We start from the raw sequence: 113779 nt of genomic DNA on the forward strand, positions 1-113779 counted from the left end.
AGGCATTCTTCGTGAAGCGCGCCGCGTGCTCGTCCGTGTCGACCTCGTCGCCGAGCGCGTAGGCGATGCCGATGCCGCGGCCGAGCGGGTCGGCGGGGTTCAACCGCTTCACGTAGACGACGCTCACAGCGGGCAGTGAGAACAGGCGCCCACCGGCCGTCACCGTGAAGGTCCGTTCCGCCTTCGGCTTGCTCAGGTCCGGCAGTGCGAGCACGCAATCGGGCGGCACCGGCCACAGGCCCACGGGGACGCCAGCCACCTCCTCGAGGACGGCGAAGAACTCGCCCGTCAGGTCGTAGTGCAGGCAGAACAGCTTCGCGAAGTCGCGGCCCGTCATGAAGTCGTTCGGGTCCGCGAGCAGTCGCAACAGCGGATGGTCCGGCAGCTCCGCCGCGCCACCCAGGTCGACGAGCGACTTCAACCGCTCCCGCCGCACGTCACCGCAGGCCCGCCGTAGCGACACGTCTACAAGCGCCTTCCGCGTCCCCGGGTCCTGCCGGATGAATGCTCGCCACATCACGTCCGCGAACGCGTCGCCCACCGTGTCGACGATGGTCCCCAGCCACGGCATTTCGGCGTAGGCCGCAAGCAGCGCGGGCACCTCCCGGCGCGGCGGGGCGGACGTCCACCGGCTCAGCTCCAGCCCCGTCCCCTTGCGCTTGCTGCCACCGCCGAGGGCGGCGCGCATCCTGTCGAGCATCCCCATACCCATCACCTCAGACGGCGAAGAACTGTTCGGAGAACACGAGGTCGTGGACGCCCCAGCAGAAGGCGTCAGCCCTGTCATCTCGACGGCCCGCGATGCCCGCGAACTTGCTGAGCTGAGCCTCCAGCTTGGGGAACGTGCCCACGAACTCGACGCGACCCGCTTCGGCCAGCGCGGACACGGGCTCAGCGCGCTTGCTCTTCGCGCTCGTCGCCCGGACGGGCTTCACGTTGACGCTCACGCCCATCTCGCCCGCCACCGTGGAGATCAGCGTCTCCACCATCTCCCCACCCGTGTTCACCTCCACCACGAGCGCATCGCATCCCCACTCCAGATAGGCGCGGATGGCCTTCGTCGCCCACTCACGGGGACTCGCCCGGCACGACAGGTCGGCGAGCACGGACACCCGCTTCAACGGCACGTTGTCGGGGCCAAAGAGCGCGCTCGACTTGCACCCTTCGACGATGATTCCCGTTTCGTCCGAGCCCGTTTCGCTGGTGGGGCTCGGGTCCACGCTGACGATTCTGCGGTCGAGCTGCTGGGCGTACTCGTGCGGGTCCGTGTCGACGCGCCGCCACTTCGCAGAACCGAAGATGGCGCCGGGCACGTCGAAGAGCAGGCGTCCGAGCACCTCTTGCTGACCCCATCGGGTGTTCGCCAGCGCCCGCATGTTGGCAATCGCCGTGGGCGCCAGGTTCGCGACGTTGCTGAGCGACGAGCCCGAGCGCAGCACCACTCCCGGCTTGAGAATCTGCTTCTCCGAGTCGGCGAAGAGCAGCTCTTCAATCTTCTTCAGCGGGCGCGGCGTCCCCGTCAGGAGGAGCTGCGGCGGGTCCTCGCGCGAGCCGATGCGAAGCACGAGGGGAAGCTGGTCGACCGCGGCCATGTCGTGTTTCCACGAAGCCGGCTCGTCGCCCCAGCCCCATCCGGCATTCGGGCCGCGCAGTCGGTCGGGCTTATCCGCCGAGTAGCAGATGGCATAGACGCCGTTCGGCCACGTCACGCGCCGCTTGCTGGGCTCGTACTTCGGCGTGAACCACGGGGGCGACAGGGCGAGGATGCCGGACGCGCCGCGAATCATCGTGTCGCGCACGTCCGCCGCCGTCGGTCCAACCAGGGCCCCGACGCTCTTCGCCTGCCACGCTTTCTTGATGACCCACCGCGCGCCGCACCACGTCTTGCCGAAGCCCCGCCCGGCCATGACGAAGCACGTTGAGAACTTGTCCGGCGGCACCTGCTCACGCCGCGCCCAGAAGTCGAGGTCGTAGACGAGCAGCTCGATTTCCTTGTCGTCGAGGCCGCCGAAGAGCTTCGCGAGCTGCGCGCGGGAGCCCGCCGTCTGGACCATGCGCGACGCGGGCGACTCGTGGGGCCCGAGGTTCTCTGCGAACTTCCCCCAGGCCCCCGTCAGAAGGCTACGCATCGGTGGCCCCCTTGTCGTCGAGCTGCTCGGGCGTGGCGGCTTCGGCAGGTGCCGGCAGTTCGTCGGGCAGGAACTTCCCGAGGCGGTCGATCAGCAGCTCGCGCAGGGCGGCAGTGTCGGCGGCTTGGTCCTCGGGGCTCTTCGCCTCGACGTTGTCGCGCCGGCCGTACAGCTCCGGGAAGCGGCGGGACAGCAGCCATTGGACGTGCTTGGGGTTCGTCGTGGACGCGGCCTGGAGCGTCTCTGTCGCGCCCTGCATGAACTCGGCTTCCGCCTTGTTCACCGCGACGAAGAACTCGCGGTAGAGCCCGCGCGTCTCGCTCGCGCCACGGTGATACCACCTGGAAACGGAGTGCTCTTCGACGCCGCAGAGTCCCGCCGCAGCTCGACGAAAGAGCCCATTTCTCAGGTGCTCGCAGAATGTCTTAATCAGCTCGTGCGTGAGCTTTGTATGGGCAGGCACTCCCTCTAAATGGGTGTGACTTCCGCGAGCGGTTCACGAACCCTTCAGATTTATCGGGGCCCCACTGAACACATCAGCGAGTTTGGCCGGAATTTCTCAAAAGTGGTGCGCGCCGAGCAAGCCAGAATTCGGCCCACAGAAAGGAATTCCTTCCCGGGGGCCTCGCAGGAGCCCCCACACCTGAACACACCTACACACCTCAACAAGATCACGATTCAGCGGCTTGCAACTCTCGGACTACAAAATGGATCAAGGTCATGCCCAGGCATATTAGGCTCTCGAACGAACTTCGGTGTCCTGACACGACATTAGGCGATGCCCAAAAATCCAATCACACGCCCCAGCACTCGGCCCCTCTTCATTAGCCACGCCGCCGCAGACAAAGACCTCGTAAACTTCTTCATTGACACGATACTAATCAGAGGGATTGGGGTTTCCCAAGAAGCCATCTTCAACACATCCGCAACATCAGGCCCGATTGCCCCGGGCTCGAACTTCACCGAAGACATCAGGCACGCGCTACGCGAAGCCGAATTCATAATCGCGGTCATTACGCCACTGTATTTCCAGCGCGCATTTACAATGGCCGAACTGGGCGCGGCATGGGCATTCGAACGACTCATTCCAATCCTCGTGCCTCCTCTTGATTTTGCTGATGCAGAAGGCATCCTCAAGGGAACCCAATGCCTAAAAATCGACAACAAGTCGAACCTATCATCAATATACGATCAACTCGCAAAGGCAGCACATCGGAGGAAAAGCTGGATATCACCATCAGGCCACGGAACCTTCGAAGAACAACGTGACACATTTTTGAATGGCCTCCAGGCGCGAATCAATACCACGACAAATCCACCTCCCCCTACCTCCACACCTCAGATCGCCACAAAGACAGCATCAAAACCTCAAACACCGGAAGAAGCCAGACAGGAATTCAAAGCTCGAATACTAGATCTCAAAGCAGCCCTAGCACTACTGCCACCGATTGTTCGTCAGGCATTCTTCTGCAAAACCACTGCGACAGGCGGACTCAAGCTCCCGTCAGGCGACGTCGAATTGGCGGACGCATTGCATCGCGGGCTCGTGACCACAAGTCAATACAGCAACGGATTCATCATCACCAAGGAGGTCTTGGTCTATCCTTCCGAGAACAGTCAGCTCAACAAAGATGTCGACGACCTCCTCATTAAGCTCACCGTCTTCATTGGACGCGCCCCACCCGCATTTCGCCGTGACTACGAAAACAGCCACGGCCACCCGGCGGACCTTCGGGTTGCTCGGTTCTGGAATACACACAATCTTCGCGGCCTTGCGCCCCAAACCCCTTAGGCTTCAAGTCGAGACCACCCCTCCCAAAGAGCAGCCCTATGTCTGCTCTCTCTCCAGAAGCAAGAGACGCAACTCATCCAATACACGCACAAGCATCCTATCGACGCGGCTCTTCGGCGCGCCCCATGCTTCTGCGACGGAGCGCACCGACTGCGCGGGGCAGCCGAGCCCGAACACGCGGGAGACGAGGTCGAGCTGCTCGGGGGACAGTCGTCGCACGGCATCGAGCACGAGGGCTCGACGCTCAGCCGCCAGCAGCATCGCCTCGGGCGTCTCGTCGTCGACCTCGCGCCCCGAACGCTCCCGCAGTGAGGTTTCCAGGGCCTCGATGAAAGGCTCATTGCCCAGGACACCGTCCGAAAAATGAGACGGTATGTCTATGCATTGGACGCGTGTGGCGTCGCTGCCGGTGTCCTGAGCTGAACGCAGAGTCCGGCCCTTGTGAGCCCCATCGCTCAGGTGAACGTCGCTGGCGTGCATGCGCGCGTACTGTTCGCAGGCCGTGCGCGCGCGGAAGTAGGCCACGTCGGCGAACGACTGGCGGCCCCTCGTGGGGTCGAACTTGTCGACGGTGCGAAGCACGGCCATCGAGGCGACCTGCGCGAGGTCTTCAGGGGACACCGTGCCCGCGAAGGACAGGCAGCACCCGACGGCGCGGCGGATGACGGGGCTCACGGACACGAGCAGCTCGGCGGACAGCACGCGCTCAAGCTCGGCGTCCCTGTCCTCTCGGGCCTGAACGATTCGCGCCACGAGGACAGTCTGCTGCGCTGCCTCGGTGGCGTACCTGTAGCGTGCAATGGCCCTCCCTGCGGCGGCCCTGAAACATTTGGGCTCGTGATACATCGCCCCGCGCGAAGCACGCCGCGTGCCGACCCCATCCCATTCACACACAGTCTCAGCCACGGTGTATCGCCACCCTCACCCGGACTCGGCCGCATGAAGCCGGCCCAGCGGCAGGAGTGCCGCTTCACCGTGTAAATGGGTGTGACTTCCGCGAGTGGCTCAGCGCGAGAGTCCCCGGCAGTGCGTCAGCCTCAACAAGGGTCCAAAGGGGTACGCGTAATATCCATAGAGCACGCTCACCTCATCTATGTACGTATCCCCCTTGTTCTTACTCCTACATCTTCTTTGGCTTAGGGAGTTATACAGAGTGGTTCTGCCAGCTTGATGATTGCCACCGCGAAGAAAAATCGCCGTGTGAGCCACCGCCAGAATCCACACCCATTTACGCAGGGTGACCACACCATCTTCAGTTGCCCCTGCCGCCCCTCCTGTCCACCCCGGCGCCCCTGTGCGAGTCGCGCTCTACGCGTCCGCTCAGGACAACGTGCCGCAAGTCGTCGACCTGTCATGGCCCGAGCTGTCAGCAAAGCTCGTCGCCCACCGTCGCAGTCAGTGCCCTACGTTGCCGTGTCCGCGCGGGTGCCCTGCGAAGAACGGCCCCGCTTGGAGCCCCGTCGACATCGTCGAGCGACGACGCACCGAGAACGTGCGCGCCGTCACCGTGGCCGTCTTCGACCTGGACCACCTCAACGCGCCGCAGCTCTCGTTCCTCGATGCCGTCGAGCGCCACGGACTGGCCTACGCCCTCCACTCGACGCACAGCAACCGCCCGCCCGACGACTACTGCCTGCGGCTCGCCATGCCGTTGTCTCGGCCCGTCCTGCCCCGGGAGTGGCCCGCCGTGCGTGAGGCCGCAATTCGGATGCTCGGGCTTCCCGCCGACCCCGCCACGAAGGACTTGGCGCGCATCTACTACCTGCCCGACGTGGCCACAGGTGCCGAACCCTTCGCGGCGAGTGGCGAGGGGGCGCCCCTGGACGTCGACGCGCTGCTCGCCATGGCACCTTCGGGCCTCCCCACGGCGGCCCCGGTGCCTACGGCTACCCCCGAGGCGCCCGCCGACCTGTACGAGCTGCGGGCCCTCTTGCGCCGTATCCGCAAGCCCGAGCACGTCGTCATCGTGCGACGGGTCCTCGCGGGCGAGCCCCTGGCCCCCATTGGCGGGCAAGACACGGCCCTGAACGCCCTCATGTCGTGCGCGGCCTTCGTCCTGCCGCTCAGCACGCCCGAATCGGCCATCGTCGAGCTGTTCCGCGCGTCGTTCGCGGCAACGGACTGGCGGGAGGGCACCGAGCACCTGTGCGAGCAGGCCCTCTTGAAGCTGCGACGCCACCGGGAGAGGCGCCGGGCTAGGGATGCCGGGCGGCTCGCGGAGAACGACGCCATTTGGAAGGCACTGGGCGGCTCGGCCCCGGAGGCCCCCTCACAGGACGCGTCAGGCGGAGAGGAAGACACCCCATCCCCCGACAACTGGATGAGCAAGCTCACGCTCGACCCGGGCAAGGACGGCACGAACAAGATTCGCAACAGTGAGGCGAACGTCTTCGCGGTGCTGCTCAACTCCCCCGAGTGGCGCGGCGTGCTCCGCTTCAACGAGAGCACCAAGCAGCTTGAGGTTGATGGCGGGCCGCTCGGGATGAATCCGGACCTGGAGACGCTGGACGTCCTCGTGGCCAACTGGATTCAGCAAAGCACCTATGGCCAGCTCGGCCTGCGCCCCAAGGCGCTGACCGTCTCGCAGCAGATTCTCGGAGTCGCGAAGCGGAACAGCTACGACCCCGTCGCCGAGTACCTGGGGGGACTGGTCTGGGACGGCACGCCGCGGCTCGACGAGCTGCTCGTGACGTACTTCGGCGCCCGAGGGGATGCCCGATACCTGCGGGCCGTCGGCGCGAAGTTCGCCATCTCCGCTGTCGCGCGCGCCCTGCGCCCCGGGTGCAAGGTCGACACGGTCATGATTCTGGAGGGGCCCCAGGGCCTCCGGAAGTCGACCGCGTTCCGCATCCTCGGCGGGCGCTACTTCACCGACGCGTACATCGACGTGACGAACAAGGACAGTGCGATGCTGGCCTCTCAGTATTGGCTCATCGAACTGGCCGAGCTGACCACGTTCCGGAAGTCAGAAGACCAGGCCCTCAAGGCGTTCCTCACCAGGACGGAAGACACCTACCGGCCGCCCTACGGACGCACCAACGTGAAGTCCCCGCGCCGTTGCGTGTTCGTCGGAACCACCAACGAGGACGACTACCTGCGGGACCCCACGGGCCATCGGCGCTTCTGGCCGGTGAAGTGCAGCCACATCGACACCGACGCCCTCGCGCGCGACCGTGACCAAATCTGGGCCGAAGCCGTCGCGCGCTTCAACCAGGGGGAGTCGTGGTGGCTCACGTCCGAGGAAGCGGCGGGCGCCGAGCAGCAAGCCGCCCTGCGCGCCGAGAACTACGGGGACAGCCGCAAGGAAGTCATCCTGAAGTGGCTGCTGGAGATGCCGGCCGACAAGCGCCCCAACGACGTGACGATTCTCCACGTCGGCGTCGAAGCCTTCTCACTCCACCCTGCCCAGGTCGACCCGCGCATCTCCCGCGAAATCGGCGCGGCCCTGAAGGCGCTGAACTTCACCCGTGGCCAGCGTCGAATGGGCGATGGGACACGGCCGCTCGTCTACTACATCCCGGACGAACTCCGGAACGCGCCCATGGAGAAGCGTGACCATGCTGGGGCGAATATGCGGGGTTGATTTCACCGCCCGGCATTCGAGCGTCTGCGCGAGCGAACCACTCAGACACACCCAAGCGCAACAAGGTGGCACGAGCTGACGCTTGGTGTTCACTGATGGCTAATCCAGAAGGCGTGACTTGCCAACCATTCAGTCCTCCATCTATCAAACGGCAAGCCAATCAAGGAGGCTGTTCATGCAAGGCAAAATGATGGACTTTCGCCCATTCGTCCTGGTCGTCGCAGTCGCGTGCTTCGCTGGGACATGGGGAGGCAGCGTCGCATTCGCCGCGCCGATCAACAACACCAGCTCAAGAGGCGAGCTAGTCATTCACGTCGACGACAACGAGTTCCACTCAGGCCAGACAGTCGTGTTCACTCACACATTCACTCATCAGAGGGCGCAAGACGTATCCTCGATGTCCGTAGAATACTCTCTAGCAGGACTCCTGGCGCTAGACCGGTGCGAACCCGCAGCCGCTTGTAGTTCCGCGTCAAACAGCTTCACAGCGGTAGTCGCCCCGCCAGACCTCCCAGCCAATCAAACTCGTGTGGTCACGGCATACTTCACCGTGTTGCCGCTTTCGAGCCCGGTGAGTGCCGCTACGCGACCGCTCTTCATCATTCAGGAAAGAGGAGGGACAGCATCAAGCGAGCGCATGCCATTCATGAGCTATACCGTCTACCCTGGCGAAGCTGACTTGGCCGTTGGGCTGACTGCCCAGGCGCCACTCTTGGGGGCGAACGTGCTCTACACCTTGACGGTGACAAACAATGGTCCCCACGCTGCGTCATCCGCAACAGTGACGACAACTCTACCTGCTTCAGCGACATCCATCACTTCGACGGATTGCACCTTTGATGCGACTGCTGGTGAGGTCACGTGTCCGGTGGGCGCACTGGCGAACGGATCGTCCTCAATCAAGACCTTCCGCGCGAACTACGGGCTGCTGGCGCTGGGGCAGTTGAATGCAACGGCAACGCGAGTCGCGAGCAGCCCGGCCGACCCTAACGCGCAGAACGACAGCGCCACAGCGTCTTGCACCGCCCTTACGTCGTTGCTCATTACCTGCCCGTAGGTGAATCACATGAGCCACTCTTAGAAACCGCACCCATTTAGGAAGGGTGACGCCCTCCTGCAAAGCTCCCACGAACAGCCCCTCCGTCGTTGCAGGGGTCATCCAGCGGTTGAGCGTCTCGCAGCTCAAGCGCCACAAGCAGTGCCCCCGCGCGTGGTACTTCGCCAAGGTGCTACGCGTCCCCGAGCCCACCACGGGGGCGCAGCAGGTCGGCACCGAAGGCCACGCGCAGCTTGAGCACTTCCTGTCGACGGGCGAGGACGTGCTGGGCGCGTTCGCGAAGTCGGGCGCCCACCTCCTGCCGACGCCCGGCGCGGACCTGCTCGTCGAACAACCCCTCGACGGTGAACCGCCACTGACGGCGGGCGGCATCCCCTTCACCGGGTTCATCGACCTTGTCGACGCGCGACAGCTCGCCTCCGACGGCGTGCTGCGCATCACCGACCACAAGTTCACCAGCAACATCGCAAGGAACGCCGCGACGCGCGAGCAGCTCGCCGACGCTGACACCGAGCCGGGCTTGCAGATGCTCGGCTATGCCGCGTGGGCGCTCCGCCAGGTCGAGCGCTTCCCGGGCCTGCGCGAACTGGAACTCGAACACCTCTACTACCAGACCCGAGGCCAGCGCCTTGCCGCGTCCGTCCTCGCCTCCGTGCCCGTTGAGCACGTCGAGCGCGAGTGGAGGACGAGGGTCGAGCCCCAGGTCGAACAGATGAAGGCGCACGCGCAAGCCGCCCGAGCTTCCGACGTGCCCGCGAACTACGGCCCCGCCTGCACCAAGTACGGCGGGTGTCCGTTCATGGCGAAGTGCCTCACAGGAGGAAGCAAGACGATGTCTCTACGCGACAAGCTGCTCAACAAGTCCGACCTGCCCGCCGTCCTGCCGCCCGATGCGCCCCAGCCCACGCCCGTCCAGGTGGCGCCCGAAGTCACCGAGCAGCCCGCCCCCGAGGCCGAGCAGCCCGCGCCGAAGCGTCGTGGACGGCCGAAGACCACGAAGCCCGAGCAGCCCAAGAGCGACCTCCGCGTCCTGTTCATCGACTGCATCCCGACGAAGCACGACGGGCCGCGCGCCGAGTCCCTCGGGCCGCGCGCCGAGTCCCTCACGGCGTACGTGGACGAGCTGCATCGCAAGGTCGCCGAAGCGGGCGGTGTCGACGACGTGCGCTTCGCGGGCCCGGACTCGCCGCTGGGCTTCGGGAAGTGGCGCGGGGCGCTGGCCATGGCGGCGCGTGCCGAGCTGCCCCCTCCCGGGAACTACGTCGCGCTGGGGGCCGCCCAGTCCGAGCTGATGCAGGTCATCGTCGAAGCGCTGGAGCCTTCCTTCGACGTGGTCGTTCGCGGGGTCCGCTAGACAAGGCCCTTACGCGCCTACGGCACCGAGTGATTGGCATCCCATCTCGTCCAAAGAACCCTCTCAAGAACAGAAATGCCTCAACCCCAGAAAACATCGCCACCTCACGGCATTGATTCAGCAAGATATCTAACGAACTCCCTCAAATCCTCCCGACGAATAACCGGGTCTCCGATGCTAATTGGCCGGCGAGCAGGATTTCCCATTACATCCTTCTCAGAAACAGCTAACGGCCTTCGAACCAACACTGTCTTTGTTCTTTCTTTGCCACCCAAAACGGCCATCAGATTGGAAGACTCGTATGTTGTCTCTTCCTCTTGCGGCGAAGAGGCTACAATGTAGCCACCGGCATGTGTCGTAACCATTACACTGGCTTTCCTGACAACAAGAGGCACATTTCCGATTTCTTCAATTTTCGGACCAACCGCAAGCACCGCCAAGATTTCTCCCTCACGGATCTTGTCGATTTCAGACCCAACGAGAATCAAGTTCCTGTCATCCAAAATCCTAACGACGTTAAGGATCGGAATCTGAGACGACATTCCTATCTACTCCTTTCAAAGATCTGCGCTTGGTCTTCACAGGCGATTGAGGAGGCTGCGCCATCTGCTCCTGCACGACAGCAACAAGCTTGGCAGCCTCCGCCTGGAAGATTGATTTGGTCTCAATGGCGATGCGCTCATTTACTGCCTGGTCGCGTTCAGTCCGAGTGTCTCGGAGGAGGTCTTCGTAATTCTTCTCCGTCTTCAATACGCTCTCCAGCGCTCGTCGACACTCACTCAGGCGCTTGAGTTCAAAAAAGAAGAATCCGCCAAACCAAGCGGAGATCAACGCCAAGAGCATCGCAATCAGTATTGAGGCAGTTAACTGATGAAGAGCAATCAGCCCAGTCAATACAATAGCCAGAAATGGCAAGGCACTAGCAGAAACCTTAAATGCGCTACCTACTGAATCAACAATGCGCCCCTTTAGTGCCGCCTCGGCATCGTCGCGCGCTTTGGTTCCTGCTGATGAGGTGGATCCTGGGTCCATAGGCTCGCCAAGGCTGAACTTCTCGACCATCCCGACTTACAGCCTCATAGCGCGGCAGCCCTCTCACATCAAGCATGAGACTCCTTCACCGCATCCACCCGGGCGCGGCGCCGCATGCCGAGCACCCCATCACCGTTGCGCCCGTTGTCGTCGCGAAGCTCACAGGCGACCGCGCCACCTTCACGAAGGGGCAGCCCGTCGGATGGTCCCCGGACCTCGCTCGGGTGCTCGACCTCCCACGCCGGGACCTCGCGGGGAGCTACAGCCGTGCGGACTTCGCCACGCTGGAAGCCTCGCTGCGGGCCCCTCCTGGAACGCCCTGCACCTGCGCGACGCTCGGGAAGCGGTGCCCGTCGTCGTTGCTCCCCATCCAGCGCCTTGCCTTGCTGGAAGCCGCGCGCACGGGTGGCGGGCTCTTCCCCATCGGAGTGGGCCACGGGAAGACGCTGGTCGACCTCCTGCTTCCCCTGGTCATGCCCGGCTGCAAGGTCGCCGTGCTCCTCTTGCCGTCCAACCTGCGCGCGCAGCTCGTCGACGTGGACTGGCACTTCTACGGTGGGCACTGGCGCCTGCCCAATCTCGCGGGCGGCAGGTGGTTTCGACCTGGCTTGCCGGTCCTCCACGTCATCACCTACGAGAAGTTCAGCACCCAGGAAGGCACCGACCTCCTGACGCGCATCCGCCCCGACCTCATCGTCTGCGACGAAGCCCACAAGCTGAAGGACCGCAAGAGCGCTCGGACGGGCCGGTTCCTGCGCTACCTGGAACAGCACCTCGAGACGCGCCTTGTGGCCCAGTCGGGCACCCTGGCGACGCGAACGGTGAAGGACTACGCCCACCTCGCGGAGTACGCGCTACGCGACGGGAGCCCGCTCCCACTCAATCGCCATGTCGTCGAGGAGTGGGCCGCGGCATTGGACCCAGGCCATGCCGTTGCGCCTCCGGGCGAGCTGCTCAGGCTCGTTGACCCGTCACACCCACTCGACCCGCTCGAAGGGGAGAACGAGACCGAGCGCGAGCGTCGACGAGTACGAGACGCCTATCGACGGCGGCGCAACGCGACCCCGGGTGTCGTGGCCACGGACGAGAGTGCCGTCGGCATGCCCCTGGTCATCCGCACCCGCGACCCAGGCAAGGTCCCCGACGAGCTGCTCGCGCACATTCAAACGGCGCTCGGCGGACAACGCCCCGACGGCGAGGAGTTCGTCGACGAGCTGCAACGCGTGGCGTGTGCCCGGCAGCTCGCGAGCGGCTTCTTCCACCGCTGGCGCTACCCGGCCATCCAGGGAGTGCCGCAGGACGTCGAGCTGATTGCCCGGTGGTTCTCACGCCGGCAGGAGTTCAACCGGGAGCTGCGCGAGCGCCTCAAGCGGCCCGCCGAGCACCTGGACTCCCCGGGGCTACTCGTGCGCGCCGCGATTCGCGCTCACCAATCCCCACCCTACGACGGGGAGCTTCCAACGTGGCGCGCGGCGTCCTGGCCCGCCTGGGGCGAGATTCACAAGCGCGTCGTCCACGTCACGGAGGCCGTGTGGCTGTCAGACTTCATCGTGAAGGACGCGGCGAAGTGGGCGCTGCGCAAGGGACAGCCGGGAATCGTCTGGGTTGAGTTCCCCGAGCTAGGCGAGCGCATCGCGAAGGAGGCGGGCGTGCCGTTCTACGGCGGCGGGCCGGAAGCATCGGCGACCATCATCCGGGAGAGTGGGAGGCGCTCCATCGTCGCGTCACTGCGCGCCCACGGGACGGGCAAGAACCTGACGATGTTCTCGCGGATGCTGTTCGTGAACCCGCCCGCCGACGGCGCCGCATGGGAGCAGGCCATCGGCCGATGCCACCGACAGGGGCAGCTTGCGGACGAAGTCGAGGTGGAGCTGTACCAGCACACCGCCGAGCTGACGGGCGCATTCGAGAAGGCCCGCGACTTCGCTCGGTTCATCGAACAGACGGAGGGCACGACGCAGAAGCTGAACCTCGCGAGCTACAACGCGGCGTCATGGCCCTAACTACACACCTCTCAGTTCAACATCCACGATGCGATAACGACGGCGCTCGCTCAACTCTGCGGACCATCGGACCTCACTTTCCGCCCTCTCCATGAGCAGGGAGACCTCTTCGTTCACGCTCGCGGGCGACGACAGCCATTTCGTCCCGAAGGGCTGGTAGGACTGAATCTCTTGCGTTCCGTCGCGCTGCTCAAGAAGGACAGGATCGCCTGACTTCGTCAGGGCCCAAACAAGCAAGGTCCCTCGCTCCAAGTCGAGGTCCACCATCGTAACGAACTCGTGAGTCCCCACCTTGAATGTTCTCTTGGCGACCGCACCCATTGAGTCCCTCGCTTTCCAAGTCAGCTTGCCAGTCGATTCTACGCCAAACTGAGCAGTCCTTCTTCGAGGTCACGATAGCCCCAGCCCAAATGAATTTCAGGCACTGAACCATTCCCAGAATCCGCACCCATTTACGTGGGGTCAGCGCACTTCGCTGCTGACGCAACCCAAGGACCCACGTAGCTATGAACAACGCACTGACGAAGATTGCCACCGCCCAGGCCGCCACCGGAGGCCGCTACCCCCGCTTCGGGGACTACCTGTTCGAAGTCGCGGTCATCCGCATGAAGGAGGGGTTCAAGGGCGACTCGGCCATTGCTGAGCTGAAGGTCCGCGAGTCCTCCCCCTTGCCGGGTGGCGAGTCCCCCAACCGCGTGGGCGAGACGGTCGACTACGTCGAGAACCTGTCCGACCAGAAGAAGGGCGGCGGCGGACGTTTCAAGTCCTTCCTGATGACGCTGGTGGGCGCCGAAGAGCACGAGTTCGCCAACCCGGCCGTCCTGAAGAAGTTCTTCGACGAGCGGCAAGCCGGCACGCACCTCCTGATTCGGTGCGAGGTCTTCCCCAAGCAGCTCCCCGTGAAGGACGGCCACGCCGGCAAGGTCATCACCGGCTTCCGCTGGTCCCACGTCGAGCTGAACGACGAGCAGCTCGCCCAGGCCGAGCAGTCGCGCAAGGCGAGCAAGCTGCCCGCGCTCTCCGACGCCCTCGCCTGATGCCGGACGGCGACTGACGGCGCGCTTTTCCGTCGGCGGCTGGCCCACGACACGGGCCGCTCTCCCTCCCACACAAGGCATCCCATGAACCTCTGGTCCTTCGACACGGAGACGTGGCTGATTCAGCCCGGATTGCTTGCGCCCCCTCTTGTCTGCGGGAGCATCGCGACTCGGGCCCCAGGCAGCGAACGGCTGCTCGACAAGGCCCAGGCTCGGGAGTTCTTCCGCGAGGCCATCGCCGCGCCGGACACGCACCTTGTCGGGGCCAATCTCGTCTACGACCTGGGCGTCATGGCGGCGGATGACCCGCGACTCGTGGCGCCCATCTTCGCGGCGCTCCAAGCGGGCCGCCTGCATTGCGTCCAGGTCCGCGAGGCGCTCATCGACATCGCGCGGGGCGTCTACGGCGTTCATCCGTTGACGGGTCGAAGGCTCGACGACGACGAAGGCGCCCGCTACCCGCTCGCGCTCCTCGTTCAGCGTCACCTGGGGCTCGACATCAGCGCGGACAAGCATGCCCCGGACGCGTGGCGCCTTCGCTACGCGGAACTCGACGGCGTCCCTGTCGAGCGCTGGCCCGCCGCGGCTGTCGAGTACCCGAAGCGCGATGCTCGCTACACGCTCGACGTCTACTTCTGCCAGGAGACCCTCGCCCGCGAGGTGTCCAACGGCGGCAACCTGCATTCCGAAGCCGACCAGATGCGCGCCGCCTTCGCGCTCCACCTCGCATCCATCTGGGGATTGCGCACGAATGGTGTTGCCGTGGCGCAGCTCCGGGAGCGCGTCGAGCGGGAGTGGAACGAGAACCGCGCGAAGTTCCAGGCGGCGGGCATCTTCCGGGCGGACGGCACGAAGGACTCGAAGCGCCTCGCCGCGCTCGTGACTGCCGCGTATGACAGTCAGCCGCCCATCACTTCCCCCAGCGACCGATTCCCCGACGGTCAGGTCGCGACCGACCGTGACACGTTGCTGGGCTCAGGCGACCCCATTCTGGAGGAATTGGGGCGAAGTGGACGCGTCGACAAGTACAAGTCCACCTACCTGGATGTCGTCGAGGCCGGCACCACGCACCCCATCAACCCGCGCTTCAACGTGCTGGTGTCCACGACGCGCGTCAGCTCCGACTACCAGCAGCTCCCTCAGAAGGGCGGCATTCGCGAGGTCCACGAAGCGCGGCCTGGGTTCGTCTTCTGCTCGGTCGATTATGGCGGCCTGGAGCTGCGCACCATGGCTCAGCGGGCCATCTGGGAACTGGGCTACTCGAAGATGGCCGACGCCCTCAACAGCGGGCTCGACGTCCACACCCTTGCCGCGGCCGAGTTCCTCGGGACGAGCTACGCCGAGCTGCTGCCGTTGGTGAAGGCGAAGGACCCCGTTGCCGTCTCCTACCGGCAGCTCGCGAAGATTCTCAACTTCGGCAAGGGCGGCGGGATGCGAGCGGGAACCCTCGTCTACAACGCGCGCGCCAAGGACCGCGTCTCGTTCTGCCTTCTCGCCAAGCGAGCCGAAGAGTGCGGTGTCACGCGCGAGGAAGTCACCGTCCAACGCAAGCCGAAGCGAGTTTGCCGGGGCTGCCTCCTGGTCGCGAAGGAACTGGACGAGCTGTGGATGCGGGCATGGCCCGAGCAGCGCGAGCTACAGGAGAAGGCACAGGCACTCTCCTACGGCGGTGGCTTCGCGGACGTCATGATTCCGGGCGTCAACATCCTGCGCGGCATGTGCGGCTACACCCAGATTCTGAACACGCCGTTTCAGGGCTTGGGCGCCGTCGGGTGCAAGCTGGCCATGTGGCGCGTCAGTCGCGAGATGTACGTCGACCGCCGCTCACCCCTCTACGGCTCGCGAATCGTCCTCAACATGCACGACGAGCTGCTGAGCGAACTACTCGCCGACGACGCGCAGCGGTTGCACGACGCGGCCGAGCGCAAGGCGTACCTCATGCGTGAAGCGATGAAGGAGACGACTCCCGACCTGGCGCCGGCAATCGAAGCCGAGCCCGCGCTGTCTCGGATTCTCTCGAAGGATGCCGCCACCGTGCGCGACAGCTCGGGGCGTCTGCTGGTCTGGGAGCCCTCCGCGAAGCGCGCGGCCTGAACCACTCGCGGAATCCGCACCCATTTAGGGAGCACACGCCCTGAGAGGTGCAACGCATGGCCACGCGAACCAACGCGTCCGAGCTGCTTCCGCTCCCGTCCCCCTACCTCGAAGACGACATCGACGACGCGGTCGCCTTCGATGTCGCCGACTTCGATGAACTGCGGCTGCTGTCCGCGCTCGACGGCGAGCCTGTCGCGCTCCACTTCCAGGTGGCCGAGCTGTGAGGCTCCTCGTAGCGCTCGACCCTGGGCTTCGCGAGTGCGGCGTCGCGCTCTTCGACCTCGACACGGGCGAGCTGCTCGTCGCGGGCATGCCGACCAATCCCGAGTCCAAGGCCCGTGGGCTGGCGGCATGGGCGGGCATGGCCACAGCCGCAGCCGCGTTCGTTTCGTCGTTCCTGGAGCCGCTCAGGGCCGCTGGTGAGGCCGTCGCTGTCGTCGTCGTGAGCGAGTGCCCCCAGGTCTACACGGCCGGGAAGAGCAAGGGCGACCCGAACGACCTCATCGAACTTGCCGGTGTCGTCGGTCGCGTCGCGGGTGCGTTGGGGGCCACGTCGGAACGGAGCGTCTTGCCCCGCGAATGGAAGGGGACGCTGGATGCCGACGTGATGGTCGAGCGCATCAAGACGCGACTGGACAAGCGGCCCTGCGAACACCTCCGCGTCCAGCTCCCTCGCGCCCAGGACAAGCAGCACAACGTTTGGGACGCGGTCGGCATCGGGCTCTACGCCCTCGGTCGCCTCGCACCCCGGAAGGTCTTCCCCAGGTGAGCGCCATGCATCCTCCTGAGTTCCTCACCGTCGACGAAGCCGCGGCGATCCTCCGGGTGAACCGAAAGACGCTCTACGAGTCGATTCGCCTGGGGCAGATGCCGGGGGTTGTTCGCATCGGGAAAGCACTGCGCATCCGTCGCGCGGCACTGGTAGAGTCCACCCCCGGGAAGGGCCGCGATTCTGCGCTTAGAGGTCGAGAATGAGCGTCAGATTGCGGACGTGGACAACGAAGAGCGGGAAGTCAGAGGAGACGTGGCAAGTGGACTTCGTGTTCCAGCATGCGGACGGACGGAAACAGCGAGTCGTGAAGTTCTCGCCTGTTCAGACCCGTCGGGGTGCTGAGCAATACGAACGCGAACTGCGCAACGCCCTTCTCAACGGGACTTTCGGAAAGGAGAAGTGCGGCGAGGAGAGCGCCATCACGCTCGCGGAGTTCACCCCGCGTTTCCTCGTCTACAGCGAGAACAACAACAAACACTCAAGCGTCGACAGTAAGAAGATGATTCTTGCGCTTCACATCCTTCCCTTCTTTGGGAAGTCGCCACTCGCGAGCATCGGCCCTGCCGAGGTCGAGGACTTCAAGGCGCACATGCGCAAGAAGAAGTCGGCAGCGCGCGCCCACAAACAAGCTTCTCTAAAAGCCAGCACGAGGGAGCGGCAGAACGTCGAGCCCAAGAACCTGAGCTTGAAGACCATCAACAACGTCCTGACGGTGCTTCACAAGCTGCTGGCCATCGCGGAGGAGCAGCGAGTCATCCAGCAGGCTCCGCGTGTGAAGCTCTTCGGGAAGCTGCCGAAGCCGCCCTACGACTTCCTGACCTTCGAGGAAGCCGAGAGGCTTGTCGCCGTCGCTGAGCCCGAGTGGCGTCCTATTTTGCTCGTCGCCCTCAAGACTGGGCTACGGCAGGGGGAGCTAATCGGTCTCCAGTGGAGTGACCTGGACTTGCCGCGCCGCACGCTGCACGTCCGCCGGTCTATCTGGCGTGGTCTAGAGGGCTTGCCGAAGGGCGGGCGTGAACGGGCTGTCGAACTGCCCGCATCGGTGGTTGATGCCCTCAAGGCCCATCGGCACCTTCGGGGCCGGTTCGTCTTCTGCCAAGAGGACGGGCAGCTCCTTACGAGAGGAAAGATGGAATCTCCTCTTCGTCGCGTCCTCCACGCGGCAGGCATCACCCGTGAGCAGGGGAAGATTGGCTGGCACGACCTGCGGCACACCTACGGCAGCCACCTCGCCATGAGGGGTGTTCCGCTGAAGGTGATTCAGGAGCTGATGGGGCACGCCACCATCGAGATGACGATGCGCTACGCCCACCTGAGCCCCGACACTCGAAGAGATGCGGTCAGCGTCTTGGACCGCGCTGTTGCTCCGGCATGCGACATACGTGCAACACGAGAGGAGGAGGCCGCTAACCACCCGTAACTACTGCACCCTAAAGCGCTCCGACAGGGAATCGAACCCTGTTCACACGGTAGACGGCCGTGCTGCGATCCAATCGCATCCCGGAGCATGAAACGACGACACATCTGGATGACAGGATTTGAACCTGCGACCTCACGGATCCGAACCGTGCGCTCTGGCCAGACTGAGCTACATCCAGGAGACATCCACTGCTTCACCACGAGTCGGGACGACTGGATTCGAACCAGCGACCTCGCGCACCCCAAGCGCGCGCTCTCTTCCAAGCTGAGCTACGTCCCGTACTGGACCACCATGCCGCGAGCGGGATTCGAACCCGCAACCTCTGCATTCTGAGTGCAGCGCCTCTACCCGTTGGGCCACCGCGGCGTTCAAGACAGACATCGAGACAACGACTGCGTTTGCTGAAGTGGAGCCGCCGGGGATTGAACCCGGGACCTCTCGGATGCGAGCCGAGCGCTCTCCCGCTGAGCTACGACCCCATGAATCACGTCGGGAACGACAGGAAGCAGCCAGCGGGAGTCGAACCCGCGTCGTCCTGAGTGGCGCTCAGGTGCCTTGCCTCTCGGCCACGGCTGCGTGTGGTGCTGCCCGGTGGAAAAGCGAAGGGCCGGGACCCCTTTCGGGAGCCCGGCCCCTGGCATGCCGCGCCACGTTCGAGAACGGGCGCGTCAGGTCAGGCTCCGGGCGGAGGACCGCCACCGGCGATATCTCCCAGCAGGGCCGGGGCAAGCGCGGGGGCAGGGGCGGCGGCCAGCGCGACGGGCGCGAGCGCATCGATGCCGCTGACAAGATCGTTCAGGTTCTCAGGATTCATCGGGCTCAGCAGGTTCGTCGTGTTCATGGTCACCGCCTCCTTTCAGCGGAAAATGACGCGCCCTCAATCACAGCCCTGACACGCTCGAATATCCGCGTCTGTTTTTCGGGCGCATGTCACATGTCGGGCCGGGGGGACGGCCGGCCAGGCATCCATGAGCCGACACCCGCTGCCATCGGGGGCTGACCGGGCCCCCCGGTTGGGAGTAAGAGGCGGGTGAAGGCCCGTACCGCCGAGCGCCCTTGCCGGAGGGGCTCGGAGGTCAGGGATGACCGCCGATGAAGACCGCTCGCCCCCTCCTCATCCTGGCCCCCCTGGCCGCGCTCCTCGCCTGTGCCTCCGACGAGCTGCCGCCGTTGTGTGGCGTGGACACAGGGCTGACACCTCGGCTCGACATCCCCGTGTTCCCCGTCCATAGCGAGGTCTCGGTCCGGGTGGATGTCGCCTCGAGCCTGCTGACCTGCGACAGCGGGCGCACGGTGCAGTCGCCCGACACCGCCCGGGTGGAGGTGTACGACCCGGACAACCACCTGGTGGACGCCGACGTCACCATGGACGTGGCCAGTCAGGTCGCCACCGTCCGGTTCAAGCCGGCCCTGGTGGGACGGCACCATGTCCTCCTCGCATTCTCCCCGGTGGGCGGCATCCAGCAGTTCGGCCTCTACGCGTCGGAGCCCTGGAGTGGCACGGAGACGCCCGTCACCCTGTCGCTGCCCCGGTGCACCCAATTGGACCGCACCGCGCGCGGGCTGTGGCTGTGTGACGGTGTCGCCCTGCGCGAGCCCACGGGCCGGGCCCAGAAGCTGGGGTCCTCCAGCGTCCCGCCGGACGTGGCGGTGGCAGGGGACATCGTCTGGGTGGTGGGGGACGGGCGCGTGCGGCGCTTCAAGGACACGGGCACCGGCACCGACCTCGAGTTGACGGGGTCCGTGCTGCAGAGTCCCCAGGCCCCGCTCGACAACATCCAGGCCCGGCTCGCCACCGAGACCGAGCTGGTCGTCCTGACCACCGACATGCTCGTCCGCTTCGTGTTCACCGCCGACGGCGTGCTCACCATGTCCCCTCCGACGCCGTGGCAGCAGCCCACGGGGGCGGCGGGCACCTTCGGCGCCGACAACGCCCGGGGCCTGCTGGTGCGCGCGTCCGAGCGACGGGTGTTGACGGTCAGCCTCTCCTCGGGGGACCGCAGCGATATCTGTCCCTTCGAGCTCGACGCACAGGGGGCGTACGCCTTCGCACAGGAGACCTGCCAGTCCCTCAGGGGCCGGCCGGCCGGCCTCGAGGAGGGCATCCTCTGGACCCAGGTGGGCACCCGACTGGGCTCGTCCCTGGAGGGGCGGATGCTCCACCGCTGGGGCCTCGAGGATGGCTGGCTCGTGGAGTACGGCTCGCTCATCCTCGACCCCTCGCTCGAGGTGCCCGACGCCCCCCTGCGCGCGGGCTTCGTCGTGCCCACCGTGCTGACGTTCCCCCGCAACCTCGCCACGGCCTCGCTGCCGCGCCAGTTGCCCGGACGCCTCGCGCTGGGGCTGGAGCTGTTGCCCCCCACCCTTCCTCCGTCCGAGGGCGCCCGCGTCACCTCCACCCGCTTCTACTGGGGCGGCGACGCCCGACAGAACGGCGGGTCCACGGTCGTGTATACGCAGACACCCCACTGACGACCTCGGGCGCCGGGCCTGGGACACTCTCTTGGAGCCCACACGGCCAGTGCGCGAGCCCGAGCGCGGTGACCGCTTCGGAAAAAGCGCGGGGCGGTGGTTGCCTGCCTCTCGCCGTGTCCATCGCGCGGGTGTAGAGAGGCCCGCGCCCCAAGACGCGTCGACCCCAGCCCGCCCGAGGTGAGCCGATGATGGACAGCCCTCCCAGCGCCTCGCTTTCCATGGAAGAACTCCATGAAGCGTGGCCGGTGCTCTCCATCGACGAGCGCCTGGAGGGCTTCCGGCTCCTGCCATCCGCGGTGGCGGACGACTTCTTCCTCGGCCTGTCCGCGCGCGAGCAGGCCGAGCTCATCCTCCACCTGCCTCCCGCCGAGCGCCGGACGTGGGTGCGGCTGTTGCCGCCGGACGACCTGGCGGACCTGGTGCAGGCGGTGGAGCCCGAGCAGGCCGAGCCCATCCTGGCCCAGTTGGACGATGCCAGCCGGCGCGAGGTCAACGTGCTGCTGGCCTACGCGGAGGACGACGCGGGCGGCCTGATGAACCCGCGCTTCGCGCGCGTGCGGCCGGACATGACCATCGACGAGGCCATCGGCTATCTGCGCAAGCAGGCGCGCGAGCGGGTGGAGACCGTCTACTACGCGTACGCGCTGGACGCGGAGCAGCGCCTGCAGGGCGTGCTCTCCCTGCGCCAGTTGTTCCAGGCCGCCAGCGACAAGCGGGTGGCGGACGTCATGCAACACGACGTCATCACCGTGGCGGAGAACACGGACCAGGAGATCGTCAGCCAGCTCTTCACCGAGCATGGCTTCATGGCCCTGCCCGTGCTCGACGAGGCGGGGCGGATGAAGGGCATCGTCACGGTGGACGACATCGTCGACGTCGTCCAGGAGGAGGCCACCGAGGACATCCAGAAGGTCGGCGGCATGGAGGCCCTGGAGGCGCCCTACTTCGAGGTGGGCTTCTTCGGCATGCTCAAGAAGCGCATCGGCTGGCTGCTGGTGCTCTTCCTCGGGCAGATGCTCACCGCCACCGCCATGGGCAGCTTCGAGGGCGCCATCGAGCGCGCGGTGGTGCTCAGCCTCTTCGTGCCGCTCATCATCTCTTCGGGTGGCAACTCCGGGAGCCAGGCCTCCACGCTCATCATCCGCGCGCTGGCCCTGGGCGAGATGCGGCTGAAGGACTGGTGGCGCGTGGCCCGGCGCGAGGTGGCGTCCGGGCTGGTGCTGGGCATCGTGCTGGGCGTGGTGGGCCTGGGGCGCATCCTGGTGTGGCAGTCCGTCTCCGGCGCCTACGGGGAGCACGCCTTCCTGCTGGGCGTCGCGGTGGCGCTGTCCGTGGTGGGCGTGGTGACGTTCGGCACCCTGGCCGGCTCCATGCTGCCCCTGGTGCTGCGGCGCTTCGGCTTCGACCCCGCGAGCGCGTCCGCGCCCTTCGTGGCCACGCTGGTGGATGTCAGCGGCGTGGTCATCTACTTCACCGTCGCCAGCTTGTTGTTGCAGGGGACGCTGCTCTGAGGCGGAAGGCCCCGCGCCCGCCGCGTCCCACTCGGGAGGTCCGGCCATGATTCGCACCACCCTTCGGCGCACCCTCACCCTGGAGGCTCCGGAAGCCCCCGGACGTCCCGCGCACGTCTCCGCCGCCAGCGGGCTGGTGCGCGCCGGGGACTGGCTCTACGTCGTCGCGGACGACTCGCTGCACCTGGCGGTGTTCCCCGCGCGCGGCGACGCCCCGGGACGGCAGGTGCGGCTGTTCCCGGGCGAGCTGCCGGAGGAGGCCTCGGCTCGCAAGGCGGCCAAGCCGGATCTGGAGGTGCTGTGTCTCCTGGGCCCACTGGGCGGAGCCCCCCATGGCGCGTTGCTCGCGCTGCCCTCCGGCTCCACGCCGACGCGGATGCGGGGCGCGCTGCTCCCGCTGGACGCGTCCGGGACACTCTCCGGTCCCGCCCGCACGGTGGATTGCTCGGCGCTGTACCTCCAGCTCGCGCGCGAGTTCGGCTCGCTGAACATCGAGGGCGCGGCGGTGGTGGGCGGCCGGCTGCGGCTGCTCCAGCGCGGCAACGGTGACGCGGGCGTGGACGCGCTCGTGGACCTGGACCGCGAGCGGGTGCTGCGCGCGGTGGAGGTGGGCGCGCTGGGGCCGGAGGTGCTGCGCACCACGCGACGCTGGGAGCTGGGACGGGCCGGCGGAATACGCCTGTCCTTCACGGATGCCTCGCCCCTGCCGGATGGCCGGCTCGTGTTCACCGCGGCGGCCGAGGACACGCGCGACGCGTACGCGGACGGCGCGGTGGCGGGCTCGGCCATCGGCGTGCTGGCGCCGGATGGCACGCCCATGTTCCTCGACGGAGTGGACGCGAAGGTGAAGCTGGAAGGCGTGGACGCCTGGGTGGAGCAGGGCCGCGTCCACGTGCTGCTGGTGGCGGACGCGGATGACCCGACGGTGGCCGCGCCGCTGATGGAGGCGGCGCTGGACGTGGCCGGTTAGGCCGGGCGACGACGGTCAGTCGTGCTCGTGCGCGGCTTCCTCGGGACGGCCACCCACGGCCTCCAGCGAGGAGCGCGCGGGGCGGGCACGGTCGAACGCCACCTCGCGCTGGCCCACACCCTCCGCCGTGGTGTTGGCGATGCGCTTGCGCGCGCGGGCGATGTAGTCCTGGACCAGCGACGGGTCCGGGTGTGTCTTCAGCGTCTCGACCCAGGTCTCGATGGCCTTCTCGTGCTCACCGGCGTCGGAGCGCAGCTTGCCCATCTCGAAGAGGGCGTAGGGCGCCAGCTCGGAGTCCGGGAAGCGGGCGCGCAGGTCGGCGTAGGTGCGCGAGGCCTCCTGGCGGCGGCCTTCGATCATCGAGATGGCCTGGGCCTGGAGGAACAGGCTGTCGTCCACGTAGGAGCTGGTGGCGAAGCGCTCGATGAGGCGGCGCGTCTCCAGCTCGCACTGCTGATAGTCGCCCAGCTCGAAGTACAGCTTGGCCACCTGGTAGTGCAGCTCCGCGCCCTGGGGCGGGTTGCGCTGGAGGGCGGCGGTGAGCTGGTCGATGGAGCCGCGCAGGTCGCGGTAGTACACGCGCAACAGCTCCGCGAGGATGATGCGGGCCTCGAGCGCCTCGGGGGACTCGGGGCACTGCTGGATGAGCTCGCGGTAGACGCCCACGGCCTCCTTCACCTTGCGCTGCTCCAGCCAGTACACGTCGGCGGCGCCCTTGAGCGCGCGGGCCCGGAGCACGAGCGCCTCCGGCGTGCTGTCGTGCCGGAGCATGTCGAAGGCCTTGCGGTACTCGACGAGCGCCTCGTCGGGCCGCTTCTCGAAGGTGGCGTCACGGGCGCGCTGGAGGTGGTCCACCGGCTTGTCGCGGCAACCCGCGCCAGCCAGGGCCAGCGCGACGAGCGCGAACCGGAGGGCCCTCACTAGCACTGCTCCGGAATGACGGTGATGCAGCGAGAGTCCTCGCAGCTCACGCACTCGGCGATGGGCGAGACGTCCGTCACGCACACGTTGACCCGCGCGGTGCGCGGACAGTCCTCGGCGGTGACACACCGGTACACGCTCCCATCGCCCTGGGTGATGTCCTTGGACGTGGAGCCGCAGACCTCCAGGTCGTTGCAGCCCAGAAGACCCGCCCCGACGGCGGCGAGCATGGCGTGCGCGGTGCGTCTCACGACGGCGGTTCTACCTGGATTCATCCAGGACGTCACGGAACGGTGAGCATGCCCGCCTGCCCAGTCCCACCCTCGGGACGCGCCACGAGCACCACCAAAGCAGGAAAGCAAGCGTGTCATGAAGTACCCGCCGCACCCCACGTGAGGGGACCGCGCCGGGGGACACAGCGCGTCAGCGAGCCCCCTCGGCCGCGTCACCCAGCGACCTCTCCCTTCGCGAGCCGCCGATGCCACCCGACGTCATCACGTTCTACAGCGTCACCGACGACCACGGCTGGTGCTCGAACTTCGCGCCCTACCCCATCCGGTTGGAGGGGCGGACGTGGCCCACGAGCGAGCACTACTTCCAGGCGAAGAAGTTCGAGGACCGACGCGACCAGGAGGAGGTGCGCCGGGCGCGAACGCCCATGCTCGCGGCGCGCCTGGGACGGGACCGGCGGCGCAAGCTCCGACGCGATTGGGACTCCATCAAGGTCTCCGTCATGCGCGAGGCGGTCCACGCGAAGTTCGCGCAGCACCTGGACCTCGCGCGCCTCCTGCTCGCGACGGGCGAGGCACGGCTCGTCGAGCACACCGCGAATGACGACTTCTGGGGTGACGGTGGCGACGGCCGGGGCGCGAACAGGCTCGGCCGCATCCTCATGGAGGTCCGACAGGCGCTGCGCCACCAGGAGGCGACCTGACTCGCCGGCGCGCCGCTCATCCCGTCCACGGACCGCTCATGGAGTATCCGGGGTGCGCTCGCGCGGGCCCCGTACCTTGTCCCTCGCTCGTCCAGGCCTCGCCATCCCGGTGAGGCCTCTTTCCGAGGGAGTCCTCCATGCGTCGCGTTCCCCTGCTCGCCGCGCTCGTCGCCCTGGCGCTCGTCACCGGCTGCGCCACCACCTCCGCCGGCGCGAATGCCTCCACCCCCACGCGCCCGTTCCAGGTGAAGCGCTCCGGCCAGGGGCGCCCGGTGCTGTTCATCCCCGGCCTCGCCTCGTCCGGCGAGGTGTGGGACGAGACGCTCGCCCACCTCCAGGGCCACTACGACTGCCATGTCTTCACGCTCGCGGGCTTCGCCGGGCAGCCCGCCATCCCCGCCCCCTTCCTGCCCACCGTGCGCCGCGCGCTCGCGGACTACATCCGCGAGCAGGGCCTGGAGAAGCCCATCATCGTCGGGCACAGCCTGGGCGGCGTGGTGGCGCTCGGGCTCGCGGCCGACGCACCGGAGCTGGTGGGCGGCCTGTTCATCGTGGACAGCCTGCCCTTCCTGCCCGCGTCCATGGACCCCAGCGCCACCGCCGAGAGCGCGCGCCCCCAGGCCGAGCAGTTCCGCACGATGCTGCGCATGCAGACCGTGGAGCAGCGCGCCCTCCAGTCCCGCAACTACCTGCGCGGCGCCATCACCGACTCCGACAAGGTGGACATCGCCGCGCGCTGGGGCGCGGACTCGGACCCGGAGACCCTGGCCCAGGCCTACTACGAGCTGAGCACCACCGACCTGCGTCCGGAGCTGTCGCGCATCACCGCGCCCACCTTCGTGGTCGGCTCGTGGTCCGGCCTCAAGGGTCGCGTTCCCCGTGAAGCGGTGGAGGCCGTCTACCGCGGCCAGTACCAGCGGCTGTCCACCGCGCGCGTCGAGCTCCACGACACGGCCCGGCACTTCATCATGTGGGACGCGCCCCAGGACTTCTTCCGGATGCTCGACACCTTCCTCGCCAGCCCCCCCGTGGAGCCGCAGCGCTGACTGTGCTGGACTCGCGTGGCGCATCGAGCGCCGGAGCCCCGATGACGTCACGACACACCTGGGTCTACGCGGCCTGTCAGTGGGGAGGGTGGTCGTTCTATGCCCTGACGAACCTCCTCCTCTTCCTGGTGAACCCCGGCATGAGCGGAGGGGCGCCACTCCTGGCGGTCGCCGTCTGGGCCTGCTTCGCCTCTCTGTGCGGGCTGCTCGTCACCCACGGCGCCCGCGCGTGGCTGAAGCCTCGCGAGTGGGTGCGCCTGCCTCCGCGCGCCCTCGGCGCACACATCCTCGGCGCGTCGCTGGGGCTGGGCGCCCTGCAGACCCTCCTGGCCTTCCTGCCCCCCTACCTGCTCGCGCCCACGCGTCCGCCCATCCGGCTCCTGGGGTTCGTCTATCCCTTCATCATCTGGGCGCTGGTGATGCTCATCTGGCTGCTCATCTACTGCACCGTGCACTCCCTCCGGCACACGCGGACCGTGGAGCTGGAGCGCTGGAAGCTGGAGGCCGCCGCACAGTCCGCGGAGCTGCGCTTCCTCAAGGCCCAGCTCCAGCCCCACTTCCTCTTCAACTGCCTCAACAGCACCCGCGCCCTCATCACCGAGGACCCCCTGCGCGCGCAGGAGGTCGTGACCCGCCTGTCCTCGCTCCTGCGCTACGCGCTCGCCTCCCGCGGTCCGGAGACGGTGCCGCTCGAGCACGAGCTGCAGGTGGTGCGCGACTACCTCAGCCTCGAGGGCGTGCGCCTCGATGAACGCCTGCGGGTGCGCGAGGACGTGGCCCCCGACACGCTCGGCGTCCCCGTGCCCGCGATGCTGGTGCAGACGCTGGTGGAGAACGCCATCAAGCACGGCATCGCGCGCATGCCCGAGGGCGGCGAGGTGTCGCTCTCCGCCCAGGTGCGCGAGGGCATCCTCTGCCTGGAGGTCGCCAACACGGCCGCGCCCACCTCCACGCCTCCCGCCCCCCACTCCGGCGGCGTGGGGCTCCACAACGCGAGCGAGCGGCTGCGCCTGCTGTGCGGCGCGAACGCCTCCCTCCAGCTCGACCAGACCCAGGCCGCGACGACCACCGCGCGCGTCCGCATCCCCCTGCCCCCATGAGAGTCCTCATCGTCGACGACGAGCGGCTGGCCCGCGCCGAGCTCCGCCGCCTGCTCGCGGCCCACCCGGACGTGGACATCGTCGGAGAGGCCACCCACGTGGACGACGCCTGTCGCCAGGTGGAGGCGCTCGGCCCGGACCTGCTGCTGCTCGACATCCAGATGCCCGGAGGCAGCGGCTTCGACGTGCTCACGCGGCTCGACGAGCCCCCCGACGTCATCTTCACCACGGCCTACGACGCGCATGCCGTGCGCGCCTTCGCGGTGAACGCGCTCGACTACCTGCTCAAGCCCATCGAGCCGCCCCGCCTGGCCGAGGCCCTGGAGCGCGTCCGCCAGCGCAACCCCGCCACGCGAGCGCCCACGGCCACGACGGGCGCGCCCCTGGAGCGCGTCTTCGTGCGCGACGGCGAGCGCTGCTGGTTGGTGAACCTGTCCCAGGTGCCGCTCATCAGCTCCGAGGGCAACTACGCGCGGCTGCACCTGGAGGGACACCAGCCGCTGCTGCTGCGCTCGCTGAGCCAACTGGAGGAGAAGCTGGACCCGACGCGCTTCTTCCGCGCCAGCCGTCAGCACCTCCTCAACCTCGACTTCGTCGAGTCCCTGGAGCCCGGCCCCGGCGGCACGCTGGTGGCGCGCCTGCGCGGAGGCCAGGAGGTGGAGATGTCGCGCCGTCAGTCCCAGCGCTTCCGGGAGCGCATGAGCGTGTGACGCCGCGTCAGTTCGCGCCCTGCGGGTGCTTGGGCGACTTGCCGGAGGTGAGCACCGTGGAGTCCACCGCGGCCACGCTGCTGCGGCGGCGAAGCTGGCGCCCGCGCTCCTCCATCTTCTCGTAGTGCTTCATGCGCGCGAGCATGTGCGCGTCCGACGACTGGCAATGCAGCTCCGTCACCTGCTGGTGACGACGCCCCAGCTCCTGCCACGTCTGGAGCATGGCCTGGCTGCCGAGGAGCCGCTCCTCGACGGAGTCCAGCGCGGCGTCCATCTGCTGGGCCTCCGCCTCCAACGCCGCGAGCCGCTCCTGGTACTCGTCCGAGGGCGTCGAGCACCCCGTGCCCAACGAGAGGCCCACCACCACCACCGACAGCCCGAGCCACCTCTGCATCCCCACGTCGCCTCCCGCGTGTCTCGCGCCGTCCGACGGACCGCTGCGCGAACCCCAAGCTAGGGAGGCCCCCACCACGCGACAACCCGTGCGGGGAACCCCCCAGGTCGACTTTTCAGGAGGCAACGCTTCGCGGCGTCCACGGCCGCGCCTCCCCCGAGAAATCCGAGTCGCGCCATGTGGTTGCGCCGCGTCCCGCCACGGCGCTCCGGATGCGCCCTCCCACGCGTGCCCCCCTCCTGCCACCGCCCCCACCACCCTCCAGGGTCACCTGGACCTCCGTGGAGGTCACCCACCAGGTCACCCCACCCACGCCGGACAGGCACCACCCCTGTCCGGCGCGAGCAGGTCACGCCAGAGCGACTCAGTAGACGTAGACGCTCCGCGGCGCGAACGGGAGCGGGCTCACCGAACCTCCGGCGCCGATGAGCAGCGGCTCCCCCGAGCAACTGTCGCCCGGGTACAGCGCCGCGACCTGCGCGCCCCGGTTGATGGCGGAGACGGCACGGTCCGCCCAGCCATGCTCCGGAAGCCCCACGCACGTCGAAGTGCCCGGCGGCCACGCCATGACGTTCCAGACCGCACCGGTGTAGTCCGGCCCGTCGAACAGGCACAGCACTCCGGTGAAGGGACAGGGGTTCGCCTCCTGGGCCTCGGCCTGGGCGGGCAGCAACAGCGCCACCGCGAACCCCAGACACACGACGACACTCAGACCGAGAACAGCGGAGCGGGTGAAGCGGTATCCAAACGCGAGCCAGTGCATGCAGGTGTCTCCTCGCCCGTCATGGGCATGTACCGCACGCCTTCGCTGCCTCCACGCGGGCGCGTCCGCTCGGCCGTTTTCCCCGATTTCGGCGCCCCATCGCGTGGTGAACAGTGAGGGTCCCGGGCACTCGGAATTTTCCACGACGCCGGCCCCGGCTCGAGGACTCGCGCCGCGGCATGCCGCGCGACAACACACGCCCCCACGCGTTCTCCGGGTGACGCAGCACCGCAGTACTCGGCCACGGCCCGGGTCCCCTCCGCTCCTCCCCCAGGAACGTCCCCTCTCCGTGTCCCGCGGCACCCGCCATCTCAAGTCATGAGCAACTGAGTTTCAATTTTCGTCGAATTCCCCCGCCCCCCTCACGGCGCACCCCCGCCGAGCCATCCCCCGGTCCGCCCCGAAGGGCGCTCCGGTGAGGAGCCCTCACGACATGGCCCCCCTTGGTCTGCTTCCGCTCCTGGCGCTGCTCACCGCCAGCACTCCCGCGCCCACGCCCGCTCCAGCGAACCCACTGCCCTTCACGCCGCGGGAGGTCATCGAGAAGGTCCAGTACTCGTTCCGTCCCGAGGGCGACGGGTTCTCGGGCGGGCACCGGACCTACCGGGTGCACCATGACGACGGGCGGCTCACCGTCACCCCGTTGGCCTATCGCGTCGCGCCCGCGGACGCGCACCGGGGCTCGCTGACGCTCGGCGCGCCGATCCTCCAGCGAGGCCCGCGCGCGATGCGCCTCGCCGCGCCCCAGAGCGCCGTGTCCCCTGACGGCACCCTCCGCGTCCAGCGCGGCGTGGTGGAGGAGCACTTCCAGAACAGCGCCGCGGGCGTGGAGCAGTCCTGGCATTTCTCCGCGCCGCCCCCCGGCAGCGGGCCGCTCACCGTGCGGATCCCCGTGCGGGGTCTGGCATACCAGGCGGCGACGAGCACCGGCCTCCACTTCACCGACGAGCGGCTGGGCGCGAGCCTGCGCTACGGCCTGGGCACGTGGATCGACGCGACGGGGAAGCGGACCCGGGTGGTCCCGAGGTTCCAGGACGGCGCCATCGTGCTCACCGTGTCGGAGGACACGTTGAACGAGAGCGCCTTCCCGGCCGTGCTCGACCCCGTGCTCTCCCCGGAGTTCGGCATCGACCAGCCCGTGGTGTCGGTGGAGCCGGCGGACCAGCACTCGCCCATCGTCGCCACCGACGGGACGAACTTCCTCGTGGTGTGGTTCGACACGCGCAGCGGCTTCACGGAGAACATCGCGACGCGGGTGTCCGCCCAGGGCACGGTGCTGGATGTCGGCGGCTTCAAGATTCCGACGAGCCGATGCAGCGCCCACGTGGCGAGCTTCGGCGGGGGCAACTACGTCCTCGCGTGCCCGGACGGCATGGTGCGGGTCTCTCCGGAAGGCGTCGTCCTGGACACCACGCCCATCGCGTTCCCCAGCGCGCCCCGGGGCGGGCAGCGCGTTCCCGACCTCGCCTTCAACGGGACGAACTTCCTGCTGACGTGGACGGCGCCCGGCGTCGGCCCCGACTCCGCTGGCGCGCTCTTCGGGCTGGTGTTCTCGCCCACGGGCACCGTGGTGATGGCCCCGAAGCTGCTGTCGGAGAACTCCGTCTCCGTCCTGGAGGCCGCCGTCACCGCCGTGGGCGGCTCGTTCCGCGTGGTCTACACCCAGGCGGCGGACGACATGCGGTCCATGCTGCTGGACGCGAACGGTGAGCTGGTGGGCACGCGCACCCGACTGGTCTCCGGCAACATGGACAACCAGCCACGCTATCCGGCGGTCGCGACCCACGGCGACCAGTACGCGCTCGTGTACCAGTACGGCACGAACTACGGAAAGGACAGCGAGCGCATCAGCGGCCTCATCCAGCACGCGGACGGCGGCACCACCTATTACACCGTGACCAGCAGCAAGGCGCAGGAGCACCCCGACATCACCTGGGTGCCCAGCCAGGGTGCCTATGGCGTCGTCTGGTCGAACACGCGCAACCACAGCACGGTCTACACGGACGTGGTGGGCGCGTGGGTGCAGCCCGCCGACGGAGGCGTCAGCGCCATCAAGACGCTCTCCTCGTCGCAGACCGGCCAGTTCCACGACACGCCCCGCATCGCCGCCAACGAGACCGGGAGCATGGTGGTGTGGACCCGCAAGCTGACCCAGGGCGGGCGCGACGCGCTCGGCCGCCCCCTGGAGAGCAACACGGTGGCGAGGGAGCTGGGCCTCAGCGCCAACTCGCAACTGGAGCCCTCCGTGGCGGCCAACGCCGACGGCTATTTCCTCACGTGGCGCGACACCCGCAAGCACGTGAGCAACCTCACCGACCTGTACGGCGCGCGGCTCAGCAAGACGGGCGAGGTGCTGGACCCGACGGGCATCGTCATCGCCTCGGCCGTGTCCGACGAGCACTACCCCACCGTGTCCTGGAACGGCACGGACTGGATGGTCGCGTGGGTGGAGTACACCACCAGCAACGGCGCCGTGGTGCGGGCACGCCGCGTCTCCTCGTCCGGACAGTGGGTGGACTCCGTCCCGCTCACCCTCGGGAACACGGGGAACAAGCTGGCGTCGTCCGGCTCCCTCGTCGCCTGGGCCACGGGCTCGTACGTCGGCGTCCAGGCGCGGCTGGTCCAGGGTGACGGCGGCGTGGTGACGCTCGGCTCGCTGCCGTCGGACGCCGGCACCCACGTCACCGTCACGAACACCCCGTCCCAGTACCTGGTGGCGTGGGAGGAGGATGGCGGCGTGCGCGCGCAGCGCTTCGACACGCAGGGGGCCGCGCAGGGCAGCCGCATCGACGTGGCGGGCTCGGGGAACCACCCGAAGGTGGCCAGCAACGGCGTGGACTTCCTCGCCCTCTATTCGCAGGGGACGTCGGTGCCGTTGGACATCCGCGCGGTCGCCATCTCGTCCACGGGTCAGGTCGCGAGCACGACGCCGCTCCTCGGGAAGGCCTCGAGCGAGCCGCGCACCGCCCTCGCGTGGGACGGCACCGTCTACACGGCCGCCTGGAAATCCTTCAAGTCGTCGACGGAGTTGCCGGACGTCGTGGTGAGCCGCGTCACCCGCGCGGGTGGCGTGTTCGATGCGTCGCCCTTCAGGCTCTTCGCCTCGCGACCCGCCCAGGAGTACCACCGCGACGACTTCAGCGCGGTGGGGCTGGCGTCGACCGGAGACGGGTCCTTCCTCGGCGTGACGTCCTATCTGGACGCGAGCCCGGGCATCAGCGCGCAACGCCTGCGGGCCCGGAAGGTGGTGACGGCGGAGCCGCCCCGCGCGAACGACGCCACGGTTCCGACGCCCGAGGACACGCCCATCTCCTTCCAGCTCACCGCGACGGACTTCAGCGGCACGACGCCCACGTTCTCGCTCGTCACCCTGCCGCCCGCGTCCAGCGGGACGGTGCAGTCGTCCGGCAGCACCGCCGTCTTCACGCCAGTCGCGGACTGGAACGGGACGACCACGTTCACCTTCCTCGCGCTGACACAGGTGGGCACGTCCCTGCCCGCCACCATCACCCTGCGCGTGGAGCCGGTGAACGACCCGCCGACGATGACCACGCCCGAGCAACTGACGTTCGACGAGGACGACTCGGTGCAGACCTCCTCCATCACGGGCGTGGCGGCGGGGCCGGCGAACGAGTCGACCCAGACGCTGACCCTGACCGGCACCTCCAACAACACGGACGTGGTGGAGAGCGTCTCCCACGGCGGCATCGCGAACGGACGGGCGGTGGTCCGCTTCAACCTCAAGCGCAACGCCCACGGGACGGCGGAGGTCATCCTCACGCTGAAGGACGACGGGACGCCGTCCCTGTCGGTGTCGCGGAGCATCTTCGTGACGGTGCGTCCGGTGAATGACGCGCCCGTCGCCCTGGGCCAGAGCGTGACGCTCGGCCTGGGCGGTGGTGCCATCACCCTCCAGGGGACGGACGCGGACGGGGACGACCTCGAGTACCGCATCGTCCAGGCACCCGCGAACGGCACCCTCGTCGGCACTCCGCCTCACCTCGTCTTCGTCCCGACGGCGGGCTTCACCGGTGAGACGTCCTTCACCTTCGACGTCCGTGACGGACAGGTCGCATCCAAGACGGCCACGGTGCGAATCACCGTGTCGAGCGCGGTGCCGTCCGTGCGCTGGACGGGCACGCTGGAGGGTGACGAGGGCGCGCCGGTGAAGTTCGAGACCACCGTGACGGGCGAGGGCGCGGGGACCGTCGCCTACCAGTGGGACTTCGGAGATGGGACCACGTCCACCGAGGCGCAGCCGTCCCACGTCTTCGCGGACAGCGGTGAGTACACCGTGACGTTGACCGCCACCCACGCCACCGGACTGAACACGAAGCAGCAGAAGCGCTATCACATCCGCAACCTGCCGCCCGTCATCGCCCCGGTGCCCCGTCAGCAGGTGTCCGCCGGCAAGGTGCTGGAGCTGAAGCTCACCGCCACCGACCCGGCGGGAGCGCGCGACCCGCTGACGTGGAGCCTGCGCTCCGGGCCGGGCGTCGTCTCCGCCGCGGGTGTGTACTCGCTCGACCCCAAGGACCTGGGCACGGGCAATCACGAAGTGAAGGTCCAGGTGGCGGACGACGACGGCGGCAAGGCGGAGACCCCGTTCACCGTGTCCCTCGAGGGACTTCGCGGCGACGACGGCAACGAGGGGAGCCAGGGCAACGGCGGCTGCGGTGTGGCGGGTGGACTCGGCGCGCCGGGGCTCGTGCTCGCGGTGCTGGGCCTCGCCCGTCGTCGACGCGCCCGCGCCCTCTGAGACGCCCCTGTGTGTCGAACGCCAGGTCCTGGCTCGAGACAGATGGACCTGGCGCTCCTGCGAGGAGGTCACCGACGCGCGAGCAGCCCCTGTCTCCGGGAGGAGGGCCCTCGCGCGTCCGCGTCGGACAGCGCGCCTGAGGTCATCCGCGCGCTACCGCCGGTGACGCAGGATGAACTCACACACCTCGCGCGCGGCGCCGAAACCCGCGGCCTTCTGCGCGACGTAGTGGACCTGGGCACGCACCTCGTCGGGTGCTTCCGGCGGCGCGGCCGAGAAGCCCACGGCCTTCAGCAAGGGCAGGTCCACGACCTCGTCCCCCATGTAGCCGCAATTCTCCGCGGACACGTTCAGCAGCGTCAGCAGGCGCTCGAAGTGCGCCACCTTGTCCTGGCTGCCGAAGTGCACGTGCTTGATGCCCAGCGACTGCATCCGCATCTGCGCGGACAGGCTGTCACCCCCGGAGATGGCGGCCACCTCGAGGCCCGCCTCCTGGAGGCGCTTGATGCCCATGCCGTCGCGCACGCTGTACATCTGCGTCCAGCCGGAGCCAGGCACCCAGAAGATGCGCCCGTCCGTGAGCGTCCCGTCGATGTCGAAAATCATCACCGACAGCCGCGCCACCCGCGCCTCGAGTGACTTCAGGTCGTGATTCATGCCGCGCCTACTTCGGCACGGCCTTGAGCGAGGCCTTGCCGTCCTTGATGACGACCTTGAACTCCACCGCCTTCGCGTTGTGCTGCTTGAGCAGCTCCGGCACCTGCTTGCGCAGCGTGGCGGCCACCGACTCGTAGGACATCTTCGACGTGTCCTCCTGGCAGCGCCGCTTCGCGGTGACGTAGGCGTCGTACACGGCCCGCAGCTTGTCGTCGGACATGCCGCTGTTCCCGGTGGCGGGAGGCTTGGGCGCCGACGCGGCCACTGGCGGCACGGAGGCGGGGCGCGCGGGAGGCACCGTCGACGCGGCCGGCTTCGCCACGCTCACCGGAGGCACCGCGGGGCGCGAGGGCGCGGCCCCCGCCAGGGGCGGAGTCACCGTGGGCAAGCCCTTCGAGGGCGTCCCCGGCACCGGCGCCACCGCGGGCCCCCCCGCGCGCGGCGCCACTCCCGGCGGAACCACGGGCGCGATGCCCGGGACACCCGTGGACGCGGGCTTCACGGCGGGCGCCACGGCCGCCGGCACGGGCGTGACGGCGGGCGTGCTCCGGGGGGCCTGCGGCGACTGCGTCGAGGACGGAGCGCCCGCGGCCAGCGGCGGCTCGTTGACCGGACGGGGGCGGACCATCTCCTCCACCTCCTCGAAGTCCATGTCGGAGATGTCCTCCGGCAGCTCCACCACGCCCTTCTTGCCGTCCTTGCTCGAGGGGCCGCGCACCTCCGCGCGACGACGGGCCTTGAACAGGTCGCGCTTGTAGGTGCCCGCTTCGATCTCCTGCAGCGTGCGCGCCCACAGCCGCTCGTACGTGAGGTACTTGCTGTGGATGCTGCCGACGCGGAACTTCGCGGCGGTGCTGCGGATGAACGAGCTCTTGAGCCGGTTCACCCGCTTCTTGAAGTCGTCATGGGCCTTGGAGGGCGGGTGCCGCTCGTTGCCCAGGAAGTACTGCTCGAAGAGGTTGCGGAGGACGGCGAGGTCCGCCTCCAGCGACTCGCATTCCTGGAGGACGGCCTCGCTGGAGCTGGCATCCCCTTGCGGCTTTCCTGCGGAGGACCTTGCGGCGGACTGTCGGGCGTCGGGGGGCGGCATGACACCTCAGAGTGTCCCCAACCCGCGCGCGGGGATCAACCTCACGCCGCCGTCGGTGTGGGCCCCAGGCCGCCCGCCACCTCGCCCGCCCCCCTGCGACCCTTCTGGTAGAGCAGCACCGCTCCAATGGTGAACATGCACAGGGAGATGAACTGGCTGGTGGACACGTTGAACCAGGCCTCCATCGGCACCGACTCCGCTAGCCGGGAGCCCCCCAGCGTCTCGAGCAGGCCGTGCAGGGTGCCCCGCTCGTTGTCGCCACGGAACAATTCCACCGTGCTGCGCAGCACCGCGTAGGCCATCAGCCACAGGGCGAGGATGTGGCCGTGGAAGCGGCGGTAGCGGCGCGCGTACAGGAGCCCCAGGAAGAGGGCCATCTGACCCAGGGACTCGAAGAGCTGGGTGGGGTAGACCCCCAGGGTGTGCCCGTGCTGCAGCACCCAGTCCGACATGCGCACCGCGCCCGGGACGGCCTGGCTGAACACCTCGCCGGTGGCCTCCACCACGTAGCGCGCCGGGTTCAGGAGGTCCGCCTGCGAGGCGTACGCGGCGCTCGGGCCCGCCCCCGCCCGGCCCAGCAGGTCCTGCGACAGGCCGGGGCCCGGGAAGTGGACGGCCAGCCCCGAGTCCGCCGGGGCCACGTCCCCCCAGCAGCAGCCCGCACTGAAGCACCCCAGCCGGCCCAGGCATTGCCCCAGGGACACGGTGGGGATGCACACATCCGCCAGGCGCCAGAAGTCGATGTGCTGGCTGCGCGCGAACAGCCACGCCGCCACCGCGGCGCCGACGAGGCCTCCGTAGAAGACGAGCCCGCCGGCCAGCGAGAACACCTGCGTCCAGTCCTTCGCGTAGTCCTTCCAGTTGACGACCACGAACAGGAACCTGCTGCCGAGGATGCCGCCCACGAGCGCCCAGAAGGCCAGGTCCATCACCTGCTCGCGCTTGCGGGGCCCCTCCGTGTCCACCCACTGGCCCTCCACCCACGCAAGCTTGCGCCACTCGTCCTGCGCCAGCCGGGACGCCACCGTCACCGCGGAGATGAAGCCCCCCGCGAGCAGCACGCCGTAGGTGTGCAGGGGGAAGCCCTCGCCCTTGCCACCGGGGAACACGTCCGGAGGGAGCGCGTACCACATGCCGAAGGCCGCGAGCGCCAGGCCGCTGGCGCCGTAGTAGGCCGCGCGCCACAGCCGGTCCTGCCGGGACACCGCCCGCCGCACGCCCGTCTTCGGGTCCTTCTCCCCCACGGCCGTGCGCCAGCCGTTGAAGGTGATGTAGCCCACCAGCCCTCCCATGAGGACGAACAGCAGGAGCTGCGTCCAGAGGGTGGTGAAGGTGAAGCGGAAGAGGATGGGGAGCATGGGGACCTGCCGGACGGAGACGGGAGGGGCTGCGCCACGCGAAGGCTACCCGCGCCGCGCGGCGGGACAAGCCGCGGAGGCCTCCACGCGGACCCTGGCATCCGCCCGGCGGGCCTCCAGGAGGACGAGCGTCAGCCCTTGGTGGCGTCCTGCGCCGCGGGCTTCTCCACCGGCTTCTCCTTGCGGACGAAGGCGTCGATGACGAGCAGGCCCACGCCGACACAGATGGCCGAGTCCGCGATGTTGAAGGACGGCCACGTCGCCTTGTCGAACCAGTGCGCCTCGATGAAGTCGATGACGAAGCCGCGCGCCAGCCGGTCGATGTAGTTGCCCAGCGCGCCACCGAGCACCAGCGGCAGGCCCCACAGCGCCCACTTCTCCGCCGGGTCGGAGCCGGACAGCTTGCGGAAGTAGAAGACGATGAGGAGCACCGCGCCCAGGCTCACGACGTGGAACAGGGGCCCCCGCGTCTCGGGGGAGAGGCTCCGGAACAGGCCCCAGGCGGCGCCCGGGTTCTCCGCGTAGCGCAGGCGGAGGAAGGAGTCGGCGACCTCGATGTGGCGGCGCGGGCGGTAGTGCAGCCCGTCGAAGCCCTGGGCGGGAGGCTCCCCCACCATGGCGCCGATGCGGCCGCCCAGCGTCTCCTGGCCATCCATCTGCGTGGTCAGCTCGCGGACGACGAGGTACTTCGTCCACTGGTCCAGGGCGATGACGGCCAGGGCGACGGCGACGAGGATGACGTATTTGCGAGGCACGGCTCGGGGCTTACACCACGAGCCCCCCACCCGTCACGGATTGGGGCTCTCCTTGAGGGGCGCCGGAACGGGGTCCGGGCGGCGCACCTTGAGGGAGTCCAGCAGCATGAAGGCCACGCCCACGCAGATGGCCGCGTCGGCCACGTTGAAGGTGGGCCAGCGCATGCCCGGCTGGTTGCGCCAGTGCCAGTCGATGAAGTCGATGACGTAGCCGCGGATGAGCCGATCCGTGAAGTTGCCCAGCGCCCCGCCGGTGATGAGCGCGAGCGCCACGCGCACCAGCTTCTGGCCGGGCTCCGTGCGGCGGTACATGAAGAAGATGAAGCCCAGCGCCGCCAGGCTGACGACGTGGAAGAAGGCGCGGCGCACGCTCTCCGGCAGGTCCGCGAAGAGGCCCCAGGCGGCGCCCGGGTTCTCCACGTAGCGGAAGTGCCAGTAGTCCTCGATGAAGCGATGCGGCCGGGTCACGCGACGCGTGTTGCCCTCCGTCATCGGGTCATTGTCCAGATTCTGTTCGGAGAAGTAGCCCGTCACCCGCGACAGGCCCTCCCTGCCGTCCAGGGCATCCGTCAACCGGGACACAGCCAGATATTTGGTCACCTGGTCGGCGAGGAGCACCGTGGTGGCCACGAGGACGAGGAGGCGAATGGAGGCTTTCATGACGCGTCCGTGTCCTCTAACCCGCCCCCCCGAGGCCTGACAACCCGGAGAGCCCACCCGGCGGTGAACCGCATGGCCGCTCTGTCTCCCGGCCAGCGCTCGTTTGGGGCATGGTGCGGACATGCCGCCTGTTGAGCCGGACGTGAATCCTTCTGTCTCCGACACGCCCCCACCCGCCCCGACCTCCACCGCGAAGGCCGAGAAGCCGTCGTTGATGGCGCGCTTCAAGAACCTGCTGCTGGAGTACGGCCCGCTGGCGTTCGTGGTGCACTACGCCATCTTCGGGCTGGTGCTGGGTGGCTTCTACGTGGCCATCAAGCTCGGCTTCCGGCCGGAGAGCACGGGTGCCCAGGCAGGGACGTGGGCCGCGGCCTACGCGCTGACCCAGGTGGTCAAGCCCCTGCGGCTGGCCGCGGTGTTCCTGCTCACGCCACTGGTGGCCCGGATTCCTCCGATCCACCGCTTCATCGAGCGCAACAAGCACAAGTGGAGCATGTGAGCACCGCGGCGGCCCGACCCATCCGGGCCGCCACGGGGTGAAGCACGACGCCCGACCTCAGAAGGCCGGGACGCGGAAGTCCTTCACGATGCCCATGTGCTGCATCTGGGAGGCGCCGCTGTCGTTCGTCTGGGCCGGGGAGATCTCCGAGATGGGCGTGTACACGCGGCTGTCGAGCACCAGGCCGCCCGGGAACGTGCTGTTCCCGATGACGGTGGACTGCCGGTACTGGTTCAGGTCCTCGTCCACCAGCACATGGTCGTAGGGCTTGTTGCGGCCGGCGTTGGTGTTGACGTTGCCGTTCTTGTCCGCCGGGTACGGCGCGGTGGTGACGACCACGTTCTTGAAGGTGTTGAAGCAGCTCTCCGTGCGGCTGTCCGTGTTGAAGTCGCCGCCGATGACCAGGTAGTCGCCCTCGGGGACCTGCGCGCGGATGTAGTTGAGGATGGCGTTCGCCTCGGTGTTGCGCGTGGACGCGTTGCGGGTGAGCAGGTGCACGCTCACGGCCCAGAGGTCACGCGGCCCGGGGATGTCGATGCGCGCCCAGGCGAAGTCGCGGTTGTCGACCTCCGGGTCCTTCCACTCACCGGACTGGATGATGGGCCAGCGGCTGATGATGCCGTTGGGGATCTGCGCGCCCGACTCGCGGTAGTACGAGAAGCCCTGGCCAACCTGGTTGACCATCGAGCCGATGTCCGACGCGGAGTTGTTCAGGTAGTTGAACTCCTGGACGAGCACCACGTCGGGCTTCACGCCCTGCATCAGGCGGATGCCGTGGCCCAGGTCGTAGTCCTGGCCATTCCCGCTGGAGAGGTTGGCCGCCATGATGCGGATGTTCGTGTAGCTGCCCGTGCCGGTGCCACCGTCCGTGCCGGCATCCGTGCCCGCGTCGGTCCCGGCGTCGGTCTGCGAGCCACCGTCCGTCGTGCCGCCGTCCGTCGTGCCACCGTCCGTCGTGCTCCCACCATCGGTCGTCGTGCCACCGTCGGTCGTCGTGCCACCATCGGTCGTCGTGCCACCATCGGTCGTCGAACCACCGTCCGTGACGACGCCACCATCCGTCGTCGTGCCGCCGTCCGTCGTCGTGCCACCGTCCGTGACGACGCCACCGTCTGTCGTCGTGCCACCGTCCGTCGTCGTGCCGCCGTCCGTCGTCGTGCCACCGTCCGTGACGACGCCACCGTCCGTCGTCGTGCCGCCGTCCGTCGTCGTGCCGCCGTCCGTCGTGCTCCCACCATCGGTCGTCGAACCACCGTCCGTCGTGGAGCCGCCGTCCGTCGTGGAGCCGCCGTCCGTCGTGGAGCCGCCGTCCGTCGTGCTCCCACCATCGGTCGTCGAACCGCCGTCGGTCGTCGTGCCACCGTCCGTGACGACGCCACCATCCGTCGTCGAACCGCCGTCCGTGACGACACCACCGTCGTCGGTCGTCGAGCCACCGTCATCCGTCGTCGAGCCACCGTCGTCGGTCGTCGAGCCACCGTCAGTCGTGGAGCCACCGTCGGTGACCTCGCCGCCGTCGGACTCGCCGCCATCCGCGCCGCCGTCCGCGCGGGCGCAGGTGCCCACCGGGATGCAGTAGTTGGCCACCCCGCCGTCCGAGTCACCGAACGGGCAGCACTCCGCCTCGGGGTGCCCGCACTCGCCCTTCGCGTCGCACGCCCACACGCAGACGGAGTGCTCGTAGGCCTCGATGTGGACGCACGTCTCCGCGGCCCCGCACCCACCCGCGTCGCTCGCCGGATCACACTCCGCCCAGAGGACACCACCGTCATCCTGCGGTGACGGAATGGGCGGCGGCGAGTCCGAGTCGCCACACGCGAGGACGAGGATCATGAGAGCCGACAACGCCCCCACGAGGTAGGAAAGGGTCTTCTTCATACGCGCAGGCCTGAGTCCTTGCTTCCGTAGGAGTCGATTCAGAGGGAGATGTCCGCCAGCGCCGGTACGCCGAAGACCGCGCGAGTATAGGCTGCAAGATTGAAACAGTCCTGTGACTTGCCGCTGAATCGTATGTTTACAGCTGTGAAGGATTGGTGACGCAGTGCCACAACCGCGTAACGCGCATCGTCACGCGGACCAGGGATGCGGAGGAACGTGGTGAGCCGGGAGCGGGGGCACGACGCGGTGGTGACGGTCCAGTTGCATGGCGCACTGAACGACTTCCTCCCGCCCCGCGAGCGCGGCGCTCCGTTGGTGGTTCCGCTCCAGGGGACACCTTCCGTGAAGGACCTCCTCGAGTCGGTGGGTCCCCCACATCCGGAGCTCGACGTGGTCCAGGTGGACGGCCACGCGGTGGGCTTCGCCCATCGGGTCCACCCGGGTTCCCGAGTGGACGCGTATCCGGCCCGTCATCCGTTCGAGGAAGACCCAACGGTACGAGTCGGTCCGCCCTTGCCCGACATGCCGCGTTTCGTCCTCGACGTGGGGTTGGGGCGACTCGCTGGCTTCCTCCGGATGCTCGGCTTCGACACCTTGTGGCGCAACGACTTCGCGGACGCGGAGCTGGCCCGGCTGTCCTCCACGGAGGAGCGCGTGGTGCTCTCGCGGGACCTGGGCGTGCTCAAGCGGGGCGAGGTCGTCCACGGCTACTTCCCTCGGGAGACGGACCCCGCGGAGCAGTTGGTCGAGCTGGTGCGCCGCTACGCGCTGACGTCTCGCATGCGCCCCTTCTCCCGCTGCATCGCCTGCAACGCCCCGCTGACCACCGCCACCCCGCAGGAGGTGGTGGACCGCGTGCCCGCGGGCGTCACGGAGCGCCACTCCCGCTTCCAGCAGTGCCCGGATTGCCGACGTGTCTTCTGGGCCGGCTCGCATCACCAGCGCATGCAGGCCCTGGTGGACCGCCTGCGGGAACACGAACACGCACGGTGAGGGTGTCCCGACGCGCTCGAGGCGCGACGACACCTCGCATCATCCCACCCGCGCGTGGTCATTCCTGAACCCCGCAAGAAACTGCACCCCGCACTGTTTGCGAGGTAGAACCCACCCCACCCCTGGAACTTCGCGAGCCCGCACCGCTGGGATTCTCGGGGTTTACCTGCCTGTCGCTGCGGGCACAGGCATTGCTGATTGCACGACAGTTCCATCCCTCCCCGGGGTGGGGGTGCTCACAGGAGTTCGAGATGCGTCGACCCACAACCCGGAAGAGGGCGGACCAAGGCTTCACCCTCCTCGTCGCACTGGGAGTCGTAGCCGTCGTGACGATGGCGGTCCTCCTGAGCTACCGCGTGGTGAGCCGCGAGGCGGACACGCAATCCGATGTGCGCCGGCAGAAGGAGGCGTTCTTCGCGGCGGAGGCGGGACTGGCGGAGGGGCGCGAGGCATTGCGGCTGCGACGCGGGTTGGGTGACTCCACGTACACCGCGACGCTCGCCGCCCTCTCCGGCGCGGCCGCCGCGGACGTGGGCCTGGCGGGCGCCAACCCGCCCTGGCTGGAGGTCCTCCCCGGCACGGGCGCGGGCGGCTGGAACTACCTGAGCCTGACGCCGGGCGCGATGCCCGCGTCGGAGAAGGCCGCCGCGGACAACGACCCCTACGTCGAGTACCCGCTGCAGAACAACGTCCGCTACCGCGTCTTCGTGCGCGACGACAACGACGACGCGCTCGGCAACGCGCAGGACAGCAACAACCAGGTCTGGGTCATCGCCATCGGCGAGGTGGTGAACCCGAAGGGCCGCCCCACGCGCGCCGTCATCCAGGCGCTCGTCACCAACCAGAGCGCCGCGACGGCCAACGGCCCCGGCTGCGCCAGCCGCGGCTGCGGCCCGGACAACACCTTCAACAACACCCAGGACACCGAATCTCCCGACACGACCGTCGTGCGGACCATCCCCTAGCCCCGCCGTCACGCGAGCCTCCCATGAGACAACTCTCCCTCCTCGCGCTCCTGCTCCTGCCCGGCCTCGCTGGCGCGGAAGACCTGGGCGAGCGCGCCTTCGTCCGGCAGTGCGCTGGCTGCCACACCCTCAACCCGCCGCCCGCGCAGCTCGCCCAGTTCAACAAGATGGGCGCGCGCCGCGCCACGCGGATCACCTCCGACGCCGAGCGCCGCGTGGAGCTCGGAGAGGTCATCCACCAGCGCACCGTCGAGCAACTCGAGGCCTGGCTGAAGAATCCCAGCCTGGTCAAGAAGAAGGCGCGCTGTGACACCCAGGGCCTGCTCGAGGCGGAGCGGCACCCGCTGATGGCCTACCTGGCGCTCAGCGTGAAGCCGCCGCCGAAGACGCGCGAGCAGCTCCTCCAGGAGCAGCTCGAGAAGGACATCGCCGAGCAGCGCAGCGCGAAGAAGTCTCCCAAGCCCACCGCCCCGTCTTCGTCTCCGACCCGCCCAGCCCAGGGGAAGAAGTGATGCGTACCCTCGCCCAAAGCCTCGCAGTGCTCCTCCTGCTGGCGACGACCACCGCGCGCGCCCAGCTCGGCAACCTCTGTGAATCCCACCTGGACCAGGACAAGCAGGCCGGCTTCAAGTCCGCCAATGGTCCCTCCGGCAGCGCCGACCCGGACGCGCTGGAGACCGGTGGCGCGCCGGAGGACACCATCCAAGTCCGCAACCCGGGCCCCAACGGCTACCTCCAGCTCAGCACGAACCTGAAGCCGCTGGACGTGGAGAACATCTCCTTCCCGTTCGACCAGCGCGTCACCATCAGCTACGTGTTCGAGTCCGCCGGCGCGTCCCACGCGCTGGGCTTCCTGTACCTGAAGGACGCCATCGCCGCGGGCTACGTGAACGCCAACGGCGACCTGCTGGACACAAACAACAACGGCATCCTCGACCTGCACGAGGCCCTCTACAACCTGTCGCCGCCCGAGCAGCCGGAGCGCTGGGTCGGCCGGTACTCCGCAGGTGGCGCGCCCATCCGGCGCTGCAACGTCGCCTTCACGGACAGCAAGGGCGTGAAGTATTCCGAGCCCGAGATCGCGATGAAGTCGAGCTGCAACGCGACCTATCAGTACCTGACGGGAGCCAACCGCATCGGCGACGCGCGCCCGGGCCACACCACCGAGCTGATGGTGACCGACGCGGTGGGCACGCTGCACAAGGACGGCGACAACGTCCACGCGGCGGCGGACTCATTCAACGACCGCGGCCTGTTCGCGCGCATCCCCAACCTGCTGGAGCCCCGGGACGAGGCCAACGGCAACAAGGGCATCGGGCAGATGGTGTTCCTGCTCGCGGACGACGACGGCCAGAAGGAGACCTTCGGCAACCTGGCGCCCGTCCGCGACATCGACGAGTGGGGTGACGACGGCATCCCCGACTACGACGTGTCCAACTACGACTACCGGGGCATCGTGCGCGCCAACAACCCGGACCCCGGATTGTCCATCCAGGACCGCACGGTGGACCTGGGTGAGATCAAGGGTGGCGAGCAGATCGTCTTCTTCCTCATCGTCTACTACGACTCGAACCACGACCCGGACGACCGGGGCACCGGCAACGTCTTCCCCTGCCTCAAGCAGGAGTCCGCCCCAGGCCCCGACCAGGGCAAGTGCCTGCTGCACATCCGCTCGCCCATCTCCGTCTTCTTCTCCAAGGCGGCGTGGAACCTGGACCAGAACTCGGACTCCAACCCGGTGGTCGCCAAGCGCAACATCGGCTGCGCGTACAACGCGGGCTGCAACAAGAACAGCCCCGCGGCCAACTCGTGCACGGTGGCGGCCACCGGCGAGAAGCTGTGCGGCTGGCTGGACGGCCCGAAGACGCTGGCGGGCACGGCCCTCCACCGCCTGAAGAACGAGGCCTCCTACAACTACCTGGACATGCCCATGGAGGCGGTGCAGGTGAACCGCCCGGCCGGCTTCCGCAACCCCATGCCGCACGTCATCGTGGGCGCGCCGACCACGGACCAGTACCGGTGGATCCTCGGCTTCGAAGACATCCCCGGCGGCGGTGACCGCGACTTCAACGACGTGGTGTTCGTCATCAACAAGCAGAACGGTGGCACGGTCCGCTCCGGGCACATGTCCGGCGACATCTCTCCCGACGTCGCGGAGGACTTCGTCATCACCCGCGTACGCTTCACCCGGGAAGACGACATGGTGCCTCCCTCCAGCAGGAGTTGCGGTACTCCTCCCTGCTGGACGGAGCAGCGGGCCAACGCCTGTACCCGTCCAGGGATGCCCACCCCCACCATCAACTACTTCGTGGCGGTGGACTGCAAGCTGTGCGCAGGCAACGTCTGCTCCAAGAACCCCAATCCCACCTGGATTCCGGTGGAGTTCCCGAGCCCCTCCGACAAGACGGTGGAGCTGGACATGCTGGCGCTGGGCTTCACCGGCTCGCAGCTGTGCTGGAAGGCGACCATCACCAGCCCGCATGACGAGTGCACGCCGCGCATCGACAACATCAACGTGGGCTACCAGGCCGTGAAGTCCGGCGAGTACTCGCGTTCGTCTCCGTCGACGGTGGGCAACGCCATCCTCTGGGGTGTGAACGAGACGCCGGGCAAGCTGTGGAACGACTCGAACTGGCCGGGCTCGGGCCAGCCCAGCCCCACCGTGCGCGCCTACGACAACCGCAAGGACTACACCGTCCGCGGTCGCCTCTACTTCCGGTCCCTGTACGACCCGGAGAAGCCCAACGTCACCAACATCGTCGAGCGCTGGGACGCGGGCCGGGTGATGGCCATGTCCTTCCGCGGCGGGAACAATCCGTCGGACCGCAAGCTCTACACGATGAGCTCCACGGGCACCCGCACCACCATCGCGGACGAGATGGAGAACAACGACAACAACAGCCCGCTGTTCCCCGACTCGCTCTGCGACACCAACATCGGTGGCAAGGACATCTACGACCTGAACAACGACGGCAAGTGCGGCACGCCGTCCATCGTCATCCCCGTGTCCAAGCGCATCACCGACCAGACGAACGACCGTACATTCCTGCGCGACTGGCTCTACGGTTGGGAGGACCGGCTGGCGCCGGGGCCCTCCAACGTGAGGAAGCCGTGGCAGATGGGTGGCATCAACCTGTCGACGGTCGCGGTGGCGGTGCCGCCGTACCTGGACAGCTGGGCCCAGAACACCCGCCCGGCCGAGCGTGACGCGTACAAGAAGAACTTCATCGAGGAGCTCAAGACGCGTCCCTCCGTGGCCTACGTGGGCACGATGAACGGCGTGCTCCACGCGTTCGCCTCCGGCGAGTTCCGCAACGAGGCGGTGGATGACTGCGCGAGCGGCTTCCAGTTGCGCGGCTACTTCAAGCGCACGGGCTCGGGATGCTCGACGCCGGTCACCCCGCGCGAGTACGGCACGGGCGACGAGCTGTTCTCCTACATGCCGCGCCTGCTGCTGCAGCGCTACGTGAACAACTACGTCATCCACCAGTCGCTGGCCAACGCGCCCAGGCCGTCCATGGACGCCTCGCCCACCATCGCCAACGTGGACTTCGGTGGCCTGGGCCAGCAGTGGCAGGTGTCGGGTTCGGCGGACAAGTCGAAGGGCGCCAAGACGGTGCTCGTGTCGGCATCCGGCCGCACCAGCCCCGCCATCTTCGCGCTGGACATCACCAAGCCGCAGGACTCGAGCTACCCGGTGACGCTGTGGGAGTTCAACCTGGCCACGCCTGCCATCACCACGGCCTTCGCGGCCAAGGCCGCGGATGACGCGGAGGTGCTGATTCCCGACTCGTCCGGTTCGCGCCACTCGCCCTCCGTCGCCCGCCTGAACTGGGACGGGAGCACCGACGGCGTCTGGGCCGCTGTCGTGGGCACCGACTACAAGCCCGCCGCGAATCGCAGTGGCGCGCTCTACATCCTGGACATGAAGACGGGCCAGCCGCTCAGCAAGGGCTCCACCACGGGCAAGTACGCGGGTGTCGTCACGCTGGACGAGGGGTCCGGCGTGGCGGCGGAGACGGCGCTGGTGGACCTGGACCAGGACGGCAGCTACGACGTCATGTACGTGCCCACCACGGCCGGCACCGTGTATCGCATCAACGTGAAATCGGTGGATTCGGGCGGGAAGCTGGGCAAGCAGGTGAAGGCCTGCCGCTTGGCGAGCGCACCGGCCGTGGCCGCCACGCACCCCGACGCCGCGAGCAACCCCTCGGGTACGGCCTGGATGCAGCAGATCTACTCCAACATCGCCGTGAAGGTGATTCGAGAGGGAGCCACGCCGACCGTGCGCTTCTACCTGGGCACCGCGGACAGCCCGGACGACTTCGGCGACGGCCCCAGCGCGGCCCAGCGGCCCTCGTTCCGCTACCACCTGATGGCGTTCGAGGATACGGCCCCGGATGGCTCTGGGACGTGCGCGCTGCTCGATCCGCTCTGGGTCAGGCCGCTGGACCCGGGCCAGGTGGTCTGGGGAGGCGTGTCCCTCAGCGCCGACAAGGTGTACGCCACCACGGCCGTGGGCACGACGGCGGACCTCTGCAACCTGAGCACGACGGACAGCGGTCGCTACTACGAGGCGTTGCAGAAGCCGGACGGCAGCGGGAACGTGGCCCTGAAGTCCACCTCGCTCCAGGGCCACGGCGTCAGCGCGCCGGTCGTGCATGACAACCACCTGTTCATCCTGACCGCCACCGGCGAGATGAAGATGGTGGGCGACGACCACTGGAACAACGGCGCAGCCAACACGGGCGCGACGCGCTCGCGAGTCCTCGTCTACGACCCCATCCCGGATGGGAGGATTCCGCGATGAAGTCCGTGCGGTCTCAGGCACCTCGAGGCGTCACCCTCATCGAGGTGCTGGCCACCATGGCGGTGATGTTGCTGGGCGTGGCGGCGGTGATGACGCTGGTCACGCAGATCAGCTATTCCAACCGCCGCACCCTCACGCAGACCCAGGCCCAGGTGCTCGCCGAGCGCACGCTGGAGAACATCGCGGCCATGGGGTGCTCGGTCCAGCCGCCGTGCAACAACCTGGCGACGCTGGACAACACGCGCACCACGGTGTGGCAGACGGCGTCGGGGGATGTGCTGACCAGCGCCCCGCCCGCCAACGTGACGGCGCGCGCGTATGAAATCGCCGTCGACGTGGACAGCCCAGTACTGCTGGGCTCCATCGAGGGCGGCGCGGTGGGCTCGCCGGCCATCAACCGGGACCTGCTGCCCGGGGTGAGCGGCACGGTGGGGAACGTGGCCAACGTGCGCGTGTCCGTGAGCTGGAAGGAGCCGTCCCGCAGGGGGCGGCAGGTGGTGGTCATGCAGACGCGGGTGGCTCCATGAAGCGGGCAGTACATCCAGGACGGGGCTTCACGCTGCTGGAGGTGATGATCGCCAGCGCGATTGGCGTCATCGTCCTGGGCGTGGGCCTGGTGGTGGGCATGCAGATGCAGCGTCGCGCGCTCTTCGAGGAGCAGACGATGCTGGCCCAGGTCACCGGGCGGGCGGTGAAGGACCTGCTGGTGGGCGACGTGCAGCGCGCCGGACTGGGTGTGGGCAACCTGCCCATCCAGTTCGGCAACGCCGACCGGCGATTCGCCGTGCAGACGTGGAAGGAGCCGAACATGCTGGCCGCGGTGGGCCCGTTCCCCGCGGACGCGACGTTCGCCCTTCCTCCGGCGGGCCCCTACGTCAACATGAAGTCCGACGTGCTCCAGCTCTTCTGGGGCGACCCCCGGGCGATGGCCACGATGGTGTCGTGCGCGGGCGCCTCTGGTCCGCTGCGCGCGGGCAATGATTTCTGCACGGGCTCGGCGCCAGTGGCGGGGCTGACGCCCGCCGCGGGGCAGAGCATCCAGACCATCATCGCGGACCCACTGCTCGGCGCGGTGGGCTGCGCGCTGAGGGTGACGGGCGTCAACGCGGCCATGGTGCCCCCGCGTCTCGTCGGCACGCCGGGGACCTCCGCGGGCAACATCACCACGGGCGATTGCTCGACGGCGGGCGCGCCCTTCTGGAACGTCTCCTTCTCCAGTCCGCCGACCGCGTGGGTCGCCATGCGCATGATGGGCGCGGCCTACCGGGTGAACTGGGCGGGCAACATCCCCACGTTGGAGTACCTCGCGCCAGACTCCGCGGTCTGGGTGCCTGTGAGCCGGGATGTGGAGCGCATCAAGATCCGCGCGGCGGTCATCGACCTCGTCACGCCGAACCTGCCCTACCGTTGGTTCCCCAACACCGAGGCCGGCAACGTCCGCCCCTACATCGAGCAATGCACCAACGGAGGCGCGAACCCCTGCACCGTGGACATCCCTCCAGGCACACCCGCCATCGTGAACGACGACGACCTGCGCAGCCGGCTCTGGCAGCGCGTGCGAGAGCTGGAGATCACCCTGGTCATCCGCACACGCCGGTCGGACGAGACCACCGCCAGCCCCAACCCCGCGGCGGTGGACGAGGAGAACTTCCCTCGGGACGGCTTCAAGCGGCGGACGTTCACCTTCCGCGTGGCCCCCCGGAACTTCGGCTCCGCGGGCCTCCAGCCGCAGGGATCCTGAGCATGATGCGCACTCGAGGAATGACGTTGTTGGAGTTGATGGTCGCGCTGGCCGTGCTCAGCCTGATGGTCTCGCTGGCGCTGGTGGGCATCCAGAAGCCCATCGATCGGCAGAAGGAAGCCGCCGCGACGCGGGAGATCTGGTCCACCGCGCTCCGGGCCCGCCAATTGGCATTGTCCACCAACCAGCCGGTCCGCTTCGTCCGGGAGACCAACGTGGTGATGCCGGACGGCAGCAGACGGACGGTCGTCCGGTGGGAGCGGCTGAGGTGTGCCAACGACTGGGACAACAGCACCTGCCCCACGCCAGCCTGCGTGAACACCACCTGTCGCGCCAACTCCGCCTGTTGTGACGAGGTGGGGCCGGACATCGTCATCCCAGCGTCCATGAATGCCACCGCCATCCACGGCATGTGCTACCTGCCCGGGATGGGGCGGGCGGTGCAGCCCGGGAACCTGTCCTGCCTCCAGGGCTCGCCGGCCGCGGGCAACCTCCGGTTCGACTTCACGTCGGGCCGCAAGCGCAGCCTGCTCATGGTGGAGCCGCTCACCGGCATCCCCAACCTGCTGGACTGCGACTCCAAGCTCGCCGACCAGCGCCCCGTGGCGGAGTGCACCGCGCCGTAGCGCGCGGCAGGCACCGCTCGCGGTGACGAAGGGCTCCGTGTCCGTTCCGGGACGCGGAGCCCTCGTCGTTTCCAGGGCCTACGCCGCCAGCGCCTCGCGGCACTTCAGGCAGACCTCACCGCCCTGCCCCACCGCCTCCGCGTACGTCCAGCAGCGCGGGCACTTGTGGCCCCGGGCCGGCTGCACCTCGGCCAGCACCCGGGCGCCCTCGCCGAACGCCTGTGTCACGTCCAGCGCCTGGGCCTTCAGCCCCTCGGCGTCCACCAGCTCCACCTGGCTGGTGATGAAGAGCGACGGCAGCTCCTCCAGGTTCGCGCGCAGGAAGTCCCGCGTCGCGCCGTCCGCCATCAACAGCACGCGCGCCTCCAGCGAGGAGCCGATCTGCTTCTCCCGCCGCGCCGCCTCCAGCACGCCCTGCACGGCGCCGCGCAGCGCGAACAGCTTCGCGTAGCGCTCCGCCAGCGCCGGCTCCAGCTTCGCGGACGGCTGGGGGAAGCCCGCCAGGAACACGCTCTCCTCGGCGCGGCCGGGCAGGAAGCCCCAGGCCTCCTCCGCCGTGAAGCTCATCACCGGCGACAGCAGGCGCAGCAGCACGGAGGCCACCTCGTGCAGCACCGTCTGCGCGCTGCGCCGCGCGTGGCCGTCCGTCCGCGACGTGTAGAGCCGGTCCTTCAGGATGTCGAAGTACACCGCCGACAGGTCGCCCGCGCAGAAGTCCACCACCGTCGCGTAGACGAGGTGGAACTCGTAGTCCTCGTACGCCTGCCGTACCCGCGACACCACCTCCGACAGCCGGCCCCGCGCCCACTGGTCCAGGGGCAGCAGCTCCGCCACCGGCACCGCGTCCTTCGCCGGGTCGAAGTCGTACAGGTTGCTCAGCGCGTAGCGCAGGGTGTTGCGGATCTTCCGGTAGCCCTCCGACAGGCCCTTGAGGATCTGGTCCGACAGGCGCACGTCGTTGCGGTAGTCGCTCGCCGCCACCCACAGGCGCAGCACCTCCGCGCCGTACTGCTGGATGATCTTCTCCGGCGCCACCACGTTGCCCAGGCTCTTCGACATCTTCTCGCCCTTGCCGTCCACCACGAAGCCGTGGGTGAGGCATGCCTTGTAGGGCGACACGTCGCGCGTGCCCACCGACACCAGCATGGACGAGTGGAACCAGCCGCGGTGCTGGTCGCTGCCCTCCAGGAACAGGTCCGCCGGGGTGCGCTGCCGGCGCTCCAGCACCGCGGAGAACATGGACGCCGAGTCGAACCACACGTCGAGGATGTCCGTCTCGCGGCGGAACTCACCCTTGCCGCACCGGGGGCAGGTGAAGCCCGCGGGCAGGAAGTCCTTCACCGGCGTGCGGTACCACACGCCCACGCCCTCCTGCTCCACCGCGGCGGCCACCTTCTCCATCAGCTCCGGCGACACCACCGCGTCCTCGCAGCCCTCGCAGTAGGCGATGCAGATGGGCACGCCCCACGTGCGCTGACGGCTGATGGTCCAGTCCGGCCGCGTCTCCAGCATGCCGCGGATGCGGCTGTGTCCCCACGAGGGCACCCAGCGCACCTGGTCCACCTGCTCCAGCACCACCTGACGGAACGTCTTCTGCCCCTGGAAGGGCGCGTCCATGGGGATGAACCACTGGTACGTCGCGCTGAGGATGACGGGGTTGTGGCAGCGCCAGCAGTGCGGATAGCTGTGCTTCACCGAGTCCTTCGCGTCGTTGAGCAGCGCGCCCTTCTCCACCAGCAGGGAGATGACGAGCGGGTTGGCCTCGAACACGCGCTTGCCCGCGAGCGCCTCGCCCACCGTGTCGTCGTAGCGGCCGTCCGGGCGCACCGGGTTGTAGATGTCCAGCCCGTAGCTCAGGCCGACCTCGTAGTCCTCCTGGCCGTGTCCCGGCGCCGTGTGCACCAGGCCCGTACCGGCGTCCAGCGTGACGTGCCCGCCCAGGACGATGCGCCCGCGCCGCTCGTAGAGCGGGTGGCGGTACGTCAGGTGCTCCAGCTCCTCGCCGCGCGCGTACGCGAGGATGCGCGACGGGTCCACCAGCGCCGCCGCGGACACCTCGCCGCCCGGCAGCTCCACGTGCTTGACGGCCAGCTCGTCCGCCTTCGTCTCCGCCAGCACGCGCGGCAGCAGCTCGCGCGCGACGACGATGACTCGCGCGCCCAGCTGGTAGAAGACGTACTCCAGCTCCGGGTTGACCGCGATGGCCAGGTTGGCCGGCAGCGTCCACGGCGTGGTCGTCCAGATGACGAAGTCCACGTCCTTGCCCTTCAGCGCGGGCACCCGCTCGGCGACCTCCGGGCCCGCGGGGAAGGCCACGTACACGGACGGAGACTCGTGCTCCGCGTACTCCACCTCCGCCTCGGCCAGCGCCGTCTGGTCCTGGAGACACCAGTACACCGGCTTCTTGCGCCGGTAGAGCATGCCCTTGCGCGCGAAGCCGGCCAGCTCGCGAATCTCCTGCGCCTCGTACGCGAAATCGAGCGTGCGGTAGGGCGCGTCCCACGAGCCGAAGACCCCCAGCCGCTGGAACTCCGCGCGCTGGATGTCGATGAACTCCAGCGCGTACGTCCGGCACTGCTCCAGGAAGGCGTCGCGCGGCAGGGTGCGCTTGTCCACCTTCTTGTCCTTCAACCGCTTCTCCACCGCCTGCTCGATGGGCAGCCCGTGCGTGTCCCAACCCGGGATGAAGTCGCACTGACGCCCCGTCAGGTTGCGGTACTTCACCACGATGTCCTTGAGGACCTTGTTGAGCGCGTGGCCGGCGTGCAGGTGGCCATTGGCATACGGCGGACCGTCCGCGATGACGAAGGGCTCACCCGCCGCGTTCTTCTGCTGAATCTTCCCCCAGATGCCCTTCTCCGCCCACCAGCCGAGCATCCTCGGCTCGAGCTGGGACAGGTTTCCCTTCATCGGGAAGTCCGTGCGCGGGAGGTTGACCGAGTCCTTGTAATCCTTGTCCTTGGAGGGCGTGTCGCTCATGGGTACAGCGCCCGTAACACGCTCGGTGCGATGCTTCAATCACCGACCGGCTTCACCAGCTCCTCCTCCGAGAGCGCGCGACGCACGACGACGACGGACAGCGCGCCGTCCTTCGCGGGCGTGAGCCGCACCTGGAGGATGTCCTGGCTCGACTGGAAGACGAGCGGGTCGACCTCCTGGAACCCCGCCTCCGCCAATGTGTCGCGATAGAAGACCTCCACGTCCGCCGCCTTCGCCACGACGGAGTAGACGAGCGTCCGGGCTCCCTCCATCTGTGTCTGCAGCAATCCCTTTCCACCGGGATACACGGGCGCCAGCGAGGACGCGGCGCTCGGGCCCCGGGTGAAGTCCGCCTGTCCCAGGAACACCGTCGTCGTCCCGTCCGGGTTGGGCTGGAGGATGGCCGTATACGAGACGAAGGCGCGTGTATCGATGGCGGTCACCATCGGCTCGCGCAGCAACTGCGGCTGCTTCGCCATGGGCGGCACGTACAGGCCCCAGACGAGGAAGCGGTCGACGAGGTGCTGGAGGATGACCTCCGTCCGCGCCTTGCTGCGCACCGCGCTCATCTTCACGGGGACGCCGTTGGCGACGATGGGCCCCGACACGTCCACCACGCCCACCACGTCTGGCACGTCCCAGGAGAAGGGCATGCGCTGCGCGACGGCCTCGCCGCCGCAAAGCACCAGGATGCCCGCCGCGAGCCCGCCGAGCGCCCGCCTCACCGCTGCCTCGGCTCGCCACCACCGCCGCGGCTCTTGCTCTTGCGCGGAGACTCCACGCCCTCGGGCTTCGCGCAGCGCTTGTCGCAGTCCGCGAAGCGCTCCTCCTGCCGCTCCTGGCAGCGCAAGGCGCACGAGCGCATGGGGCCGGGCTTCATCGGGTCCCCCTGCGTGGGACAGGAGCTCATGCACCGCTGGAGGACGGCGTCCGCCTTGGCGGTGCACTCCATGTTGCACTCAGCGCCGTCCGCCCACGCGGTCGACGCGACCAGCAACCCCATACCGAGGAGCCATCCCACTGCCTTCGCGAACCGTGCGCGCATGCTCAATCACACTTCCTTCCGAGGAAGCAGCCGCCATTCAGGGCCCGCTTCCCGTGGGCCAGGAAGTACGGGAACGTGGACACGCCGATGACGGATCCGGGCGTGGTGGGCCAGAAGCGGGAGATGGGGTCCATGGGCACCGGCGTCTGGACGAAGTCGAGGAGGTCCTCGCCCGCCGCGCTCATCCAGAACGTCTTCTCCTTCATGCCCAGCCCCACCATGGCGAGCGCCGTGGGCGGCAGCGGGTTCCAGAACAGCGCGGCCTCCGCCAGCCGGCTCGCCGACCCCGGGATGGGCAGCGCGGTGGGCGCGTACGTGGACCACACCGCCGTGTGCAGCGGGACGTTGGTGCAGGGGATGAGCTGGTCCTGCATGAGGATGTTGCAGGTGGCGGACTCCAGCTCGCCCGCCAGGCCCCAGTCGTCCACGAGCATGGAGAAGCGCCCCGTACACACCCCGTTCAAGGCGCGCCCCACCGCGCAGACGCGGGGGCTCGTGAGCCCGGGGTCCAGGTTGCGCTCCTTGTAGAGGGCACCGTCGGAGGGCCCGTCGAGGAACGAGGTGGGGATTCGCCACGCGCTCAACGTCGCCTGCGCGCCGCAGGCGGTGCCGCCGTTGTCCCGGTAGACGAGCCGCGTGAGGAAGGCGCCGGGCCAGCCCACGCCCACGTCCATGTCGCAGCGCACCTGGATGCCCGCGGCGCGCGTGAAGGCCTGGGTGATGCCGCCTCCCGCCACCGCCGACAGTCCGTTGAAGTCCGCGTAGCGGCCCTCGGCGCTCCGCGCGGCGTCCCGCATGGAGCCCTTCGCCTCGTCGTACGTGACGGGGATGTGGTGCATCCGCCCGTGGGTGCCGTCCCAGAGCGCGGAGACGGCCGCCTCCTGGACCTTGAGCGACAGGAAGCCCACCTCCGCCAGGTGGATGCCCACCGCGATGATGGTCACGAAGAGCGTGGTGCCGATGGCCGCCTCCAGCAGCGCCTGGCCCCGCGCGGGACGTGCAACGGGTCGTCGGGTTCGCCGTGTCGTCATTGCATCCCCCGGAAGCCGGCGCCGCGCAGCTCCTGCAGCGTCCGGGCGGCGACCGGCGCGCTGAGGTTCAAGGTCCGGAGGGCATCCCCCACCCCGTCGTCGTCGATGTCGGCGCCGACGAGCGTGGCCCGCCAGTAGGGATTGAGCAGGTTGGGAGGCTCGTTCCAGTGGTTGAGGCTCAGGCTGCGCCCGCGGTGGTAGTAGGCGATGCCCGTGGAGAGCGCCGTCTGCGTGCCGTTGGGCGTCCCGTCCGCCAGCGTGAAGCTGCGCGCGTCGTAGGTGCTGCCCGAGCCGCCGGACTCGAAGCGGTAGCGGAAGGACAGGTCCCACGGGTCCGGCTTGCGCGCGGTGAGGTCGCGCTGGATGACGGCGAAGTTCTTCGGCTGTCCGAAGTTGTTCCCCTCGTCGTTGATGCGCACCAGGTTGTAGTCGAGGAACGGCGGCCAGATGCCCGGGCACGACGAGGGCCCGCCCAGGCAGGGCACCAGCATGTGGTTGAGCGGTCCGCCCAGGTCCCGCCCTCCCGTCCACGTGTGCTCGGGCCTGGGCATGACGCCTCCGGAGGTGACCAGCGTCGCCTGCGTCGCCTGCGTGCCCGCGACGGACGCGGGGCACGCCACCGGGTCGCCGCCGTGCAGCAGGTGGTCGTACCGCCAGAAGACGGAGCCCAGGTCGTCGCCCACGAGCGCGGGGGCATAGGGCGGAATCATGGACACCTGGCGCTTCGGCTTGCCGAAGTACGTGGTGCCGTTCGTCCCCGGCATCACGATGACGTCGTCGGGGAACCAGATGACGAAGTCCAGGTTGGCCTGGTGCGCGGTGTAGTCCCCCAGCTCCAGCCGCCGGTGCGTGACGAAGTGGAAGCCGCGGCTGCCCATGGCCGCGTTGACGGCGTGCGCGACGGTGAGCGGCAGGTCGCACACCGCGCCCTCGTCCGTGCACGCGAGCCCGCCGCCCAGCTCCCTCTTGTTGATGTCCCCGATGGAGGGGACGACCCACGCCGCGTCCAGGGGATTGCGGCCCCCGACCACGTCGCGCAGGAGCTTGTTGGCGAAGCCCTGGTCGCCGACGGTGCTCCGCAGCTCCTGGTAGTTCGCCTGCTGCGAGGCGTAGAAGGCCCCCTGCGCCACCTGGTGCGCGAGCATCTGGAGGTTGACCATGGGGTCCATCGCCTGGAACACCGCCTCCACGCGCTGCTGCTCGATTTCGAGCTGGGTCTGGAGCATCCCCAGGTCCGACACCCCCTGCCGTCCGCAGCGGCACTTCTGCGCGCACCAGGAGCTCTTCCAGGCGCAGGGGCATCCGCTGGCGATGCGCGCCTGATAGGGCGTCTTGCCGATGCCGAAGCCCTTCTTCGCCGCGTTGAGCTGGGCGCGGTAGAGGCTGGCCCAGCTCACCAGGCTGGTGGCGCCCGCCTGCGCGACCGCGTGGCCAATCTGCGCGCGGTTCATCACCGCGATGTTGTTGAAGGTGCGCGCGGTGGCCACGGCGTTGGAGTACGCGGTGGCGTCCGTGACCGTCTGGAGTTCGATGCGCTCGCGCACCTTCAGGGTGAAGGACAGCGTGAGCGACACCATCAACACCAGGAGCAGCGTGCCGAGGGCGAACAGCACCAGCGTCTGACCACGGGCGGGGGCGTGTGTCATCGGGGGCACTCCATGGTGGCGAAGTGACGGGCCTTGGCCGGCGTCATCATCCGCATGGTGAAGTGGGTCTCGATGGGGAAGACGTACTGCTGACGCGCCGCCCGCTGCCGCAGCTCCTCGCGGATGGCGCCCACGAGCGTGAACGGGTCGGTGAACTCCCCCTGTCGCCAATTCGCGTTGCGCTCCGCCACCTGGAGCGGATTGGCCCCCGTGTAGTCCTGGATGCCGAACTGGGCCATCACCATGCGCGACAACACCCAGTTCGCGAACGGGATGCGCATGGGATACCAGTAGGTGAGCCGCACCTCGAGGCGACGCAGGTGCCCCGGCTCGTCGAAGTCACGGTCCTGCGGCCCGTCGATGCCGCCCCCCACCAGCGCCCGGTCGATCCAGACGATGCTGCCGGTGTGGACCCCGTCCAGCGCGGGCCCCGCCCCCAGCGGTCCTCCTCGATAGCGGTTGCCACGCCGCGCCGCGAACGCCGCCGCCAGCCGCGCGGGCGCTCCGGCCCCCCCACCGTGCCGCACCTCCGCCGCGCCCCCGGACAACCCCACGAACGAGTGGAACGAGGGCAGGAGCGCGAGGATGGCCGCGTGGGTCATCCGCTCGCACTCGCCATACCCCACGCTGCCCGCACGCGTGGCCTGGAACACCGCGTACTGCGCCAGCACCCGCGCCTGGAGCATCAGGAAGAGCTGCAACGTCCCCAGCAGCAGGAACACCACGAGCGGCAACGTGATGGCCGACTCGACCATGGCCTGTCCGGACTGACTCGTCTTCCTGGCATGGACGGATTTCATCGTGGAGCAGACCTTCCTGCTTCCGTCCCAATGGCAACCATCCGTCAAGTTGCCATGTCATCACTGTGTGACATTTCAACGCACCCACCGCCACGCGTCATGTCTCGGCGCGCGTGGGGGTGGGGGTCGTGGGTTCCTCGCGGGGTCAGCGCGACTTCATGCCCTTGGTGTCGAGCTGATACTTCTTCACGAGCCGCTCGATGGACTTGCGGTGCAGGCCGCTCTCGCGCGCGGCGCGGGAGAGGTTGCCCTCGCAGCGGGTGAGGACGCTGGTGACGTACTCGCGCTCGAAGTTCTCCAGCAGTTGCTCCTTGGCGTCCTTGAACGACAGGTGCTCGTTGAAGGGCAGCGGCCCCTCGCGGGCCTGGCCGCGCACGCGGGGCGGGAGGTGTGCGGGCTGGATTTCCTCGCCCTCGCTGAAGGTCAGCACGTGCGACAGGACGTTCATCAGCTCGCGCACGTTGCCGGGCCAGCCGTAGGACATCAGCAGGCCCATGGCCTCCGCGGAGAAGCGCTTCTTGCCGTGCTTGCGCGCGACCTCCGGGTCCGCGAGCGCGCCCTTGAGGATGAGGGGGATGTCGTCGCGGCGCTGGCGCAGGGGCGGGAGTTGGATCGTGATGACGGACAGGCGGAAGTAGAGGTCCTCGCGGAAGTTGCCCGCTTGAATCTCCTTCATCAGGTCGCGGTTGGTGGCGGCGATGACGCGGCAGTCCACCTCGATGACGTCGTTGCCGCCCACGCGCCGCACCTCGCGGTTCTCCAGCACGCGCAGCAGCTTGGGCTGCAGGTCCAGGCGCAGCTCGCCCAGCTCGTCGAGGAAGATGGTGCCGCCGTGCGCGCGCTCGAAGGCGCCGGGCCGGCTGGCGACGGCGCCGGTGAAGGCGCCCTTCTCGTGGCCGAACAGCTCGCTCTCGATGAGGTTGGGGGGGATGGCGCCGCAGTCGAGCACCTCCATGGGGGCGCGCTGCCGACCGGAGAGTTCGTGGATGGCGCGCGCCACCAGCTCCTTGCCGGTGCCCGTCTCGCCCTGGATGATGACGGACACGTCGAGCGGGGCGATCTTCTTGATGAGCCCGAATATCTGGCGCATCTTCATGCTCTGCCCGACCATGCCGCACAGCTCGCCGTCGCGGTCCGGCTCGATGGTGACCTCCTCGTCGAGCGGCGCGAAGGTGAGCACGGAGGAGCCGGCGCGAATCTGCGAGCCGGGCGACAGGTAGGCGCGCTCGATGCGGCGGCCATCCAGGAAGGTGCCGTTGGTGGAGCCCAGGTCCACCAGCAGGTAGCCGCGCTCGGTGAACTGGATTTCGAAGTGGTGGCGGCTGGCGGTGCGGTCCTCCACGAGCACCAGGTCGTTGCCCGGGTGCGCGCCGCAGCGCAGGCGCTCCTTGTCGCTGATGACGGAGCGGCCGGTGTCCGGTCCGGAGACGACGGCCAGCTTGCACTTGTGGAGCTTCACCGTGGTGCGCGGGTCCACCACGAGCGTCTCTCCCAGCGACGGGGAGTGGGCGAGGTCGAGCCCGGCGGCGTCTCCGGGGCTGGTGTGGATGTCGTCGGGGTGTGGATCGGTAGCGCTCATCTACGCCGAGATTAGCAAAGGCCCTCCACGCGGCCCGCCTCTCCGGTGAGACGTGCTAGGCTGCCGCACTCCGCCCATGTCTCCCCGAAAAAACCCGCCGAAGAAGGCCCTGGCTCCGCCTGGGTCCCCGGCACCCGAGTCTCCTGTGGCTCGTGGCGCCCGGCGTCCGCGCATCAAGCGGACGGTGGCCATCCTGTCCCGGAAGCGCTCGCTCTACTCCACGCGGCGGCTGGTGGCCGCCGTCCGTGAGCGGGGGCACCGGCCGCTGGTGCTGGACACGCTGCGTTGCTGCCTGCTGCTCGCCCAGGGCAAGCCGCGCATGACGTATCGCGGTGTGGAGATGCGCGGCGTGGACGTGGTGGTGCCGCGCATCGGCGCGTCCATCACCGCGTACGGGCTGGCGGTGGTGAACCACTTCGAGATGATGGGCGTGCCGGTGCTCAACCCGGCGACGTCCATCTCCCGCAGCCGGGACAAGCTGCGCGCGCTCCAGTTCCTGGCGCGTTCCGGGCTGGACATCCCGCGCACCGTCATGGCGCACGACCGCAGCAACGTGCGCCGGCTGGTGGAGGAGGTAGGGGGGCTGCCCGTCATCATCAAGCTCATCAAGGGCACCCAGGGCGTGGGCGTGATGATTGCGCACACGCTGCCGGAGGTGCAGACCATCCTCGACACGTTCTGGGACCTGGGACAGGAGATCGTCCTCCAGGAGTTCGTCGCGGAGAGCGAAGGGCGGGACGTGCGGGCCCTCGTGGTGGGCGACCGGGTGGTGGGGGCCATGCGGCGCAAGGCGAAGAAGGGCGAGTTCCGCTCCAACATCCACCGGGGTGGCGAAGGGCAGGCGATCGAGCTTCCGCCGGCGTACATGCAGGCGGCCGTGCAGGCCGCGCGCATCATCGGCCTGGAGGTGGCGGGGGTGGACATGCTGGAGGGCCATGCGGGTCCCCGGCTGATGGAGATCAACTCCAGCCCCGGCTTCGAGGGGCTGGAGGGCGCGACGGGGCGCGACATCGCGGGAGAAATCATCGACCACGCGCTGGCTTACGCGGAGGCGAGGGCAGGCGGCGCGCGCGCGTCGGAGGGGTGAGCGCGGCGTGGCGCGCGACGGTTGGTCGCATGCCGTGGAGCAGGCGGGCAGCCTGGGCAAGGCGCCTTGCATGCTCCTCAGGAACACAGGAATGCATCTCGCGGCCACGTGTCATGGGGAGTTGGCAGCGGCGCGGCGGGGCCTCTAATCTGGCGTCCCCCAATGAAAACGCTGCACAAGCCGCTGCAGATCACCATCTACCAGGACGTGCTTTGCGCCTGGTGCTACCTCGCCGACACGCGCCTGGATGTCCTGCGCCAGGAGCTGGGCGAGACCGTCCGCTGGAGCGTGAGGCCCTATCCGCTTCGCGTGCACGACGTGCTGCCCACGGAGCGCGAGAAGCGCGGCCTCGTGGAGGAAGTGCAGCGCGCGCAACGCGAGCCGGACCTCGTGGCGCCGATGCTGTCGACGGACCTGTGGTTGGGGGGTGACCCTCCGCGCAGCAGCGTGCCGGCGTTGGCGGCGCTGGAGGCGGCGCGGTTGCAGGGGCCACAGGCGCGGGCGTTCCTCGCGCGGGCGATGCAGCGCGCGGCGCTGGAGCAGGGCGTCAACGTGACGCGCCCGGATGTGGTGTTCGAGCTGGCGTCGCGCGTGGGGCTGGCGATGAACGAGTTCTCCGCCGCGTTCCGCTCGGAGGAGACGCGGCGGCTCATCCTCGACGAGCACCGCGACGCGGCGGGCCGGGGCGTGCGCGGCGTGCCCACGCTGGTCATCGGCGGCCGGTGGATGTTGTGCGGCCTGCGCGAGCTGTCGGAGTACCGCGAGCACATCCTGGCCTGCATGGGCCGGGTGGCCACGCCCCGCTCGGGTTCGTCCGAGCGGATGTTCCACTGACGTCCCGCGCGACGCAGGGGCCCCCTTCGTCCTGGAGGGCCCCGGCGGGAGCGGACCTCAGTCCTGGCCTTCCTCCTCCAGTCCGTTGACGAGCGCCATGTAGAGGCCCGCCAGCATCACGTAGAAGAGGGCCACGGCGGGCACGAGGCCCACGCAGCAGAGGATGAAACCCACGATGCTGAGGGCTGCGCCCAGCAGCAGCGTGACGATGATGTTGATCCGGTGTCCCCGGGCCGCCGCGAAGCAGTGACGGAGGATCTCCATCACGCCCGCGTCGTTACGGAAGGCCAGCGCCGGCTGGGCCAACGCCAAGGGCGTCAGGAGCCAGGCCGCGGGGACGAGCATCACCACGGTGCCGACGGCAAGAGCGGCAGCCAGCGGCCCCGCGGACACGCCCGACAGGATCGCGAAGACATCCTCTCCCGAGTTCCAGGGGACACCCAGGATCGCCAGCGTCGCCACCACGCCCACGCCGCCCAGGATGATGAGGGGCACCGCGCACAGGATGCCGGCCAGTTGGATGAGCACGAAGCGGAAGGCCTTGGACATCTGGCTGAACAGGGTCGCGAGGTCCGCGCGCTGACCGCTGAGGGCGTCCATGCACATGCGCAGGAACCCCAGCGTGGCCACGCCCTGAACGAGGCTGGAGAGCAGCGTGCCCGCGATGGTGAACACGACGAAGGCCGTCATGCTGTCCATCACCCCCCCGATGAAGTTCAGGGCCTGGGACAGCAGTCCTCCCGCCATCGAGGCGGCGAAGACCAGGAACATGCCCAGCGAGAGCATCACCCAGTCGCGTTGGAAGGTGGTCCAACAGACGTCCAGCAGGTTGCCGAGGGTGAGGTCGGAGCGGTCCAGCAAGAAGGCGGGGCCGATTCCCTCGCGCTCCCGGCAGGTGGGACAGGCCCAGTGGGCCCCTCCCTCGCTGCAGGTCCCGCACATGAAGTTGCCGCAACGCTTGCAGGTGCGCAGCGCGTTGCGCCCCGGGTGGAGCGCACACTCCGCGCCTCCCGGCCGCCCCTCGTCCATCTCCGCCATGACGCCTTCTCCATCGGGCGGGGGGTCCGAGCCACCCTCGCCCCGTGCACGTCATCCAGGCCTACATCAGCCCGCCCCGTGTCCACCAGGGTACACTCCCTTCTAGAGCGGGCAGGCAACCGGGAAAACCGGTGGGTGTGAATTTCCAGCGCCGAGTCCGCGTCAGGAGGCCCGTGGTTGCGAAGAAGGACAGGCTGGGAGTCCACTTCGCCCGGGAGATTCGTCACATGCGCCGATTGCTCGCCCTCACCGTCCCGTTCGCCCTGCTGATGGGAACAGGTTGTTACGCCCACTACCACGGCCCCGCCACGCGGTACGGCTCGGTGGTGGTGGACTACAGCTACTCGGGCAACCACCCCATTCCGGACGAGGACGGCGGCGGCTGGTGCCCCTACTCCCACGTCCACTCGCACGGCTATCAGCCCGTGGCGGACGCGTACACGTACACCAACGACGTGTACTACTACTCGGGGCCGACGGTGGTCTGGTACTGGGACTACCACCTGGATCCGATCGGCGTCGCGTGCCACCTGCACGGGCGCCACTCCCACGACTACTACCCTTCGACCGGCCGGGCCTACCGCTGGGAGCGCAGCCGGGGCTACGTCTACGACCGCACCCACGCGGCGTCCGCGGGCTACAGCTACGTGCGGCCCTCCTCCCGGCCCCAGCAGGCCCCCTCGCGAGGCTACTCGCCGCGTGACGACGACAACCGTCCGGGCCGGGCGCCTCCGGGAGGCACCGGGTGGGGCACGCAGCCTCCGCGTGGCTCGCGCTACGACAACAACAACAACGGCGGCGGCTGGAGCGGTGGGAACAACAACGGCGGCGGCCGGGGCAACAACGGCGGCCCCCGCCCCCGTCCGGGCCGGGGCAACGACGACGACCAGGGCAACAACGGCGGCGGTTGGGGCAACTCCGGCGGAGGCTACGGCGGCACGCCCGGCGGCAGCGGCTCCGGCAACAACGGCGGCGGCAACAACGGCGGCGGCTACGGCAACAACGGTGGGCACGGCAACAACGGCGGCGGTTGGGGCAACCCCGGCGGAGGCTCCAGCGGTGGCGGCAACTCCGGTGGCGGCTACGGCGGCACGCCCGGTGGCAGCGGCTCTGGCGGAAACAACGGCGGCGGCTACGGCAACTCCGGGGGCGGCAACTCCGGCGGCAACAGCGGCGGTGGCAACAGCGGCGGCGGCTGGGGCAACCCCGGTGGCGGCTCCAATGGTGGAGGCTCCAGTGGTGGCGGCAACTCCGGCGGTGGCTCCAGCGGTGGCGGCAACTCCGGTGGCGGCTACGGCGGCACGCCTGGCGGCAGCGGCTCCGGGGGTGGTTACGGCAGCGGCGGCTCCAGTGGCGGTGGCAGCTCCGGCGGCTGGGGCAACTCCAGCGGCGGTGGCTCCAGTGGTGGTGGCTCCAGTGGTGGTGGCTCCAGCGGCGGTGGCTCCAGTGGTGGTGGCTACGGGCGGGACCGGGACAGCGACGGAGGCGGACGGGGTGGCAGCCGCGGCGGCTCCAGCAACGGTGGTTGGGGCAGCGGCGGCAGCTCGGGTGGAAGCCGGGGCGACTCCAGCTCCAGCGGCGGGCGCAGCTCCAACAATGGCGGGTGGAGCAGCGGGGGTTCGTCGGGCTCCTCTTCGCCTCGCTCGAGCGGCGGCTCCTCTTCGGGCGGCAGCCGGGGTGGGCGCTCCAACTCGAAGGGCGGCAACAACGGCTGGCGTTGATTGACGCCGCGCGCCCCCGACTCGGGTCGCGCGGAGTCTCGCAGGACGATTGAAGGATTGCCGACACCGGGCTCCGCGCTCCGTCCGACACGGGCGGGCGGACGGCCCGGTGTCGCGCTTTGCGGCACCTGTTCGCCAGAAGTCGAATGGGGGGCAGTGACCAGGCGACACTGGATTGCCTGCGCGACGGGGCATGGAGATGTTGCTCCCCGATGAAGCGCCCATTCCTGTTCGTCACGTGTGTCGTGCTCGGGCTCGCGTCGTCAGCCTGCGGGTCGGGAGGAGCCACGCCGGACCCGGGGTTCCAGACCGAGGACGCGGAGGCCGTGGACCTCGAGAACCTCCGCATCCGGATCAGCGGCAAGGTCGAGGTGTTCCCGGAGGCGGCGAGCCTGCTCGCATCCCAGGGCCAGTCGATGCCCGCGCTGGAGGGCCTCCCACTCACCGTCGAGGAGCCGCTGCGCGCGGCGGTGAACGACGCCAACGCCACGTTCGGCGCGAGCACCACGGGCGCGCAGGGGGCGTTCAGCGTGGATGGGATTCCGGTGAAGGAGATGCACCTGAGCCTCGCGGCGCGGCCCGAGGCTTCGGGGCTCACGCGCGCGACCACCGTCCTCTATGACAGCGCCTTCACCGGCGCGCGTCCCCGGACGGACATCATCGAGGCGCGCGTGTGGCTGCTGCCCACGGCCTTCCACGACGCGTTGAGTGCCGCGCTGGGCGAGGCCCGGCTGCGTGGCCTCACCGACGACCAGGCCCAGACGTTGAGCGGCGCGGGCTTCGTGCTCGGGCGCGTGGTGGACGAGGATGGCGCGCCCGTGGCTGGCGCGCGCGTGGTGCCCGACCGGGCGGAGCTCGCCGAGCGCGTCTTCTACCCGGCACAGGACCTCGCCAGCATGGGACAGGAGGGCACGGCGGCGAGCGGCCTGTTCGTCTACGTCCACTCTGGCGGAAGCGCCGAGGCGTTCCAGTTGGGCGTGGACGGACGGGAGGGCTACGTCGGCCGCAACGTCGACGTCGCGCCGGGCTGGGGACTGGTGCTCACGCTGTACCCGGGCCGCCATCCCCCTCCGTAGGCGGAGGCGAGCGCCCACCCCGCCGCTCGGGGCGGACACGGACGACGCATCCGGCGACACCCCGCACCGTCGTTCGACGCGGCACGGGTCCGTCGTGAGCATCCATGTCCCAGGGGTGTTCGCGCACCGAGGGGTCCCTCCCCGACACCGCGTCGCCGAGCGCCCGAGCGTTCCGGGGGGACGTCGATGAACCGGACCTGGAGGCCCAAGCCCCATCGCCAGGCCGTGGCCCGGGCGCTCGCCTGGGGCGCCGCGGTGGGAGTCCCCCTGCTCGGGGCGCTGGGGTTGGCCGGCGTGACGCTCGACCTGGCGCTCGCCGACGCCTCCTCCATCGACCTCCCCCTGACCACCCCGCGCACGCACGTCTCGCTCATCCTGGGGGGACTCGCGCTGGGGCTCCGGCTGCCTCGCGCGCAGTCGTCGATACGCCAGTGGCTCTCCAGGACGTCGGCGCTGGGCATGGCGTTCATCGGCTCCGCGGGGCTGATGCTGGACCTGCTGGGCATCGAGCCCTTCGCCTGGGGCATCGGACCGCGCCCCTCGCCGCTCACCGGCACGAGCCTCTTGCTGCTCGGCGTGGCCCTGCTGCTCCCCGCCCATCGGCCGGTTCGCACCCTGGCCCGGGATGCCGTGACGTTGCTGGCGCTGCTCGTCGCATTGCTGGGGCTCAATGGGCTGCTCCTCGGCACGCTCGTCGCGAAGGGGATGACGCCCTTCCCCGCCCAGCGGGGCATGGGGCTGCATACCTCGCTGGCGTTGCTGCTCCTGGGCCTGGGGGTCCTCTGCGTCCAGCCCGAGCGGGGCCTCGTGGGACGCATCACCCAGGACTCCCTCGGCGGGTTCCTCGCGCGGCGGCTCGTCCCCGTGGCGATGCTGGGGCCCACCCTGTTGGGCGCCATGCTGGTGTTGATGTTCGCGGAGGGGCTGCTGGGCCGGGGAGCACCGCTGCCCATCTTCGCCACGCTGTTGAGCGCGGGCGGCGTCATGCTGGTCCTGTTGTCCGCGCGGGCCCTCGACGTGCTCGAGGTCGGGAGGCAACGCGCCACCTCGGCGTTGGCCGCCTCCGAGTCCCGCTACCGGGGCCTGCTGGAGACGACCCCCACTCCGCTGCTCATGGTGGACCCCCAGGGACGCCTGCGCTTCGTCAACTCGGAGGCGGAGCGGTTGTTCGGGCATCCGCGCGACTCACTCCTGGGCCAGTCCGTGGACGTGCTGGTGCCGGCCGGACTCGTCGGCCAGGACCGCGCCGAGGGAGAGACCGTCGAGCACACCCTGCGAGGCGTCCGCGGGGATGGCGCGGACCTCCACCTGGAGGCGCGGCTGCGTCCGGTGGAGAGCCCGGAGGGGATGTGCCTGCTCGTCGCGCTGCGGGACGTCACCGAGCGCGAGCACTTCATCTCCCGGCTCGAACACGCCCGGGAAGAGGCGGAGATGCAGCGCGGGTTGCTGCAGGCCGTGGTGAACCACGCGCCCGTGGGCGTCCTCTTCATCGACCCCACGAAGCGCCTGACGGTGACCAACCCCTTCGCGGAGACGATGCTCGGCCGTGGCCCGGGCGGCATCGAGCGGGGCGCCTACCTGGGGCGGGTCCGCGCGTTGGATGGACGTCCCCTCACGCTGGAGGAGCTGCCCTCCACGCGCGTGTTCCGGACCGGGAAGGTGGTGGGGCCGCAGGAGGTCCTCATCGTCCGACCGGAGGACGGGAAGACGATGCCGGTGCTCATCACCGCCGCCCCCGTCCCCGGCTCCCATGGGGGGATTCGCGGCGTGGTCGTCACGGGCCAGGACCTCACGCCCCGCAAGGAGCTGGAGCGGCTGCGGGAGGAGTACGTGAGCCTCATCTCCCACGACCTGCGCACGCCGCTGCAAGGCATCACCCTGCGCGCCAGCCTGCTGCGCCGGCACCTGCGGGAGCACCACCTGCCGCGCGAGGAGTCGATGACGGAGGCCATCCTGCGCGACGTCGGGTGGATGAGCGGCATGATCGAGGAGATGCTCGAGGGCTCGCGCATGGAGTCGCGCGGCCTGACGCTGCGGCGCAAGCCGGTGGACCTGGCGCGCTTCCTCGAGGAGGCGCTGGAGCGCGACCTGCCCCCCGCCCTGCGCGAGCGCTTCCGGCTGGAGGTGGCCACGCCCCTGCCCATCGCATGGCTGGACACGGCGCGCGTGGAGCGGGTGCTGAGCAACCTGCTGACCAACGCGGCCAAGTACGGACCGCCGGACCGTCCCGTGGAGGTGCGCGTCGTCACGCGCGACAGCGAGGCCGTGGTGTCGGTGCGCGACGAGGGCGCGGGCCTCACGCCCGAGGAGGCCGAGCACATCTTCGACAAGTACTACCGCACGCGGCAGGGCAGCGCGGCGGACACCCATGGCCTGGGGCTGGGCCTCTACATCAGCCGTCTCATCGTCGAGGCACACGGCGGACGCATCTGGGTGGTGAGCGCGCCGGGCCAGGGCGCCACCTTCTGCTTCAGCCTGCCGCTGTGCCCACCGGGCGGAGACGCGCCCTCGATGAAGGCGGGCTCCGGCCCGGAAGGCGTGGGGTGAGGCGGCCCGTCAGCGCCGCGCCACCCAGCGAGGCAGCCAGTCCGGCGCCTTCGCGGTGGTGAGTCGCGTCTGTCCGGAGCCGTCCGCCCGCATGAGGTAGAGGTCGACGTCGTCCTCCCGCTCGGACACGAACGCGAGGTACTTCCCGTCCGGACTCCACGCCGGCATGTCGTCCCGGTGCGAGCCGTCCGTCAGCGCCACCGGCGAGCCGCCCTCGACGGGGACACTCCAGATGCGGCTGCGTCCGTCCTCCGAGCGGCTCACGTACGCCAGCCGCTGGCCATCCGGGCTGAACGTCCCCTCGCGCTCCTCTCCCGCGAAGGCATGGGCGGACACCCCGCGCACGTCGGAGCCGTCCGGGCGCACCAGGAACAGCCGGTCCGGGCCCTCCCGGTCGCTGACGAACAGGAGCCACGTCCCGTCCGGACTCCACTGCGGGGAGCGGTCCTCCTTGTGGAACGTGGTGATGCGGCGCTCCTGGGAGCCGTCCGCCTTCGCCACGTAGACCTCCGGGTCCCCCTCGCGGCTGCACACGTAGGCCAGCGACTGGCCGTCCGGCGACACCGCCGGCTCGAAGCAGCCCTGGGGCACCTGCGTCAGCCGCACCTCCGCCCCACCCGCCTTCGGCTCCAGGCGCACCAGGTCGCTGAAGCCCTGGGCGTCCGACTCGGCCACCAGCCACGAGCCATCCGGCGCCCAGCTCGCGTTGCGCGAGCGAGCGCGGGGCGCGTGCAACGGCAGCGCGTCACCGCCCGACAGCGGCTGGACCCGCAGCTGCTGGAAGAGCAGCCCCTGCTCCTCGCGCACCGCCACCACGAGCAACGACTTCCCATCCGGCGACACCGGGCCGGGATAGTCGTCCTCCGGGCCGCGCGTCACCTGCGTCTCCGTCCCGTCAGGGCTCACCGTCCACACGTCCTTCTGACCCGCCCGCTCCGACAGGAAGACGACCACGCCTGGGATGGCGCGCGCCTCCTCCTTCGACAGCGGCCCGGCGCCCGATGCCCGCTCGCCGCCGCAGCGGCCCGCGCATCCGACGCCGAGCACGGCGAGCGCGGCCCCGAGGGACCCCGCCCGCCACGGCCAGGAACGCGGCTTCCGTTCGAGGCCTCGCCCGCTCACGTCACTCCACCTTGATGGCGTCGGCGATGACCACGGAGCCCTCGGCGGCCCAGCGGCTGAGCTGCACGGTGTTCCAACCCGCGGCGAAGCTGAACGTGCCCAGCGAGTTCCACTTGCCGCCGTTGGCCTGCTGGTTCACCGCCACCGTGGTGCTGCCGCTCGTGTGGTGGATGATGAAGGGCGCCGCCGCCGAGCGGTTGGTGCCCGCCACCCACCACGCGCTGATGGTCTTCGAACCCGCCGCGGCCAGGTAGAACTTGAAGGTGAACGGCTGCGACACGGCCTCCGTGCCGGCGTAGTAGTAACCGCTGCCGTAGTAGCCGGCGCTGGTCCCCTGCGCCCAGTCCCCCGTCATCTCGACGCTGGCCTTGGACGCGTCGTTGTTCGCCTGGTGGCTGTCGACGACGATGGCCGAGGCGCCGCAGAAGGAGTTCACCTTCGAGATGTAGCTGCTCCACGGCCAGTTGGGACCCGGGTCCGTGCGGGTGGCGGGCTGCAGCCGGCCGTGCGCGACGATGTGGAAGCTGTCGCGCGTCACGGCGGTGTTCCCCTTGGTGATGTCGCAGGACAGCTTCGCGGACGCGTCGATCTGCCCGGCGGGGAACGACGCCTGGCTGGCGAAGCCCGCGTGCTCGATGCCCACGGAGAAGTGGTTGACCGACACGCCCTGCAGGCCGCACTGGGTGCCGCCGTTGAGGTTGCAGTCGTAGCTCGCGCCCACGTGCCAGGCGCGGTTGGACTCGCGCACCAGCTGCGAAACCTCGCTGCCGCTCTCGTTCACCACGTAGTGCGCGCTCACCTGCGCGGACGGGTTGACGAGCCAGCCCCAGCACCCGGCGTAGTTGCCCTCGCAGGTGTGGATGATGATGAGCGAGACCTTCGTGCCCGCGGGGCGGTCGTTGTAGTTGGGGGACTCGCGCCAGATGGAGGACGCGTAGTCCGGGCCCGCCGCCATCGCGGAGACCCTCGGCAGCGCGAACTTCGCCTCCACCGGGGTGCCCTCGAGCGACACCGCCACCTTGCCCTGCGGCGTGAAGGCACCCGCGCCCTCGCGCAGCACGCGGTACACGTCACCGTGGATGAACTGCGCCTGGGCGCCCGGGTCCGTCACGTCCGACAGGCGCGCCACCGCGGGGGCCCACGCCCCCAGGTCCGCGCGGTCGATGCCGTCCTCCGCGGCGTACTTCGCCAGCAGCGCCGCGCCCGCGCGCAGGTTGGCCAGCGGCTCGCCGCGCACGGCCTCCGCGCTCACACCCGCCAGGGCCGCGCCCTCCGTCACGTGCTCGCCGCGCAGCGCCAGCAGACCGAACGCCGCCGGACGGCCCGCGAACTCCTCCTCGCCCTTCACGTGCTCCCACCGCGTCTGCGCGTAGGAGACGGCCTTGAGCAGGCTCACCGGGACGTCGAACTCCTTCGCGGCCTGGGCGAACAGCCCGTCCAGCTCGTATGGCGTGCGGCGCGCGACGTCCGCCACCTCGCGGGCCGGGTCATCCGCCGTGCCCGAGGGGTTCTCCGTGGGGGCGGGCGACTCCGGAGCGGGGGCCTCCGGGGCTTGCGTCTCGGGCTGGGGCTGGGGACCACAGGCGGCCAGGGCCATGGCCGCGGCGGTCGCCGCGAGCGTTTTGCGAAATACGTGCACTTGGAGCTCCTTGAGAGGGGGTCAGCAGCTCAGCCGTCCGCCCCCTTCCACGGGAGCGGCGCAGGGCCCGGCTGTGAGCAGCATGCGTGCCAGCCTCGAAAGCCCCGGAAACAGCCCATCCAGCCGCTGGGGACTGGAGCATCCATGCTCCACCCGGCCGCGCCCCGGGACACCGGCTCCCTCCAGACCCATGACCCCAACCCACTGGAATCACATGACACCTACTTGTCGTGTGGCGCCGACGTCGTGCCCAGATGGCCGGCTTTGTCGCAGTGGCGCGTTTCGAGACAGGACCCCTGTAAAGAATCCTTACTTCATTCCCGTTAATTCAAATCTTTCAAGTAGCGCCGGATTGTGTCACGAGGGGGGTGACGGGCACGGGGAGTGTGGGGCTCGGGCATGGTCTTCGCAGGCCACCACGGTGAAGCCATCCGCTATGAGGAGGACATGCGGCTCTTCGGTATTGGCGACACACACCTGCCCTCCACGCGGCAGAAGGACATGCACCGGTTCGGCTGGGCGGAGCACCCGCTGCCGCTCCAGCGGGCGTGGGACGAGAAGGTCCGCCCGGAGGACGTGGTCATCGTGGCGGGCGACATCTCCTGGGCCACGCGGCCCCACGAGGTGATGGAGGACCTGGCGTGGCTGGACGCGCGGCCGGGGCGCAAGCTGCTGGTGCGCGGCAACCACGACTACTGGTGGGGAGACTCGGCGTCGAAGCTGCGCAAGCTGCTGGAGCCGTTCAAGACGCTGGAGGCGTTCCTGCACAACAGCGCGGCGGTGATGGGGCCGTGGGTGATTGCGGGCACGCGGCTGTGGACGGCGCCGGAGGCCCCGCCCATGCCGGGTGGAGAGATGGGGGACGAGCCCATCGACGCGGGCTACGTGGAGCGCGAGACGCGCCGGCTGGCGACGTCCATCGAGGACGCGAAGAAGAAGGAAGCGGCCAGCGCCACGCCGCTCATCCGCGTGGCGGCGGTGCACTTCCCGCCGCTGTACGCCAACGAGAAGCCCACCGCGTTCAGCGCCCCCATCGAGGCGTTCCAGCCCAAGGTGTGCGTGTACGGGCACCTGCACGCGGCGGGAATCGCGGCGGGCTTCACGGGGATGCGGGCGGGGGTGCGCTACGTGCTGGCGTCGTGCGACGCGGCGGGGTTCACGCCGCTGCTGCTCGACGAGGTGTGAAGTCGGACAAGGCACCGGGGAGGGCTCGACGGCCCGCCCCGGTGTGGGAAAGCAGCAGGAGGGTCGTCATGCCGTCCAACAAGACCGAGCTCGCGGCCCGACTGGCCGCCGCGCAGCCCGGCGACGCGGTGCGGGGACTGTTCTTCAAGGCGGTGTTCAACCTGGTCGAGGCCAAGGCCGGCATGCCGGCGCTGGAGTCGGTGCGCACGGGGGTCCTGGCGAAGGACTACTCGGACCTGCGCAGCTATCCGGTGCAGGACTTCCTCACCTTGCTCTACGCGGCGGCGGACGCGCTGGAGCCGGCGATGGGCGCGGAGGAGGCCGTGTACCACGCGTGCGGCGAGTCGAACGTGACGCGCTACTCGACGGGGCCGGGCATGCTCATCTTCGGCATCATCTCCCGCGGCGACCCGCAGAAGCTCTTCTCCGGCGCGCAGATGGGCTACAGCGCGGCCGTCACGTACGGCAGCCGGGAGTACATCACCACGGGGCCCAAGTGCGGCACCCTGCGCGTGCGCCGGGACATGCTGCCCCCCGCGTACCACGAGGGCATCCTCACCGGAGCGCTGAAGGTGCTGGGACTCAAGGGCACGGCGAAGGCCCACCCGCAGGGCATCGACCGCGTGGACTACGACATCCAGTGGGAGTGAGCGGCGCCGGGCCGGGCGCACACGCTCGGGCTACTCCACGCGCTCGTAGGTCACGTCCAGCTCGGCCACCACGCGCTCCCCCACGGAGGCCTGGCAGGTGAAGGTGTGGTTGGCGCCGTCCTGCGAGCGGCGCACGGCGCCGAAGTTCACCGTCTGGCCGGCGTAGGCCAGGCTGTCCGCGGACAGGCGCACGTCCTTGGCGAGGCAGCGGGCCCAGGGCGCGCCCTCGAGCTTGCGCAGCAGCGTGGTGGCCACGCGGGTCATGCCGCTGGCGACGATGGCCACGGGCATCACCGGGTGCAGGGCGAAGTGGCCCTTGCACATGTCCTTCGTCACCGGGCCCAGCGTGGCGTTGAGGCTCTCGCCGTCCGAGCGCCAGTCGCGCAGCTCGAGCTGCTTGCTGTACGGGTTCTGGCGCAGCCGGGCCCACTCCTCCGGGGTGCGCTGCACGCCGTCGTCGCGGCGCGGCTCGCGGCGCATCTCCACGCGGGCCTCGCCGAACAGGCGGGTGAAGGCGGCGGCGGACAGCACGTTGTAGTCCACCTCCAGGCGGAACACCGGCGTGCCGTCCGGCGTCGACAGCAGCGTGCGCGCGGTGGCGGTGCGCTTGCCCGTGAAGGACGCCTGCGCCAGGCCCCAGAGCAGCTCGTTGCCGCGCTTCATCGGCTCGCGGCGCAGCCACTCACCGCGCGCGCCACAGGCCAGATAGAAGTGCTGCCCGTCCTTGGGCGACATCAGCGCGGACGCGCAGGAGCCCAGGATGGCCATGTGGCGGCCCGCCTCCGCGATGCCGATGATGCCCGCCTCCGCGTCCGGGTCCTGCTGCACCGGCACCCGCGCCACCACCTCGCCCTTGCCCATCACCGTCACGTCCTTGAGCGCGAAGTACGGATCACGCACGCAGATGCGCGGGTACAGGTCCGACGCGCTCAGGACCGTGTGCGGCGCGACGTTCGACCAGTCCAGCTCCGACTGCTCGGTCCACGGCGTCACCGGCGAGGTGACGTTGGACGACAGGCCGGAGGAGCGGAGCGAGGCGGCAGCAACGGAGGGAGCGACGTCGAGCATGGGGCTGACCTCAATTCGGACGCAGGGTTCTGCGCGACACCTGGAAGCAAGGTAACCGAGGAAGCTTCCGCCAGTACAGAACTATTTCTGTCTGGTGAAAATATTCTCGTCATGGCGCGCGCGGAGTTGCCTGGACGCTGTAACTTTCCGCTGAGACACGACGAAAACGCTGATTCGGTGTCACCCCACGTGAGGCTTTGGGGCCCTTGAACCCACACTCAACGCATGGTGTCAGCGCGAGAAGTGGGGTTCAAAGCACCCCATTATCGAGCCCGCAGGCGCCGTGTTTCCGAAGAGTTACACCTCCACTGGGTCTTGGACGCAGTGCGTCTTTCCTGACCCGTCAGCAGAAGTGATGGCTGGGCGGAAGGATTCCAGTCTCTCTGCTCTTCCAGGGGAAAGTGCCCGGGAAATTCGCCGGAAAATGGCGGGCTACCAGGGGGCTTCGCGGAAGTCCTTCAGGAAGCGGCCATGGACGGGGTGGCCCTGGAAGCCCAGGTAGAGGGGCTCGCAGACGCGGGCGGCGGCGTCCGCGCCGTCCAGCGGGAGCAGAAAGCCCTCCGCCTCCATCTGGCGGCGCTTGGCCTCCGGGTTCTCGTTGGAGATCCACCCCGGGTCCACGCTGTTCATGAAGATGCCGTCCTGGGCGTAGTCCTCGGCGGAGGTGCGCGTGAGCATGTTGAGGGCGGCCTTCGCCATGTTGGTGTGGGGGTGGAAGGCGGTCTTGTTCCCGCGGGTGAACTGCCCCTCCACGGCGGAGACATTGAGGATGTAGCGGTCCGCGAAGGGGGAGCGCGTCAGCAGCGGCTTGAGCCGGCTGCACAGGAGGAAGGGGGCGACGGCGTTGATGAGCTGCGCCTCCACCAGCTCCAGGGGGGCCACCTCGTCCAGGCGCGCCACCCAGCCATTGAAGGTCGCCTCCGGGGCGGTGGTTCCCACGGGCAGGAGGGCGAGGCCAGGGGCCTCGGGCGAGGGCAGGCCGGGGACCTCGCGCACCCGGTCCGCGACGGGGGTGGGCAGGGCCTGGGCCAGCTCCCGCTCCCCGGCCAGGAGCGCCACGCTCCGCTCGGGGGTGAGGCGCACCGTCTGGGCCGCGTTGTTCACGAGGATGTCCAGGTGGGGCTGCGTCGCGTCCAGGTGGTGGACGAAGGCGAGCACCTGCTGGGGGTAGCGCAGGTCGAGGGCGTGGAGGACGAGCCGCTCGCGCCACTGCTCGAAGTCCGGCTCCTGGGCGAAGCGCGCGGCGGCGTCACGGGGGAAGCGGGAGGTGACGTGGACGTGGGCCCCGTCGCGCAGCAGGCGCAGGGCGACGTGGAAGCCGACCTTGATGCGGCCCCCCGTCACCAGGGCGCGACGCCCCTCCAGGGACAGGCGCGCGCGGCGGCGCCCGAGGCTCAGCTCCGCGCAGTCCGGACAGAGCGAGAGATAGACGGGGTGGAGCTGCTTGAAGGCGTCGCCGCACATGTAGCAACGGCGGGAGCGGCGCGTGTGGACCGCGGGCGCGTCCTCCGGGATGGCCTCCGGCGCGGGCAGGACCCGCACGCCGTTCTCCTCGACGCGGGCGTCGGCGAGCTCCTGGAGGGTGGCGCGGTCCTCCTGCCGGGTGACGACCCGCCGTGCCCGGCGAAGCCGCTTCTTGAACCCGCGCTGCACCTGCGTCGCCGCCGCCTCCACCTGGTGGCGCAAGGGGTGGTCATCGGGGAGCCGGGCCACGGCGCGCAGCACCTCGAGGCACCGGGCCACGTCCTCGGCGGAGGGCTCCGGAGGTGGGGCGGAGTCCGGCTCCGACGTGTCGGTCTCGTCGTGTCTACGCGCTGCCTCTTCCCGCGTCATCCCTGCGCTCCGAACCGCCCTCCCCCGCGCCGCTGTTGGCGACAGGAGGACCGCTGGGCGGAAGGTCACGCCCGGACACGAGACGACCGGATTCGAACCGGCGTCCTTCTCGTTGCAAACGAGACGCGACGACCGCTGCGCTACGCCTCGTGACCGAGCCGCCCGAGCCTGCCGGGCATGCACGCGCCACGCAAGCCGCGCCTGGACGGGGGCGCGGCCGGATTCGAACCGACGTCCTCCCGACGAGCCGTCGGGCGCGACCACCTCCCTGCGCTACACGCCCCCGCCCAGGCAGGGACACGGTTGCACGAATTGCCCGCATCGGGCAGGGCAGAGCCCCCGGACAAGGCGGTCCGAACCGACCGGGCTCGCGCGCGTCCGACGAGCAGCGCCCGGGCGGAACGGAGCCGGATTCGAACCGGCGTCCTCCTGAATCGTAGTCAGGCGCGACAACCGCTGCGCTACACGCCCCGCCCGGGCTCGCGCACGGTGCACGCCTCCGTCGGGTCATGCAAAGCAAAACACCGGGGCGAGGCGCGACCGGATTCGAACCGGCGTCCTCCTGATTGGCAGTCAGGCGCGACAACCGCTGCGCTACACGCCCCGCCCAGGCACACGCACGGTGCACGCCTCCGTCGAGTCATGCAAAGCAAAACACCGGGACGAGGCGCGGCTGGATTCGAACCGGCGCCCTCCAAGGGTCATGAGCCGTCGCGCGACGTCCCTCGCCCGGACACAGTCGAGCATGGCGTCATGGCCAGCGACCGTGCAGCTAGCGCCCGGGCGAGGTGCGACCGGATTCGAACCGGTGTCCTCCGAGGGTTATGAGCCTCCGGCGCGACGACCCCTGCGCTACACCCCTCACCCGAGCGCACGCGAGCGTGACGCGCGCACCGTGACGAAGCAAGGGGTGCCCGGGCGGACTCGAACCGGCGTCCTCCGACGCGGACGGCGTCGACGCGACGACCACCGCGAGCCCCCGCGTCGGAACCGCGGGAGCGCTGCGTCTCACGACGTCGGGGACTTCGCCCCACCCGGAGGGACTCCCGGGCGGGGCGAGGCGAGACGCTACAGCTCCACCTGGCTTCCCAGCTCCACCACGCGGTTGGGCGGAATCCGGAAGTACGCCGTGGCGCTGCGCGCGTTGCGGCTCATCCAGGCGAACAGCGCCTCGCGCCACACGGCCATGCCGGGCCGCTTGGTGGGAATCAGCGTCTCGCGACCGAGGAAGAAGCTGGTGCCCATCAACTGGAACTGGAGCCCCTTCTCCCGGCAGCGCTTGAGCACGTCCGGGATGCTGGGGTTCTCCATGAAGCCGTAGCGGGCCACCACGCGCACGAAGCCCTGCTCCAGCGGCTCCACCTCCACGCGCTCGGCGGGAGGGACGTGCGGCACGTCCTCGGACAGGATGGTCAGCAGCACCACCTGCTCGTGCAGCACCTTGTTGTGCTTCAGGTTGTGCAGCAGCGCCGGCGGCGTGCCCTCCGCGTTGCCCGTCATGAAGATGGCGGTGCCCGGCACGCGCACGGGCGGGTGGTCTCCGAAGCTGCCCAACAGCTCCTTGAGCGGGATGCTCGACGCGCGCAGCTTGCCCGCGAGGATGTCGCGCCCGCGCTTCCACGTGGTCATCAGCGTGAAGACGATGATGGCGAGCAGCAACGGGAACCAGCCGCCGTCTGCCAGCTTCATCGCGTTGGCCGTGAAGAAGGACAGCTCCACCGTGAAGAGGATGCCCGCCACGGGGATGGCCACCCAGCGGCTCACCGCCCAGCGCTCGCGCGCGACCACGTAGGCCATGAGGGACGTGATGACCATCGTCGTGGACACGGCGATGCCGTACGCGGCCGCCAGCGCGCTGGAGGAGCGGAACGTCAGCACCAGCGCGAAGACGCCCACCATGAGCGCCCCGTTGATGCCCGGCAGGTAGATCTGCCCCATCTCCTCCGCGGACGTGTGCACCACCTCCATGCGCGGGCTGTAGCCCAGTTGCATCGCCTGGCGCGTCAGCGAGAACGCCCCGGAGATGAGCGCCTGCGACGCGATGACACCCGCCACGGCGGCCAGGACCACCAGCGGGTAGAGCATCCACGAGGGCGCCAGCAGGAAGAACGGGTTGCGCGCAGCAGACCCGTCGCGCAGCAAGAGCGCGCCCTGCCCCAGGTAGTTGAGCATCAGCGCCGGCAGCACCGCGGAGAACCACGCCCAGCGGATGGGCTTCCAACCGAAGTGGCCCATGTCCGCGTAGAGCGCCTCGCAGCCCGTCACGCACAGGAACACGCCGCCCAGGACGAGGAACCCGTGCCAGCCGTTGTGCACCAGCAGCAGCACGCCGTGCGTGGGCAGCAGCGCCCCCAGCACCGCGGGGTTGTGCACCAGCTCCTTCACGCCCAACGCGGCCAGCGTGAGGAACCACACGCACATCAGCGGACCGAACACCGCGCCGATGCCCGCGGTGCCGTGACGCTGCACCGTGAAGAGGACGAACAGGATGACCAGGGTGATGGGGACCACGTACGGCTCGAACACCGGGGTCGCCACGCTCAGGCCCTCCACCGCGCTGAGCACGGTGATGGCCGGGGTGATGAGGCCGTCTCCATAGAGGAGCGCCGCGCCGAAGATGCCCAGCACGATGAGCACCGGGCGCGTCGTATGCGCCTGCTGCCCCTTCTGCCGCTGCATCACCAGCGCCATCAACGCCAGGATGCCGCCCTCGCCCCGGTTGTCCGCCCGCATCACGAAGATGAGGTACTTCACGGACACGATGATGATGAGGGACCAGAAGATGAGCGACAGCACCCCGAGCACGTTCTGCGGCGTGGGGGCGATGCCGTGGGGTCCGTTGAAACACTCGCGCAACGCGTACAGCGGGCTCGTCCCGATATCTCCGTAGACGATGCCCAGGGCCCCGAGGGCCAGGAGCGCCGTGCGCTTGAAGGTGTCCGGACCCTCCCGGACCTCTTCGCCGCCAGGAACTCCAGTGGTGGTGGCTTTCACGGCCCCCGTTTAGCCGAACCCCGGTGGGTAGCAACGGGGGCCACGCCTCCTCCTCCATCATCCGATGGGTGGGCGCATGTGCGCACGCGTCCTCCTCCCACGCTTTCCGCGCGGGCTGTGCGACGGAGCGTGCGTCCGGCGTGAACAGTCCCGGAGGCACGTATGTTGTCCAGCCATGACCGAGGGCCGGGGGGCGTCGGGTTCGATCGCCTGTCTGCTTTTCCCGTGTTCCGATGGTTGCCGCGGGGGCGCAATGACGATGGCAGCATCTCGGGTCGGAGACGCGCGGCAGTTCGGGGGGCAGGCCCCGGAGGTGGAGGAGCGGCTGGCGTTGCTGGCGGAGGCCTCCCGGGTGCTGGCCGACGCCAGCCTGGAGCCCCCGGCCGTCATGGACCGGTTGTGCGCGCTGGTGGTGCCGCTCCTCGGAGCCGCCTGCACGCTGAGGCTGCTGTCCGAGGATGGGCTCTGGCTGCGCACCGTGGCCTCGGCCGCCTCCACGCCGGAGGCCCGGCTCTTGTTCCAGACGCTGAGCCCCACCGCGCTGCGGGCGGACGAGGGCCCCTCCGCGGAGGTGCTGCGCACGGGCGAGGCGCTGCGCGTGCTGGACGCGGATCCCCAGGAGCTGCGGAGCATGGTGCCGCCCCAGCAGCAGGGGCTCCTGGACCACTTCCCCTTCACCCGGCTGATGCTGCTCCCGCTGCGGGCTCGCGGGCACAGCCTGGGGACGCTCACCGTGTGGCGGGACACGGCGGCGCCGCCGTTGGAGTCCGGGGAGCAGCTCCTGCTCCAGGAGCTGGCGGACCGGGCCGCGCTGGCGCTGGACGTGGCGCGCGCGTACGCGGCGGAGAAGAAGGCCCGGCAGGCGGCGGAGGTGGCCGCGGGGCGACTGTCCCGGCTCCAGAAGGTGACGGCGGAGCTGTCCCAGGTGCTCACCGCGGAGCGCGTGGCGGAGGTCATCGTCGACCAGGGCCTGCGCGCGGTGGGGGCCCGGCGCGGCGCGCTGTGGGTGGTGGAGGGGCAGCACGCGCGGATGCTGCGCTGCTCCGGCTATGACGACTCGCTGGGCTTCATCGACACCTTCGGGTTGATGACGCTGGATGGCACCGGGCCGATGACCGCCGCCATCCTGGAGGCGCGCCCCATCTGGGTGGAGTCTCTGGAGGCCATGGCGGAGCGCTACCCGGAGGAGGCCACGCGGCGCGCCGGGGTGATGCGCACGCCGTCGCCGTCCGTGGCGGCCCTGCCGCTCATGGCGGAGGGGCGCGCGCTGGGCGTGCTGCTGTTCGCGTTCCCCGAGCAGCGGGACTTCGACTCGGACGAGCAGGCGTTCCTGGAGCTGCTGGCGCACCACGCGGGGCAGGCGGTCGGGCGCGCGCGGCTGCTGGAGCAGGAGCAGGCCGCGCGCGCGGAGCTGGCCGAGGCCAACAAGCGGCTGGCCGCCATCATCCAGGCGTCGCCCGCCTCCATCCTCCTGGTGGACATGGAGGGGCGGGTGCGGATGTGGAACCCCGCCGCGGAGCGCATGTTCGGCTGGAAGGCGGAGGAGGTGCTGGGGGAGGTGCTGCCGGTGGTGCCCGACGGCAAGCACGCGGAGTTCCGCCGCAACCTGGAGAAGGCCGCGCGCGGGGAGTCGCTGGGCGGCGCGGTGATGCAGCGCCAGCGCAAGGACGGCTCGTTCATCCAGGTGGCGCTGTGGACGGCGCTGGTGCATCCGGCGGGGGGCTCCGAGCAGGTGCTGAGCATGGCGGTGGACGTCACCGAGCGGCAGCGCAGCGAGGCGGCGCAGCACTTCCTCGCGGAGGCGGGCGGCGTGCTCGCCACGAGCCTGGACCAGGAGGAGACGCTGGAGCGGGTGGCCCACCTCGCGGTGCCCACCTACGCGCAGTCGTGCGGCGTGTTCCTGGCGGACGACTCGGGCGAGGCGCGGTGCGTGGCGGCGGCGCACGAGGGCGAGGGTTCGCTCGACGCGCTCCCGGCGCCGGGGGCCGTGGTGGTGGCGCGGGTGGTGGCGTCCGGCGTGCCGGAGCTGCGCACGGGCGTGGGCTTCGGCGCTCCCGGTAGCGCGCGGCCGCCGCCGGGCAGGCCCGGGTGTGGCGCGTGGATGTGCGTGCCGCTCCAGGTGCGCGGGCAGACGCTGGGGGCGTTGACGTTCGTCACCTCGAAGCGGGACTACGACGCGCAGGACCTGGGCCTGGCGCAGGAGCTGGCGCGCCGCTCGGCGCTGGCCATCGACAACGCGCGGCTGTACCGCGAGGCGCGGCAGGCCATCCGCCTGCGCGAGGAGTTCCTCTCCATCGCCAGTCACGAGTTGAAGACGCCCATCAGCGCGCTCCAGCTCCAGGTGCAGAGCCTGGCGGCGCTCGCGCGCGCTCCGGCGGGCGTCCCGGCGGAGCGGCTGGGCCGCGCGCTGGAGGTGGTGGACCGGCAGGTGAAGCGGCAGACGCAGCTCATCCACGACCTGCTGGACGTGTCGCGCATCAGCGCGGGGCGGCTGGAGTTGAGCCCGGAGCCGTTGGACCTGGAGATGCTGGTGCGCGAGGTGGTGGAGCGCTTCGAGCCGGAGCTGGAGCGCACGAGCACGCGGCTGGAGCTGGTGCTGGCGCCGGACGTCCACGGCCGCTGGGACAAGCTGCGGCTGGACCAGGTGCTCACGAACCTGGTGAGCAACGCGGTGAAGTACGGGCGGGGCAATCCGGTGTGTGTCGTGCTCGAGGCGCACCCGGGCGGAGTCCGGGTGGAGGTGAAGGACGGCGGCATCGGCATCGCGGAGGAGCACCTGCCGCGCCTGTTCCACCGCTTCGAGCGCGCCGTGTCCGAGCGCAACTACGGAGGCTTCGGGCTGGGGCTGTGGATCACCCGGCAGATCGTCGAGGCGATGGGCGGGAACATCACGGTGCACAGCGTGCTGGGCGTGGGCTCCACGTTCACCGTGGAGCTTCCCCGCCCCGCGTGACGGCTCGCGCCGGCCGAGGCCTCAGATGGCCAGCAGCAGCAGCGCGGCCCTCTCCTCCGGGCTGGCGGCCAGGAACTCGTCTGGCAGCCAGATCTCCGACTCGGGGACGGAGGCCCGGTCGCAGCTACGCCGCCCCGCGTAGGAGCGTCCCGGTTCCCGGGCGTTCAACCGGTAGGTGCAGTTGCGCAGGTAGATCTCGAGGTAGTCGGGGGACATCTTCACCGTGGCCGGACGGCCGCCGAAGCCTCCCTTGGCGGAGAGGGTGTCGCCCTCCTGGGTCACCTTCAGGTTCACCATGGAGCCCGCGAGGGTGCCGGATACGTCTCCCTTCTTGAGCTGGAGGTCGACGACGCCCACGTGGTTGCGGCCTCGGAGCGCGCCGGGGGTACGGGAGACCTGGAAGTCCTGGCCGGTCACCTCGTCACCGGTCATCACCAGGTTGTACTGCTGCCGGGCGATGCGCAGGGCGATGGCGTCCTGACGTGGCGCGGATACCGCGACGCCCGTGCCCATCAGAATTCCCACCATCAATACGCCGCGTCGAAGCGGCATCAGCAAACGCTTCATCTGTGGACCTCCTCGTCCCTTCCTCGAACCAGTCTATGAACGTCCACCCGTCCGCCGCATACCGGGCCCCTCCCCCATCCCCGGGAGAAGCCCCGTGATGACGCCTGGCTGCCCGCTCATGGCCTCGTCGCGCCCTCCAAGGCATCCACCACCCCACGCGACAAGGTCCCCCGTTCGGGATTGCCAGGCGTCACCACGGTGACGGTCCGCGCCCCTCGCGGGGTCGCGGAGCCGAACGAGACCATCATCTTCACCACGGGCCCCATCATCCTCACTGTTGAACCACCCGTGTCTCATCGTTTCATCACGAATGGCCCCCCGACGAGCGGACCCAGCCCCGATGTGACACTCAGGGCTTCGTCGCCGTGGTGCCCTGTCCCAGGTGCTTCTCGAAGAACATGAGCGCGGTCATCTGCGCGAAGTCGCGGTTGGGCTTCTTCTGGAAGCCGTGGCCCTCGTCGGTCGCGAGCATGTACCAGACGTCCGGCGACCGCTTGCGCACCGCCTGGACGATCTGCTCCGCCTCCGACTGCGGCACGCGGGGGTCGTTCGCCCCCTGCTGCACGTAGAGCGCCGCGCGAATCTTGTCCACCGAGCCCAACGGGGAGATGCGCTCCTGCACCGCGCGCACCTTCGGGTCCCGCTCGTCGCCGTACTCCGCGCGCCGCAAATCCCTCCGGTACGCCTGCGTGTTCTGCAGGAAGCTCGGCAGCGAGGAGATGCCCACCACGTCCACCGCCGCCCGGACGCGGTCCGGGAAGAACGCCACCGTCGCCAGCGTCATGTAGCCACCGTACGAGCCGCCATAGACGCCGACCCGCGACGCGTCCAACTCCTTGCGCGACGCGATGTAGTCCAGCGTCGCGCCGATGTCCGCCAGGCTCTGCTCCCGCTTCACCCCGTCATCCATCGCCCGATACGCCTTGCCGTAGCCCGTCGAGCCCCGCACGTTGGGCAACAGCATCGCCATGCCCAGCTCGTTCACCAGGTACTGCGCGAACGAATTGAACACCGGCAACGACTGCCCCTCCGGCCCGCCGTGGAACACCATCACCACCGGCACCTTCGCGGAGGTGTTCTTCGGCAGGTACAGGAACGCCGGGACCTCGACGCCATCCGTGGAGGGGTAGCGCACCAGCGTCGGCGTCACGAAGGTCGAGGGGTCCAGCCCGCCCACCTCGGAGCGCGTCCACCGCGTCGGCTTGCGCGCCTTCAGGTCCACCGTCCACGCATCGATGGGACCACTCGCGTCACCGAACGACAACGCCACCACGTCCGAGCGCCGGTTCGGGAACACCAGCCCTCTCGCCACGCCCTTGGGCAGCGAGTCCACCCGGGACAACGCCCGCGTGCGCGCGTCCAACACCGACATCGTGCTGAACCCATCCTCGTTGAAGAGCAACACCAACTGCTTGCCATCCGGCGACAGCGCCAGGTCCGTCACGTCCCACTTCACCGACTTCGTCAGGGACTCCGGCGTCCCCGCCGGCGGCGACTTCTCCACGTCGAGCTGATAGAGCTGCGCGAAGTCGCTGTACCGGTCCGTGACCAGGTACACGCCCTTGCCGTCATGCGTGAAGACGGCGGCGTCGACGCTCCCCTTGCCCTCCTTCGGCGTGACCTGGCGCAGCGCCCCCGTCTTCACGTCCACCACGTACAGGTCCGAATCGTCCGCCGCGCGGAACTGCTGCACCAGCAGCTTCGACCCGTCGTGCGAGAACTCCATCGGCTGCCACGTGCCCTCCTTCTCCGTCAGCCGACGCGCCTGCTTCGGGTCCGACGTGGGCGCCACGTACACGTCCGTGTCCTTGCCGTTGCGCCCCGTGCCCGCGTACGCGAGCCAGCGCCCATCCGGGGAGACCTCCAACTCCTCGTGACGGCTCTTCCCGTCCGTCAGCAGCTCCGAGCGCCCCGTGCGACGATCCAACCGGAACACCTGGAAGAACTCCCCACCGCCCTTGTCCTGGAGGAAGAAGAGGGTGCGCGCATCACCGGGCAGGAAGCGCGCATTGTTGATGGGCTCGTCCGTGAAGGTGAGCTGGGTCCGCGCCCCCATGGGCATCTCCACCACGTGGAGCTGATTGGTGTTCCCGAAGCGCGTGGAGATGAGCACCTGCTTGCCGTCGTCGCTCGTGTCCTGCACCCCGGCCGAGCGCGACTCCAGGTACTGGTCCAACCGCTGGCGCACCGGCTCGGGCACCGGCGGAACGTTGCTCACCCAGACGTCGGGCAGGCCCGCCAACGGCGAGATACCCGGCACCTGCGAAGGAGCAGCCGGCTTCGCGACCTCGGGCTTCTGCGCCGACGTGGCGGTCGCGGGAGCCTGGGTGGCCAGCAAGGACACGACGAGAGGAAGCAGTCCTGGGTTCATGGCGGCGCACGGTAGCAGCGCATCCGATCCGGCTCCCGTCCCCCGGTGACCACCTGACACTCCACCGTCCACGCCGTATGCACCGCGTCGTGAACGGCGTTGACGGTCCCGCCGCCGAGCCCCCTCAACCCCTCGGAATCAGGCCCGCGCCCGCGTGGCAGGCCCCTTGCGATGGGCCCCTTCCGAAAGGAACGGCGCATCATGGACATGGGCGAGACACACTGGGGCGAGGCACGGTGGGACGCGGGCAAGGCAGCGCGCTGGACGCTCCTCCACGCGGGCGCCATCGCGGGCTGCGCGACCTTCCACTCCTGGAGCGCGGTGTCCGTCTTCGCCGTGCTGACGGTGCTGACGATGGGGCCCGGCGTCTCCGTGGGCATCCACCGCGGCCTCATCCACCGCGCGTTCCGCGCATCACGCACGGTCGAGCGGTGGCTCGGCACGCTCGGCGTGCTCGCGGGCCTGGGCGGCATCATCGGCATGAGCCGCATGCATGCGCTGCGCGACTTCCACCAGAACCAGCCGGAGGCCGACTGCCCGCCCTACTTCGGCTACCGCGAGGGCTTCACGCGCGCCATGGCCGATGCGCTCTTGCGCACCTGGCACCCGCGCGACGCGTCCGTGTATCCCCCCGTGGACGCGGACCTCGCCACCGACCCGTGGTTCCGCTTCCTGGAGCGCGCGGGCCTCTGGCTCCAGGTGCCGCTGGCGCTCGTCCTGTACGCGGTCGGTGGTCCCGCGTGGGTCGCCTGGGGCGTGCTGCTGCGGCTCGCCCTCACGCAGGACGGCTTCTGGTTCGTCCACTACGTGAGCCACGTCGAGGGCGAGCGCCCCTATGTGATGCCCGGCACCGCCGAGGAGGGACGCAACGCGGGCTGGCTCGCGCTCGTGAGCCTGGGCGAGTCGTGGCACAACAACCACCACGCCTACCCCGGCTCCGCGCGCATGGGCTTCGGCTGGCGACAGCCGGACCCGGGCTGGTGGTGCGTGCGGGTCCTCGCCACGCTGGGCCTGGTGCACGACGTGAAGACGCCGGACACGCTGCCCCTGCGCCCCGGCGCGCTCGCCGTCACCGCTCCAGGTCAGAAGGCCCAACCCACGGAGAGCGCCAGCCGCTCGCGGACGGACCACTGCTTGATTCGGCTGCCCAGGCGGCTCTGCGGATTCTCCTCTCCGAGCGTGATGGCGCGCGACTCGTACTTCATCCAGTCGTGGCGCGCCTCGGCGCCCAGTCCCGCCTGCACCGCGAGCCCCTTGCCGAGGATGGCGGTGTACCCCACGAGGAAGGTGGCCCCCACGCCCCACTGACGCTCCCGCCGCTCCAGCCGGAGCGACTCCGGCCCCGTGTCGATGGAGCGCCACTGGTAGCTCACCTCCACACCGGGGGACAGCCACAGTCCCTCGGGGGCGGTTCCCGTGAGGAAGAAGCGCGCCCGCGGCCCCGCGCCCACCACATAGGAATGCACGTCGTCGTCTCCCTCGCTGGGGAACGCCGTCCCGAAAGACTCCGTGGTCCCCACGGCGCGGGTGAGCCCCACCCGCACACCGACGCCGAGCGACGTGCGTGGCCCCACCACCCGCTCACCCTCCAATGTCACCGCCCCCAAGTCATCGGGCGCGAACGACACCCCCAGCACCGTGTCCCGGACCTGGGATTCCGAAGGAACGAGCACGGCCTCGTCGGCGTGGGCGGTGGCGCTGGCGGACAACAGCAACGACAGACACATCATCGAGATGGGCTTCATGTGTGGGATTCCCCCGGAGTGTCCATGACCCTGACGACGCCATGGACGCGCGGACCTCGTGCAATTCATATGCACAACGACCCTTCCGAGGGATCTTCCCCGGCGGCAGGCCCTTTTCCCGCCACCCAGACACGGCACGCCCCGCGCTCGCGGGACAAACTGTCACCGCGTCACAGCGCGAGCACCGCCTGCTCCCGCCGCAACTGGAGCACGCGCACGTCCGGGTCCACCACCCACCGCTCGGGTTCGAAGTCGGCGCGCACGGTGACCTCCGCCGTCTCGCCCGCGCCCAGCACCACCCGGCCGCGTGCGTCACGGTAGTCCGGCGAGGGCTTCGAGGGACCCGACTCACCGTCCGGACGTGGGACGAAGCGCGCGCCCTTCACCGCCGCGACCTCCACCGGCATGCGGCCATCGCCCACGTTCCGCACCGTCACCGTGGCCACCCACTGGCCACCCTCCTGCTTCACGCGGGCGTCGGACAGGCGGTACTCCGGGACGTGGACCTCGTGGAACCACTGCCGCACGAAGGCGTCATAGGCCGCCGCGTCCGGCGCGAAGGGCCGCAGCGTGGCGATGAAGTCCTGGAGCACGGGGTGGTCCGCGTCGGGGATGTACTGGCGGAGGAACGCCTGGAGGCCGGCGTGCATCGCCTCGCGGCCCATCAGGTCCTCCAGCATGGTGAACACCCAGCCGCCCTTGTCGTAGAGGACGGTGTTGTCGCCCTCCCGCGTGTTGTCGAGCTTCACCAGCGGCTGCTCCGCGTCCACGCGCCGGTCCTTCGCGTAGCGCTCCTCCAGTCGCTTGGCGATCTCCATCCGCACCTGGGGACCCTCCAACTGCTCCATCAGCTTCATCGCGGAGTAGTGCGACGTGCCCTCCGACAGCACCTCCCCCCCAGGCCCCTTGCCCGGCACGAGCAGGTTGCCCCACCACTGGTGCGCCGCCTCGTGCGCGGTGATGAGCAGCACCGCGTTCGCCTCCGGCGTGCTGCTCGCGAGGAAGCCGATGCTCTCCGAGAACGTGATGTTGGTGGCAAAGCCCTGCGCGTAGGTGGCCAGGCCCGGGAACTCCGACAGCTTCAGCTCCTTCCACGGGTACGGGTAGAACCACTCGGAATAGTAGCGGCGCGCGGCGTCCAGGCCCCGGCGCATGTCCTCCACGTTGTAGACGTGCGCGGGGTGGTGGAAGACGGTGGTGCCCTCGCCCCGCAGCGCCGCCCACTTCCCGGCGACGATGTTGAACATGCTCACCGGATGGTCGCTCCGCCACACGCTCACGCGGCGGCCGTCCTTCACCTCGTCGCTCTCCAACACGCCCACCGAGTTGAGCGTGTACTCCGCCGGCCCCGTCACGCGGATGCGCGTGGTGAAGGGCACCCCCGTGCCCCAGGCGGCGCGCGTGGGGCCCTCGTAGTAGTCATCCGGATACACGCGCGGCTCGTACTTGTTCTCCTCCGGGTCGATGCCGATGTCGTCCAGGAACCCGAGCACCGGCGCGAAGCTGGGGCCGAAGCTGGTGAGCACGACGCCCGACGGGAGGATGAACTCGTCCGTCTTGCCTCCGTTCTTCGTCGCGCCCCTGGGATAGCGCCCGTGGAAGTCGAAGCCCACGCGCGTCACCGCGCCCGGTGCGAGCGGCGTTGGCGGCCTGAAGACATACAACCGCGAGCGGTCCTCCGGCGTCACGTCCTGCCCCTCCACCGTCCAGCGCACGTCCTCCCAATGGTCCCCGCCCGTGAGCGCGTAGGCCGCGAGCGCCTTCGCCTCCCGGTTGACCAGCGTGTAGCTGCCTCGCGTGTGGAACGTCCCCGCCGCCGGGTCGAGCTCCACGTCCAGGTCCACGGACTGGATGGCGGGCCGCGGCGCGTCGAGCCACGTGGCCAGGTTCTTCTGCCAGTACTCCTTCGCGCGCTTCTTCGCCGCGGCGCCCTGCCAGCCCTGCCCCACCTCCACCGCCGCGAGCAGCAACACGCCCAGCGGCACCACGGCCCAGGGCAGCATCCGCCACGCGCCGCGCAGCAGCCCCGCCGGACGCAACCGCTCCAGCGTGTTCACCGCGTCCGGCGCGCGCCGCCCGTCCAGCCGCGTCGCCAGCACCGCGAAGAAGACGGACAGGCCCAGCATCCCCACGCGATTGAGCAGGAGCGCCGTCCGGTCCCGCTCGAAGGCGCCCATGTCCGACCAGAGCACCGAGCCCCACAGCGGCCAGTTCGTCGCCCAGTTGAGGTGACCTCGCACCGCCGCGTAGCCCGTGAGGCACAGCGCTGCGAGCGCCAGGCCATACGCACCGAGGCGTCCTCCCGACACCGCGCGCGCCAGCAACACGAAGCACGTCCACGCGACGAACGTCGGCACCAGCAGGCCCCACACCACCAGGTACGGCGTCAGCGTCAGCGGCACGCGCCCCTGGGAGAGCTGGACGAGCACGCCCGCCACCGACACCGCGACCAGGATGGCCACGCCCACGAGGCTGTTGGCGAGCGCCTTGCCCAGCAACACCGACAGCGTCGGCACGGGCGTCGCGTCGTGGATGGGCGCCAGGTTCCAGGCCTTCTCCCGCTCCAACGACTCCACCGTGTAGAACATGAGCAGCAGGCACACGAGCGTCGACGCCACGCCCATGGACCGCACCGCGAAGAAGCCGGGCGACAGGAGCAGCCGCGTCTCGAAGGGCCCCAGTTGGTTCATCGCCTGCACCACCGTCTGGAGCAGGATGAGCGGCACGAAGAGGTAGAGCCCCGGCTGGGACAGGAGCCCGCGCACCTCCGCGCGAGCGACCACCCACAGCCCGGACAGCACCCCCGGCGCCCGCGCGCCCATGCCGAGCGACGCCAGCGGCGCCTCCTCGTACACCACCGTCCCCAGCGGCGTGGCCACCGGGATGTCCGCGAGCGTCTTGCCGCGCACCGGCCGCACCTGCGCGCCTCTCAGCCCCCGCTCCACATGACGCGCCGTCCACGCCACGCACGCGAGCCCCAGCACGAGGAAGCCCACGCGGTTGACGAGGAACACGCCGTCCAACCCCACGCGCTCGTGGTTGTAGAAGGCCACGCCCCGGTCCACCTTCACCCAGGTCTCGGTCAGCCAGCGGAAGCCCGACGGGTCCACCGCCTGGAGCAACCGGTTCACCCGCGGGTCCAGCCACCCGGGGGACCAGTCCCAGAGGAAGAAGGCGCAGACGAACAGCATCGTCACCGGCAGGAAGTAGACGAGCACCGGGCGCCGCGTCCCCTCGCCCAGCGCGAAGGCCGCGCCCGTGACGAACACCAGCAGCGGCGCGCCGAAGAGGACGGCGGGGCGCACGTAGTTGACGAGCGACAACGGACCCCGGAACTCCGCGTTCTCCCCCGCGGGCACGACGTGGTGGAAGAACAGCAGGAAGCCCACCAGCGCCACGAGCGCGAGGAGGTAGGCCGACAGCACCGCGAGGAACTTGCCCCACACGTACTCGCGCGGCGTCAGGGGCGACGCGTGGAGGAGGGGGCCGATACGCGCCTCCTCGTCCGCGATGATGCCCAGCCCCGAGCCCACGGACGCGAAGAAGCTGTAGAGCAGCACGGTGAGGAAGATGAGCGTCTGCGCGACGGCGAACTCGCTCGTCACCCACGCCTTCTGTCCCCCCACCTGGCTGGCGCCCGACTGGATGGTGACGTTGCCCGACGACAAGCCCGCCACCGTCAGGAAGGTGATGACCAGCAGGATGACGAACAGCGGGCGGCGGAGCTGGTGCGCCAGCTCCGTGCGCGCCACCGTGGCCAACCGGCCCGCGTTCATCGCGCCACCTCGCGGACCCCTTCCGCCACGGGCGCCCGCGCGGCGTCGGGCTCGCGCGTGTCCTTCATGAGCAGCAGGTACGCGTCCTCCAGCGTGGGCGGCACCCGCTCGAAGCCCGGGGGCACGTCACCGGTGGGCGCGTGGATGCGCACGCGGTTGCGCCCCTCGAAGAGCACCGCCTGCGTGACGCGGCGGGTGCGCTGCAGGTCGACCAGCTCGGCGGTGGAGGCGGTGCCCTCGAAGATGGTGCCCTGGATGGCGGCCTTCGCCTCGGTGGGCGACGTAATGGCCATGACGCGCCCCTGGCGGATGACCGCGAAGCGCGGGCACAGCATGGCCACGTCCTCGACGATGTGCGTGGACAACAACACCGTGCGCTCGCTGGCCACCTCCGCCAGCAGCCGGTAGAAGCGCAGCCGCTCCTCCGGGTCGAGGCCCGCGGTGGGCTCGTCCACGATGATGAGCTTCGGGTCTCCCGCCAGCGCCTGCGCGATGCCCAGCCGCTGCCGCATGCCCCCCGAGTACTCCTTCACCTTCCGCTTCGCCGCGAAGGTGAGGTTCACCCGCTCCAGCAGCTCCGCGCACAGCGTCTTCAAGCCTCGCGGCGCGGTGACGCCCTTGAGCTTCAACAGGTACGTCAGCATCGCCTCGCCCGAGAGGTACGGGTAGAAGCCGAACTCCTGCGGCAGGTAGCCCAGGTAGGGACGGAGCGCCTCGGGGTGGCGGACGATGTCGACCCCGTCCAGCGTCACCTCGCCCGAGGTGGGCTCCAGCAGGCCCGCGAGGATCTTCATCAGCGTGGACTTGCCCGCGCCGTTGGGACCCAGCAGGCCGAACATCCCGCGTGGCACGTCCAGGTCCACGCCGCGGAGCGCGGACACGGGCCCCGGGTAGACCTTCACCAGATTGCGGAGGGAGAGCATGGACCTCCTACGGATGGAGGCCCGCCCTCATTTCCCGGGACGGGAGGCGAGACACCGGGCCGAGGCCTCTCCACGGAGGAGCCTGCCCCACCTGGGTATCGTCACCGCCCCCCTGCATGCACCTATGCTCCGGCACATGCTCTCGCTCGCCCCTCGTCGACCTCCTCGCGTCGTGATGACCCCGCGGCTGTCTCGGCTGCTCGGCGCGGTCGGGCTCCTCGGAGCGTCACCCGCCTGGGCGCAGGGGGCCGAGAGCGCCCTGGGCGCCTGGTTCACGGCGGTCGTCGCGCTCGGAGTCCTGAGCGTGGTGGTGGTCGTGGGGCTGCTGACCGTCCAGCTCAACCGCGACAAACCCCAGCGCTCCGTCCCCATCGCCCTGGGAATCATCACGGGGCTGGCGAAGGCCCTCGCCGGGGGCGGGCTCCTCGTCTTCCTCGTCGTCGGCTCCATTCGCAGCCTGTTCACCAACGGCTCCGTCGCCCTCGAGGGTGTAGGTGGATTCCTGCTCGGGGCGCTCGGACTGCTGGCCCTCGGGGGCTACGAGGTTCGCGTGGCCTGGAAGGCCATGGCCCCGCCTCCCCCGTCGCAGCCGTCCCGACAGGCGTGACGCCGTCGGGCTCGCCCGCCTGGGCTCACGCCGAGAGCCGGTGCAGCGGCGCGCAGCACGCGCGCCACGGGCAGCCTGCCCGCTGGTGAGACCGCTCGAGCTGTTCGAGGGTGGTGCCCCAACCCGATGCACATCTCGAAGAACGCGTGGAATCCTTCGCGCCGGGCACGAGGTCCGACATGGCCGAACGCCTCACACGGCCCACGGGCCTCAGGCCGTGTGCACCAGCCGCAGCGGCGCGCGCACGCCCACGACCTGCTCGGCCACCGGCTCCACCTCTTGCGCCAGGCGCTCCGGCCGGCCCTCCGCGAGGAAGGCCACCGCCTGCCCCACCACCTCCGGCGCGTACAGGATGCGGTGGTGCCCCAGGCCCTGCGTCCGCGTGAGCTTCGCGCCCGGCCACGCCTCCACCACCGCCTCGCCCGCCGCCAGCGGCACCTCCCGGTCCTCCACGTCGTGGAAGACGTGCAGCGGGACGCGGTGGAACAGCGGCACGAAGTGGGGCAGCGCCAGGTCGCGCAGCCGCACGCCGAAGCGCGCCTCGATGCGCGCCTCCATCCGCAGCCACACGCCGTCCGTCAGCCCGACGTAGCGGGCGAACGCGCGGATGCCCCCGCGAGGGTCCGACGGCGGCGACACGAACACCGCGCGCCCCACCTTCATCCCATTGCGCATCGCCACCGCCGTGGCCGCCGCGCCCAGCGAGTGCGCCACCACCGCGTACGGCCCACCCGTCGCCCGCGCCACGTCCGCCACGAACTCCGCCAGCTCCGGCAACGAGCTGGTGCGCCCCGACGACTGCCCGTGCCCCGGCGCGTCGTACGTCACCACCGAGAACCCCGCCGCCACCAGCGGCTCCACGAACGCCGTCAACTGACCGCCATACCCGCTCCACCCGTGCACCAGCAGCACGCGCGGGCCCTCCCCCCAACTCCACACCCGCACCTGCTCGCCCCGCAGCGCCAGCATCCGAGGCTGCCCTCGCGCCAGCATCGCGTCGGCCGTGCGCGAGCGACGCGGCCGCAACGGCGTCAGGAACCGCCGCTCCGCCCACCTCGCCACCAGCCCGGGCGCCACCGCCCCCGCGCCACCCAACGCCGTCCGCAGCCCCCACACCGACATTTTGGCCCGAACGTTCGTGCTATTTTCTGCCATGACGAGGTCCTCTCTCGAAGAACACCGCAACCAGGGGGTCAGGAAGCCACGGGGCGGGCGGCGCGGAGCAGCGCCTCGAAGGCCCGGCGCGCCCAGGCCTCCGCGCGAGGCTCCTTCAGGAGCCGGGCGGCGTGGTGGAAGCCGAGCAGCAGGGCCTTCTCGTCGTGGGCGAACGCCTCGACGTCCAGGTCCTTGCGGAAGTGGCCCTCCGCGACGGCGATGCGCGCGGCCTGGGCCAGGCAGTCCAGCCAGTCCCGCTCCGTCTGGACCAGCCGGTCCCGGGCGGGGCCGGGCACGTCGTCCAGCTCCGTGGCCGCCGCCACGAAGATGCAGCCGCCCTCCGGCACCAGCTCCTTCGCCCACGTCAGCCACGTCTCGAAGAGCGCCCGCACCCGGGGCTCACCCCGGGGCCGCGTCAGCGCCGGGCGGATGACGCGCTCGGTGAACATCGCCGTGGCCGCCTCCAATATCTCCACCTGGAGGGACGACTTGGAGCGGAAGTGCGCGAACAGGCCGCTCTTGGAGAGCTGCAGCTCCTCCGCCAGCCCGCCGATGCTCAGCCCCTGCAGGCCCACCCGGCTGGCGAGCTGGACGGCCCGCTCCAGGATGGCTTGATGGGTGAGCTCGCCCTTGCGCATGCGACAGTTCTAAACGCTCGTGCTTTTTTCCGCAAGTCGCGGTCCAGCGGGCGGCTCACTCCTCCGTGTTGCGCAGGAAGTCCGCCACCTGGGCGAACCGCTCGTTCAGGAAGCGGCGCAGGCCGCCGGTGAGGCCACGGGCATCCATGGCCCGCCCCATGGCGCGCAGCCACGCGTCGCGCATGGCGACGTCCACCCGCACATGGCCGTGGCGCATGCGCAGGCGGGGGTGGCCGTGGAGCGCCTGGTAGTCCTGCGGGCCTCCCAGCCAGCCCACCAGGAAGAGGGCGAAGCGGTCGCGTGTGCCCTGGTTCACCCGCCCCTGGGCGTCCAGCTCGTGCAGCTTCGCCAGGTCGGGCTCGTGCGCGTCCATCGCGTCATAGAAGGCGTACGCCAGCGCCTTCACGGGTTCGACGCCACCCATCCGCTGGAAGGGGGTGTCCTCCAGGGAGGGGAGCCAGTCGTCGTCGGAGGAGGGGGAGGGTGTTTTGAGTTCAACGGGCATGGCTTGCGTCAACACCTCGCGTCAGCGGCTTCCATCCCTACACGAGGAATCCCCGGAGCGCCCGGCGATGCAACTGGCGACAAGCAGACAGGTTGGCGGGCGTCAGGCGTCCTGCTTATCGAAGATTTGACCCACGAAAGAGGCGGTTGCTAGAGGCTGGGGCCCAGCGTGTCCCTCTCCCACCAAGCTTCGTACGCCGAGGCTCCACGTCCGCGCGTCTGGGTCGTCGACGACAGCCCCGTGGAGTGCGAGGCCATCCGCCAGACCCTGGCCGTGAGCTGTGACGTCGGCACGTTCCCGGACGGGCCGGCCTTGGTGGAGGCGCTGGGCCAGGGCGCGGCTCCCGAGGTGCTGGTGCTGGACTGGTACCTGCCGGTCATGTCGGGGTTGGAGGTGTGCCGCTTCGTGCGGGCCCATCCCGCCACGGCGCTGGTGCCGGTGCTGCTCCTGACGGCGAACACGCGCGTGGAGGACGTGGAGGAGGCGCTGGCGGCGGGCGCGGACGACTACGTGTTCAAGCCCTTCCGCGCGGCGGAGCTGACCGCGCGGGTGCGGGCCCTGGCGGCGCGGGAGCGCAAGCGGCGCCAGCAGTTCGAGGACGAGCGCGCGCGGCGAGTGCTGGCGGAGGGCACGCTGACGGAGGTCCAGGCCGCGGAGGAGCGTGCGTGGCGCAGCGAGCTGCGCTTCCGGCTGGCGGCGCGCGCCACGCGGGACGCCGTCTGGGAGTGGGACCCGCGCACGGGCGCGGTGGACTGGACGAGCGGCCTGCACGAGCTGTTCGACCACACGCCGGGCCGGACGCGCGACGACCGGAACTGGTGGGAGGCGCAGCTTCACCCCGACGACCGCGAGCGGGTGGTGGCGGGCCTGGACCAGGTGCTCGCGAGCACCCAGCACGAGTGGCAGGACACGTACCGGTTCCGACGCGGGGACGGGACGTGGGCCTTCGTGGTGGACCGCTGCCACATCGTGCGGGACGCGGAGGACCGGCCGGTGCAGGTGGTGGGCGCGATGCAGGACGTCACCGCGCAGCAGGAGGCGGAGGCCGAGCGCCTGCGCCTGCTCGCGGAGGTGCACGCGCAGGCGGACTTCGAGCGGCAGCTCATCGGCATCGTCAGCCACGACCTGCGCAACCCGCTGGGGGCCATCACCCTGGCGGTGTCCATGCTGCTGCAGAAGGCGGAGGACGAGCGGCAGTTGCGGCACGCCCAGCGCATCCAGCGCGCGGCGGAGCGCGCGACGCGGATGATTCGGGACCTGCTCGACTTCACGCGCGCGCGCCAGGGCCGGGGGCTGCCGGTGTATCCGCAGCGGATGGACCTGCACGAGGTGGTGCACGCGGCGCTGGACGAACTGCAGGCGGCCTGGCCGGAGCGGCGCATCGAGGCGCGCTACGAAGGCAGCGGCGCGGGCGAGTGGGACCCCGACCGGGTGGCGCAGGTGCTCGGCAACCTGGTGGGCAACGCGATGCAGTACAGCCCTCCGGACACGCGGGTGCGGGTGGAGGCGCGCGGCGAGGAGCACGGCGTGGTGCTGACGGTGCACAACGACGGCCTGCCGATTCCGCTCGAGCTCAAGCCGCGCATCTTCGAGCCGCTGGAGCGCGGCATGGAGCGCCCCGAGGACCGGGGCGGACGCAGCATCGGCCTGGGGCTCTACATCGTGCGCAGCATCGTCGTGGCCCACGGCGGCACGGTCGAGGTGCAGTCCACCACCGAGGCCGGCACCACCTTCACGGTGCGCCTGCCTCGGCGTCCGCCCACGAGCGGCAGCCCCCCCACGACGCCAGGAGCGTAGGGCCCGCTCACGCTTTCGACGCGGCACTGGCGCGCATGCAGGAGCAGGGCCGGAAGGTGCTTGCGGCGTCGAGCCCGCCACGCCTTGAGCGCCTCCACCGGGATGTCCGGCCCCAGCTTGTTCCGGTACTTGAAACAGTCCGCGAGTGTCTTCTCGGGTCCGTAGACGCGGACGTGCTGGCCATCCAGGACATGGGTCTCGATGCCTTCATGGAAGCTGTCGCCCGAGAACCACACGAAGTGCGTGGGGGGATGCGCCAGGCGCGGCCTCGGGCGTCCACGCTCGAGCGCCACCTCCACGACGTGTGGCACCTGCGTCGTCAGCGAATGGAAGGCGAGCGCCGAGACCAGGCTGATGACACCTCGCGGGACTCGCCTCGCGACGACGACGAGGTCCGGCTGGGTGAGCGGCGTCAGCGAGGAGAGCCGGAAGAGTCCCCGCCCCAGGACCTCGAGCACGCCCTCGTCCCGCATGCCGTAGAGCGCCCGCCGGGAGACGCCGAGCGACAGCGCCTCCGACATGCGGAGCAGCCCGCCCCGGGAGCGGATGAGGCCGACCTCTCGCTGGAAGCGCCTCGCGGGTGATGGGCGTGGAGACAAAACATCGTCAGAAATAGCGCCTCGACGAGGCTTTGTCTCACGCCGCCCAGCGCTTCGGCCTGCGCTTGAGGGTGTTGACGCCCAGCCGGTCGCACAGCGCCTCGAACGTGGCGCGGGGCACGCCCTTCCATTCCAGGTCCGCCAGCGACGCCGTGCCCGGCAGGGGCGCGTCCGTCACCAGCGTGGCCAGCTTGCGGTACAGGAGCGCCGCGTCCCGGTGCTCGCGCAGCGTCGCGCCCAGCTTGTCCGCGCCGCGCGGGCGCACCGACCACGTCGACGCGTCACCCGGAATCGCCTCCAGGTGCCCGTAGGCCCCCAGCAACGCCGAGGCGCCCTTCTCCCCGAACCCGGGCAGCCCGGGGATGCCGTCCGCGTCGTCCCCCATCAGCGCCAACAGGTCCGGCACGCTCACCGGGGCCACGCCCAGCTTCGCGCGCACCGCGTCCTCGTCCAGCACCTTCTCCTGGCGCCGGTCCACCTGCACCACCTTCTGCCCCCGCACGCACTGGCCCAGGTCCTTGTCCGGCGTGAGCAGCCGCACCTGCTCCACCTCCCCCGCCCAGCGCGCGGCCGCCGTGGACAGCGCGTCGTCCGCCTCGTACTCCTTCATGGACCACACGCGCACGCCCAGCGACGCCACCGCCTCCTCGACCAGGTCGAACTGCGCGTGCAGCTCCGGCGGCACGCCCTCGTCGCTCTTGTAGCCGTCGAACAGCGCGTTGCGGAACGAGCGGATGGGGTTGTCGAACGCCACCGCCACGTGCGTCACCGCCTCGTCGGCGTCGTGCAGCAACATCAGCAGCGAGGACATCACCCCCACCGTCGCCTTCACGTCGCGCCCGTCCGGCGACGTGTGTCCCGGCCGGGGCGAGAAGTGGGCCCGGTACAGCTCATACGTCCCATCCACGAGGTGCAGGCGCATGCCGCACCTCCTACCCTTCCCCATGCCCGCCGGCCAGTGCCGCCTGCCCCGTCACGCCCCGGCGCGAGCGCAAGGGCGAGAGAGGACGACACCGGGCCGCTCGCCTCCTGCTCGGGCGGCCCGAGCCCATGCGAATTGCCACCGTGTCCCCTCGAACACACTTCTGCCCTGGAGCGCGACGTCCGCGTTCCATGGACCGACGGCCGGAGGTGAACCGTGCGCCCGAAGCTGCTTGCCGCCGTGCTCTTCACGACCCTGATGGGTTGCGCGAGCCAGCAAGTCACCCACATCTCGAACAAGGAGCGGACGGAGGCCGTGGCCTCGATGAGGGCCGCGGAGGGCGCAGGCGCGTCCCGCGTCCCCGAAGCCGCCCGACACCTGGAGTTCGCCCGGCAGCAGATCAACCGCGGCGAGGAGCTGCTGCTCGACAAGGACAAGGAGGGCGCGGAGCTGAGCTTCATGCAGGCGGATGCCGACGCGGACCTCGCCTACGCCATCGCCCAGTCGACCCAGCTCGAGGCCCAGGCCCGACAGACCACCCAGCAGGCCGAGCAGCTGCACCGCGGCCTCGAGTGAGCCACCCGTCCCGGAGGAGAGTGCAATGGTGCGAAGCAAGCGTGGATGGAAGGCCCTCATCGGGGCCACGGCGCTCCTCGCCGCCGGAGGCGCGAGCGCGAAGGAACCGCAGGAGCTGAGCGAGGCGCGCTCCGCCTACAAGGAGCTGGTCAGCAGCAGACAGGGGCGCGAGCGCCCGCGGGAGGTCTCCGAGGCGCGAACGGCGCTGAAGAAGGCCGAGCAGGCCTACCGCCGCGACGAGGACTCGCAGAAGGTGCGCGTGCTGTCCTATGTGGCCCTGCGCAAGGCGGAGACCGCCGCGGCGCTGGGTGACGCGGACCTCGCGGCGCGCCAACTGGCCCAGGCCCAGTCGCAGCTCGCGCAGGGGCAGGCCCTCCAGCAACAGGCGTCGCGGATGCGGCAGCAGGACGTGTCCCGGCAGGAGGAGTGGTCCCGCCAGCAGCAGGCCGGCGCGCAGCAGCTCTCCGAGGAGAGTGCGCGGCGACAACAGCTCGAGGCGGAGACACAACGGCTGGCCTCCGAGAACCAGGTCCTCCAGCAGCGCACGGCGGAGCTGGAGGCGGAGCGCCAGGCCAGCATGGACGCCGAGCGCAAGGCGAGCGAGGCCCTCTCCCAGCTCGAGCAGGCCAACAAGGACCTGCGGGTCAGCGAGGAGGCACGCGGCACCGTGCTGACCCTCTCCGGGAGCGTGCTCTTCGCGTCGGGCAAGTCGGAGCTGCTCCCCGTGGCGCGGCAGCGGCTCTCGGACGTGGCGGAGGTCCTGAAGCAGTCGGACAACCCGCTGCTCATCGAGGGCCACACCGACTCGCAGGGCTCCGATGAACTCAACCAGCGGCTGTCCTATCAGCGCGCGGAGCGGGTGAAGGACTACCTGATGGACCGGGGCATCCCCGGTGACCGCATCCAGGTGCGGGGCCTGGGCGAGTACCAGCCGGTGGCGAGCAACAGCACCGCCGAGGGGCGCGCCAACAACCGCCGCGTGGAGATCGTCGTCGAGCGCGGCCAGCGCGCCGTGGGCGGCAGCGGCGAGAAGCAGGGCACCGGCGGAGGTGGCCACCAGCACCACCGGGGTACCTCCAGCGGCTCGTCCTCGCAGGGCACGGGCGGCGCGGGGCAGGAGCAGGAGTCGGGCTCCACGCGCGACACGTCCCAGCAGGGCACGCAGTCGGGCGGGAGCAACGACCTGTCGCCTCGCTGAGTCCTCCGCCGGAACCCGGTCGGTCCTCTCGCGCGTCCGCCGCGCGGGAGGACCGCGCCCCGCCCCGTACGCGTCCCTCAATCCGGGGCGTGAAGGCTCCGGAAGCGCTAGCCTCCGGGGCGCCCACGCCATGGCTTCCGACAAGCATCCCGTCCTGCTCACCACCGAGCGCCTGCGCCTGACGCAGCTGCCTCCCGACGCGGCGGCGCGGGTGGTGGCCTACCACGAAGCGAACCGGGACCACCTCGGGCCCGTGTCACCCACGCGGCCCCCCAACTTCTTCACCCTCACCTACTGGCGCACGCGGCTCGCGCAGGACCTCGAGGACGCGCGGCTCGACGTCTCGCTGCGCCTGGTCATCCTCCCGCGCTCCGAGCCGCTCTCCTCCGCTCCCGTCATCGGCAACATCTCCCTCACCCACATCCGCCGAGGCCCCTTGCAGGCCGCGGACCTGGGCTACGGCCTGGACCACCGCCACGAGCGCCGGGGCCTGATGACCGAGGCCCTGCGCGCGGTGTGCACGCACGCCTTCATCTCCATGGGGCTGCACCGCATCCAGGCCAACCACCTGCCGGAGAACCTGCGCAGCGCCGCCGTGCTGCGCCGCCTGGGCTTCGCCGTGGAGGGCTACGCGCGCGACTTCCTGCTCATCGACGGGCGCTGGAGGGACCATGTCCTCACCTCGCTCGTCGCCCCCCAGCCGCCGCCCGACCCCGTCCCGCCCGGACCCTAGCGCGTCGGCGCCGCGACCCGCGCGGGCCCCTGCGCGCCCGCTTGCAGGTGCGCGTCGAACCACTCCACCGTGCGCCGCAGGCGGTCGACCTGGTGCTCGGGCTTGCGGAAGATGTGGCCCTCGTCCGCGTAGACGACCAACTGCGCCTTCACCCCCAGCGACTTGAGCGCCCGGTGGAACTCGTGGGACTGCGTCGCGGGGACCTCCATGTCCCGCTCGCCGTGCAACATCAGCGTGGGCGTGCGCGCCAGCTTCACGTAGTTGATGGGCGAGCTGCGCGAGTAGACGTCCGGCTCGTCGTAGAGGGTGGCGCCGAAGTACGGCAGCATCCACGTGTCGATGCGGTTGGTGCCGTAATAGCTCTGCCAGTTGGAGATGCCCGCGCCCGCCACCGCCGCCTTGAAGCGCTGCGTCTGCGTCACCGTCCACATCACCATGTAGCCGCCATAGCTCCAGCCCGACACGCCCAGGCGGGACGGGTCCACCGGCGCGCTCGCCACCACCGCGTCCACGCCCGCCAGGACGTCGCGCAGGTCGCCGAAGCCGAAGTCCCGCCGGTTCGCCTGCACGAAGTCCTCGCCCAGGCCGTAGCTGCCGCGCGCGTTGGGGAGGAACACGTAGTAGCCCCGACTGGCGAGCACGAGCACCTGCGGCAGGAACTGCGGCACCACGCCCGCCGCGGGTCCGCCGTGGATCATCGTCACCATGGGCGCCCGCGCGCCCTGCGCCGGAGCCACGCCCCGCGCGGGAGCAATCAGCCAGCCCTGCACCTCCTGCCCGTCGCTCTTCCAGGACACGCTGCGCACCGCCCCCGCCAGCGCGCCCAGGTCGTCGTCGCGATGGGTGAGCTGCTCCCACTCGCCCACCGCCCCCACCCAGAGGTTCTTCGAGCGGGTGAACGACTCGCGCACCACCGCGCTCACCTCCCCGTCGCGCGACAGCGACAGGAGCGCCGTCTCGCCCGCGCTGAGGCGCTCCGGCCCCGTCCACAGCACCGTCGCCCCGCCCTTCACCGCGTCCACCGACGCCACCGCCGACTCGCCTCGGACCTGGCCGCCGAAGAGCAGCTTGCGCGGCGCCACCCACGCGAGGCTCGACGCCGTGGCCTTCATCCCTGGCGTCAGGTCGCGCGCCTTGCCCTCGCCCTCCGCCGTCACCACCCAGACGTCGCCGCCCGTGACGCCCTGGTCGCTCATCAGCCCCTCGATGAAGGCGATGTGCCGTCCATCCGGGCTCCACGTCGGCTCGGCCACCTGCCATTTCGGCACATGCACCACGCGCGCGCGCCCGCTCGCCACGTCCACCACGTGCAGCTTCGCCGTCCACCAATGGGCATCCCCCGGCGGCGCCGCCGCGACGAGGGCCAACCGGCGCCCCTCCGGGCTCCACGCGTACTCGTAGACGTGCAGCCCCTCCGGCGACACGAAGCGGTGCCCGCCGTCCGCCACCGACACCAGCGCCACCCGCTGCACCGGCGCGGACTCGCCCACGACGCCCGTCTCGCGCGCCGCCGCCTCCGTGGGGCCCCGCGCGTGCTCGGCCCCTTCGCCCTGCATGACCAGCACCGCGACGGTCTTCCCATCCGGGGACCAGCGCGGAGAGGCCAGCGGCGTCTCGAACGACGTCAGCCGGCGCGCCTCCCCTCCCGCCACGTCCACCACGTGCACCTGGGCCTGCTTCGACGGGCCCGCGTCGGAGAGGAACGCCAGGTGGCGCCCATCCGGACTCCACGCCAGGGAGGACTCGTCACAGGCCCGCGCCTGCGGACACGCGGTGACGCGCACCGCCCGCGACTCGGGTTCGCCACGCGCCACCACCTGGATGAGCGTGCCGCCCTGGGCCACCTCCACCCAGGCCACGCGGTCCCCCGCTGGAGAGACCACCACCTCCACGAAGCGCGGCGCGCGCTGGCACACGTCCAGCACCGACTCGACGGAGGGCCGCGGAGGTGGCTTCACGGCGGCACGCGCCGCGGACTCCTGGGCGCCCACCAGCGACGGAGGCGGAAACCCACCTCCCTGTTGAGCGGAGCCAGGGAGCGCGCCCAGCAACACCAGCCCCACGCTCGCGAGTCTCGCCACCGTCCACATCACATGTCCCCCAATGGGTCAGGAAGTCCGCGGCACACTACCTGAGTGGGGGAGCCCCTCACGCATCCAGTTGCGTGACACGCGGCGCCCACGACTCCCCGCTCGAAGGACACGCGACTCCAGGTGACTTCGTTCGTCGCCCAATCGTTGGACCTCGGAACTTTTCACCGGAGGGGCGTGGCGATATGCGTCGGCCAGGGGCCCCCGAGCCTCCGCGCATGGAGCCGGAACATCGGGGGGCCCCGACACTGGCGCGCCATGGCGAAGACCGAGAAAGAGAAGATGCTCGCGGGCGAGCTGTATCTCTGCAACGACCCGGAGCTGGTGGCGGCGCGCGCGCGGGCGCGGCGGCTGCTGCGCGCCTTCAACGACACCCTCATGGAGGACGCCGCGCCGAGACGAACGCTGCTCGGGCAGCTCATCGGCGAGCTGGGCGAGGGCGTCTACATCGAGCCGCCCTTCCACTGCGACTACGGCGCGTTCATCCGCCTGGGCGCGCGCGTCTACATGAACTTCCAATGCGTCATCCTGGACTGCAACCGGGTGACGATTGGTGACGACGTCGCCTTCGGCCCCAACGTCCACGTCTACGCGGCCACGCATCCGCTCGACGCGGACGAGCGCATCAAGGGCCCGGAGCTGGCGAAGCCCGTGGCCATCGGCGCGAAGACGTGGGTGGGCGGCGGCTCCATCATCCTGCCGGGGGTCACCATCGGCGAGGGCGTCACCATCGGCGCCGGCAGCGTGGTGACCAGGGACGTCCCGCCCTACGTCCTCGCCGCCGGCAACCCCTGCCGCGTCATCCGCTCGCTGCGCTGAGGGCGGCGCCGCGCCTACCGCTTCGTCATGTCGAACAGCGCGTGGGCCTGCGGGCCCAGGAAGCCGTCGAAGTCCGGCGCGCGTTGGGCAATCTCGAAGTACGCATAGGGCCACTCGCGGGTGCCGCCCTCCGCCAGCGCCACCGGCAGCGGCGCGGCGTGGGTGGCCGTCTGCCGCAGCGCCGTGCCCGGCGCGCCCTCGATGTCCGACTTCATGGGCACCCCCGCCTCGCGCATGCGCCGCTGCCACGCCTCCACGTCGTCCACCGCGCCGGTGAAGTGGTTCACCTTGCGGCCGAAGGCCAGGAGCCACGCGCCGTACTGCGACTCCTTCTCCAGCTCCAGCAGCGCGGCCCCGGAGGGCGGCGGCGGCGCGGAGAACCAGGCCGCCAGCGCGTCCACGTCCTCGGGCGGTGCGGGGTCCTCGGGCAGCGTCGCGAGCAGCTCGCGCGCCCGGGGCGACAGCTCCTCCGACAGCAGCTCGGAGATGAAGACCCGGGGCAGCCCGGCCGGATGTGACAGATAGATGGCGGAGAGGTGCGCGTCCGGGAACCGGTACGCCCCCGCCGGCCGCCAGCCCAGCCGCTCGAAGGGACGGGAGAACAGCGCGATGCCACCCCCGGGCCGCGCCAGCGAGCGCAGCGCGACGTGGTCGTTACGGAAGCGGCCCCCGGAGAGCGTCACGAAGGTCCTCGCATGGGGGACCTCGGCGGCGTAGCGCTCCCAGAGCAGGTCCAGGAGCCGGGTGGCGTGGGCGGTCGTCATGGCGGCGCACTCTACCGCCGCGCGCGCCGGGGCGAGCCCGTGCCCCCCACCCCGAAAAGAAGCGTGGCGGCGCGCGGCCCCGAACCCTTGGAGGGGTTCCATTCGGAGACGCGCGCCGCCCGCGAGAGACTCGCCTTGGAGTTTCGAGTCTCTACAACCATGGTATGCATTGACTTCCGTTCCGCCACCTTCCCGCGCCACCGAAGTCGCGCGGCGAAATAGGGTGCCGCGAGTCAAAACGCCAGCACGACACAAGGCCGCGCATCAAAGCCGCATTGCGCCATCCTGAAGCGCGACTAATTGACGTGCCTGTTACCGTAAGATTGCGCCATAGGTGTGACGCGACGCGTCTGCTCCCTTGCTGATTCCCGCAGGCGAGGGCGGAGACAGACCCCCAGGTCCACCTCCACCCTCTTCCACCGGGAACCCCACACCGGGCCCCCGGCGGCATCCCGAAGTCGGCCCGGGCACGACACCCCTGGGCTCCGTGGCTGGGGCGCGGAGGACGGGAGCGGCGCGAACGCGAGGGCCGCGTGGTGGCGGGCCCGGGTCGTGCCGGTGTGAACGGGGGCCGGGGGATTTCTTCCCGGGACTCCGGTCGATTTCCCGCGCGGGGCCGGGTGTCCGGTGGGAGACACCTCGCCGCCTGCTCAGTGCAGGTGTTCGGAGTGCATGGGCAGGCCGTGGAAGAAGCGCCGGCCGCTTTCGAAGCGGCGGTGGAAGCTGGTGCGGTCCTCCAGGTACATCCGGGCCATGTCCTCCTCGCCGTAGGCGCGGAAGAAGGCGGCGCGGGCCTCGTCGCAGGCGGACTCGTATTCGACACACAGGGCCTCCCAGTCCTCGGGGGCCGGCTCCGTGTCGTCCGCCCAGACGCCGTCATCCAGGCCGTACTCGCGCTCCATGACGTCCAGCTCGAGCGCCAGCCGCTGGACGCGAGGGACCTCCGTCAGGGCCTCGTCCGCCATGGCGGTGAGGATGTGGGCGACGAGGAAGAAGCCCGCATCGGGCGGGACGACCCCCTCCTCCCGGGCGGCGCGGAAGGCCACGAGAAGCTGCGCGTCCATGGCGTCATCGCCCAGCTCCATCAGCCGCGCGGCGAGCCCCCGCCACCGCTCCTCCGTCTCGCGGGCCTCCTGGAGGGCCAGCGTCAGTTCCTGGTCTCGCGTCTTCTTCATCTCGTGCTCCTGTTTCGAATGCGCCCGAGGCTCTCATCCAGGTCTGACGTGTGGACCGTGATTCCAGGGACGTCCGGGCCCGCCGAGCCCCCATGTCGCGTCAGGCGCGCGACGCTGGGTCCGGAGGGACGTCAGGTGATGGACGCGCGCCGGCCCGCGCGGCCATGCTGGGTGGCACCGTGTCCTTCAGCTCACGTCCCACCCAGGACTCCGACGAGGGGTTCCTCTTCACGCTGTACGCCGCCAACCGCGAGGGCGAGCTGGCCACGTGGGGATGGACACCGCCGCAGCGCGAGGCGTTCCTGCGGATGCAGTGGTTGGCGCAGCGCCGCTCGTGGGCCGCGCTCTTCCCGGGCGCGAGCGACCACCTGGTCCTGATGGAGGGCCGCCCCGTGGGCCGGCTGCTGGTGGACCGCGGCGGGGCCGTGTGGAGCCTGGTGGACGTCGCGCTGATGCCCTCGCACCAGGGCGGTGGCCTGGGCACGCGCGTGCTGCGGGAGCTGCTGGCGGAGGCCGGGGCGGCGCGAAGGCCGCTCACCCTGCACGTGCTCCAGGCCAACCCCGCGCGTCGACTGTATGGCCGGCTGGGCTTCCTCGACGTCGCGCCCGCGCGGCCGGAGGAGCCGTACGTGGCCATGCGGTGGACACCCGCGACGAACGCGGGCTGAGGGCACATGGGCCCTGCCGAGGGGGAGCGAGCCATTGCCCCCTCCACACGAATGACACGCGCGCCGATTGCTCCAGGCCGTCGCGCTGCGCGAGGGCTGCTCAGTGCTCGACGATGGTGTCGGCGACGGGCCGCCGCCAGCGAGGCTCGATGCGGGCGTCCGGGCGACGGCGCCCCAGGGCGATGACCAGCGGGATGACGGTGCCGCGCGGCAGCCCCAACGCCCGGGCCACCCGGCCGGCGTCGAAGCCCTCCATGGGACAGGAGTCCAGCCCCCGCGCGGACGCCGCCAGCATGAGCGTCTGCGCGGCGTAGATGCCGCTCCGGGCCGCCCAGTGGCGCATGCCCGACGTGCCGATGGGCAGCAGCGAGTACACCGGGTCGAACAGCGACAGCAGCATGCGCACCGGCGTCCACACGAGCAGCGGCGCGAAGCGCAGGAAGCGAGCGAACTTGCGAGCCTCCGCCTGGTGCCACGCCCGCGAGCGCGCGTCGAGCCCCGAGGGCGCGTCCAGGTGCGCCCACCAAGACGCCGCCGTGCGCTGGCCGATGCGCCGGCTCGCGGCGACGACGACCAGCGTCGACGCGGTGCGGGCGGCGCGCTGGGTGTTGCAGGCCTCGGCCACGCGCCGCTTCACGGCCTCGTCGCGCAGCCAGTGCAGCTCGTAGGGCTGGAGGTTGCCGCTCGACGGCGCGAGCAGCGCGGCCTCCAGCACGGCGCGGACGTCCGCGTCGTCGAGCGGCGCGCCGTCGAAGTCGCGCACCGCGCGGCGGTGTTCGTTGAGCGCCTGGAAGTGACCCCACCGGGCGGCGTCGGAGGATGGCTTGGACATGCGTCGAGAATGTAAGTTGGAGCTTGGATCCACAACTTGCATCCCGGAGGGCACGATGGCGACGAGACGACCCCGGACCGCGCCTCGGAAGCGGCCCACGCAGGAGCGCGCGGTGGCGACGGTCGACGCCATCCTGCAAGCCGCCGCTTACATTCTGGTGCGCCACGGCTGGGACGGGTTCACCACGAACCGGGTGGCCGAGCGCGCCGGGGTGAACATCGCGTCGCTGTACCAGTACTTCCCCAACAAGGAGGCGCTCGTCGTGGAGCTGCAACGCCGTCACGTGGCGAAGTCCCGCGTGGGGATGCGGGGCGCGGTCGACGTGCTGCGCGCGCAGCCGTCCCTGCCGGTGATGTTGAGGTGGGTGGTCGAGGCGGCGGTGGCCGAGCACCGCGTGGCGCCGGAGCTGCACCGGGTGTTCACCGAGGAGCTGCCCCGCTCCGCGCGCGCCGCGCCCGACGTCTCCGACGCGGAGGTGGAGCGCTTCTGGATGCGCGTGCTGGAGCCCTTCGCGCGCGAGGTGCCGGACCTGGCGCTCGCGGCGTTCGTGCTGCGGGTGACGCTGCACGCGGTGATTCACGAGGCGGCGTGCGCGCGGCCGGAGCTGCTGGACCGCCCCGAGTTCATCGACGACGTGGTCGTCCTGCTCGACCGCTACCTGCGCCGCGAGCCCGCCCCGCGGCGCGCGAGGGGCCGCGCGCGCACGGCCTGAAGACACGAACGGCCCGCGAGCTGGTGCGCCCGCGGGCCGTTCCTCCACCTCCGGGTGAGGGAGGCGTCCTCGACTAGAGGAAGAGGTTCTCCGGGAGCGGCGTCACCGTCTGGAAGACGTATCCGATGCTGCCCGCCGTGGGCGTGATGTTCGTGGCGCCACCCGTGCCACCATTGCCGCCCGACGCGCCGCCGCCGCCGCCCGCGGTGGTGGCGGTGCTCGACCCGTTCGGCCCCTCGGTGGTGCCCGCGGAGCCTCCGTTGACGTTGAGGGTGCCGCTCGCCACGGGCGTCATCGAGGAGAGCAGGTGGATGATTCCGCCGCCACCGCCGCCGCCGCCGCCCTTGCCGGGGCTCGGGCTGCCCGTGTTGTCTCCCGCCCCTCCGTTCCCTCCCACGGCGTACAGGCTCCCCGTCATGGTGATGCCGGCCTTGCCCACGATGACGATGACGCCACCGCCACCGCCGCCGCCGCCCGGCACGTTGGCCGTATCCGCGGCGGTGAACCCGCCGTCACCCGAGGCATTGATGGCGCCCCCGTTCTGGATGCGGACCGTGCCCTGCGCGAGGACGACGAGCGTACCGCCACCGTCGCCTCCGACGGCCGTGTTGTTCTTCGCTCCCGCACCACCACCCTTGACACCCGGCCGCAGCAACTGCGCGGACTGGAGCGGCTGCAGCCCGACTCCGCCCGCCGGCTCACCGGCGGAGGAGCGCGCCGAGCCCGACTCCGCCGGCCCCACGCCATTGTCGGTGGAGGACTGGTCGACGATGATGTTGCCGGTCACCGTGAAATCGCCCGTCGCCCGGATGACCGTGCCGCTGGGGACGATGAGGGTCCCGGCGATGGTCACGTTGGTGAACTGCAGGGCCTGCCGCCCCTGCGAGACGAGGGTGCTGTAACCCGACGCGATCGTCAGATCGAGGTTCGTGCCCGAGGGGACGCTCCACGCCCCCGAAGTCCCATCACCGTAGATCCCCGTCGAGCCCGCCGGACCTTGAGGTCCCGTGGCGCCCGTCGCACCCGTGGCGCCCGTGGCGCCCGTCTGCCCCTGAGGACCTTGCTGGCCCTGAGGCCCCGTATCACCAGGGGCGCCCTGCTGCCCGTCCGGGCCCCGCGCGCCGTTGCACACGAAGCGCGTCAGCGCCGCGTTCTCCTCGCCCGCGTCCAGCGTGCCGTTGCCATTGGCGTCCAGCCCGAACTGGAGCCGCACGCCGCCGGTGGCGCAGTTGCTCCCCGCGGCCTCCGTGCTCGTCGCCGACAGCGCGTGGAGCCCCGCCGCGCCCTGCGGGCCGGTCTCGCCGCGCAGGCCCTGAGGCCCCATCTCCCCCTGGGGGCCCTGCACACCTTGCAGCCCCTGCGGGCCGTTGCAGACGTAGCTGGTGGTATCCACCTCGTCTTCGTCCAGCGTGCCGTCGCCGTCATCGTCGACGCCGGCCTCGAGCTTCACGCCCCCCGTGGCGCAGTTGCCGCCCGCGGCCTCCGCGGTGGTGCGCGCCAGCGCGTTCTTGCCCGCCTCGCCCTGGGGACCGTTGCCGGAGCCCGCCGGGCCCTGGGGACCTTGAGGACCCACGGGGCCCGCCGCGCCCGTGTCTCCCTTCGGGCCCTGGATGCCCTGGAGCCCCGCCTCGCCCGTGTCCCCCTTCGCGCCCGCCGGACCCGCCGGACCCGCCTGCCCCTGCAGCCCCTGCGGGCCCTGAGGTCCTTGTGGCCCCTGGGAGCCCTTGTCGCAGCCCGCCACGCACAACAACGTCGCCATGGGCAGGACGCGGAGCAGTCCCGTCCACTGCGTGGGGCGTCGCCAGTTCACTCGAACCATGATGTTTCTCCTCGTCGTGACACTCAGGGTGCCGCCCATGAGCAAGTCACGCGCCAGGATGGATTGGCCCCCGTCCGTCATCCAACCCGACAGGGTGAATCACATTGTCTCTCAACTCGGCTCACGCGCGATAGCAGCCAACCGCGTTCCCCGTGAACGCACGTCGCGTCTGGGCGGAACGCATGACGCGCTCGGGCGCACGTCCCCCTCGGAGGCTGTCGACGCCTCTCGAAGCGATGTCGTGAATCGTGTCAACCACGCGGGAATTTCCGGACCTCGGAGGCTGGCCGAAGAGTTGCTGATACCGGCTCCGACACCGCAGCAGCGGTCTCGACCGACCCCGAATCTCCCCCACAGAAAGGTGTTCCCGTGTCCACGCCATACATTGGTGAAATCATCATGTTCGCAGGCAACTTCGCGCCGCGCGGATGGATGTTCTGCCAGGGCCAGTTGCTCTCCATCGCCCAGAACACGGCGCTCTTCGCCATCCTGGGCACCACCTACGGTGGCAACGGCCAGACGACCTTCGCGCTGCCGGACCTGCGCGGCCGCTATCCGATGCAGCCGGGCCAGGGCCCCGGGTTGTCGCCGCGCACCCTCGGCGAGCAGGGCGGCTCGGAGACGGTGACGCTCATCGCCAGCCAGATGCCCGCGCACACCCACTCGCTGAACGTCAGCTCGCAGGCCGGAGAGGTGGAGACGCCCATCGGCACGGTGCTGGCCACCGACACCAACGGCACCATCCTCAACTACCGGGCCGGGCCCATCGACGGGACGATGAACCCGGCGGCCATCGGCGTCGCGGGCGGGAGCCAGCCGCACAACAACATGTCGCCCTTCCTGTGCCTCAACTTCATCATCGCCGTCGAAGGCGTCTTCCCGTCGCGGGACTAGCGACCGCGTGAACCGAGGGAGGACGGGCCCGGCCGGTCCTCCTGTCCGACACCGGACGCCTGGGCGCTCGCGTCCGCCTCCCGGTGGACGAGTCCACACCTCGATGGCCGCCGTCGTGCGGGGGGGCACTGGCGTTCGCGCCCGACACGACACACTCCAGCGGGGCGGAGTGTGGGTCGGGCAGCGCGCGAGGGGACGGTGGCCGAGCAAGGTGGAGCGGGACAACGCTCACAGGTGACGCCGAAGACGGTGTTCACCGTGTGCTTCGCGGTGCTGGGCGTCCTGGCGCTGGTGTTCCTGGTGGTGCGCACGCGGATGGCGCTCACGCTCACCGGCATCGCGGCGCTGCTGGCGCTGGCGCTGGAGCACGGCGTGTCGCGCCTGGAGCGCTTGCGCGTCCCCCGGGCGCTCGCCATCGCGATGATGCTCGTGGGCGCGATGGCGGTGCTCGCGATGCTGGCGCTCATCGTCATCCCCGCCGCGGCGGCCCAGGTGGACGAGCTGCTCCGCCAGTGGCCCCACCTCGTCCAGGAGGTGCGCGAGTCGCGCCTCGTCCACACCGTGAGCCAGCGGCTGGCGAACATGGGGTGGTCGCGCGAGCTCGAGGAGGCCACGCCCCGGCTCGCCACGGGGGAGCTGCCCGGGCTGGTGGTCCGCGTCCTCAGCGGCATGGTGGGGCTGGCGGGCGGCGGCATCACCGTGTTCTTCCTGGTGGTGTTCATGCTGGTGTTCGGCGGGGGCCTGCTGCGCAGGCTGCTGGACCTGGCGCACCCCCAACACCGGCTGCGCTACGTGCGCGTGCTGCGCAACGTGTACCGGGCCACGGGGGGCTACCTGATGGGGCTCACCGTCATCTGCACCGTCAACGCGCTGCTCACCTCCACGGTGCTGGCGGTGCTCGGCGTGCCGTACTTCCTGCCGCTGGGCATCGTCAGCGGCTTCTCCAGCATGGTGCCCTACGCGGGGCCGGTGGTGGCCGGCAGCCTCATCACCCTGCTGTCCTGGGCCACCGGGGGCTTCTGGCTCGCGGTGGGCGTGCTCGCGTACTTCGTGCTGTACGGACAGCTCGAGGGCAACGTGCTGGCGCCGCTCGTGTTCCGGCGCACCGTCCACGTCAACCCGCTCATCATCCTGCTGGCGGTGCTCTTCTGCGCGGAGCTGGGCGGCATCGTCGGCGCGGTGGTGGCCGTGCCCGTGGCCGCCGCCGTGCAGGTCGTGGTGCGCGAGGTCATCCTCTACCGACAGGAGCGACGCATGGGCCTGGCGCCCACGCCGCCTCCCAGCTCGGGGAGCGGCTGACCCGCGCCCCTCCCGGCGTGTCCGTCAGCCCTTCAGCACCTCGCGCAGCGCGTCCTCGACACCGGCGAGCAGCTCGTCGAGCGCGGCGTCGGGGATGTTGAGCGCGGGGGCGACGTACACCGTGTCACCGAGCGGGCGCAGGTACAGCCCGCGCTTGCGCGCCGCCTCGTACACGCGCCAGCCGCTCTGGGCGAGGTAGCCTCCGCCGCCCAGGTCCACCGCGCCCACCATGCCCACGGCGCGCGGGCGGACCAGCCCGGGGAGCGAGCCGGCCATGCGCTCGAAGGCGGCCTTCACGCGTGGGGCCTTGCGCGCCACCTGCCCCAGCACGTCCTCGTCGCGGTACACCGCGAGCACCTCGCGCGCCACGGCCGCGCCCAGCGGATTGCCGCAGTACGAGTGCCCGTAATACAGCGCCCGCGACGACGCGCCGAGGAACCCGGAGAAGACCCGCTCGGAGGCCAGCGTCACCGCGAAGGGCATCAGCCCGCCGGACAGCGCCTTGGCCAGACACAGCATGTCCGGCACCACGCCCGCCAGGTCCACCGCGAAGCGCGCGCCGGTGCGCCCCATGCCGGTGAAGACCTCGTCGGCGATGAGGAACGTGTCCACCGCGCGTGTCTCCTCGCGCACCGCGCGCAGGAAGTCCGGCGAGTACATGTACATGCCGGCCGCGCCCTGGATGATGGGCTCGAGGATGACGGCGGCGATCTCCTCCGGGTGCTCGCGCAGCGCGGCCCGCACCTGGGCGAAGGCGCGCTCCCAGCCGCCCTCCTCCGCGGGCGACGGCACGTGCACCACGTCGAACAGCAGCGGCCCGAACACCTCGCGGAACAGCGGCACGCCGCCCACGCTGGTGGAGCCGAGGGTCTCGCCATGGAACGCGCCGGACAGGGTGATGAAGCGCGTGCGGCGGGGCCGGCCGTTCTGGGCCCAGTACTGGGCCGTCATCTTGATGGCCACCTCCACCGCCGTGCTGCCGTTGTCGGAGTAGAAGGCGCGGGTGAGCCGCTCCACCGCCGGGACGTCCGCCCGGTCCGCCCCGGGGGCGATGGCGGCCAGCTCCGCGCCGAGCAGCGCGGCGGGCTCGTGGGTGATGCCCGCGAGCGACACGTGCGGGAGCCGGCCCACCTGCTCCATCAGCGCGCGCACGAGGCGCGGGTGCCGGTGCCCCAGCGTGGACACCCACCAGGAGCCGTTCGCGTCCAGGTAGCGCCGCCCGTCCACGTCGAAGAGGTACGGCCCCTCCGACCGGCTGATGACCAGCGGGTCGGTGCTGGCGATGTACGCCTCCATGGCGGTGTACGGGTGCCAGACGTGCCCCTTGTCCAGCTTGACGATGTCCGCCCGCTCCACGCGTGTGCTCCTCTCGAAGGTGTGCGTGCCCTCCGTACCGGAAGATGCACCTTGGACGAGGTGCGTCATGCGTCAGGCCCAGCGGTCCGGCTGATGGCGCCCTGAAGCCAGGGGCTGATTCCCCGCTCGGTGGAGGCGGCTTCGGGGGCGCCATGACGCTGCCATGACATGGCCGGTGTTACCCGGGTTCAGTCACGAACCGGGAGCCTGCCGTGGCCATCCTCCTCTTCTTCATCTCGCACTGGCTGCTCTGTGTCTTCTTCCAGAGCTTCTTCCAGCACCGGTACGCCGCGCACCGCATGTACACCATGGGTCCGCGCACCGAGCGGGCGATGCACCTGCTCACCTACCTGGTCCAGGGCTCGTCGTACCTGTCACCGCGCGCGTACGCCATCCTGCACCGCGAGCACCACGCCTTCTCCGACACGGAGAAGGACCCGCACTCGCCGCACTTCTTCACGGACGTCTTCCGGATGATGCTCCACACGAAGAAGCGCTACGACGCGTACACCCAGGGAGAGGGGCAGCCGGAGGCCCGCTTCCTCGGCGGCTATCCCGAGTGGAAGCTCGTGGACGACACGCTGCGCACCTCGTGGCTGGCGACGCTCGGCTGGGTGGCGCTGTACTCGGCGTTCTACCTGACGTTCGCCACCTCGCCCTGGCAGTTCCTGCTCCTGCCGGTCCACTTCCTGATGGGCCCGGTGCACGGCGCCATCGTGAACTGGTGCGGACACAAGTACGGCTACCGGAACTTCGAGAGCAGCGACAAGTCGCGCAACACGCTGCCGGTGGAGCTGCTGTGCATGGGTGAGCTGTTCCAGAACAACCACCACAAGTACGGCAGCAGCCCGAACTTCGCGGCGCGCAGGTTCGAGGTGGACCCCACGTGGCAGGTGATGCGCGTGCTGGCGAAGCTGGGGGTCATCCGCATCGCCACCCCGCAGCGGGCGGTGTGGCCGGAGCCGCGGCAGGCCGCCCGGGAGACGGGCGCCCCGGCCCAGGCCGCCTGACGTCCCAGGAGGCGTGGAGCGGCGCCCGCACGGGGCTCGCGTTAGAACTGGCCCCGTGCCCGCCGACAACTCGCTCCGCCTCCGCATCCTCGACGCAGTGACGGACGTCCCGGCCGCCGGCTGGGACGCGCTCCTGGGCCCGGACGCGCCCCCCTTCGTGCGCCACGCGTGGTTGGCGGCCATGGAGGAGAGTGGCAGCGCCACCGAGGAGACCGGGTGGGCGCCGCACCACCTGACGCTGTGGCGGGGGCCGAAGCTGGTGGCCGCCGCGCCCGCGTACCGCAAGTTCCACAGCATGGGCGAGTACATCTACGACTTCGGGTGGGCGGACGCCGCCGCCCGGCTCGGCGTGGCGTACTACCCGAAGCTCATCGTCGGCGGGCCGCTGTCCCCGGCCACGGTGCCCCGGTTGCTCGTCGCCCCCGGCGAGGACGTGCCCGGCTTGCGGCGCGCGCTGCTGTCGGCGGCGGTGGAGAGCGCCCAGGAGGCGGGGTGCTCGTCGGTGCACTTCCTGTATCCCACGGACGAGGAGGCGGACTTCCTGGAGGAGGCGGGGCTGGCCCGGCGGGTGACGCTCCAGTTCCATTGGAAGAACCCGGGGTATGGCAGCTACGACGACTATCTGGCCCGGTTCGACTCCAAGCGCCGCAACCAGCTCAAGCGCGAGCGCGGGGCCGCGGCGACGCAGGGAATCACGCTGCGCACGGTGCGCACCACGGAGCTGACGCCGGCGCACGCGAAGCGCGCGTATGGGTTCTACACAGCGACGTGCGAGCGGCACGCGTGGGGGCAGATACAGCTCACGCCGGGGTTCTTCTCGCGGGTGTTCCAGGCGATGCCGGACACGGTGGAGCTGGTGGAGGCGGTGCGCGAGGGGCGGGTCATCGCGGGGGCGTTCAACCTGGCGACGAAGGAGCGGCTCTATGGCCGCTACTGGGGCAGCGTCGAGGAGCACCCGTTCCTGCACTTCCACGTGTGTCTCTACCACTCGGTGGATGACTGCATCCGCGCGGGGCGCAAGGTGTTCGAGCCCGGGGCCGGCGGTGAGCACAAGGTGTCGCGCGGCTTCGAGCCCACGGCGGTGCACAGCGCGCACGTCATCTTCGACCGGCGACTGGACGGCGCGGTGCGCGACTACGTGCGCCGCGAGCGGGCACGGCTGAACGTCGCGGTGGAGGAGGCGGAGCAGATCGCCGGCCTCAAGCCGTGGCCTTTGCCTGGGCGGGGCTGACGCACCCGCGAAGGGTCCCGTCGACTCGACCGAGCCCTGTCGTCACCTGACAGGCCGCTCTTCATTGGCCTAGCATGTCCGGAATATCCGGGAGAGCCCATGAAGCGAGTCCTGCGGGATGTGATGCTGGGAGGAGGCTGTGCGCTGCTCGTGGCCTGCGCTGGAGACGATGAAGCAACGACCTCGTTCGCCATCCAGGTGCATGTCCCCCTGGCGACGAGTCCTTGCGACGTCGCGTCAGCGACCGCGTCCCTGAGCGGACCGGTTCGACACATCGACC

General features: G+C 70.0%; 94 protein-coding genes, 10 tRNA genes and 1 pseudogene (1 of these 105 cut by a window edge). 49 read left to right on the forward strand and 56 right to left on the reverse strand.

Annotation, left to right across the window (positions count from 1 at the left end; translation table 11 throughout):
- The 3 genes from LZ198_RS08910 to LZ198_RS08920 form a co-directional block, all read right to left on the reverse strand.
- On the reverse strand, positions 1–688 hold a 688-nt coding region (locus LZ198_RS08910), incomplete at its 3' end, for a phage portal protein (RefSeq protein ID WP_253971474.1).
- Between the two features lie 28 nt (positions 689–716).
- Positions 717–2129: a terminase large subunit domain-containing protein gene (locus LZ198_RS08915; RefSeq protein ID WP_253971475.1), complete on the reverse strand. Its 1413-nt coding sequence runs from the start codon at positions 2127–2129 to the stop codon at positions 717–719.
- Positions 2122–2592, reverse strand: coding sequence for a hypothetical protein (locus LZ198_RS08920; protein ID WP_253971476.1), 471 nt, complete (start codon positions 2590–2592; stop codon positions 2122–2124). The genes LZ198_RS08915 and LZ198_RS08920 overlap by 8 nt, the downstream gene beginning before the upstream one ends.
- Before the next feature lie 315 nt (positions 2593–2907).
- Here LZ198_RS08920 and LZ198_RS08925 point away from each other — a divergent pair, with 315 nt between their 5' ends.
- Entirely contained in the window at positions 2908–3921 is a 1014-nt protein-coding gene (locus LZ198_RS08925) for a toll/interleukin-1 receptor domain-containing protein (protein ID WP_253971477.1), read from the forward strand.
- Between the two features lie 36 nt (positions 3922–3957).
- Here LZ198_RS08925 and LZ198_RS08930 read toward each other — a convergent pair whose 3' ends face one another.
- Positions 3958–4674, reverse strand: coding sequence for a sigma-70 family RNA polymerase sigma factor (locus tag LZ198_RS08930; RefSeq protein WP_253971478.1), 717 nt, complete (start codon positions 4672–4674; stop codon positions 3958–3960).
- Positions 4675–5215: 541 nt separating this feature from the next.
- Between LZ198_RS08930 and LZ198_RS08935 the strand changes: the two genes are divergently transcribed.
- The 3 genes from LZ198_RS08935 to LZ198_RS08940 all read left to right on the forward strand — a co-directional run bounded on the left by LZ198_RS08935 (position 5216) and on the right by LZ198_RS08940 (position 9915).
- Positions 5216–7504 (forward strand): VapE domain-containing protein, encoded by a 2289-nt coding sequence (locus tag LZ198_RS08935; RefSeq protein WP_407667389.1) that lies wholly within the window; start codon positions 5216–5218, stop codon positions 7502–7504.
- 646 nt (positions 7505–8150) lie between these two features.
- The gene (locus tag LZ198_RS43630; RefSeq protein WP_407667390.1) at positions 8151–8561 is read left to right on the forward strand and encodes a DUF11 domain-containing protein; all 411 of its coding nucleotides are present in this window, start codon (positions 8151–8153) and stop codon (positions 8559–8561) included.
- A 109-nt stretch (positions 8562–8670) separates the two neighbouring features.
- A complete protein-coding gene (locus LZ198_RS08940; RefSeq protein ID WP_253971480.1) occupies positions 8671–9915 on the forward strand; it encodes a PD-(D/E)XK nuclease family protein in 1245 nt (414 codons plus the stop codon).
- A 104-nt stretch (positions 9916–10019) separates the two neighbouring features.
- Here LZ198_RS08940 and LZ198_RS08945 read toward each other — a convergent pair whose 3' ends face one another.
- Positions 10020–10457, reverse strand: a complete 438-nt coding sequence (locus tag LZ198_RS08945) for a hypothetical protein (protein ID WP_253971481.1) — start codon at positions 10455–10457, stop codon at positions 10020–10022.
- The gene (locus LZ198_RS08950) at positions 10432–10977 is read right to left on the reverse strand and encodes a hypothetical protein (RefSeq protein ID WP_253971482.1); all 546 of its coding nucleotides are present in this window, start codon (positions 10975–10977) and stop codon (positions 10432–10434) included. Before LZ198_RS08950 ends, LZ198_RS08945 begins: the two co-directional genes overlap by 26 nt.
- Before the next feature lie 44 nt (positions 10978–11021).
- Here LZ198_RS08950 and LZ198_RS08955 point away from each other — a divergent pair, with 44 nt between their 5' ends.
- Positions 11022–12950, forward strand: coding sequence for a DEAD/DEAH box-containing ATP-dependent helicase (locus LZ198_RS08955; protein WP_253971483.1), 1929 nt, complete (start codon positions 11022–11024; stop codon positions 12948–12950).
- Here LZ198_RS08955 and LZ198_RS08960 read toward each other — a convergent pair whose 3' ends face one another.
- Positions 12951–13217 (reverse strand): hypothetical protein, encoded by a 267-nt coding sequence (locus tag LZ198_RS08960; protein ID WP_253971484.1) that lies wholly within the window; start codon positions 13215–13217, stop codon positions 12951–12953.
- Between the two features lie 239 nt (positions 13218–13456).
- Between LZ198_RS08960 and LZ198_RS08965 the strand changes: the two genes are divergently transcribed.
- The 6 genes from LZ198_RS08965 (at position 13457) to LZ198_RS08990 (ending at position 18276) form a co-directional block, all read left to right on the forward strand.
- Entirely contained in the window at positions 13457–13987 is a 531-nt protein-coding gene (locus LZ198_RS08965) for a hypothetical protein (protein WP_253971485.1), read from the forward strand.
- Positions 13988–14071: 84 nt separating this feature from the next.
- Positions 14072–16081: a DNA polymerase gene (locus LZ198_RS08970; RefSeq protein WP_253971486.1), complete on the forward strand. Its 2010-nt coding sequence runs from the start codon at positions 14072–14074 to the stop codon at positions 16079–16081.
- A gap of 56 nt (positions 16082–16137) precedes the next feature.
- On the forward strand, positions 16138–16308 hold the full coding sequence (locus LZ198_RS08975) for a hypothetical protein (RefSeq protein WP_253971487.1): 171 nt from the start codon (positions 16138–16140) through the stop codon (positions 16306–16308).
- Positions 16305–16853: a hypothetical protein gene (locus tag LZ198_RS08980; protein ID WP_253971488.1), complete on the forward strand. Its 549-nt coding sequence runs from the start codon at positions 16305–16307 to the stop codon at positions 16851–16853. Before LZ198_RS08975 ends, LZ198_RS08980 begins: the two co-directional genes overlap by 4 nt.
- A 5-nt stretch (positions 16854–16858) precedes the next feature.
- Positions 16859–17059: a helix-turn-helix domain-containing protein gene (locus LZ198_RS08985; RefSeq protein WP_253971489.1), complete on the forward strand. Its 201-nt coding sequence runs from the start codon at positions 16859–16861 to the stop codon at positions 17057–17059.
- On the forward strand, positions 17056–18276 hold the full coding sequence (locus LZ198_RS08990) for a tyrosine-type recombinase/integrase (protein WP_253971490.1): 1221 nt from the start codon (positions 17056–17058) through the stop codon (positions 18274–18276). Before LZ198_RS08985 ends, LZ198_RS08990 begins: the two co-directional genes overlap by 4 nt.
- 103 nt (positions 18277–18379) lie before the next feature.
- Here the strand turns inward: LZ198_RS08990 and LZ198_RS08995 are convergent.
- The 6 genes from LZ198_RS08995 to LZ198_RS09020 all read right to left on the reverse strand — a co-directional run bounded on the left by LZ198_RS08995 (position 18380) and on the right by LZ198_RS09020 (position 19117).
- Positions 18380–18454 (reverse strand) — tRNA-Pro (locus tag LZ198_RS08995).
- A gap of 25 nt (positions 18455–18479) precedes the next feature.
- Positions 18480–18555 (reverse strand) — tRNA-Pro (locus LZ198_RS09000).
- 13 nt (positions 18556–18568) lie between these two features.
- Positions 18569–18642, reverse strand: a tRNA-Leu gene (locus LZ198_RS09005).
- A gap of 41 nt (positions 18643–18683) precedes the next feature.
- Positions 18684–18755: transfer RNA gene (locus LZ198_RS09010), tRNA-Ala, on the reverse strand.
- 25 nt (positions 18756–18780) lie between these two features.
- Positions 18781–18852 (reverse strand) — tRNA-Gly (locus tag LZ198_RS09015).
- 97 nt (positions 18853–18949) lie between these two features.
- The gene (locus LZ198_RS09020; protein WP_253971491.1) at positions 18950–19117 is read right to left on the reverse strand and encodes a hypothetical protein; all 168 of its coding nucleotides are present in this window, start codon (positions 19115–19117) and stop codon (positions 18950–18952) included.
- A gap of 251 nt (positions 19118–19368) precedes the next feature.
- On the opposite strand from LZ198_RS09020, the gene LZ198_RS09025 reads away from it, so the two are divergent.
- The 3 genes from LZ198_RS09025 (at position 19369) to LZ198_RS09035 (ending at position 23232) form a co-directional block, all read left to right on the forward strand.
- Complete coding sequence (locus LZ198_RS09025; RefSeq protein ID WP_253971492.1) at positions 19369–20748, forward strand: hypothetical protein; 1380 nt, start codon at positions 19369–19371, stop codon at positions 20746–20748.
- 188 nt (positions 20749–20936) lie between these two features.
- A complete protein-coding gene (gene mgtE, locus LZ198_RS09030; protein ID WP_253971493.1) occupies positions 20937–22262 on the forward strand; it encodes a magnesium transporter in 1326 nt (441 codons plus the stop codon).
- A 46-nt stretch (positions 22263–22308) separates the two neighbouring features.
- Positions 22309–23232, forward strand: coding sequence for a DUF6929 family protein (locus LZ198_RS09035; RefSeq protein WP_253971494.1), 924 nt, complete (start codon positions 22309–22311; stop codon positions 23230–23232).
- A gap of 15 nt (positions 23233–23247) precedes the next feature.
- On the opposite strand, the gene LZ198_RS09040 is transcribed toward LZ198_RS09035, so the two are convergent.
- Entirely contained in the window at positions 23248–24153 is a 906-nt protein-coding gene (locus tag LZ198_RS09040) for a tetratricopeptide repeat protein (RefSeq protein ID WP_253971495.1), read from the reverse strand.
- On the reverse strand, positions 24153–24404 hold the full coding sequence (locus LZ198_RS09045) for a hypothetical protein (RefSeq protein WP_407667391.1): 252 nt from the start codon (positions 24402–24404) through the stop codon (positions 24153–24155). The genes LZ198_RS09040 and LZ198_RS09045 overlap by 1 nt, the downstream gene beginning before the upstream one ends.
- 227 nt (positions 24405–24631) lie before the next feature.
- On the opposite strand from LZ198_RS09045, the gene LZ198_RS09050 reads away from it, so the two are divergent.
- From LZ198_RS09050 to LZ198_RS09065, 4 genes are all read left to right on the forward strand, one after another.
- Complete coding sequence (locus LZ198_RS09050; RefSeq protein WP_253971497.1) at positions 24632–25087, forward strand: NADAR family protein; 456 nt, start codon at positions 24632–24634, stop codon at positions 25085–25087.
- Positions 25088–25224: 137 nt separating this feature from the next.
- A complete protein-coding gene (locus tag LZ198_RS09055; protein ID WP_253971498.1) occupies positions 25225–26133 on the forward strand; it encodes an alpha/beta fold hydrolase in 909 nt (302 codons plus the stop codon).
- 41 nt (positions 26134–26174) lie between these two features.
- Positions 26175–27233: a sensor histidine kinase gene (locus LZ198_RS09060; RefSeq protein WP_253971499.1), complete on the forward strand. Its 1059-nt coding sequence runs from the start codon at positions 26175–26177 to the stop codon at positions 27231–27233.
- The gene (locus LZ198_RS09065; RefSeq protein WP_253971500.1) at positions 27230–27943 is read left to right on the forward strand and encodes a LytR/AlgR family response regulator transcription factor; all 714 of its coding nucleotides are present in this window, start codon (positions 27230–27232) and stop codon (positions 27941–27943) included. The genes LZ198_RS09060 and LZ198_RS09065 overlap by 4 nt, the downstream gene beginning before the upstream one ends.
- Positions 27944–27950: 7 nt before the next feature.
- On the opposite strand, the gene LZ198_RS09070 is transcribed toward LZ198_RS09065, so the two are convergent.
- Both LZ198_RS09070 and LZ198_RS09075 read right to left on the reverse strand, forming a co-directional pair.
- Positions 27951–28337: a hypothetical protein gene (locus LZ198_RS09070; protein WP_256559394.1), complete on the reverse strand. Its 387-nt coding sequence runs from the start codon at positions 28335–28337 to the stop codon at positions 27951–27953.
- Between the two features lie 364 nt (positions 28338–28701).
- Positions 28702–29100 (reverse strand): peptidase inhibitor family I36 protein, encoded by a 399-nt coding sequence (locus LZ198_RS09075; RefSeq protein ID WP_253971502.1) that lies wholly within the window; start codon positions 29098–29100, stop codon positions 28702–28704.
- Positions 29101–29533: 433 nt separating this feature from the next.
- Between LZ198_RS09075 and LZ198_RS09080 the strand changes: the two genes are divergently transcribed.
- Positions 29534–33859, forward strand: coding sequence for a tandem-95 repeat protein (locus tag LZ198_RS09080; RefSeq protein ID WP_253971503.1), 4326 nt, complete (start codon positions 29534–29536; stop codon positions 33857–33859).
- Between the two features lie 153 nt (positions 33860–34012).
- Here the strand turns inward: LZ198_RS09080 and LZ198_RS09085 are convergent, their stop codons facing one another.
- From LZ198_RS09085 to lspA (LZ198_RS09105), 5 genes are all read right to left on the reverse strand, one after another.
- On the reverse strand, positions 34013–34516 hold the full coding sequence (locus LZ198_RS09085) for a KdsC family phosphatase (protein ID WP_253971504.1): 504 nt from the start codon (positions 34514–34516) through the stop codon (positions 34013–34015).
- Positions 34517–34523: 7 nt separating this feature from the next.
- Complete coding sequence (locus tag LZ198_RS09090; RefSeq protein ID WP_253971505.1) at positions 34524–35606, reverse strand: MXAN_5187 C-terminal domain-containing protein; 1083 nt, start codon at positions 35604–35606, stop codon at positions 34524–34526.
- Positions 35607–35647: 41 nt separating this feature from the next.
- Entirely contained in the window at positions 35648–36964 is a 1317-nt protein-coding gene (locus tag LZ198_RS09095) for a prolipoprotein diacylglyceryl transferase (RefSeq protein ID WP_253971506.1), read from the reverse strand.
- 131 nt (positions 36965–37095) lie between these two features.
- The gene (lspA, locus tag LZ198_RS09100; RefSeq protein ID WP_253971507.1) at positions 37096–37719 is read right to left on the reverse strand and encodes a signal peptidase II; all 624 of its coding nucleotides are present in this window, start codon (positions 37717–37719) and stop codon (positions 37096–37098) included.
- Positions 37720–37752: 33 nt separating this feature from the next.
- Positions 37753–38379, reverse strand: a complete 627-nt coding sequence (gene lspA / locus LZ198_RS09105; protein WP_253971508.1) for a signal peptidase II — start codon at positions 38377–38379, stop codon at positions 37753–37755.
- Between the two features lie 142 nt (positions 38380–38521).
- Between lspA (LZ198_RS09105) and LZ198_RS09110 the strand changes: the two genes are divergently transcribed.
- Positions 38522–38878 carry an FAM210 family protein gene (locus LZ198_RS09110; protein WP_253971509.1) on the forward strand — a complete coding sequence of 119 codons (357 nt, stop codon included), beginning with the start codon at positions 38522–38524 and terminating at the stop codon, positions 38876–38878.
- A 57-nt stretch (positions 38879–38935) separates the two neighbouring features.
- On the opposite strand, the gene LZ198_RS09115 is transcribed toward LZ198_RS09110, so the two are convergent.
- The gene (locus LZ198_RS09115; RefSeq protein ID WP_253971510.1) at positions 38936–40756 is read right to left on the reverse strand and encodes an endonuclease/exonuclease/phosphatase family protein; all 1821 of its coding nucleotides are present in this window, start codon (positions 40754–40756) and stop codon (positions 38936–38938) included.
- 219 nt (positions 40757–40975) lie between these two features.
- On the opposite strand from LZ198_RS09115, the gene LZ198_RS09120 reads away from it, so the two are divergent.
- The 7 genes from LZ198_RS09120 (at position 40976) to LZ198_RS09150 (ending at position 49891) form a co-directional block, all read left to right on the forward strand.
- Positions 40976–41749 (forward strand): Mut7-C ubiquitin/RNAse domain-containing protein, encoded by a 774-nt coding sequence (locus LZ198_RS09120; protein WP_253971511.1) that lies wholly within the window; start codon positions 40976–40978, stop codon positions 41747–41749.
- Positions 41750–42081: 332 nt separating this feature from the next.
- Complete coding sequence (locus LZ198_RS09125) at positions 42082–42714, forward strand: hypothetical protein (RefSeq protein ID WP_253971795.1); 633 nt, start codon at positions 42082–42084, stop codon at positions 42712–42714.
- A gap of 23 nt (positions 42715–42737) precedes the next feature.
- Positions 42738–43226 carry a c-type cytochrome gene (locus tag LZ198_RS09130; protein ID WP_253971512.1) on the forward strand — a complete coding sequence of 163 codons (489 nt, stop codon included), beginning with the start codon at positions 42738–42740 and terminating at the stop codon, positions 43224–43226.
- Positions 43226–47524 carry a DUF4114 domain-containing protein gene (locus LZ198_RS09135; protein ID WP_253971513.1) on the forward strand — a complete coding sequence of 1433 codons (4299 nt, stop codon included), beginning with the start codon at positions 43226–43228 and terminating at the stop codon, positions 47522–47524. Before LZ198_RS09130 ends, LZ198_RS09135 begins: the two co-directional genes overlap by 1 nt.
- On the forward strand, positions 47521–48051 hold the full coding sequence (locus LZ198_RS09140; protein ID WP_253971514.1) for a type IV pilus modification PilV family protein: 531 nt from the start codon (positions 47521–47523) through the stop codon (positions 48049–48051). Before LZ198_RS09135 ends, LZ198_RS09140 begins: the two co-directional genes overlap by 4 nt.
- On the forward strand, positions 48048–49265 hold the full coding sequence (locus tag LZ198_RS09145) for a PilW family protein (protein WP_253971515.1): 1218 nt from the start codon (positions 48048–48050) through the stop codon (positions 49263–49265). Before LZ198_RS09140 ends, LZ198_RS09145 begins: the two co-directional genes overlap by 4 nt.
- A 2-nt stretch (positions 49266–49267) precedes the next feature.
- Positions 49268–49891 carry a pilus assembly FimT family protein gene (locus LZ198_RS09150; RefSeq protein ID WP_253971516.1) on the forward strand — a complete coding sequence of 208 codons (624 nt, stop codon included), beginning with the start codon at positions 49268–49270 and terminating at the stop codon, positions 49889–49891.
- Between the two features lie 78 nt (positions 49892–49969).
- On the opposite strand, the gene ileS is transcribed toward LZ198_RS09150, so the two are convergent.
- From ileS to LZ198_RS09185, 7 genes are all read right to left on the reverse strand, one after another.
- Positions 49970–52870, reverse strand: coding sequence for an isoleucine--tRNA ligase (gene ileS / locus LZ198_RS09155; protein ID WP_253971517.1), 2901 nt, complete (start codon positions 52868–52870; stop codon positions 49970–49972).
- A 35-nt stretch (positions 52871–52905) separates the two neighbouring features.
- On the reverse strand, positions 52906–53595 hold the full coding sequence (locus tag LZ198_RS09160) for a hypothetical protein (protein WP_253971518.1): 690 nt from the start codon (positions 53593–53595) through the stop codon (positions 52906–52908).
- On the reverse strand, positions 53592–53915 hold the full coding sequence (locus LZ198_RS09165; protein ID WP_253971519.1) for a hypothetical protein: 324 nt from the start codon (positions 53913–53915) through the stop codon (positions 53592–53594). Before LZ198_RS09165 ends, LZ198_RS09160 begins: the two co-directional genes overlap by 4 nt.
- A 2-nt stretch (positions 53916–53917) precedes the next feature.
- On the reverse strand, positions 53918–54946 hold the full coding sequence (locus LZ198_RS09170; protein WP_253971520.1) for a pilus assembly protein: 1029 nt from the start codon (positions 54944–54946) through the stop codon (positions 53918–53920).
- A complete protein-coding gene (locus tag LZ198_RS09175) occupies positions 54943–56592 on the reverse strand; it encodes a pilus assembly protein TadG-related protein (protein ID WP_253971521.1) in 1650 nt (549 codons plus the stop codon). Before LZ198_RS09175 ends, LZ198_RS09170 begins: the two co-directional genes overlap by 4 nt.
- On the reverse strand, positions 56589–57392 hold the full coding sequence (locus LZ198_RS09180) for a TadE/TadG family type IV pilus assembly protein (RefSeq protein WP_253971522.1): 804 nt from the start codon (positions 57390–57392) through the stop codon (positions 56589–56591). Before LZ198_RS09180 ends, LZ198_RS09175 begins: the two co-directional genes overlap by 4 nt.
- Before the next feature lie 145 nt (positions 57393–57537).
- Positions 57538–58971, reverse strand: a complete 1434-nt coding sequence (locus LZ198_RS09185; RefSeq protein WP_253971523.1) for a sigma 54-interacting transcriptional regulator — start codon at positions 58969–58971, stop codon at positions 57538–57540.
- A 76-nt stretch (positions 58972–59047) separates the two neighbouring features.
- On the opposite strand from LZ198_RS09185, the gene LZ198_RS09190 reads away from it, so the two are divergent.
- The gene (locus LZ198_RS09190; RefSeq protein WP_253971524.1) at positions 59048–60058 is read left to right on the forward strand and encodes an ATP-grasp domain-containing protein; all 1011 of its coding nucleotides are present in this window, start codon (positions 59048–59050) and stop codon (positions 60056–60058) included.
- A 162-nt stretch (positions 60059–60220) separates the two neighbouring features.
- Positions 60221–60892, forward strand: coding sequence for a DsbA family oxidoreductase (locus tag LZ198_RS09195; protein ID WP_253971525.1), 672 nt, complete (start codon positions 60221–60223; stop codon positions 60890–60892).
- A 57-nt stretch (positions 60893–60949) separates the two neighbouring features.
- On the opposite strand, the gene LZ198_RS09200 is transcribed toward LZ198_RS09195, so the two are convergent.
- On the reverse strand, positions 60950–61930 hold the full coding sequence (locus tag LZ198_RS09200; protein WP_253971526.1) for a hypothetical protein: 981 nt from the start codon (positions 61928–61930) through the stop codon (positions 60950–60952).
- 227 nt (positions 61931–62157) lie between these two features.
- Here LZ198_RS09200 and LZ198_RS09205 point away from each other — a divergent pair, with 227 nt between their 5' ends.
- The 3 genes from LZ198_RS09205 (at position 62158) to LZ198_RS09215 (ending at position 67274) form a co-directional block, all read left to right on the forward strand.
- Positions 62158–63651 carry a hypothetical protein gene (locus tag LZ198_RS09205; RefSeq protein WP_253971802.1) on the forward strand — a complete coding sequence of 498 codons (1494 nt, stop codon included), beginning with the start codon at positions 62158–62160 and terminating at the stop codon, positions 63649–63651.
- Positions 63652–63863: 212 nt separating this feature from the next.
- Positions 63864–64727: a carboxypeptidase regulatory-like domain-containing protein gene (locus LZ198_RS09210; RefSeq protein ID WP_253971527.1), complete on the forward strand. Its 864-nt coding sequence runs from the start codon at positions 63864–63866 to the stop codon at positions 64725–64727.
- Positions 64728–64913: 186 nt separating this feature from the next.
- Positions 64914–67274 (forward strand): sensor histidine kinase, encoded by a 2361-nt coding sequence (locus tag LZ198_RS09215; protein WP_253971528.1) that lies wholly within the window; start codon positions 64914–64916, stop codon positions 67272–67274.
- 9 nt (positions 67275–67283) lie between these two features.
- Here the strand turns inward: LZ198_RS09215 and LZ198_RS09220 are convergent, their stop codons facing one another.
- Together LZ198_RS09220 and LZ198_RS09225 are read right to left on the reverse strand one after the other, a co-directional pair.
- On the reverse strand, positions 67284–68321 hold the full coding sequence (locus LZ198_RS09220; RefSeq protein ID WP_253971529.1) for a TolB family protein: 1038 nt from the start codon (positions 68319–68321) through the stop codon (positions 67284–67286).
- A gap of 76 nt (positions 68322–68397) precedes the next feature.
- Positions 68398–70035, reverse strand: coding sequence for a golvesin C-terminal-like domain-containing protein (locus tag LZ198_RS09225; protein WP_253971530.1), 1638 nt, complete (start codon positions 70033–70035; stop codon positions 68398–68400).
- Positions 70036–70482: 447 nt separating this feature from the next.
- Between LZ198_RS09225 and LZ198_RS09230 the strand changes: the two genes are divergently transcribed.
- Complete coding sequence (locus tag LZ198_RS09230) at positions 70483–71220, forward strand: metallophosphoesterase (protein WP_323382337.1); 738 nt, start codon at positions 70483–70485, stop codon at positions 71218–71220.
- A 68-nt stretch (positions 71221–71288) separates the two neighbouring features.
- A complete protein-coding gene (locus tag LZ198_RS09235) occupies positions 71289–71870 on the forward strand; it encodes a TIGR02265 family protein (RefSeq protein WP_253971532.1) in 582 nt (193 codons plus the stop codon).
- Positions 71871–71900: 30 nt separating this feature from the next.
- On the opposite strand, the gene LZ198_RS09240 is transcribed toward LZ198_RS09235, so the two are convergent.
- From LZ198_RS09240 to LZ198_RS09275, 8 genes are all read right to left on the reverse strand, one after another.
- Complete coding sequence (locus LZ198_RS09240; protein ID WP_253971533.1) at positions 71901–72938, reverse strand: hypothetical protein; 1038 nt, start codon at positions 72936–72938, stop codon at positions 71901–71903.
- Between the two features lie 432 nt (positions 72939–73370).
- On the reverse strand, positions 73371–74771 hold the full coding sequence (locus LZ198_RS09245) for an SDR family NAD(P)-dependent oxidoreductase (RefSeq protein ID WP_253971534.1): 1401 nt from the start codon (positions 74769–74771) through the stop codon (positions 73371–73373).
- Between the two features lie 77 nt (positions 74772–74848).
- A tRNA-Ala gene (locus LZ198_RS09250) sits at positions 74849–74921 on the reverse strand.
- A 58-nt stretch (positions 74922–74979) separates the two neighbouring features.
- Positions 74980–75054 (reverse strand) — tRNA-Ser (locus LZ198_RS09255).
- A gap of 114 nt (positions 75055–75168) precedes the next feature.
- Positions 75169–75243, reverse strand: a tRNA-Arg gene (locus LZ198_RS09260).
- Positions 75244–75302: 59 nt separating this feature from the next.
- Positions 75303–75375 (reverse strand) — tRNA-Gly (locus tag LZ198_RS09265).
- 180 nt (positions 75376–75555) lie between these two features.
- A tRNA-Met gene (locus LZ198_RS09270) sits at positions 75556–75634 on the reverse strand.
- A gap of 205 nt (positions 75635–75839) precedes the next feature.
- Complete coding sequence (locus tag LZ198_RS09275) at positions 75840–77765, reverse strand: potassium transporter Kup (protein ID WP_253971535.1); 1926 nt, start codon at positions 77763–77765, stop codon at positions 75840–75842.
- A 259-nt stretch (positions 77766–78024) separates the two neighbouring features.
- Between LZ198_RS09275 and LZ198_RS09280 the strand changes: the two genes are divergently transcribed.
- Positions 78025–80718, forward strand: coding sequence for a sensor histidine kinase (locus tag LZ198_RS09280; RefSeq protein ID WP_253971536.1), 2694 nt, complete (start codon positions 78025–78027; stop codon positions 80716–80718).
- A 21-nt stretch (positions 80719–80739) separates the two neighbouring features.
- Here LZ198_RS09280 and LZ198_RS09285 read toward each other — a convergent pair whose 3' ends face one another.
- Both LZ198_RS09285 and LZ198_RS09290 read right to left on the reverse strand, forming a co-directional pair.
- On the reverse strand, positions 80740–81285 hold the full coding sequence (locus LZ198_RS09285) for a hypothetical protein (RefSeq protein WP_253971537.1): 546 nt from the start codon (positions 81283–81285) through the stop codon (positions 80740–80742).
- Positions 81286–81634: 349 nt separating this feature from the next.
- A complete protein-coding gene (locus LZ198_RS09290) occupies positions 81635–83656 on the reverse strand; it encodes a S9 family peptidase (protein ID WP_253971538.1) in 2022 nt (673 codons plus the stop codon).
- A gap of 201 nt (positions 83657–83857) precedes the next feature.
- Here LZ198_RS09290 and LZ198_RS09295 point away from each other — a divergent pair, with 201 nt between their 5' ends.
- A complete protein-coding gene (locus tag LZ198_RS09295; RefSeq protein ID WP_253971539.1) occupies positions 83858–84964 on the forward strand; it encodes an acyl-CoA desaturase in 1107 nt (368 codons plus the stop codon).
- A gap of 607 nt (positions 84965–85571) precedes the next feature.
- Here the strand turns inward: LZ198_RS09295 and LZ198_RS09300 are convergent.
- Both LZ198_RS09300 and LZ198_RS09305 read right to left on the reverse strand, forming a co-directional pair.
- Positions 85572–89177, reverse strand: a complete 3606-nt coding sequence (locus tag LZ198_RS09300) for an ABC transporter permease/M1 family aminopeptidase (protein WP_253971540.1) — start codon at positions 89175–89177, stop codon at positions 85572–85574.
- Positions 89174–90100, reverse strand: a complete 927-nt coding sequence (locus tag LZ198_RS09305) for an ABC transporter ATP-binding protein (protein ID WP_253971541.1) — start codon at positions 90098–90100, stop codon at positions 89174–89176. The genes LZ198_RS09300 and LZ198_RS09305 overlap by 4 nt, the downstream gene beginning before the upstream one ends.
- Positions 90101–90272: 172 nt before the next feature.
- On the opposite strand from LZ198_RS09305, the gene LZ198_RS09310 reads away from it, so the two are divergent.
- The gene (locus tag LZ198_RS09310) at positions 90273–90707 is read left to right on the forward strand and encodes a hypothetical protein (protein WP_253971542.1); all 435 of its coding nucleotides are present in this window, start codon (positions 90273–90275) and stop codon (positions 90705–90707) included.
- A gap of 210 nt (positions 90708–90917) precedes the next feature.
- Here the strand turns inward: LZ198_RS09310 and LZ198_RS09315 are convergent, their stop codons facing one another.
- The 3 genes from LZ198_RS09315 to LZ198_RS09325 all read right to left on the reverse strand — a co-directional run bounded on the left by LZ198_RS09315 (position 90918) and on the right by LZ198_RS09325 (position 93005).
- Positions 90918–91829: an alpha/beta hydrolase gene (locus LZ198_RS09315; RefSeq protein WP_253971543.1), complete on the reverse strand. Its 912-nt coding sequence runs from the start codon at positions 91827–91829 to the stop codon at positions 90918–90920.
- A gap of 71 nt (positions 91830–91900) precedes the next feature.
- Positions 91901–92500 carry a TetR/AcrR family transcriptional regulator gene (locus tag LZ198_RS09320; RefSeq protein ID WP_253971544.1) on the reverse strand — a complete coding sequence of 200 codons (600 nt, stop codon included), beginning with the start codon at positions 92498–92500 and terminating at the stop codon, positions 91901–91903.
- A 55-nt stretch (positions 92501–92555) separates the two neighbouring features.
- Positions 92556–93005 (reverse strand): group II truncated hemoglobin, encoded by a 450-nt coding sequence (locus LZ198_RS09325; RefSeq protein WP_253971545.1) that lies wholly within the window; start codon positions 93003–93005, stop codon positions 92556–92558.
- A gap of 168 nt (positions 93006–93173) precedes the next feature.
- On the opposite strand from LZ198_RS09325, the gene LZ198_RS09330 reads away from it, so the two are divergent.
- Positions 93174–94802: an ATP-binding protein gene (locus LZ198_RS09330; protein ID WP_253971546.1), complete on the forward strand. Its 1629-nt coding sequence runs from the start codon at positions 93174–93176 to the stop codon at positions 94800–94802.
- 434 nt (positions 94803–95236) lie between these two features.
- Here LZ198_RS09330 and LZ198_RS42855 read toward each other — a convergent pair.
- Together LZ198_RS42855 and LZ198_RS09335 are read right to left on the reverse strand one after the other, a co-directional pair.
- Positions 95237–95401 (reverse strand): annotated as a pseudogene (locus LZ198_RS42855) (type IV toxin-antitoxin system AbiEi family antitoxin domain-containing protein); the annotation flags it as partial.
- 37 nt (positions 95402–95438) lie between these two features.
- Positions 95439–96323, reverse strand: coding sequence for a 5'-3' exonuclease (locus tag LZ198_RS09335; protein WP_253971547.1), 885 nt, complete (start codon positions 96321–96323; stop codon positions 95439–95441).
- Between the two features lie 216 nt (positions 96324–96539).
- On the opposite strand from LZ198_RS09335, the gene LZ198_RS09340 reads away from it, so the two are divergent.
- From LZ198_RS09340 to LZ198_RS09350, 3 genes are all read left to right on the forward strand, one after another.
- Positions 96540–96899 (forward strand): DUF4398 domain-containing protein, encoded by a 360-nt coding sequence (locus tag LZ198_RS09340; RefSeq protein WP_253971548.1) that lies wholly within the window; start codon positions 96540–96542, stop codon positions 96897–96899.
- Between the two features lie 25 nt (positions 96900–96924).
- Positions 96925–98097, forward strand: coding sequence for an OmpA family protein (locus LZ198_RS09345; protein WP_253971549.1), 1173 nt, complete (start codon positions 96925–96927; stop codon positions 98095–98097).
- 130 nt (positions 98098–98227) lie between these two features.
- Positions 98228–98830, forward strand: a complete 603-nt coding sequence (locus tag LZ198_RS09350) for a GNAT family N-acetyltransferase (protein ID WP_253971550.1) — start codon at positions 98228–98230, stop codon at positions 98828–98830.
- Here LZ198_RS09350 and LZ198_RS09355 read toward each other — a convergent pair.
- The gene (locus LZ198_RS09355; RefSeq protein ID WP_253971551.1) at positions 98827–100911 is read right to left on the reverse strand and encodes a S9 family peptidase; all 2085 of its coding nucleotides are present in this window, start codon (positions 100909–100911) and stop codon (positions 98827–98829) included. The genes LZ198_RS09350 and LZ198_RS09355 overlap by 4 nt on opposite strands.
- A 267-nt stretch (positions 100912–101178) precedes the next feature.
- On the opposite strand from LZ198_RS09355, the gene LZ198_RS09360 reads away from it, so the two are divergent.
- A complete protein-coding gene (locus tag LZ198_RS09360) occupies positions 101179–101739 on the forward strand; it encodes a sugar O-acetyltransferase (protein ID WP_253971552.1) in 561 nt (186 codons plus the stop codon).
- A gap of 14 nt (positions 101740–101753) precedes the next feature.
- On the opposite strand, the gene LZ198_RS09365 is transcribed toward LZ198_RS09360, so the two are convergent.
- Together LZ198_RS09365 and LZ198_RS09370 are read right to left on the reverse strand one after the other, a co-directional pair.
- A complete protein-coding gene (locus LZ198_RS09365) occupies positions 101754–102503 on the reverse strand; it encodes a DUF1338 domain-containing protein (RefSeq protein WP_253971553.1) in 750 nt (249 codons plus the stop codon).
- 650 nt (positions 102504–103153) lie between these two features.
- On the reverse strand, positions 103154–103678 hold the full coding sequence (locus tag LZ198_RS09370; protein WP_253971554.1) for a hypothetical protein: 525 nt from the start codon (positions 103676–103678) through the stop codon (positions 103154–103156).
- Positions 103679–103857: 179 nt separating this feature from the next.
- Between LZ198_RS09370 and LZ198_RS09375 the strand changes: the two genes are divergently transcribed.
- On the forward strand, positions 103858–104346 hold the full coding sequence (locus LZ198_RS09375) for a GNAT family N-acetyltransferase (protein ID WP_253971555.1): 489 nt from the start codon (positions 103858–103860) through the stop codon (positions 104344–104346).
- Positions 104347–104446: 100 nt separating this feature from the next.
- On the opposite strand, the gene LZ198_RS09380 is transcribed toward LZ198_RS09375, so the two are convergent.
- Positions 104447–105178: a nitroreductase family protein gene (locus LZ198_RS09380; RefSeq protein ID WP_253971556.1), complete on the reverse strand. Its 732-nt coding sequence runs from the start codon at positions 105176–105178 to the stop codon at positions 104447–104449.
- Positions 105179–105233: 55 nt separating this feature from the next.
- Here LZ198_RS09380 and LZ198_RS09385 point away from each other — a divergent pair, with 55 nt between their 5' ends.
- Positions 105234–105890: a TetR/AcrR family transcriptional regulator gene (locus tag LZ198_RS09385; protein WP_253971557.1), complete on the forward strand. Its 657-nt coding sequence runs from the start codon at positions 105234–105236 to the stop codon at positions 105888–105890.
- A gap of 73 nt (positions 105891–105963) precedes the next feature.
- Here the strand turns inward: LZ198_RS09385 and LZ198_RS43395 are convergent, their stop codons facing one another.
- Positions 105964–107709 carry a DUF7151 family protein gene (locus tag LZ198_RS43395; protein ID WP_323382229.1) on the reverse strand — a complete coding sequence of 582 codons (1746 nt, stop codon included), beginning with the start codon at positions 107707–107709 and terminating at the stop codon, positions 105964–105966.
- Between the two features lie 369 nt (positions 107710–108078).
- Here LZ198_RS43395 and LZ198_RS09395 point away from each other — a divergent pair, with 369 nt between their 5' ends.
- Together LZ198_RS09395 and LZ198_RS09400 are read left to right on the forward strand one after the other, a co-directional pair.
- Positions 108079–108603 carry a phage tail protein gene (locus tag LZ198_RS09395; RefSeq protein WP_253971558.1) on the forward strand — a complete coding sequence of 175 codons (525 nt, stop codon included), beginning with the start codon at positions 108079–108081 and terminating at the stop codon, positions 108601–108603.
- 198 nt (positions 108604–108801) lie between these two features.
- Complete coding sequence (locus tag LZ198_RS09400) at positions 108802–109902, forward strand: AI-2E family transporter (protein WP_253971559.1); 1101 nt, start codon at positions 108802–108804, stop codon at positions 109900–109902.
- A 24-nt stretch (positions 109903–109926) separates the two neighbouring features.
- On the opposite strand, the gene bioA is transcribed toward LZ198_RS09400, so the two are convergent.
- On the reverse strand, positions 109927–111258 hold the full coding sequence (gene bioA / locus LZ198_RS09405; protein WP_253971560.1) for an adenosylmethionine--8-amino-7-oxononanoate transaminase: 1332 nt from the start codon (positions 111256–111258) through the stop codon (positions 109927–109929).
- Positions 111259–111470: 212 nt separating this feature from the next.
- Between bioA and LZ198_RS09410 the strand changes: the two genes are divergently transcribed.
- The 3 genes from LZ198_RS09410 to LZ198_RS09420 all read left to right on the forward strand — a co-directional run.
- A complete protein-coding gene (locus LZ198_RS09410; protein WP_253971561.1) occupies positions 111471–112268 on the forward strand; it encodes an acyl-CoA desaturase in 798 nt (265 codons plus the stop codon).
- A 55-nt stretch (positions 112269–112323) separates the two neighbouring features.
- Positions 112324–113499 carry a GNAT family N-acetyltransferase gene (locus LZ198_RS09415; RefSeq protein WP_253971562.1) on the forward strand — a complete coding sequence of 392 codons (1176 nt, stop codon included), beginning with the start codon at positions 112324–112326 and terminating at the stop codon, positions 113497–113499.
- A 99-nt stretch (positions 113500–113598) separates the two neighbouring features.
- Positions 113599–113779, forward strand: partial view of a hypothetical protein gene (locus tag LZ198_RS09420; protein WP_253971563.1) — the beginning only. Its footprint extends 275 nt past the window's final position; only the first 181 of its 456 coding nucleotides appear in the window; it begins with the start codon at positions 113599–113601; the stop codon falls past the right edge of the window.

Source organism: Myxococcus dinghuensis (genome assembly GCF_024198235.1).
Lineage (GTDB): Bacteria > Myxococcota > Myxococcia > Myxococcales > Myxococcaceae > Myxococcus > Myxococcus dinghuensis.

What these genes read in the sequence shown, in the direction of transcription:
- LZ198_RS09080 (WP_253971503.1), top strand. Translation starts at nt 29,534, where the DNA reads ATGGCCCCCCTTGGTCTGCTTCCGCTCCTGGCGCTGCTCACCGCCAGC.
- LZ198_RS09115 (WP_253971510.1), bottom strand. Translation starts at nt 40,756, where the DNA reads ATGAAGAAGACCCTTTCCTACCTCGTGGGGGCGTTGTCGGCTCTCATG.
- LZ198_RS09130 (WP_253971512.1), top strand. Translation starts at nt 42,738, where the DNA reads ATGAGACAACTCTCCCTCCTCGCGCTCCTGCTCCTGCCCGGCCTCGCT.
- lspA (WP_253971508.1), bottom strand. Translation starts at nt 38,379, where the DNA reads ATGAAAGCCTCCATTCGCCTCCTCGTCCTCGTGGCCACCACGGTGCTC.
- LZ198_RS09145 (WP_253971515.1), top strand. Translation starts at nt 48,048, where the DNA reads ATGAAGCGGGCAGTACATCCAGGACGGGGCTTCACGCTGCTGGAGGTG.
- LZ198_RS09020 (WP_253971491.1), bottom strand. Translation starts at nt 19,117, where the DNA reads ATGAACACGACGAACCTGCTGAGCCCGATGAATCCTGAGAACCTGAAC.
- LZ198_RS09035 (WP_253971494.1), top strand. Translation starts at nt 22,309, where the DNA reads ATGATTCGCACCACCCTTCGGCGCACCCTCACCCTGGAGGCTCCGGAA.
- LZ198_RS08970 (WP_253971486.1), top strand. Translation starts at nt 14,072, where the DNA reads ATGAACCTCTGGTCCTTCGACACGGAGACGTGGCTGATTCAGCCCGGA.
- LZ198_RS09385 (WP_253971557.1), top strand. Translation starts at nt 105,234, where the DNA reads ATGGCGACGAGACGACCCCGGACCGCGCCTCGGAAGCGGCCCACGCAG.
- LZ198_RS09280 (WP_253971536.1), top strand. Translation starts at nt 78,025, where the DNA reads ATGGCAGCATCTCGGGTCGGAGACGCGCGGCAGTTCGGGGGGCAGGCC.
- LZ198_RS09200 (WP_253971526.1), bottom strand. Translation starts at nt 61,930, where the DNA reads ATGGCGGAGATGGACGAGGGGCGGCCGGGAGGCGCGGAGTGTGCGCTC.
- LZ198_RS09295 (WP_253971539.1), top strand. Translation starts at nt 83,858, where the DNA reads ATGGACATGGGCGAGACACACTGGGGCGAGGCACGGTGGGACGCGGGC.
- LZ198_RS09290 (WP_253971538.1), bottom strand. Translation starts at nt 83,656, where the DNA reads ATGAACCCAGGACTGCTTCCTCTCGTCGTGTCCTTGCTGGCCACCCAG.
- LZ198_RS08950 (WP_253971482.1), bottom strand. Translation starts at nt 10,977, where the DNA reads ATGGTCGAGAAGTTCAGCCTTGGCGAGCCTATGGACCCAGGATCCACC.
- LZ198_RS09085 (WP_253971504.1), bottom strand. Translation starts at nt 34,516, where the DNA reads ATGAATCACGACCTGAAGTCACTCGAGGCGCGGGTGGCGCGGCTGTCG.
- LZ198_RS09095 (WP_253971506.1), bottom strand. Translation starts at nt 36,964, where the DNA reads ATGCTCCCCATCCTCTTCCGCTTCACCTTCACCACCCTCTGGACGCAG.
- LZ198_RS09175 (WP_253971521.1), bottom strand. Translation starts at nt 56,592, where the DNA reads ATGACACACGCCCCCGCCCGTGGTCAGACGCTGGTGCTGTTCGCCCTC.
- LZ198_RS08960 (WP_253971484.1), bottom strand. Translation starts at nt 13,217, where the DNA reads ATGGTGGACCTCGACTTGGAGCGAGGGACCTTGCTTGTTTGGGCCCTG.
- LZ198_RS09165 (WP_253971519.1), bottom strand. Translation starts at nt 53,915, where the DNA reads ATGCGCGCACGGTTCGCGAAGGCAGTGGGATGGCTCCTCGGTATGGGG.
- LZ198_RS09025 (WP_253971492.1), top strand. Translation starts at nt 19,369, where the DNA reads ATGAAGACCGCTCGCCCCCTCCTCATCCTGGCCCCCCTGGCCGCGCTC.
- LZ198_RS09050 (WP_253971497.1), top strand. Translation starts at nt 24,632, where the DNA reads ATGCCACCCGACGTCATCACGTTCTACAGCGTCACCGACGACCACGGC.
- LZ198_RS08990 (WP_253971490.1), top strand. Translation starts at nt 17,056, where the DNA reads ATGAGCGTCAGATTGCGGACGTGGACAACGAAGAGCGGGAAGTCAGAG.
- LZ198_RS09380 (WP_253971556.1), bottom strand. Translation starts at nt 105,178, where the DNA reads ATGTCCAAGCCATCCTCCGACGCCGCCCGGTGGGGTCACTTCCAGGCG.
- LZ198_RS08975 (WP_253971487.1), top strand. Translation starts at nt 16,138, where the DNA reads ATGGCCACGCGAACCAACGCGTCCGAGCTGCTTCCGCTCCCGTCCCCC.
- LZ198_RS09350 (WP_253971550.1), top strand. Translation starts at nt 98,228, where the DNA reads ATGGCTTCCGACAAGCATCCCGTCCTGCTCACCACCGAGCGCCTGCGC.
- LZ198_RS09190 (WP_253971524.1), top strand. Translation starts at nt 59,048, where the DNA reads ATGTCTCCCCGAAAAAACCCGCCGAAGAAGGCCCTGGCTCCGCCTGGG.
- LZ198_RS09285 (WP_253971537.1), bottom strand. Translation starts at nt 81,285, where the DNA reads ATGAAGCGTTTGCTGATGCCGCTTCGACGCGGCGTATTGATGGTGGGA.
- LZ198_RS09335 (WP_253971547.1), bottom strand. Translation starts at nt 96,323, where the DNA reads ATGCGCCTGCACCTCGTGGATGGGACGTATGAGCTGTACCGGGCCCAC.
- LZ198_RS08965 (WP_253971485.1), top strand. Translation starts at nt 13,457, where the DNA reads ATGAACAACGCACTGACGAAGATTGCCACCGCCCAGGCCGCCACCGGA.
- ileS (WP_253971517.1), bottom strand. Translation starts at nt 52,870, where the DNA reads ATGAGCGACACGCCCTCCAAGGACAAGGATTACAAGGACTCGGTCAAC.
- LZ198_RS09075 (WP_253971502.1), bottom strand. Translation starts at nt 29,100, where the DNA reads ATGCACTGGCTCGCGTTTGGATACCGCTTCACCCGCTCCGCTGTTCTC.
- LZ198_RS09125 (WP_253971795.1), top strand. Translation starts at nt 42,082, where the DNA reads ATGGCGGTCCTCCTGAGCTACCGCGTGGTGAGCCGCGAGGCGGACACG.
- LZ198_RS09195 (WP_253971525.1), top strand. Translation starts at nt 60,221, where the DNA reads ATGAAAACGCTGCACAAGCCGCTGCAGATCACCATCTACCAGGACGTG.
- mgtE (WP_253971493.1), top strand. Translation starts at nt 20,937, where the DNA reads ATGATGGACAGCCCTCCCAGCGCCTCGCTTTCCATGGAAGAACTCCAT.
- LZ198_RS09300 (WP_253971540.1), bottom strand. Translation starts at nt 89,177, where the DNA reads ATGAACGCGGGCCGGTTGGCCACGGTGGCGCGCACGGAGCTGGCGCAC.
- LZ198_RS09150 (WP_253971516.1), top strand. Translation starts at nt 49,268, where the DNA reads ATGATGCGCACTCGAGGAATGACGTTGTTGGAGTTGATGGTCGCGCTG.
- LZ198_RS09180 (WP_253971522.1), bottom strand. Translation starts at nt 57,392, where the DNA reads ATGAAATCCGTCCATGCCAGGAAGACGAGTCAGTCCGGACAGGCCATG.
- LZ198_RS09325 (WP_253971545.1), bottom strand. Translation starts at nt 93,005, where the DNA reads ATGCCCGTTGAACTCAAAACACCCTCCCCCTCCTCCGACGACGACTGG.
- LZ198_RS09060 (WP_253971499.1), top strand. Translation starts at nt 26,175, where the DNA reads ATGACGTCACGACACACCTGGGTCTACGCGGCCTGTCAGTGGGGAGGG.
- LZ198_RS09055 (WP_253971498.1), top strand. Translation starts at nt 25,225, where the DNA reads ATGCGTCGCGTTCCCCTGCTCGCCGCGCTCGTCGCCCTGGCGCTCGTC.
- LZ198_RS09365 (WP_253971553.1), bottom strand. Translation starts at nt 102,503, where the DNA reads ATGACGACCGCCCACGCCACCCGGCTCCTGGACCTGCTCTGGGAGCGC.
- LZ198_RS09070 (WP_256559394.1), bottom strand. Translation starts at nt 28,337, where the DNA reads ATGCAGAGGTGGCTCGGGCTGTCGGTGGTGGTGGTGGGCCTCTCGTTG.
- LZ198_RS09245 (WP_253971534.1), bottom strand. Translation starts at nt 74,771, where the DNA reads ATGACGCGGGAAGAGGCAGCGCGTAGACACGACGAGACCGACACGTCG.
- LZ198_RS09305 (WP_253971541.1), bottom strand. Translation starts at nt 90,100, where the DNA reads ATGCTCTCCCTCCGCAATCTGGTGAAGGTCTACCCGGGGCCCGTGTCC.
- LZ198_RS43630 (WP_407667390.1), top strand. Translation starts at nt 8,151, where the DNA reads ATGAGCTATACCGTCTACCCTGGCGAAGCTGACTTGGCCGTTGGGCTG.
- LZ198_RS09235 (WP_253971532.1), top strand. Translation starts at nt 71,289, where the DNA reads ATGCCGTCCAACAAGACCGAGCTCGCGGCCCGACTGGCCGCCGCGCAG.
- LZ198_RS09090 (WP_253971505.1), bottom strand. Translation starts at nt 35,606, where the DNA reads ATGCCGCCCCCCGACGCCCGACAGTCCGCCGCAAGGTCCTCCGCAGGA.
- LZ198_RS08955 (WP_253971483.1), top strand. Translation starts at nt 11,022, where the DNA reads ATGAGACTCCTTCACCGCATCCACCCGGGCGCGGCGCCGCATGCCGAG.
- LZ198_RS09135 (WP_253971513.1), top strand. Translation starts at nt 43,226, where the DNA reads ATGCGTACCCTCGCCCAAAGCCTCGCAGTGCTCCTCCTGCTGGCGACG.
- LZ198_RS09170 (WP_253971520.1), bottom strand. Translation starts at nt 54,946, where the DNA reads ATGACGACACGGCGAACCCGACGACCCGTTGCACGTCCCGCGCGGGGC.
- LZ198_RS09345 (WP_253971549.1), top strand. Translation starts at nt 96,925, where the DNA reads ATGGTGCGAAGCAAGCGTGGATGGAAGGCCCTCATCGGGGCCACGGCG.
- LZ198_RS09240 (WP_253971533.1), bottom strand. Translation starts at nt 72,938, where the DNA reads ATGCTCGACGTCGCTCCCTCCGTTGCTGCCGCCTCGCTCCGCTCCTCC.
- LZ198_RS09205 (WP_253971802.1), top strand. Translation starts at nt 62,158, where the DNA reads ATGCGCCGATTGCTCGCCCTCACCGTCCCGTTCGCCCTGCTGATGGGA.
- LZ198_RS09210 (WP_253971527.1), top strand. Translation starts at nt 63,864, where the DNA reads ATGAAGCGCCCATTCCTGTTCGTCACGTGTGTCGTGCTCGGGCTCGCG.
- LZ198_RS43395 (WP_323382229.1), bottom strand. Translation starts at nt 107,709, where the DNA reads ATGGTTCGAGTGAACTGGCGACGCCCCACGCAGTGGACGGGACTGCTC.
- LZ198_RS09320 (WP_253971544.1), bottom strand. Translation starts at nt 92,500, where the DNA reads ATGCGCAAGGGCGAGCTCACCCATCAAGCCATCCTGGAGCGGGCCGTC.
- LZ198_RS08925 (WP_253971477.1), top strand. Translation starts at nt 2,908, where the DNA reads ATGCCCAAAAATCCAATCACACGCCCCAGCACTCGGCCCCTCTTCATT.
- LZ198_RS08945 (WP_253971481.1), bottom strand. Translation starts at nt 10,457, where the DNA reads ATGTCGTCTCAGATTCCGATCCTTAACGTCGTTAGGATTTTGGATGAC.
- LZ198_RS09370 (WP_253971554.1), bottom strand. Translation starts at nt 103,678, where the DNA reads ATGAAGAAGACGCGAGACCAGGAACTGACGCTGGCCCTCCAGGAGGCC.
- LZ198_RS09140 (WP_253971514.1), top strand. Translation starts at nt 47,521, where the DNA reads ATGAAGTCCGTGCGGTCTCAGGCACCTCGAGGCGTCACCCTCATCGAG.
- LZ198_RS09065 (WP_253971500.1), top strand. Translation starts at nt 27,230, where the DNA reads ATGAGAGTCCTCATCGTCGACGACGAGCGGCTGGCCCGCGCCGAGCTC.
- LZ198_RS08915 (WP_253971475.1), bottom strand. Translation starts at nt 2,129, where the DNA reads ATGCGTAGCCTTCTGACGGGGGCCTGGGGGAAGTTCGCAGAGAACCTC.
- LZ198_RS09230 (WP_323382337.1), top strand. Translation starts at nt 70,483, where the DNA reads ATGCGGCTCTTCGGTATTGGCGACACACACCTGCCCTCCACGCGGCAG.
- LZ198_RS09360 (WP_253971552.1), top strand. Translation starts at nt 101,179, where the DNA reads ATGGCGAAGACCGAGAAAGAGAAGATGCTCGCGGGCGAGCTGTATCTC.
- LZ198_RS09185 (WP_253971523.1), bottom strand. Translation starts at nt 58,971, where the DNA reads ATGAGCGCTACCGATCCACACCCCGACGACATCCACACCAGCCCCGGA.
- LZ198_RS09215 (WP_253971528.1), top strand. Translation starts at nt 64,914, where the DNA reads ATGAACCGGACCTGGAGGCCCAAGCCCCATCGCCAGGCCGTGGCCCGG.
- LZ198_RS09315 (WP_253971543.1), bottom strand. Translation starts at nt 91,829, where the DNA reads ATGTCGGTGTGGGGGCTGCGGACGGCGTTGGGTGGCGCGGGGGCGGTG.
- LZ198_RS08985 (WP_253971489.1), top strand. Translation starts at nt 16,859, where the DNA reads ATGCATCCTCCTGAGTTCCTCACCGTCGACGAAGCCGCGGCGATCCTC.